The 115,343-nt window shown below is 71.7% G+C and carries 84 protein-coding genes, 1 tRNA gene and 3 pseudogenes; 31 read left to right on the top strand and 57 right to left on the bottom strand.

From position 1 onward, the window contains the following. Positions 1 to 36: 36 nt before the first annotated feature. Positions 37 to 465 (bottom strand): hypothetical protein, encoded by a 429-nt coding sequence (locus ACZ63J_RS32255; protein WP_465399591.1) that lies wholly within the window; start codon positions 463 to 465, stop codon positions 37 to 39. Positions 466 to 819: 354 nt separating this feature from the next. Here ACZ63J_RS32255 and ACZ63J_RS32250 point away from each other — a divergent pair, with 354 nt between their 5' ends. Next, the gene (locus tag ACZ63J_RS32250; RefSeq protein WP_465399590.1) at positions 820 to 1,452 is read left to right on the top strand and encodes a hypothetical protein; all 633 of its coding nucleotides are present in this window, start codon (positions 820 to 822) and stop codon (positions 1,450 to 1,452) included. Between the two features lie 76 nt (positions 1,453 to 1,528). Here the strand turns inward: ACZ63J_RS32250 and ACZ63J_RS32245 are convergent, their stop codons facing one another. Then, positions 1,529 to 1,978, bottom strand: a complete 450-nt coding sequence (locus ACZ63J_RS32245) for a hypothetical protein (protein WP_465399589.1) — start codon at positions 1,976 to 1,978, stop codon at positions 1,529 to 1,531. 161 nt (positions 1,979 to 2,139) lie between these two features. Between ACZ63J_RS32245 and ACZ63J_RS32240 the strand changes: the two genes are divergently transcribed. The 7 genes from ACZ63J_RS32240 (at position 2,140) to ACZ63J_RS32210 (ending at position 6,906) form a co-directional block, all read left to right on the top strand. Next, complete coding sequence (locus ACZ63J_RS32240; protein WP_465399588.1) at positions 2,140 to 2,901, top strand: TauD/TfdA family dioxygenase; 762 nt, start codon at positions 2,140 to 2,142, stop codon at positions 2,899 to 2,901. Between the two features lie 19 nt (positions 2,902 to 2,920). Then, the gene (locus ACZ63J_RS32235; RefSeq protein WP_465399587.1) at positions 2,921 to 4,021 is read left to right on the top strand and encodes a radical SAM protein; all 1,101 of its coding nucleotides are present in this window, start codon (positions 2,921 to 2,923) and stop codon (positions 4,019 to 4,021) included. A gap of 20 nt (positions 4,022 to 4,041) precedes the next feature. Further along, positions 4,042 to 4,200, top strand: coding sequence for a hypothetical protein (locus ACZ63J_RS32230; RefSeq protein WP_465399586.1), 159 nt, complete (start codon positions 4,042 to 4,044; stop codon positions 4,198 to 4,200). Between the two features lie 86 nt (positions 4,201 to 4,286). Further along, complete coding sequence (locus tag ACZ63J_RS32225) at positions 4,287 to 5,165, top strand: GNAT family N-acetyltransferase (RefSeq protein ID WP_465399585.1); 879 nt, start codon at positions 4,287 to 4,289, stop codon at positions 5,163 to 5,165. Further along, on the top strand, positions 5,162 to 6,004 hold the full coding sequence (locus tag ACZ63J_RS32220) for a phosphotransferase (RefSeq protein ID WP_465439725.1): 843 nt from the start codon (positions 5,162 to 5,164) through the stop codon (positions 6,002 to 6,004). Before ACZ63J_RS32225 ends, ACZ63J_RS32220 begins: the two co-directional genes overlap by 4 nt. 200 nt (positions 6,005 to 6,204) lie before the next feature. Next, entirely contained in the window at positions 6,205 to 6,354 is a 150-nt protein-coding gene (locus tag ACZ63J_RS32215) for a hypothetical protein (protein WP_465399583.1), read from the top strand. A 57-nt stretch (positions 6,355 to 6,411) separates the two neighbouring features. Then, positions 6,412 to 6,906, top strand: coding sequence for an NUDIX hydrolase (locus ACZ63J_RS32210; RefSeq protein ID WP_465399582.1), 495 nt, complete (start codon positions 6,412 to 6,414; stop codon positions 6,904 to 6,906). Here ACZ63J_RS32210 and ACZ63J_RS32205 read toward each other — a convergent pair. Beyond that, entirely contained in the window at positions 6,896 to 7,510 is a 615-nt protein-coding gene (locus ACZ63J_RS32205; protein ID WP_465399581.1) for a GNAT family N-acetyltransferase, read from the bottom strand. The two genes, ACZ63J_RS32210 and ACZ63J_RS32205, sit on opposite strands and share 11 nt — an antisense overlap. A gap of 190 nt (positions 7,511 to 7,700) precedes the next feature. Here ACZ63J_RS32205 and ACZ63J_RS32200 point away from each other — a divergent pair, with 190 nt between their 5' ends. Beyond that, complete coding sequence (locus ACZ63J_RS32200) at positions 7,701 to 8,129, top strand: aldo/keto reductase (protein ID WP_465399580.1); 429 nt, start codon at positions 7,701 to 7,703, stop codon at positions 8,127 to 8,129. 147 nt (positions 8,130 to 8,276) lie between these two features. After that, positions 8,277 to 8,549: a DUF1883 domain-containing protein gene (locus ACZ63J_RS32195; RefSeq protein ID WP_465399579.1), complete on the top strand. Its 273-nt coding sequence runs from the start codon at positions 8,277 to 8,279 to the stop codon at positions 8,547 to 8,549. Between the two features lie 83 nt (positions 8,550 to 8,632). Here the strand turns inward: ACZ63J_RS32195 and ACZ63J_RS32190 are convergent, their stop codons facing one another. From ACZ63J_RS32190 to ACZ63J_RS32150, 9 genes are all read right to left on the bottom strand, one after another. Next, the gene (locus ACZ63J_RS32190) at positions 8,633 to 9,844 is read right to left on the bottom strand and encodes a cytochrome P450 (protein WP_465399577.1); all 1,212 of its coding nucleotides are present in this window, start codon (positions 9,842 to 9,844) and stop codon (positions 8,633 to 8,635) included. Beyond that, positions 9,841 to 11,136: an MFS transporter gene (locus ACZ63J_RS32185; protein ID WP_465399576.1), complete on the bottom strand. Its 1,296-nt coding sequence runs from the start codon at positions 11,134 to 11,136 to the stop codon at positions 9,841 to 9,843. Before ACZ63J_RS32185 ends, ACZ63J_RS32190 begins: the two co-directional genes overlap by 4 nt. Next, positions 11,133 to 30,887 (bottom strand): non-ribosomal peptide synthase/polyketide synthase, encoded by a 19,755-nt coding sequence (locus ACZ63J_RS32180; protein WP_465399575.1) that lies wholly within the window; start codon positions 30,885 to 30,887, stop codon positions 11,133 to 11,135. Before ACZ63J_RS32180 ends, ACZ63J_RS32185 begins: the two co-directional genes overlap by 4 nt. A 50-nt stretch (positions 30,888 to 30,937) precedes the next feature. Continuing rightward, entirely contained in the window at positions 30,938 to 32,287 is a 1,350-nt protein-coding gene (locus tag ACZ63J_RS32175) for a serine hydrolase domain-containing protein (RefSeq protein WP_465399574.1), read from the bottom strand. A 46-nt stretch (positions 32,288 to 32,333) separates the two neighbouring features. Further along, on the bottom strand, positions 32,334 to 32,534 hold the full coding sequence (locus tag ACZ63J_RS32170; protein WP_247050600.1) for an MbtH family protein: 201 nt from the start codon (positions 32,532 to 32,534) through the stop codon (positions 32,334 to 32,336). A 23-nt stretch (positions 32,535 to 32,557) separates the two neighbouring features. Then, positions 32,558 to 50,158 carry a non-ribosomal peptide synthetase gene (locus tag ACZ63J_RS32165; RefSeq protein ID WP_465399573.1) on the bottom strand — a complete coding sequence of 5,867 codons (17,601 nt, stop codon included), beginning with the start codon at positions 50,156 to 50,158 and terminating at the stop codon, positions 32,558 to 32,560. Positions 50,159 to 51,132: 974 nt separating this feature from the next. Continuing rightward, positions 51,133 to 51,339, bottom strand: coding sequence for a hypothetical protein (locus ACZ63J_RS32160; RefSeq protein WP_465399572.1), 207 nt, complete (start codon positions 51,337 to 51,339; stop codon positions 51,133 to 51,135). 87 nt (positions 51,340 to 51,426) lie between these two features. Beyond that, positions 51,427 to 54,438 carry an NACHT domain-containing protein gene (locus tag ACZ63J_RS32155; RefSeq protein WP_465399571.1) on the bottom strand — a complete coding sequence of 1,004 codons (3,012 nt, stop codon included), beginning with the start codon at positions 54,436 to 54,438 and terminating at the stop codon, positions 51,427 to 51,429. A 221-nt stretch (positions 54,439 to 54,659) separates the two neighbouring features. After that, positions 54,660 to 56,546 (bottom strand): protein kinase domain-containing protein, encoded by a 1,887-nt coding sequence (locus tag ACZ63J_RS32150; RefSeq protein WP_465399570.1) that lies wholly within the window; start codon positions 56,544 to 56,546, stop codon positions 54,660 to 54,662. A 54-nt stretch (positions 56,547 to 56,600) separates the two neighbouring features. Between ACZ63J_RS32150 and ACZ63J_RS32145 the strand changes: the two genes are divergently transcribed. From ACZ63J_RS32145 to ACZ63J_RS32105, 9 genes are all read left to right on the top strand, one after another. Continuing rightward, positions 56,601 to 56,843: a hypothetical protein gene (locus tag ACZ63J_RS32145; RefSeq protein WP_465399569.1), complete on the top strand. Its 243-nt coding sequence runs from the start codon at positions 56,601 to 56,603 to the stop codon at positions 56,841 to 56,843. Beyond that, positions 56,834 to 57,283 carry an endonuclease/exonuclease/phosphatase family protein gene (locus ACZ63J_RS32140; RefSeq protein WP_465399568.1) on the top strand — a complete coding sequence of 150 codons (450 nt, stop codon included), beginning with the start codon at positions 56,834 to 56,836 and terminating at the stop codon, positions 57,281 to 57,283. The genes ACZ63J_RS32145 and ACZ63J_RS32140 overlap by 10 nt, the downstream gene beginning before the upstream one ends. Positions 57,284 to 57,424: 141 nt before the next feature. Then, positions 57,425 to 57,751: a ubiquitin family protein gene (locus tag ACZ63J_RS32135; RefSeq protein WP_465399567.1), complete on the top strand. Its 327-nt coding sequence runs from the start codon at positions 57,425 to 57,427 to the stop codon at positions 57,749 to 57,751. Beyond that, positions 57,751 to 58,167 carry a hypothetical protein gene (locus ACZ63J_RS32130; protein WP_465399566.1) on the top strand — a complete coding sequence of 139 codons (417 nt, stop codon included), beginning with the start codon at positions 57,751 to 57,753 and terminating at the stop codon, positions 58,165 to 58,167. The genes ACZ63J_RS32135 and ACZ63J_RS32130 overlap by 1 nt, the downstream gene beginning before the upstream one ends. Continuing rightward, positions 58,164 to 58,640, top strand: coding sequence for a hypothetical protein (locus ACZ63J_RS32125; RefSeq protein WP_465399565.1), 477 nt, complete (start codon positions 58,164 to 58,166; stop codon positions 58,638 to 58,640). The genes ACZ63J_RS32130 and ACZ63J_RS32125 overlap by 4 nt, the downstream gene beginning before the upstream one ends. Continuing rightward, the gene (locus tag ACZ63J_RS32120) at positions 58,633 to 60,189 is read left to right on the top strand and encodes a hypothetical protein (protein ID WP_465399564.1); all 1,557 of its coding nucleotides are present in this window, start codon (positions 58,633 to 58,635) and stop codon (positions 60,187 to 60,189) included. The genes ACZ63J_RS32125 and ACZ63J_RS32120 overlap by 8 nt, the downstream gene beginning before the upstream one ends. A 34-nt stretch (positions 60,190 to 60,223) precedes the next feature. Beyond that, positions 60,224 to 60,814 (top strand): sigma-70 family RNA polymerase sigma factor, encoded by a 591-nt coding sequence (locus ACZ63J_RS32115; protein ID WP_465399563.1) that lies wholly within the window; start codon positions 60,224 to 60,226, stop codon positions 60,812 to 60,814. After that, positions 60,798 to 61,448, top strand: a complete 651-nt coding sequence (locus ACZ63J_RS32110) for a hypothetical protein (RefSeq protein WP_465399562.1) — start codon at positions 60,798 to 60,800, stop codon at positions 61,446 to 61,448. The genes ACZ63J_RS32115 and ACZ63J_RS32110 overlap by 17 nt, the downstream gene beginning before the upstream one ends. Beyond that, on the top strand, positions 61,445 to 62,443 hold the full coding sequence (locus tag ACZ63J_RS32105; protein ID WP_465399561.1) for an ImmA/IrrE family metallo-endopeptidase: 999 nt from the start codon (positions 61,445 to 61,447) through the stop codon (positions 62,441 to 62,443). Before ACZ63J_RS32110 ends, ACZ63J_RS32105 begins: the two co-directional genes overlap by 4 nt. Positions 62,444 to 62,672: 229 nt before the next feature. Here ACZ63J_RS32105 and ACZ63J_RS32100 read toward each other — a convergent pair whose 3' ends face one another. Both ACZ63J_RS32100 and ACZ63J_RS32095 read right to left on the bottom strand, forming a co-directional pair. Continuing rightward, on the bottom strand, positions 62,673 to 65,978 hold the full coding sequence (locus ACZ63J_RS32100; protein ID WP_465399560.1) for a hypothetical protein: 3,306 nt from the start codon (positions 65,976 to 65,978) through the stop codon (positions 62,673 to 62,675). A gap of 563 nt (positions 65,979 to 66,541) precedes the next feature. Further along, positions 66,542 to 66,614 (bottom strand) — tRNA-Asn (locus tag ACZ63J_RS32095). A gap of 166 nt (positions 66,615 to 66,780) precedes the next feature. Here ACZ63J_RS32095 and ACZ63J_RS32090 point away from each other — a divergent pair. Beyond that, positions 66,781 to 66,951 (top strand): hypothetical protein, encoded by a 171-nt coding sequence (locus ACZ63J_RS32090; protein WP_465309598.1) that lies wholly within the window; start codon positions 66,781 to 66,783, stop codon positions 66,949 to 66,951. Here the strand turns inward: ACZ63J_RS32090 and ACZ63J_RS32085 are convergent. The 3 genes from ACZ63J_RS32085 to dnaG are packed head-to-tail and all read right to left on the bottom strand — an operon-like array spanning position 66,948 to position 70,197. Next, on the bottom strand, positions 66,948 to 67,709 hold the full coding sequence (locus tag ACZ63J_RS32085) for a trans-aconitate 2-methyltransferase (protein WP_465399559.1): 762 nt from the start codon (positions 67,707 to 67,709) through the stop codon (positions 66,948 to 66,950). The two genes, ACZ63J_RS32090 and ACZ63J_RS32085, sit on opposite strands and share 4 nt — an antisense overlap. 48 nt (positions 67,710 to 67,757) lie before the next feature. Beyond that, positions 67,758 to 68,279 (bottom strand): hypothetical protein, encoded by a 522-nt coding sequence (locus ACZ63J_RS32080; RefSeq protein ID WP_465399558.1) that lies wholly within the window; start codon positions 68,277 to 68,279, stop codon positions 67,758 to 67,760. Between the two features lies 1 nt (position 68,280). Further along, on the bottom strand, positions 68,281 to 70,197 hold the full coding sequence (gene dnaG, locus ACZ63J_RS32075) for a DNA primase (protein ID WP_465399557.1): 1,917 nt from the start codon (positions 70,195 to 70,197) through the stop codon (positions 68,281 to 68,283). Positions 70,198 to 70,229: 32 nt separating this feature from the next. Here dnaG and ACZ63J_RS32070 point away from each other — a divergent pair, with 32 nt between their 5' ends. Further along, positions 70,230 to 71,183, top strand: a complete 954-nt coding sequence (locus ACZ63J_RS32070; protein WP_465399556.1) for a sigma-70 family RNA polymerase sigma factor — start codon at positions 70,230 to 70,232, stop codon at positions 71,181 to 71,183. On the opposite strand, the gene ACZ63J_RS32065 is transcribed toward ACZ63J_RS32070, so the two are convergent. The 3 genes from ACZ63J_RS32065 to ACZ63J_RS32055 form a co-directional block, all read right to left on the bottom strand. Further along, positions 71,155 to 71,925: a hypothetical protein gene (locus ACZ63J_RS32065; RefSeq protein WP_465399555.1), complete on the bottom strand. Its 771-nt coding sequence runs from the start codon at positions 71,923 to 71,925 to the stop codon at positions 71,155 to 71,157. The genes ACZ63J_RS32070 and ACZ63J_RS32065 overlap by 29 nt on opposite strands. A gap of 63 nt (positions 71,926 to 71,988) precedes the next feature. After that, positions 71,989 to 72,555 carry a carboxymuconolactone decarboxylase family protein gene (locus tag ACZ63J_RS32060; RefSeq protein WP_465399554.1) on the bottom strand — a complete coding sequence of 189 codons (567 nt, stop codon included), beginning with the start codon at positions 72,553 to 72,555 and terminating at the stop codon, positions 71,989 to 71,991. Between the two features lie 22 nt (positions 72,556 to 72,577). Further along, complete coding sequence (locus ACZ63J_RS32055; RefSeq protein WP_465399553.1) at positions 72,578 to 73,936, bottom strand: MFS transporter; 1,359 nt, start codon at positions 73,934 to 73,936, stop codon at positions 72,578 to 72,580. A 24-nt stretch (positions 73,937 to 73,960) separates the two neighbouring features. On the opposite strand from ACZ63J_RS32055, the gene ACZ63J_RS32050 reads away from it, so the two are divergent. Next, the gene (locus ACZ63J_RS32050; RefSeq protein WP_465399552.1) at positions 73,961 to 74,413 is read left to right on the top strand and encodes a MarR family winged helix-turn-helix transcriptional regulator; all 453 of its coding nucleotides are present in this window, start codon (positions 73,961 to 73,963) and stop codon (positions 74,411 to 74,413) included. On the opposite strand, the gene ACZ63J_RS32045 is transcribed toward ACZ63J_RS32050, so the two are convergent. Next, positions 74,410 to 75,114 carry a carboxymuconolactone decarboxylase family protein gene (locus ACZ63J_RS32045; RefSeq protein ID WP_465399551.1) on the bottom strand — a complete coding sequence of 235 codons (705 nt, stop codon included), beginning with the start codon at positions 75,112 to 75,114 and terminating at the stop codon, positions 74,410 to 74,412. The genes ACZ63J_RS32050 and ACZ63J_RS32045 overlap by 4 nt on opposite strands. A gap of 102 nt (positions 75,115 to 75,216) precedes the next feature. Here ACZ63J_RS32045 and ACZ63J_RS32040 point away from each other — a divergent pair, with 102 nt between their 5' ends. From ACZ63J_RS32040 to ACZ63J_RS32025, 4 genes are all read left to right on the top strand, one after another. Beyond that, entirely contained in the window at positions 75,217 to 75,819 is a 603-nt protein-coding gene (locus ACZ63J_RS32040) for a TetR/AcrR family transcriptional regulator (RefSeq protein ID WP_465399550.1), read from the top strand. A gap of 38 nt (positions 75,820 to 75,857) precedes the next feature. Next, positions 75,858 to 76,205: a VOC family protein gene (locus tag ACZ63J_RS32035; RefSeq protein ID WP_465334937.1), complete on the top strand. Its 348-nt coding sequence runs from the start codon at positions 75,858 to 75,860 to the stop codon at positions 76,203 to 76,205. Next, on the top strand, positions 76,202 to 76,591 hold the full coding sequence (locus ACZ63J_RS32030) for a VOC family protein (protein ID WP_465399549.1): 390 nt from the start codon (positions 76,202 to 76,204) through the stop codon (positions 76,589 to 76,591). The genes ACZ63J_RS32035 and ACZ63J_RS32030 overlap by 4 nt, the downstream gene beginning before the upstream one ends. A 98-nt stretch (positions 76,592 to 76,689) precedes the next feature. Continuing rightward, positions 76,690 to 78,105, top strand: coding sequence for a serine/threonine-protein kinase (locus tag ACZ63J_RS32025; protein ID WP_465399548.1), 1,416 nt, complete (start codon positions 76,690 to 76,692; stop codon positions 78,103 to 78,105). 1 nt (position 78,106) lies between these two features. Here the strand turns inward: ACZ63J_RS32025 and ACZ63J_RS32020 are convergent, their stop codons facing one another. Continuing rightward, positions 78,107 to 78,637, bottom strand: coding sequence for a DinB family protein (locus ACZ63J_RS32020; RefSeq protein WP_465399635.1), 531 nt, complete (start codon positions 78,635 to 78,637; stop codon positions 78,107 to 78,109). Positions 78,638 to 78,695: 58 nt separating this feature from the next. Between ACZ63J_RS32020 and ACZ63J_RS32015 the strand changes: the two genes are divergently transcribed. Continuing rightward, on the top strand, positions 78,696 to 79,376 hold the full coding sequence (locus tag ACZ63J_RS32015) for an alpha/beta fold hydrolase (protein WP_465399547.1): 681 nt from the start codon (positions 78,696 to 78,698) through the stop codon (positions 79,374 to 79,376). Positions 79,377 to 79,380: 4 nt separating this feature from the next. Here ACZ63J_RS32015 and ACZ63J_RS32010 read toward each other — a convergent pair whose 3' ends face one another. The 12 genes from ACZ63J_RS32010 to ACZ63J_RS31955 form a co-directional block, all read right to left on the bottom strand. Then, positions 79,381 to 81,192, bottom strand: a complete 1,812-nt coding sequence (locus ACZ63J_RS32010; protein WP_465334929.1) for a glycosyl transferase — start codon at positions 81,190 to 81,192, stop codon at positions 79,381 to 79,383. Beyond that, positions 81,189 to 82,283: a serpin family protein gene (locus ACZ63J_RS32005; protein ID WP_465399546.1), complete on the bottom strand. Its 1,095-nt coding sequence runs from the start codon at positions 82,281 to 82,283 to the stop codon at positions 81,189 to 81,191. Before ACZ63J_RS32005 ends, ACZ63J_RS32010 begins: the two co-directional genes overlap by 4 nt. 452 nt (positions 82,284 to 82,735) lie before the next feature. After that, on the bottom strand, positions 82,736 to 84,010 hold the full coding sequence (locus tag ACZ63J_RS32000; RefSeq protein WP_465399545.1) for a deoxyguanosinetriphosphate triphosphohydrolase: 1,275 nt from the start codon (positions 84,008 to 84,010) through the stop codon (positions 82,736 to 82,738). A gap of 34 nt (positions 84,011 to 84,044) precedes the next feature. After that, positions 84,045 to 84,698, bottom strand: a complete 654-nt coding sequence (locus ACZ63J_RS31995) for a YdcF family protein (protein WP_465334919.1) — start codon at positions 84,696 to 84,698, stop codon at positions 84,045 to 84,047. 32 nt (positions 84,699 to 84,730) lie between these two features. Beyond that, positions 84,731 to 85,336: a response regulator transcription factor gene (locus ACZ63J_RS31990; RefSeq protein WP_465399544.1), complete on the bottom strand. Its 606-nt coding sequence runs from the start codon at positions 85,334 to 85,336 to the stop codon at positions 84,731 to 84,733. Then, positions 85,333 to 86,538, bottom strand: coding sequence for a sensor histidine kinase (locus ACZ63J_RS31985; RefSeq protein ID WP_465399543.1), 1,206 nt, complete (start codon positions 86,536 to 86,538; stop codon positions 85,333 to 85,335). The genes ACZ63J_RS31990 and ACZ63J_RS31985 overlap by 4 nt, the downstream gene beginning before the upstream one ends. A gap of 28 nt (positions 86,539 to 86,566) precedes the next feature. Further along, the gene (locus tag ACZ63J_RS31980) at positions 86,567 to 87,307 is read right to left on the bottom strand and encodes an ABC transporter permease (protein ID WP_465399542.1); all 741 of its coding nucleotides are present in this window, start codon (positions 87,305 to 87,307) and stop codon (positions 86,567 to 86,569) included. Further along, positions 87,304 to 88,236 carry an ABC transporter ATP-binding protein gene (locus ACZ63J_RS31975; protein ID WP_465399541.1) on the bottom strand — a complete coding sequence of 311 codons (933 nt, stop codon included), beginning with the start codon at positions 88,234 to 88,236 and terminating at the stop codon, positions 87,304 to 87,306. Before ACZ63J_RS31975 ends, ACZ63J_RS31980 begins: the two co-directional genes overlap by 4 nt. A 93-nt stretch (positions 88,237 to 88,329) precedes the next feature. Next, positions 88,330 to 89,718: a glycine--tRNA ligase gene (locus tag ACZ63J_RS31970; protein ID WP_465309558.1), complete on the bottom strand. Its 1,389-nt coding sequence runs from the start codon at positions 89,716 to 89,718 to the stop codon at positions 88,330 to 88,332. Between the two features lie 89 nt (positions 89,719 to 89,807). Further along, positions 89,808 to 90,449 (bottom strand): class F sortase, encoded by a 642-nt coding sequence (locus tag ACZ63J_RS31965; RefSeq protein WP_465399540.1) that lies wholly within the window; start codon positions 90,447 to 90,449, stop codon positions 89,808 to 89,810. Positions 90,450 to 90,528: 79 nt separating this feature from the next. Further along, positions 90,529 to 91,167 carry a class F sortase gene (locus ACZ63J_RS31960; protein ID WP_465399539.1) on the bottom strand — a complete coding sequence of 213 codons (639 nt, stop codon included), beginning with the start codon at positions 91,165 to 91,167 and terminating at the stop codon, positions 90,529 to 90,531. Then, complete coding sequence (locus ACZ63J_RS31955) at positions 91,168 to 92,253, bottom strand: LPXTG cell wall anchor domain-containing protein (protein WP_465399538.1); 1,086 nt, start codon at positions 92,251 to 92,253, stop codon at positions 91,168 to 91,170. It lies immediately after the preceding gene. A gap of 259 nt (positions 92,254 to 92,512) precedes the next feature. Between ACZ63J_RS31955 and ACZ63J_RS31950 the strand changes: the two genes are divergently transcribed. Then, on the top strand, positions 92,513 to 92,878 hold the full coding sequence (locus tag ACZ63J_RS31950) for an ArsR/SmtB family transcription factor (protein WP_465399537.1): 366 nt from the start codon (positions 92,513 to 92,515) through the stop codon (positions 92,876 to 92,878). Beyond that, positions 92,878 to 93,291 (top strand): Fur family transcriptional regulator, encoded by a 414-nt coding sequence (locus ACZ63J_RS31945; RefSeq protein ID WP_465309548.1) that lies wholly within the window; start codon positions 92,878 to 92,880, stop codon positions 93,289 to 93,291. Before ACZ63J_RS31950 ends, ACZ63J_RS31945 begins: the two co-directional genes overlap by 1 nt. Positions 93,292 to 93,471: 180 nt before the next feature. Here ACZ63J_RS31945 and ACZ63J_RS31940 read toward each other — a convergent pair whose 3' ends face one another. The 22 genes and pseudogenes from ACZ63J_RS31940 to ACZ63J_RS31835 all read right to left on the bottom strand — a co-directional run bounded on the left by ACZ63J_RS31940 (position 93,472) and on the right by ACZ63J_RS31835 (position 111,505). Then, entirely contained in the window at positions 93,472 to 94,260 is a 789-nt protein-coding gene (locus ACZ63J_RS31940) for a TIGR03943 family putative permease subunit (RefSeq protein WP_465399536.1), read from the bottom strand. Next, the gene (locus tag ACZ63J_RS31935; protein WP_465399634.1) at positions 94,257 to 95,255 is read right to left on the bottom strand and encodes a permease; all 999 of its coding nucleotides are present in this window, start codon (positions 95,253 to 95,255) and stop codon (positions 94,257 to 94,259) included. The genes ACZ63J_RS31940 and ACZ63J_RS31935 overlap by 4 nt, the downstream gene beginning before the upstream one ends. Before the next feature lie 111 nt (positions 95,256 to 95,366). Next, on the bottom strand, positions 95,367 to 95,789 hold the full coding sequence (locus tag ACZ63J_RS31930) for a YbjN domain-containing protein (protein ID WP_465334901.1): 423 nt from the start codon (positions 95,787 to 95,789) through the stop codon (positions 95,367 to 95,369). Continuing rightward, positions 95,786 to 96,601 (bottom strand): isoprenyl transferase, encoded by an 816-nt coding sequence (locus ACZ63J_RS31925; RefSeq protein ID WP_465334899.1) that lies wholly within the window; start codon positions 96,599 to 96,601, stop codon positions 95,786 to 95,788. Before ACZ63J_RS31925 ends, ACZ63J_RS31930 begins: the two co-directional genes overlap by 4 nt. 41 nt (positions 96,602 to 96,642) lie before the next feature. Further along, the gene (gene recO, locus ACZ63J_RS31920) at positions 96,643 to 97,404 is read right to left on the bottom strand and encodes a DNA repair protein RecO (RefSeq protein WP_465309540.1); all 762 of its coding nucleotides are present in this window, start codon (positions 97,402 to 97,404) and stop codon (positions 96,643 to 96,645) included. Positions 97,405 to 97,453: 49 nt separating this feature from the next. Then, complete coding sequence (locus tag ACZ63J_RS31915; RefSeq protein WP_465334897.1) at positions 97,454 to 97,924, bottom strand: CD225/dispanin family protein; 471 nt, start codon at positions 97,922 to 97,924, stop codon at positions 97,454 to 97,456. Positions 97,925 to 97,992: 68 nt separating this feature from the next. Next, the gene (locus ACZ63J_RS31910; RefSeq protein ID WP_465399535.1) at positions 97,993 to 99,024 is read right to left on the bottom strand and encodes an RDD family protein; all 1,032 of its coding nucleotides are present in this window, start codon (positions 99,022 to 99,024) and stop codon (positions 97,993 to 97,995) included. A gap of 194 nt (positions 99,025 to 99,218) precedes the next feature. Further along, positions 99,219 to 99,692 (bottom strand): DUF2752 domain-containing protein, encoded by a 474-nt coding sequence (locus ACZ63J_RS31905; protein WP_465309534.1) that lies wholly within the window; start codon positions 99,690 to 99,692, stop codon positions 99,219 to 99,221. Continuing rightward, positions 99,689 to 100,042, bottom strand: coding sequence for a CD225/dispanin family protein (locus ACZ63J_RS31900; RefSeq protein ID WP_465309532.1), 354 nt, complete (start codon positions 100,040 to 100,042; stop codon positions 99,689 to 99,691). The genes ACZ63J_RS31905 and ACZ63J_RS31900 overlap by 4 nt, the downstream gene beginning before the upstream one ends. A gap of 26 nt (positions 100,043 to 100,068) precedes the next feature. Further along, the gene (locus ACZ63J_RS31895; RefSeq protein WP_465309530.1) at positions 100,069 to 100,437 is read right to left on the bottom strand and encodes a CD225/dispanin family protein; all 369 of its coding nucleotides are present in this window, start codon (positions 100,435 to 100,437) and stop codon (positions 100,069 to 100,071) included. A 190-nt stretch (positions 100,438 to 100,627) separates the two neighbouring features. After that, entirely contained in the window at positions 100,628 to 101,524 is an 897-nt protein-coding gene (era, locus tag ACZ63J_RS31890; protein WP_465309528.1) for a GTPase Era, read from the bottom strand. Continuing rightward, positions 101,521 to 101,859 (bottom strand): cytidine deaminase, encoded by a 339-nt coding sequence (locus ACZ63J_RS31885; protein WP_465399534.1) that lies wholly within the window; start codon positions 101,857 to 101,859, stop codon positions 101,521 to 101,523. The genes era and ACZ63J_RS31885 overlap by 4 nt, the downstream gene beginning before the upstream one ends. Beyond that, positions 101,852 to 103,198, bottom strand: coding sequence for a hemolysin family protein (locus ACZ63J_RS31880; protein ID WP_465399533.1), 1,347 nt, complete (start codon positions 103,196 to 103,198; stop codon positions 101,852 to 101,854). Before ACZ63J_RS31880 ends, ACZ63J_RS31885 begins: the two co-directional genes overlap by 8 nt. A gap of 9 nt (positions 103,199 to 103,207) precedes the next feature. Beyond that, positions 103,208 to 103,780, bottom strand: coding sequence for an rRNA maturation RNase YbeY (ybeY, locus tag ACZ63J_RS31875; protein ID WP_465309524.1), 573 nt, complete (start codon positions 103,778 to 103,780; stop codon positions 103,208 to 103,210). Continuing rightward, positions 103,777 to 104,112: pseudogene (locus ACZ63J_RS31870) on the bottom strand (PhoH family protein); the annotation flags it as partial. The gene ybeY and the pseudogene ACZ63J_RS31870, both read right to left, overlap by 4 nt. 327 nt (positions 104,113 to 104,439) lie before the next feature. Continuing rightward, a pseudogene (locus ACZ63J_RS31865) lies at positions 104,440 to 104,838 on the bottom strand (PhoH family protein); the annotation flags it as partial. Between the two features lie 351 nt (positions 104,839 to 105,189). Next, positions 105,190 to 105,930, bottom strand: a pseudogene (locus ACZ63J_RS31860) (PhoH family protein); the annotation flags it as partial. Between the two features lie 90 nt (positions 105,931 to 106,020). Continuing rightward, positions 106,021 to 106,380 carry a histidine triad nucleotide-binding protein gene (locus ACZ63J_RS31855; RefSeq protein WP_465399532.1) on the bottom strand — a complete coding sequence of 120 codons (360 nt, stop codon included), beginning with the start codon at positions 106,378 to 106,380 and terminating at the stop codon, positions 106,021 to 106,023. 437 nt (positions 106,381 to 106,817) lie between these two features. Further along, positions 106,818 to 107,570 (bottom strand): 16S rRNA (uracil(1498)-N(3))-methyltransferase, encoded by a 753-nt coding sequence (locus ACZ63J_RS31850; protein ID WP_465399531.1) that lies wholly within the window; start codon positions 107,568 to 107,570, stop codon positions 106,818 to 106,820. A gap of 3 nt (positions 107,571 to 107,573) precedes the next feature. After that, positions 107,574 to 108,743, bottom strand: coding sequence for a molecular chaperone DnaJ (gene dnaJ / locus ACZ63J_RS31845; protein ID WP_465309516.1), 1,170 nt, complete (start codon positions 108,741 to 108,743; stop codon positions 107,574 to 107,576). A 31-nt stretch (positions 108,744 to 108,774) separates the two neighbouring features. Continuing rightward, entirely contained in the window at positions 108,775 to 109,797 is a 1,023-nt protein-coding gene (gene hrcA / locus ACZ63J_RS31840; protein ID WP_465310203.1) for a heat-inducible transcriptional repressor HrcA, read from the bottom strand. Positions 109,798 to 110,008: 211 nt separating this feature from the next. Beyond that, positions 110,009 to 111,505: a CoA-acylating methylmalonate-semialdehyde dehydrogenase gene (locus ACZ63J_RS31835; protein ID WP_465399530.1), complete on the bottom strand. Its 1,497-nt coding sequence runs from the start codon at positions 111,503 to 111,505 to the stop codon at positions 110,009 to 110,011. A 134-nt stretch (positions 111,506 to 111,639) separates the two neighbouring features. Between ACZ63J_RS31835 and ACZ63J_RS31830 the strand changes: the two genes are divergently transcribed. Then, a complete protein-coding gene (locus ACZ63J_RS31830; RefSeq protein WP_465399529.1) occupies positions 111,640 to 113,274 on the top strand; it encodes a PucR family transcriptional regulator in 1,635 nt (544 codons plus the stop codon). 58 nt (positions 113,275 to 113,332) lie between these two features. Then, entirely contained in the window at positions 113,333 to 113,665 is a 333-nt protein-coding gene (locus ACZ63J_RS31825; protein WP_465335505.1) for an SSI family serine proteinase inhibitor, read from the top strand. A gap of 92 nt (positions 113,666 to 113,757) precedes the next feature. Here ACZ63J_RS31825 and ACZ63J_RS31820 read toward each other — a convergent pair whose 3' ends face one another. Then, on the bottom strand, positions 113,758 to 115,161 hold the full coding sequence (locus ACZ63J_RS31820) for a DUF4153 domain-containing protein (RefSeq protein ID WP_465399633.1): 1,404 nt from the start codon (positions 115,159 to 115,161) through the stop codon (positions 113,758 to 113,760). Between the last annotated feature and the right edge of the window lie 182 nt (positions 115,162 to 115,343).

Genomic DNA, 115,343 nt, shown 5'->3' with positions numbered 1-115,343 from the left:
CAGGGATGGGGAGATAACCACGGCCTACCGCGAGGATCAGGACGTCGTGGCGGCGCTGGGCGGTCGGTACAGAAGAACCCAGTCCACCGGATGAGAGAAGCCCGGCGCGAGCAAGTCGAGCTCGATCCGAGCAGGACCGCCTTGGACGTTGATATACAAGGTCATGGTGTGGCTGTAGGTGGTGCTGCATGCGTGCGCGAGAGGTCCTGCGACCTGCTTGCCGCTACCGTCATACCCGATTGACAGCAGGTCGCGGCAGCCATAGGCCTTGAGCGTGTAGTCGATGTCGGCGGACCGTTGGTGCCAGCGGACTTTGCCGGAGGCGGTGCTGTTCCCGTACTCGAGGTAGAAGTTGGTGCTGGGATCCGCCGCGATCGCGGAGGGCGCCGCCACGACGAGCGTGGCCGCGGCGGTTGCCACGACAGCGGCAACTTTCGCCCGTTGACGGGTGCGGAGCTTCGGCACAGCGGGACTCCCTATCTCTGGTTGATGTCATGCGTCGGCCGGTCACAACGGAACCCGGCCGTTCGGGTCCGTGATCAGCACGCCGGACCTGATCCATGGGGTTAGCCCAGCAACACTAGTTCACCCGGATGGCGTAATCGAGGGGTTAACTCGACCGCCGCGCCAGGTTCGACAGCATCTGCCGGGATCCCATGGTTCCGCACCCTGCAACCATTCCAGCCCATACGTGTGTCTTGTTTGGACAATCGCTTGACACGGGAGGCCTGACGGAGCGTCCATGGACGCGTAGCCCGAACGACCGGATGCGCACCGGCGGGCGACGCCCACCGGTTCAACTGGAAGATGGAGTCCGTCATGCCCCAGAACCTCAACAACAGCAAGCAGAACGAGACGAAGCCCGAAACTGCAGAGCAGAAGGTCCGACGCTCCCTGGAGAACAACCCTGGCGCGACAGCCTCGGCCCTGGCCGCCACGGCAGGAGTCGGACGCTCCACCGCCACGAAGATCCTTTCCCGGTGGGCGAAGGAAGGTCTGGTGATCCGCACGAGCAGCAAGGACCAATCTGTCCCCATCACGTGGACAGCGAACGGTGACCAGCCCGACGACAGGAAGGACGACGGGGAAACCGAAGCGGGTGCTGACACAGCTAGCGGGTCGGAAGTCGATGTCCTCGCCGCGAACGACCTGTCGCGCGAAGACGAGCCGTCAGTCTCGCCTGAGCTCGACGCGACCAGGCTCTCCGATGCCGCGACTCCCGCAGATCCGGCCCTGGCCGGCCCGAAGAAGGAACGACTGCAAAAGGGCCAACTCTACGACCTGGTGAAGATGTTCCTGTACGACCGCCCCGGCCAGTCGTTCGGTCCCGCCAAGATCGGCACCGAGCTGGGGCGTTCGAGCGGGGCGGTCAACAACGCTTTGGAGAAGCTCGTTTCCAAAGGGTTGGCTACCAAGACGTGCGAAGCACCGAAACGGTTCGCTTCCAGCTGACCTCGGCCAGCGTTGAAGCCAGTTGCGGTCCGGTGGCCAGGAAGGCGACCGGACCGCAACCTTTCAAGCCCACCAGCTACAACGCCGAAGGCGGGCGCAGGCGGTGCGTTCGACTGTGGACCGAACGACCGTCGGCATCGACGAAGAACAAACGGCCGCCGTAGAATTCGGGCGCATCAGGCGGCAGTTGCGCAGCGCCCCGCCGATCGAGACTGGCCAGTGTCTCAACCACGACGCCATCGCGTGCGGCAACGTCCCCGGCCGCCGACAACCCGGCGATTCGAATATCCAGCAACCAGATGACGTGGGCGTCACCGAACAGAGGCCTGATCGTGGACGCGCTGATCGTGATCTCAACACCAGCCGGGACATGCCCAGCCGCGTGGACCGCAAGCAAGTCGTCGTGAACGCCATGGGCAAAAGCACCAAAGGCATCGGCGTGAGCGGCATCGTTCGAAAGGTCACCGTCGATCCACACCAGCACGCCCTTGATCGACACCGGGTATCCGGACTCCGCCACCAGCACCAGCTCCCCTGCTTCACCGACACAGCGCGTAACAGACCGTAGCAGTGAGATCGCGGCGTCGGCGGCTCCCGGAGTTGACGATCTGTCAGTGGACGGCGCGTGCCGGCGCCCGGTGTGCTTGCTCGGACCAGCAGCTCCACCCGATTCGAAGGGATTACCGGATGCTCGCCACGATGCTGTCGGAATGCCGCGTCGACGTGGCGGCGGTCGGCGGCGTCGGTGAGCTGGCCGCGGTCCTGGCGCAGCACGGAGTCGCGTTTTTCGACGGCGTGCGCAGCGAGCAGCACTTCCTGCAGCTGGCTGCCCGGCTCGGCCAATCGGTGCCGCACCGGGACAGCAACCCCTCGGGAATCACTGTCTTGGTCGACCATGGCCTGATCCGGCCACCAGCTGGGCAAGCCGGATTCGGTCGGCAGGCGCTGGCGCCCCACACCGACTGCTCCGATCGGCCTCGCCCCCCGCTCCTGGTGATGGCCGTGTGCGGACAGCCGGCCGAGCGCGGCGGGGACTACGTGCTCGTCGACGGCGAAGCCGTCCACGACGAGCTGGCCACGACCGCTCCCACCGCGCTCGCCGACCTGTCGGCCCGCCGCGGCGCCTACTTCGGCGCCGCGGCCGGGATCGTCGCCAACGTCTTCGAACCCGGCCCCGGCCGGCTTGTGGGGTTGCGGCTGCGACGCGATGAGTTAGCGCGCTTCGCGCCCCGGACGCAGCGGTGGATCGCCCCGCTCGGCGACGTCATCGACCGTCACGCCGTCACCGTCCCCGCGGCCGCCGGCAGCGGCTACGTGGTCAACAACCGGCGGTGGCTGCATGGCCGGAGCGCGTTCACCGGTCCGCGGACGGTGTACCGGATCCACCTTGACCCGCACTCCAGCTGGCGGATCCCCGCCGGATTCACCAACCGACAGCCGATCGGCTAGCCGCGAGAAGGAGTTCTCCGTGTTCGAGCTCATCGCAAGCCCCTTCCTCGACGACTACCTCGTCCTGCGCCCCGGCAGCGAATCAGGAATCCGGCTACCGCCGCGGTTGTGGAACGAGCTGACCTCCGCTGTAGAGGGTGGCCGATGTCCAGGCTGGCTGGTCGACGCGGCGCGTCACCGTTGGCCCGGCCTCGAGCTCGCCGACCGACGGCTGGCCGACGTGATGCTGGTCCGGACGCCGTCCGGCCACGCTTATGGTCGCGCGTCCTACGAGCTGAATCTGGGCTGCAACTACGACTGCGAGCACTGCTACCTCGGCCTGAAGCGGTTCGACGGGCTGTCCTGGCCGGACCGGGAACGGCTGCTGCAGCTGCTCGCCGACGCCGGCGTGCTGTGGCTGCAGCTCACCGGCGGCGAACCATTGATCGACAAGCTGTTCACCGCGGTCTACGAGCGCGCGTACGAGCTGGGGATGATGCTGTCGATCTCCTCCAACGGCTCGCGGCTGGCAAAGCCGGAGATCCTCGAGCTGTTGACGCGGTACCGGCCGTATCGGCTCACGATCAGCGTCTACGGCGCCACCGCGGAGGCCTACGACGGGCTCACCCGACGGCGCGGGTCGTTCGCGAAGTTCTCCCGCGGCTTGGCCGCCGCGCACGAAGCGGGACTGCCGCTGAACCTGAACCTGATCGTCACCCAGCACAACGCCCACGAGCTGGACGCGATGAAGGCCCTGGCCGAGCGCTACCAGCTACCGCATCATGTGTTCTCGAACATGTCGCCCACAATCTACGGCGGCGCGGAAAGCCTGCCCGCGCAGTCGCAGGAGTACCTGCGCAAGCGGAAACCGTTCACCGGCTGCAACGCCGGCCACACGTTCTTCCACGTCGACCCGCACGGCATGGCCAGCATCTGCAAGGTCGGCCGCGACCCCCAGATCCCGCTGATCGAGGAGGGCCTCGCGGGCCTGACCCGCCTCGGCGGGATCGCCGACCGGCTGCTGCTGCGCCGGGGCGGCTGCACGGGCTGCCAACTGCAGGGCAGCTGCGGCACCTGCATGCCGCTGGTGACCCTCTACCGGAAGGCAAAAGCACCGCTGAGCACCTACTGCCAGCACTGAAGAACCGAAAGGAGGAAACCATGCCCGCAGTCCTTGTCCCGCTCAAGCGACGCGACTCCGACGGCGCCACCATCCCCGTGCCGCAGGGGCCGGCTGAGATCGAGTTCGTCGAGCGCCTGGACGATCTGGTCGAGTCGTCGAAGTGCAGCTGCAACGCCGGCGATGACAACCCGTACTGAGCCCGTCTCCACCCTCCTGGTGACCCTCGGCGTGTCCCGCGCCGGCGGTCACCAGGAGGCAGACAGCGGCCAGGTAACGTGCCGAGATGCGATTCCGTCCACGCTGGCTGCGCAGCGTGCTGCACGTGCCTGTTGTCCCCACCTTGGGGCTGGTGCACCCGGATACGCTCGTGCCTGAGATCTTCGACGAGGTCGTCGCCGCGGCGCGCACCGGCGAGATGCTGCCGTTCGACAAGGAGCGCCGCTGGTCGACGAGCAAGTCCGAAACCGTTCTCGTCGCCGAGATCATCCACCGCCCCGACCTGACGATCATCCCCACGCTGTCCCGCCGCGGAACCGGCATGATCAAAACCCACGTCTACAGCCCGGCCACACCCGATACCGTCGCCCTCCGCGCGGCGACACGCCGCTGGTGCGCAAGCTACGGCGCGACGACCGGCCGCGTTCTCTGGTTCAGCCCCGAACCGCCGCAAACCGAGGTCGCCGCCGTGACACGGCTCCTGCTCAAAAACTTCTCCAGCGACCGCGTTCTCACCGCGACGGACGAGACCATCCGCGAGCTCGACACGTGCCCGCCGCACGTTCAGGCCACCTTCGCTCACCTGGCCGACCAGCTACCGGACGTCGGCCTCGGGTTTTTGCACCGCCGCTGGCGTGCCGGCCAGGTTGACGGCCCGATCCTCACCGCGATCGACGACAACAAGGTCGTCGGCACGATCGGGCCGCTGGCCGTGATGCCCGACCGCGACGGATCCCCGGTGCTGCTGCCGCAGTACTTCGGGGTCGCTCCCGGCCACCGCGGCCGTGGCCACGGCCGCACGCTATGGCGCGCCGCCGTGGCCTGGGGCGCTCGTCACGGCGCGCGCTACCAGATGCTGCAGGTTGCTGCAGGGCAGCCGTCGGAGCGGCTGTTCTGCTCTGACGGGCTGGCCACGCTCGGCTTTACCTGTGCGGTGCCCGCGTGACCCGCCCCGGCCCGGCAGCGTCCATGGGCACCCGTGATCGTGTCACCTTCGAAGCCCTGCCACGAGCTGCGCGCACGGCGATCGAGGCCCAGATCGGAGAGATCGACCACGTCGAGCCGGTGAACAGCGGGCTGAACTCGACGTTCGCCGGCGTGCTGCGCGCCGCCGACACGGCGGTGTTCCTGAAGGCGATGCCTAGCGATCATCCTCGTATCCGCGGTCAGCAGCGCGAGGCCATGATCGCCCCGCACACCACCGGCGTCGCGCCCCGGCTGCGTTGGCAGCTCGACGCCGGTGGCTGGAACCTGCTGGGCTTCGACTACCTCCCCGGCCGCGCTGCCGAGCTCACCCCCGGCTCCCCCGACTTGCCCGTCTTGCACAGCACCCTCGCGCAGCTGGGCGAACTCGCTCCATCGGAGATGTCGCTTCCCAGGATCGAAGAACGATGGGCCGGTCTCGCCGACGAGGCCGACCTCGCGCTGCTGGCCGGCGAGCACTTGCTGCACACGGACCTCAACCCGAACAACATCGTCATCAGCGACGGTCGCGCCTGGCTCGTCGACTGGGCCTGGCCCACCCTCGGCGCCACGTGGATCGACCCCGCGTGCCTGGCGCTCTGGCTCATCGCCGAGGGCCACACGCCGGCCGCCGCCGAGGAATGGGGTCGATCCTTACCGGCCTGGAGCCGGGTACCCCCAGCCGGTCTGGACACCTTCGTCACCATCAATGCCCGCCTCTGGACACGTATCGCCGAAGACGATCCTCGCCCGTGGAAGCTCGCGCTTCGTGATGCCGCCATTCGATGGCGGGCCCATCGTCGGTCCGACTCGCGCAGATGAGCATCCGCTTCTTGCCAGCTGCCAGCATTCTTCGATTCGGCCCTCTCGCCGGCGAAATCGCCGGAGCTTGAGTCCGCCGCGGCCTCGCCGACACCTTCCGCACGCTGCACCCGACTGCAGTCGAGCACAGCTGGGCCCGCCGCGCCGAGCTCGGCTACCGCTACGACCACGCCCACGCCTCCACCGCGCTACTCGACCACGTGACGCGCTGCTCGTACATCCACGACACCCGCCACGGCGACCCGGCGCTCACGGACCATTCGGGACTCGCCGTCGAACTGACGCTGACCACGACCGGACCGCTGATAACCTCCGACCCGGCCGCGGACCGCGAGGCAACGCTGTTCTGAACTTGGAGTGCTCGTGCCCGGCCGCCATGCCAGCCGCCGAGCACGAGGACCACCTGGATGACCGTCGCCAGCGAACCGGCCCTGCGGGTCGGCGCCCGCGTCCTGCTCCTCAACCGCGACAACGAGGTCCTGCTCATCCACGCCCGCGACCCCGACGACCCCGGCCACCACTGGTGGGAACTCCCCGGCGGCGGCCAAGACCCCGGCGAGAAACTCGAGGACACCGCCCGCCGCGAGATCGCCGAAGAAACCGGACTCATCCTCCACGAAATCGGCCGCAAGCTCTGGACCCGCGAAAGCCGCTTCACCTACCGCGGCCGCGAACACCACCGCCTCGACCACGTCTACCTCGCCCACACCGACCACGACACGCCGCAGGTCGCCCTCCGGCACACCGCCAACGAACGCGCCGGATTGATCGAACGCCGCTGGTGGTCAGCTGCCGCGGTCGTGTCGTGCCGCGACAAGCTCCTGCCCGCCGAGCTGCCGGATCTCCTGCAGGCGATCCTCGACGATCGCTTCCCGCTCGCTCCCCTGGCCCTCATCGCCTGAACTCTGCGGCTCCGACGTGGGCACACGGCGGACCGGCGCGGCGCATGGCGATTCGGGCGCGGACGGACTGCGCCACCGGTCCGTCCGGCAGCGGCGCAGTCCACCGGTAGGACGGCGCCCGAGCCACCGCGGCCGCCACCAGCGTGCGACCGAAGCCCAGACGCCGGTACTCGGCAGCGACGTGGACATAGTCGAGGGTCGCCGTCCGGCACCTCCCATACGGACTCACCGTCGCGGCGCCGACCTCGCCGCCGTCGAGGCGAAGCTCAATCCGACCCGCTAGCGTTCCCGCGGCCGGTGGATGGGCAACCAGGACGAGCCCGCTGTTCGGCGCTGCGTCGGGTGCGTGCTGGACGGTGACGTTGAGCAGCGCCCACTCGGCGAGGCGCCGAGCATCCGGTTCGCACGCTTCATGACCGCGGCAGACCTCGCACAGCCAGCCGTGCAGGCGGTAGCGCTGGCTGAAGGGCGCGAGCTTGTCGTAGAGATCCAGGGTGAGCCAGTGACCACGCAAGCACGCCTCGATCTCCTTGGCCGCCGGCCGGACTGGGATCAATGCGCCGAACTCCCCGCGCGCACCCGAGCGCGCGGCATCGCCGATCATCCGGCGCCTCGTGACGGTCCTGGCCCGCTCGGCGTGAAGGTCATCCTGCGACCTCACGCAGTCCACGGCCAGCCGACTCCTCGCAGGCGGCGACGGCACCGCCGGGACCTGGGAGCTTTAAGGCGACGGTGCTCGGACGGGTCGCGGCGCCGCGGCCGCGACGAGTCGCGACGATGTCACTGAACTTCAGGTGCCCGAAGCCATCGGCGGTAAGACCACGCCACCGGCGGTTCGCCACGCTCAACTCGAGATCCGCGCCCGGCCACGGACCGGCAGCAAGCAGCACAGCGCCCCGGTTGCGAACCCGTCCGGCCAGCCGGCGCGCCAGCTTGGACTGCATCCCGCGGGCGACGTGGGTGTCACCTTCTTCGACACCGCCGAGATCTACGGCTGGGGCACCGGCAACAACGAGCTCATGCTCGGGCAGGCGGTGAAGGACTTCCGCGACGACGTGGCCTTGGCCACCAAGTTCGGCTTCGAGCGCACCGCGCAGGCGCGCCGGTCAGCGAACCTCTTCGCGACACTGCACCAGAACCCGCAATACCACGTTCGCGCGCGACAGCCCCACAGCCGAGAAAGCGTGAAACGGTCTCCAACACCACGTGCTGTCAACAGTTAATCGACCTCGTCCACCTATGCATCAACGATTCACCGCGCGGAATTACCGCAGTAACAACATCGACCGTGCGGCCGACTGATCCGGAGAGGCCTGCAGGTCAAGAAGCGGCGGCAGCCTGACGTCTTTCGAAGGCGCAGAGGGGGAGGCATGCAGTCGCGCGTTTTCGATCTCGGAGCCGTCCGGAAAGATGCCGTGGTGACCGTTCTGCTGGAGGAGTCGGCGAACGTCAGGCTCATGACCAAGGCGAATTTCCGGGCCTACCAGAAAAAGCAATTCTACAAAATGCTCGGCGGTGTCGCCCTCACTCCGATGTTCAAGCTCACGATCCCGTCGAACGGACACTGGGTCGTGGTCATCGACGTCCACGGGCTGACCTCACCCCTGTCGCGAACCCAAGTCCAGGTGAACGAAAAGCTGTGAGGCGCGCTGCGCACCCGCGCACGTCAACGGGTGCGCAGCCTCCCGGCCGGACCAAGTATCGGCCGGAACAGCGGGTCCCCTGCTCAGGTCGCTTCGACGTCGAGTGGAAGACGTTTGACACCGACGATCACCGCCGGGTTCTGGAACTCGACGTCGTCGTCCGAGGCGATGGAGAGATCGCGGTAGCGCTCGAAGAGCACCTCGAACGCCACCCGGCCCTCGAGCCGGGCCAACGGAGCGCCGAAGCAGAAGTGGATGCCGTGCCCGAACGTGAGGTGCGGGTTCGGGCTTCGGCGCGCGTCGAACTCGCCGGGGCGATCGAAGCTCGCCGGGTCGCGGTTGGCCGCGGCCAGGTCGGCCATCACGATCGAGTTCGCCGGGATGACCTGGCCGCCCAGTTCGACGTCCGAGGTCGTGCGCCGCCCCAGTTCGGGGAACGGCGGAAGCATTCGCAGCACCTCCTCCAGCGCGGCCGGCAGACCGGCCGGTTCGGCGCGCATCGCGGCCGCGGCCCGCGGGTTCCGGTCGAAGCTGACCACGGCGTTGCCCACCAGCGCGGTCGTCGTGATGTGCCCGGCCACCAGCAGCAGCGCCACGAACCCGACGATCTCCTGGTCCTCCAGGCGTTCGCCGTTGAACTCCGCCTGCACGAGCCGGCTGGTCAGCCCGTCGCCGGGGTGGGCGCGGTGCTGCCGGATGTGGTCGAGGATGTAGGCGTTCATCTCCCGGATGGTCGGGGCGATCGCGTCCAGCGCGCGCTGGATGTCGGCCATGTCGGCCGACTCCCCCAGCTGGTCGCCGCTGAAGAGCACTTGCGCCCACCGGGTGAACAGGGGCCGGTCGGCGATCGGGACGCCGAGGAGCTCGGCGATCACGATGATCGGCAGCGGGTAGGCGAGCGCGTCGACGACGTCGATGCGGGCCGCTCCGGCGACGTCGTCGAGCAGGTCGTGCGTGATGGCCCGGATCCGGGGCTCGAGTCCGGCCACGACGCGGGGGGTGAACGCCTGGCTGACCAGGGTCCGCAGCTTGCGGTGGTCCGGCGGGTCCATCCCGACGAAGTTGCCCTTGCGGAAGGTCTCGAAGTCCTCCTGCACCGGCGTGAGACCGCTGAAGTCCGAGGAGAACGTGGCCGGGTCGGACAGCACGCGGGAGACGGTCGGGTGGTCCAGCGCCCGCCAGACGCCCCGCTCCTCGTCGTGGTGCACCGGGCCGCCGCGTTCGCGCAGCTCCGCCGAACGCGCCAAGAGGTCCTCGAAGGCGAAAGCGACACCGGGTAGGTCTTGGGTGCTCATGACTGGTTCTCCTCGGTGGTGGTAGTGACGTCGGTGGGACGGGCGCCGCCCACCGGCTGCGGCTCGGCCGGGCCGGCGGTGAGAGCGTCGCTGCGAGGGAAGTGGCGCAGGGTGGGGCTCACGGTGACGATCAGGGTCACGAGGGCGATCCCGGCGGTGCACAGCAGCACGGCGCCTCCACCGGGAACGGCCTGCACGACCAGGCCGCCGAAGGCCGGGCCGGTCGCGGCCGACACCCCGCCGATCACGCCCATCACGCTGGTCAGCCGCCCGCGCAGCCGGTCGGGCGTGAGCAGCAGCTGGTAGGTGCCGATCGTCGTGTTCGCGGTCGGCGGCAGGAGGGCCATGGCGACGAACAGGGCGCCCATCAAGTAGCCGTCGTCGATGACCGCCGCGAGCGGCGTGAGCAGGGTCAGCACCCAGAAGACGCTCATGATCGAGACGTACGGGCTGAGCCGGCGCTGCAGCCAGGGCGCGATCAGCGAACCCACGACCCCGCCGACGCCGAGCATCGCGGCCATCACGCCGATCTCGCCCGAAGTGATGCCGCGGTCCCGCGCCAGGACGACGACCACGATGTAGTAGGCGCTGAAGAAGAAGTTCAGGCTCACCGCGCACAGCACGGTGACACGCACGTGCCGCTCCCCCCACACCCAGCGCAGGCCCTCCACCATCTCCCGGCCCAGGTGCCCTTCGCCGCGCGGCACGGGCTCGTGGCGCGGGGCCCGCACGAAGCACAAGGCGACGAAGGAGATCGCGTGGGCGAGCACGTCGAAGGCGAACGGGACGGCCCGCGCGAGGCCGTAGAGGAACCCGCCGATGGCGGTGCCCGAGAGCTGGCCGAACGCACCGCGCGCCGAGTTCATCGCCACCGCGGTGGGCAGCTGGGCCGCGGGCACGATCCGGGCCAGCGTCGCGCCTTCGGCCGGGCCGAACAGTGAGCGGCAGCAGCCCATCACCGCCGCGACCGCGATCAGCTGGGGGATGCTCACGACGTCCCACCAGACGGCGGCCACCAGGCTCGCCACCGCCAGCGAGTAGACGGCCTCGCAGCCGAGCATGAGCTTCTTGCGGTTCCAGCGGTCCGCCAGCGCGCCGGCGGGCAGCCCGGCGACCAGCTGGGCCATCGCGTCCACGCCGAGCACCAGCCCGGACAGCGCCGGCGAGCCGGTCACCGCGAGCACCAGCAGCGGCAACGCGATGACCGACGCGGCGAAGCCGGCTTCCGACAGCGCCTGGCTGCCCCACAGCAGGCGGTAGTCCCGGTTCCGGGACAGCGGCGACGCGGTCATCGGCGCCCGTCCCGGCTGTCGGCCGCGATCTGCCGCAGGGCACCGGCGAAGTCGGCGGCGACCGCTTCGACGGTCTGCCGGTCGTGGCGGCCGGGCTGGTGGATCAGGGAGAACACCAGCTCGCCGTCCTGGACCGCGCCGACCAGGTCGAGCAGGAACGGGCGGTGTTCGGCCGGGTCGTGGTCGTGGCCGAGTGATCCGTGCAGGGCGGCGTAGAGACTCTCCGACGTCGCTGTCCCGGCGGCCCCCGAGCCGTCCCACTGGCCGAGGTAGTTGAACGAGATCCCGGGCCGTGGCCCGGTCTCGGCCAGCTTCCGCCGGACGTCCGGGGCGCCGAGGTGGCGCAGCGCGCCGTAGCCGAACCCGTTGCCCGGCACGGCCCGCAGCTGCTTGCGGACGGACTTGACCAGGGTCCGCCAGTCCGGCCGGTCCGCGCTGTCCACGGTCAGGGCGACCGGGTACAGCGTGGTGAACCAGCCGGCGGTCCGGGTCAGGTCGACGCCGTCGAGGACGTCTTCGCGGCCGTGGCCCTCCAGGGCGATCGACACGTCGGGCCGGCCGGTCCACCGCGCCAGCGCCCAGGCCAGCGCCGCCAGGAGGACGTCGTTGACGCGGGTGCGGTAGGCCGCGGGCGCCGACCGCAGCAGGGCGTTGGTGTCCTCGGCGTCGAGGACCACGGTGACTTCGTCCGTTCCTGGCGCGTCGCCGTCGTGGTCCACCGGCAGCGCACCGGCGGCGGGAAGGCCGGTCCAGTAAGGGATTTCGTCGTCGAAGCCGCCGGAGCGGACGTGCTCGGCGAGCTGGTGCGACCAGTCGCGGAACGACGTCGTGCGCGGCCCGAGGTCGACCGGTGCGCGCCGGAGCGCCTGCCGGTAGGCGGTGTCGAGGTCGTCGAGCAGGATGCGCCAGGAGACCGCGTCGACCACGACGTGGTGCGCCGCAAGGAAAAGCTTCGGGCGCCAGCCCGGTTCGGCGGTGACCAGGACGGCGCCGAGCAGCGGGCCGCGGGTCAGGTCGAACCCGGCGTGGACGGCGTCGGCGATCCGCTCCAGCGCGGCCGGGCGGTCGGCCTCGGCCACGGCGGTCAGGTCGTCGTGGCGCAGCTCGGGCCCCGGGTCGAGCCCGGCGTTGTGCTGGTGCCACCCGTCGGCGGTGTGCTCGAACCGCATCCGCAGGGCGTCGTGGTGGGCCCACACCGCGGCCAGGGCCTGCCGGAGCGCGTCGGCGTCGAAGCCGTCGGCCAGGTCGACGAGCATGGACTGGTTGAAGTGGTGGGGGTTCACGGTGTGGATGCCGAAGAACCAGTCCTGGATCGGGGTCAGCGGCACCGGCCCGACCACCGGCCCGTCGGACTCCGTCACCTCGGAAACCGCGGTCGCCTGCGGGGCCAGGGTGGCGATGGTCTGGTTCAGGAACATGTCCTTCGCGGTCAGCCGCAGCCCGGCCTGCCGGGCCCGGGACACCACCTGCATGCTCAGGATGGAGTCACCGCCGAGCTCGAAGAAGTTGTCCTCCGTGCCGACCCGGTCCAGGCCCAGCACCTGCGCCCACACCTCCGCCAGCACCCGCTCGGCCGGCGTCGCCGGCTCGACGTGGCGGGCGGCGGGCTCGGCCGCGGCGGTGACCACGGGCAGGGCCCGCCGGTCGACCTTGCCGCTCGGGCCGAGCGGGAGCGCGGCCAGCGGCTGGAACGCCGAGGGCACGAGGTGCCCCGGCAGCGATCGGCCCAGGAACTCGCGCAGGTCGGCGGCGCCGGGCACGTTGTCCGGTGACACCGCGACGAAGCAGGCGACCAGGCGCTTGTACCCGGACTCGTCCTGCTGCACGGCGGCGACGGCGGCGCTGATGCCGGGGTGACGCAGCAGCGCCGACTCCACTTCGCCCAGTTCGATCCGGAAGCCGCGGACCTTGACCTGGTCGTCGGCCCGGCCGGTGAACTCGAGCTGCCCGGCCGCGCTCCAGCGGACGACGTCGCCGGTGCGGTACATCCGCTCCCCCGGCGCGCCGAACGGGTTGGCCGGGAACCGGTCCGCGGTCAGGCCCGGCCGGTCGAGGTAACCGCGGGCCAGGCTCGGCCCGGCGACGTACAGCTCGCCCGCGACCCCGATCGGGACCGGTGCGAGCGCGTCGTCGAGAACGTAGACGCGGGTGTTCGGGATCGGCCGGCCGATCGGCGGCGGCACGCCCGGGGTGAGCGGGTCGCTCCAGGTCGCGACGACCGTCGACTCGGTGGGGCCGTAGGCGTTGATCATCCGCCGGCCGGGGGCCCAGCGGTCCACCAGCTCCGCCGGGCAGGCGTCGCCGCCCACGACTAGCGTGCGCAGGTGCGGCAGGGGCATCTCGGGGAGGGTGGCCAGCGCGGCGGGCGGGATCAGGGTGTGGCTGATTTCGTGCGTCGTGAGGAACTCCGCGAGCGGCTCCCCCAGCAGCGGCCCGGGCGGGACGACGACGAGGGCCGCGCCGGCGGGCAGGGCCAGGCACAGCTCCAGCACGGCGGCGTCGAAGCTCGGCGAGGAGTACGCCATGACCCGGTCGCCTTCGGTGACGGCCAGGTGCTCGGCTTCCGCGTCGGCGAAACCGGTCAGCCCGGCGTGGGTGACGATCACACCCTTGGGGCGCCCGGTCGACCCGGACGTGTAGATGACGTAGGCAGGGCTGTCCGGCCGAGGCGGGGTGAGCCGCACTCCCGGGTCCGCGGCGAACGCGGCCGGGTCGTCGAGCGAGAGCACCGGGACGCCGTCGGGCACGGGCGGGGCGAGGGCGTCGAGGGTCAGCACCAGCTCCGGGCTGGCGTCGGTGAGCATGTAGGTGATGCGTTCGAGCGGGTAGGTCGGGTCGACCGGCAGGAAGGCCGCGCCCGCTTTCAGGACGGCGAGCTGTGCGACGACCATGTCCGCCGACCGCGGCAGGGCCAGCGCGACGACCCGCTCCGGGCCGATGCCGCGCGCGGCGAGGACCTGAGCCAGCCGTCCGGCGCGGGCGTCGAGTTCGGTGTAGGTGAGGGTGCCGTCCTCGGAGAAGACCGCGCTCGCGTCCGGGTGCCGCCGGGCCCGGGCCTCGACGCGTTCGGGCAGGGTGCCCGGCGCGACCGCGCGGCCGGTGTCGTTCCACGTGCCGAGCAGCCGGCGGCGTTCGGCTTCGCCCAGCAGCGGCAGCCTCGACAGCGGCCGGCCCGGGTTGTCCGCGATGCCGGCGAGCAGGACGCCCAGGTGCTCGGCGAGGTGGTCGATCGTGGCGGCGTCGAACAGGTCGGTGTTGTAGGTCAGCGCGGCGTGCAGCAGGCCGTGGTCCGGCTGGAACTCGACGGTGAGGTCGAAGTTGGCCGCGGTCGCGGGCTGGACGACGTCTTCGGCCTCGAGCCCGGGCAGCCGGGCCGGTTCCCGCGGGCTGTTCTGCAGCACGACCATCGCCTGGAACAGCGGGGTGCGGCTGGGGTCGCGGCCGGGCTGGACGGCGTCGACGACGCGGTCGAACGGGAGATCCTGGTGGTCGAACGCCGCGCGGACGCCGGCGCCGACCTCGTCGAGGAAGTCCGTGAACGGTTGCCCCGGGCGGACCCGGGACCGCAGCACCAGGGTGTTGACGAAGAACCCGACGAGGCTTTCCAGCTCGGCGCGTTCGCGGCCGGAGGTGACCGTGCCGACGGCGACGTCGTCCTGGCCGGCCCAGCGGCCGAGCAGCACCTGGCAGGCCGCGACGAGGGTGGTGAACAGCGTGGTCCCCCGCTGCCGGCTCAGCTGCTCGAGCCGGGCGGTCACCGCCGCCGGGACGACCAGCTCCCGCGTCGCGCCGCTGGTGGTGCGCACCGGCGGTCGCGGCCGGTCGGCAGGCAGCTCCAGCGGGGTGAGGTCGCGCAGGCGCTCGGTCCAGTAGGCGACCTGGCCGGCCAGCACGCGCTCGGCGAGCAGACCTCGTTGCCAGGCTGCGAAGTCCGCGTACTGGACGGGCAACGGCGGCAGGTCGGCCGCTTCGCCGCGCAGCGCGGCCGTGTAGCGCAGGCCGATCTCTTCGGCGATCAGGCCATTGGACCAGCCGTCGGTGACGATGTGGTGCACGGTCACGGTGAGCACGTGCTCCCGTGGGGCCAGCCGGATCAGCTTGACCCGCAGCAGCGGGCCTTCCCGCAGGTCGAACGGCTGCTCGCCGTCAGCGCGCAGGACATCGGCCAGGGCCGCTTCCCGCGTCTCGGCGGGGTGGTCGCTCAAGTCGGTGACGGGGACCGGCACCGCGGCCGGCGGGTGCACGACCTGGACGCCGTGGCCGTCGCTCGAGGCGAACGTGGTGCGCAACGGCTCGTGCCGGGCGACCAGGCCGGTGAACGCCTCGGCGAGCGCGTCGACGACCAGCTCACCGTGCAGGCGCACGGCCGTGCTCGTGACGTATTCGGTGCCGCCGGGCTCGAACTCGTCGAGGAACCACAACCGCTGCTGCGCGAAGGACTGCGGCAGCGGCCGGTCGCGGGGCACGGCGGGGATCGGGTCGGTGGCGGTGCGGGCGGCGCCGACGGTGTCGATCGCCGCGGCGAGCCGGGCGACCGTCGGGTGCGCGAACACCGCGCGCGGCGACATCGACACGGCGAATTCGGCCAGCAGCCGGGAAACGAGCCGGATGCTGAGGATCGAGTCGCCGCCGAGCTCGAAGAAGTTGTCCTGCGCGCCGACCCGGTCGCTCCCGAGCAGCCGCTCCCAGATTTCGGCGACGGTCTGCTCGGTCACGGTGGCGGGCGGGACGTGGACCCGCCGGGCCGGGATCGGGCCGTCCGGCGCGGGCAGCGCGCGGCGGTCGACCTTTCCGTTGCGGTTCAACGGAAGGACGGTCAGGACGGTGACGACCGCGGGAACCATGTACTCGGGCAGGCTCTCGGCGGCGTGCGCACGCAGCTCGGCCGGGTCGGCGGTCCGCCCCGGGGCGGCGACGACGTGGGCCACCAGCCGGCGGGTGCCGGCGGCGTCGGTGTGGACCGTCGCGATCGCCTGCGCGATCGCCGGGTGGGCGGTGAGCACGGCTTCGATCTCGGCGGGCTCGATCCGGAACCCGCGCAGCTTGACCTGGTCGTCGGAGCGGCCGAGGAACACCAGGTCGCCGCCGGCGTCACGGCGGACGACGTCACCGGTCCGGTACATCCGCTCCCCCGGCGCGCCGAACGGGTCGGCGACGAACCGGTCGGCGGTCGCGCCCGGACGGCCGAGGTAACCGCGCGCCAGGCCGGGCCCGGCGAGGCACAGCTCGCCCGGCGCGCCCGCCGGCAGCGGCCGCAGGTCGCGGTCGAGCACGTAGGCGCGGACACCGTCGAGCGGGCGGCCGATCGGGATCGGCTCGGGCACGTCCGCGGTCAGCCGGAAGGACGTGGCGAAGGTCGTGGTTTCGGTGGGGCCGTACCCGTCGACCACGACGAGCCCGGGGCAGGCGGCTTGGACCGCCCGCACCGCGGCCGGCGGGACGACGTCACCACCGGTCCACACCTCGCGCAGGCCGCGCAGGGCGTCCGGGGCGTCGTGGGCGAGGAGCCGGAACAGCCCCGCGGTCAGCCATGCCGCCGTCACGCCGTGCTCGGACACCGCGCGCCGCAACGACTCCACGGTCAGGTCGGGGCCGTCGGGCAGGACCACGGCGCCGCCGGTGAGCAGCGGGGCCCACAGCTCGTAGGTGGAGGCGTCGAAGGCCAGCGGCGAGTGGGCCAGCACCCGGGCGTGGGCGTCCCCGGCGAACCGGGAGTCCTGGGCCAGCGCGGTGATGTCCTGGTGGCACACCGCGACGCCTTTGGGGGTACCCGTCGAGCCCGACGTGTACATCACATAGGCGAGGCTGCCGGGATCGACCGCGCGCTCCGGCGCCGAGGAGGATCGCTGCCCGCCCACCGTCGTCGTGGATCCATTGTGGACGGACTCGGCGGTGGTCACCCAGGTCGGCCCGGCCACCACGACCGTCACGGCGGCTTCGGCCAGCACGGCCCGCAGCCGCTCGTGCGGGGCACGGGTGTCCAGCGGCACGTAGGCCGCGGCCGCCTTGAGCACGGCCAGCTCGGCGACGACGTGGTCCACCGACGGTTCGAGCAGCAGCCCGACGCGGTCTTCGGCGCCGACGCCCAGCTCGACCAGCCGGTGCGCGAGGTGGTTCGCCCGCTCGTCCAGCTCGGTGTAGGTCAGGGTCCGGTCGTCGGCGACGACCGCGGGCGCGTCCGGCCGGCGGCGGACCTGGTCGGCGAACAGCGCCGGCACGGTCGCGGCGGGCGCGGGCCCGCCCGCGCCGTGGGCGTCGGCGAGCACCTGGGCGCGTTCGGCGCCCTCGACCCACGGCAGCCGTGCCAGCGGCCGAGCGGGATCGGCGGTGACGGCGTCGAGCAGCAGGGCGAGCCGGTCGGTCATCGCGGTGATCGAGCCCACGTCGAACAGCGCCGGGTCGTAGGCGAGGTCGAGCGCGAGCCCTTCGTCGAGGGACGCGCGCAGGCACAGCGGGAAGTTGGTGGCGTCGGCCGAGGCGACCTCGACGACCCGGGGCGCGCCCGGAGTGCCGGGTTCGCTGATCGGGTAGTTCTCGAAGACCACCATGCTGTCGAACAGGTTCTGCCCGGCGGCGACGTCGCTGAGCGGCCGCAGCCGGCCCAGCGACACGAAGTCGTGGTCGCGCGCCTCGCTCTGGGCCGCCTGCAGCTCCCCCAGCCACCGCGCGACCGGCTGGGTGCCGTCGAGGCGGACGCGGGTCGGAATGGTGTTGATGAACATGCCGATCATTGCTTCGACGCCGGCCAGGTCGGCCGGACGGCCGGAGACGGTGGTGCCGAACACGACGTCCCGGTCGCCTGACAGCAGCGACAGCAGCAGCGCCCAGGCGCCCTGGACGACCGTGTTGACGGTGAGGCCGTGGGTCCGGGCGAACTCGCGCAGCCGCAGCGTCGCGGCCGGGGCCAGCTCGGTGCGGACCGAACCGGTCGAGCGGGACCGGTGGGCCTCGGCCGGCGGGCGGTCGTAGGGCAACGCGGTCGGGGCGTCGAACCCGGCCAGCGTGGCGCGCCAGAAGTCGTCGGCGCGGGCCTGGTCGCGCTCGGCCAGCCAGCCGAGGTAGTCGCGGTACGGGCGGCGGGTGACCAGACCAGGCCGGGTGCCGGCGGCCGTCGCGGCGTACTCCTCGCACGCCTCGGCGAAAACCTGGGCGGAGCTCCAGCCGTCGAGCAGGACGTGGTGGGAGGTCCAGACGAGGTCGACCTCGTCGCCGGGCAGCGCGGCGATCGCCAGCCGGGTCAGCGGGGCGCGGGCCAGGTCGAACGGCACCGCACGGTCGGCTTCGAGCAGGTCCCGCACGGCCGCCTCACGAGCCACCGGGCCGAGGTCACGCAGGTCGTGGTGGGTGACCGGCAGCGTGGCCGCGCGGTCCACCACCTGCACGGGCTCCTCGACGCCGGTCAGGACCAGCCGGGTCCGCAGCACCGGCGTGCGGTCCACCACCCGCTGCCAGGCCGCGGCGAGCCCGGCGGGGTCGGCGACCCCGGCGAGGCGCACGCGGACCTGTTCGAAGTACGCCGGGGAGCCGCTGTCGAACAGGGTGTGGAACACCATGCCGGCCTGCAGCGGCGTGAGCGGGTAGACGTCCTCGACGTCCCGGCCGTCGCCGGCCACGACGTCGAGCTCGCGCTGGCTCAGCCGCGCGAGCGGGAAGTCCGCCGGTGTGCGGCCGCCGGCGCCGGGCTCCGCGCAGTGCGCGACGATTTCGCGCAGCGCCTCGGTGACCTGCTCGGCAAGGTCGCGCACGGTGCTTTCGCGGTGCACCCCGGGGGAATACGTCCAGGCCAGCTCCAGCCGGCCGCCTTCGACGATGCCGACGACGTCGAGCAGGTAGCTGCGCGGCCGGGCGTCGTCTTCGCCCAGATCCCCGCCGAAGCCCCGGTAGAGGCCGCCATCGTCGCCGGTGGCGGTCCACTGGCCGAGGTAGTTCAGCGAGATCTGCGGGGCGCGGCCGCCGCGCAGGGGCGAGTCCGGCACGAGCCGGCTCAGCGCGCCGTAACCGAGGCCCTTGCCGGGCACGGCCCGCAGCTGTTCCTTGACCGCCTTCAGCGTCGGTCCCCAGCCTTCGGCCTCGGGGAGCGTGAGCGCGACCGGGAACTCGGCGGTGAACCAGCCGACGGTCCGGGAGAGGTCGAGGTCGTCGAAGATCTCCTCGCGGCCGTGCCCTTCCAGCGCGACCAGGACCCGCTCGTTTCCGGTCCACCGGGCCAGTACCCGGCCGAGCGCACTGAGCAGGATGTCGTTGACCTGCGTGCGGTAGACCTCGGGAACCTGGCGTAGCAACGCGTCGGTGCCGGCCGCGTCGAGGGCCGACGTGACCGTGCGGGTTTCGGTGTTCTCCCCCGCCGCGTCGACCGGCAGGTCCGTGGCGGGACCGTCGAGCACCTCGGTCCAGTAGGGCAGCTCGGCGTCGAAGCCGCCGCCGCGGACGTGCGCGGCGAGCCGGTCGGCCCAGCGGAAGTAGCTCGTCGTCCCCGGCCCGAGGTCGACCCGGCGGCCCGCGAGCACCTGGCGGTACGCGGTTTCCGTGTCGGCGAGCAGGATCCGCCACGAGACGCCGTCGACCACCAGGTGGTGAACGATCAGCAGCAGGACCGGCGGCCGCGCCGGGCCGAAGGTGAACAGCACGGCCGCGACGAGCGGGCCGTCCCCGACGCTCAGTGTGCCACGCGCTTCGGCCGCGGCGGTGCGCATCGCCGTGTCGACGTCGTCCACAGTGGACAAGTCGACTTGGCGCAGCGCGGGGATTTCCGCGTCGGCGCGGAACTCCTGCCGCCAGCCGTCGCGTCCGTGGGTGAACCGGGTGCGCAGGACCTCGTGCCGGGCCAGGACCGCGGCCAGCGCCGTGGTCAGAGCGGGGACGTCCAGCTCGGGGTCGAGTTCGGCCACTGTGGACATCGTGAACCGGTCGTTGCCGGTGCCGAAGAGCCACTGCTGGATCGGGGTGAGCGGGGCTGAGCCCGTGAAGGCCGCTTCGGGACCGCCGGGCGCGTCCGTGCCGGCGACCAGCGCCAGCTCGGCGATGTTCTGGTGGCGGAAGACGTCCTTGGAGGTCAGGCGCAGGCCGTGCTGCCGGGCTCGGGAGACGACCTGGATGCTCAGGATGGAATCCCCTCCGAGGGCGAAGAAGTTGTCTTCCACGCCCGGCTGCTCGACGCCGAGGACGTCGGCCCAGATCGACGCCAGCAGCTCCTCCACCGGCGTACGCGGCGCGGTCCGGCCGGCGGCCGGAATCACGATCGGGGCGGGCGCGGGCAACGCCTGGCGATCGATCTTGCCGCTCGCGGCCAGCGGCAGCCGGTCGAGCCGCACGAACACCGTGGGCACCAGGTGGTCGGGCAGGGTCGCCTTCAACCGGGTCCGCAGGTCGTCCGGCTCGCCCGTCGTGACGACGTAGGCGACGAGACGGGCGTGGCCGTCGTCGTGGCGGGCGACGACCACCGCGTCGGCGACGTCCGGCAACGCCCGCAGCGCCGCCTCGACCTCACCGGGTTCGATCCGGAAGCCCCGGATCTTGACCTGGTCGTCGGCGCGGCCGAGGTACTCCAGGTTTCCGTCGCGGGTCCAGCGGACGCGGTCACCGGTGGCGTACATCCGGGTTCCCGGCGCGCCGAAGGGGTTGGGCGGGAACTTCTCCGCGGTCGTCCCGGGCCGGTTGAGGTACCCGCGGGCGAGCTGGGTGCCCGCCAGGTGCAGCTCGCCCGGGACACCGATCGGCGCCGGGCGCAGCCGGTCGTCGAGGACGTAGGCCCGCACGTTGCCGACCGGGCGGCCGATCACCTCGCGCTCGCTGTCGCCGATCCGGGCGAGGGTCGCGTCGACGGTGCATTCGGTGGGGCCGTAGATGTTGAACGCGGTGACGCCGTCGAGTTCTCGCCACAGCGTGTCCCCGACGGCTTCGCCGCCGAGCACCAGCACCGACGGCCGGTGCCGGCTCGCTTCCAGGAGGTGCCTGGCGAACGACGGCGTCGAGTTGACCAGGTCGATCCCGCGATCGGCCACGTATTCGGCCAGCAGTGCGAGGTCGAGGCGGGTGTCACCGTCGATGACGTGCAGCTCGTGGCCGGCCGTGAGCATCAGCAGCAGCGCTTCCCAGGACGCGTCGAAGGAAAACGCGGCGGTCAGCGCCACGCGCAGGCGGTCCTTCCCGGCCGCGGCGGTGAACTGGTCGGCGTGGTCGACGGCCAGGTTGGCCAGCGCGCGATGACTGACGACAACACCCTTCGGCACGCCGGTCGAGCCGGAGGTGTAGATCGTGTAGGCGGCGTTGTCGAGCACCAGCGGCCCGACCCGGTCGTCATCCGTCAAGTCCACATCGGACACTGCCGCCGAGCCGGCGATCGGTTCGGTGACCACGACGACCGGCCGGGTGTCGGCGAGCAGCGCTTCCTGGCGCACGGGCGGCAGATCGGGGTCCAGGTACAGCAGCACGCCTCCGGCCTTGAGCACGGCGAGGACGGTGACCACGAGCTCCGCGGAGCGAGGCAGGGAAACGGCCACGAACCGCTCAGGACCCGCGCCGTGGGAGACGAGGTCGCGAGCGACCCGGTTCGCCCGAGCGTTCAGCTCGGCGAAGGTCAGCGTGGTGTCGCCGCAGACCAGCGCGGTCCGCTGAGGTGTCCGGGCGACCTGCGCTTCGAACAGCTCCGGCACGGTGATGTCCGGGGCCGCGCGGTCGGTGGCGTTCCAGGTCTCGACGACCAGGTCGTGCTCGGCCGTGGGTAGCAGCGGCAGCGCGTCGACGGGGCGCGTGGGGTCGGCCACGACAGCGGTGAGCAGCACCGTCAGATGCTCGGCGAAGCGGCTCATCGTGGCCGCGTCGAACAGGTCGGTGCTGTAGTTCAGCAGGCCGCGCAGGCCGTCGGGGCCTTCTTCGAACTCGATGCTGAGGTCGAACCCGGCCGTGGTCATCGGCAGGTCGAGGTCGCTCGCGGCGAGCCCGGCGAGGGCGGGCAGCCGGTTGCCCGCGTTCTGCAGGGTCACCAGCACCTCGAACAGCGGCGTGCGGCTGGTGTCGCGCTCGGGGCTGAGCTCGTCCACGAGCCGCTCGAACGGCACGTCCTGGTGGGCGAACGCGTCCAGGACCGTCCGGCGGACGGCGGTGAGCACCTGCCCGAAGTCCTGGCGCCCGTCGAGCTGCGACCGCAGCACGACGGTGTTGACGAACATCCCCACGATGTCCTGCACCCCGGGGTGGTCGCGACCCGACGTGATCGTGCCGACGGCGACGTCGTCCTGTCCGGACCAGCGGCGCAGCACCAGTTGGCAGGCCGCGGCCAGGGCCGTGAACAGGGTCGTGTCCCGGTCGGCGGCCAGCCGGCGCAGCCCGGCGAGCGGCTGGGCGGCGAGGATGAACTCGTGCTCGGCACCGTGCGAGGTCCGGACGACCGGCCGGGGACGGTCGGTGGGCAGGTCGAGCGGGCGGAGGCCGTCGAGCTGCCGCCGCCAGAAGCCGAGCTGGTCCTCGACGGGCAGTTCTCGTTGCCACGCCGCGAAGTCCGCGTACTGGACCGGCAGCGCGGGCAGCTCGGTGTGCTCGTTGCCGTAGAGGGTGGCGAGGTCGCCGATGAGCACGCCCATCGACCAGCCGTCGGTGATGATGTGGTGCAGGGACAGGACGAGCGCGTGCTCGTCCGGAGCGACGCGGGCCAGCCGGGCCCGCAGCAACGGGCCGCGGGTCAGGTCGAACGGCTGCGCGAGGTCTTCGGCGAGCAGTCGCCGCAGGTCCCCGGCTTCGGTGACGGGCAACGCCAGTTCCCACGGCTCGCCGATCACTTGACGAGGCTTGCCGTCCACGGCGGTGAACGTCGTGCGCAGCGACTCGTGCCGAGCGATCAGGGCGTTCAGCGCCCTCGCGAGGGCGTCGGCACGCAGGGCACCACGCAACCGGACGCCGTACACCGTGACGTGGTCCGTGCTGCCCGGGGCGAACTGGTCGAGGAACCAGAGGCGTTGCTGGGCGAAGGACAGCGGCAGGTCACGCTCGCGGCTCACCAGGGGGATCACCGGGGTGGCGGCGGACGCGGTGGCCAGGCTCGCGGCGAGGCCCACGACGGTCGGGGTGTCGAACACATTGCGTGGGGAGACGTCGACGCCGAGGGCGTCGCGCAGCGCGGAGGAAAGCCGGATGCTGAGGATCGAGTCCCCGCCCAGCTCGAAGAAGTTGTCCTCGGCCCCGACCCGCTCGAGGCCGAGAGTCGCGGCCAGGACCGCCGCGACCGTGCGTTCGGCGTCGGTGCGCGGCTCGACGAACTCCGTGCCCATCGGGCCGGCGACGGGCGCCGGCAATGCGCGGTGGTCGAGTTTTCCGTTGCGCGTCAACGGCATCGTGTCGACCGTGACGAACGCCGAGGGCACCATGTAGTCGGGCAGCGACCGGGCCAGCCGCTCGCGCAGCAGGGCCGCGGCCGGCGCGTCCTGCGGGTCGGCCGCGACGACGTAGGCGACCAGCCGCTTGCGGCCGGGCTCGTCCTCTCGGGCGAGGACCGCGGCCGAGCCGACCTCCGGCTGCGCGAGCAGGGTGGCCTCGATCTCGCCCGGCTCGATGCGGAAGCCGCGGATCTTGACCTGCTGGTCGGCGCGGCCGCGGTAACGCAACGCACCACTGTCGGTGCGGGACACCAGGTCCCCGGACCGGTACATGCGCGACCCGGGCGCGCCGAACGGGTCGGCGACGAACCGGGCGGCGGTCAGCCCGGGCCGGCCGAGGTAACCGCGGGCCAGGCCGGCCCCGGCGACGTGCAGTTCGCCGGGCACCCCGGCCGGGACGGGGTTCAGATCGGCGTCGAGGACGTACCCGCGCAGATCGGGCAGGACGTCCCCGACCAGACCGGGAGCATCCGGCACCAGGTCGTTATGGGTGACGTGGACGGTGGTCTCGGTGATGCCGTACATGTTGACCAGCCGGGGCGCGGTGGCGCCGTGGCGCCGGAACCAGCCGGCCAGGCGTCGGGTGTCGAGCGCCTCGCCGCCGAAGATCACGTGCCGCAGCGCGAGCCGGGCGCCGAGGTCCGGGTCGTCCTCGTCGGCGCGGCACAGCTGGTAGAACGCCGACGGCGTCTGGTTGAGCACGGTGACGCCTTCGTCGGCCAGCAGACGCAGGAACTCCCGCGGCGACCGGGAGACGGCGTGCGGGACGACGACGAGCCGGCCGCCATGCAGCAGCGGGCCCCAGATCTCCCAGACGGAGAAGTCGAAGGCGTAGCTGTGGAACAGCGTCCACACGTCGTCACGGCCGAAGCCGAACCGGCCGGCGGTCGCGGCGAACAGCCGGGTGACGTTGCGGTGCGGAATCACCACGCCCTTGGGCTGCCCAGTCGAGCCGGAGGTGTAGATGACGTACGCGGGGTGCTCGGGTGTGCAGCGCGACGGCGGGTCGATGTCCGGGCCGGTGGCCTCGATGTCCTCGGGTGTCAGGACGGCGACCGGGTTCGTGTCGGCGAGCATCCGCTCGACCCGCTCGTCGGGCGTGGCCGGGTCGATCGGCAGGTAGGCGGCCCCGGCCTTGAGCACGGCGAGGATCGCGACGACCTGGTCCGGCGAGCGCGGCAGCCGCAGGGCGACGTACCGCTCGGGCCCGGCGCCGAGCGCGATCAGCCGGTGCGCCAGCCGGTTCGCGCGGCGGTTGAGCTCGGCGTAGGACAGGGCGATGTCCTCGCCGGTGAGGGCGATCGCGTCCGGGGTCGCGGCCACCTGGGCGGCGAACAGGTCCGTGATGGTCGGCGCGGGCAGGGAAACCGGGTCCGACGCGCCGGGCAGCTGCGCGCGGTCGGCGGCCGAGAGCCACGGCAGCCGCGCGATCGTGCGATCGGGGTTCTCCGAGAGCGCCAGCAGCAGGGTCTCCAGCCGGGCGGCCAGGGCCTGGGCGGTGGCCGGGTCGAACAGCGCCGGGTCGGTGGCCAGTTCGAAGCCCAGCTGTTCGCCCGCGTAGGCGCGCAGGGTGATCGGGAAGGTGGTGGCGTCGAGCGCGGTCACCTCGCGCAGGGTGACCCCGGCGCGCGCGGCGGCGTGCTCGTCGAACGGGTAGTTCTCGAACGCGACCATGCTGTCGAACAGGTTCTGCCCAGCCGGGACGTCGCTGAGCGCGCGCAGCCGCCCGAGGGCGACGAAGTCGAAGCGCCGCGCCCGGTTCTGCTCGTCCTGCAACCGCCGCAGCCACGCCAAGACCGGTTCGCCACCGTCGACGCGGGTGCGTGTCGGGATGGTGTTGATGAACATCCCGATCATGGTTTCGACACCGGGCAGGTCGTCGGGCCGGCCGGAGACGGTGGTGCCGAACACGACGTCGGGCTCGCCGCTCTGGTGGGCCAGCAGCAGCGCCCACGCGCCCTGAACGAGCGTGTTGACGGTCAGGCCGTGGCGCCGGGCGACGTCGCGCAGGCGGGTGGTGTCTTCGGGAGTGAGGGCGACCCGCACCGGCTGCGCGGTCCGCGTCCGGTGGGCCTGGGCCGGCGAGCGGTCCCAGGGCAGCGGCGTCGGGGTGGCGAACCCGGCCAGCACCTCGCGCCAGTGGTCCTCGGCCGCGGTGACGTCCTGCGCGGCGAGCCAGCCGAGGTAGTCGCGGAACGGCCGGTGGGCCGGGACCCGCGGGACGCGGCTACCGGTGATGGCCGCGTAGTGCTCGACGACCTCGGTGAAGATCTGGGCGAGGCTCCAGCCGTCGAGGACGACGTGGTGCGACGTCCACATCAGCAGCACCCGGTCGTGGCGCAGCGCGACGATGTCCAGCCGCATCAGCGGGGCGGTGGCCAGGTCCATCCCGGCGGCGGCGTCTTCGGCCGAGAGCCGGTCCAGCTCCGCCGCCTGCTCCGCTTCGGACAGGCCACGCCAGTCGTGGCGGGTGATCGGCACGACCGCGCGGCGGCGCACCACCTGCAGGGGTTCCTCGACACCGTCCCAGACCAGCTGGGTGCGCAGCACCGGGGTGCGGTCGGCCACCTGCTGCCAGGCCCGCGCGAACGCCTCCGGGTCGCGGACGCCGTCGAGCAGCATCCGGGCCTGGTCGACGTAGGCGTCGGCGGTGGGGTCGAGCAAGCTGTGGAACAGCATGCCCGCCTGCAGCGGGGTCAGCGGGTAGACGTCTTCGACGTCGTGGCCGTCACCGGCGATTCTGTCCACAGTGGATTGATCGAGCCGGGCGAGCGGGAAGTCGGACGGCGTGCGGCCGCCGGCGCCGGGCTCCGCGCAGTGCGCGACGATCTCGCGCAGCGCCGCCAGCATCGCCTCGGCCAGCTCGTGCACCGTTTCGCGGTTGTTGACCTGCTCGGAGTAGCTCCATGTCAGCGACAGCTCGCCGCCGTCGACGACGCCGGTCACGTCCAGCTGGTAGGTGTTGGCCTCGTCCGGCGCGATGTCCGCGCCCGCGCCGTCGAGCCGGCCGCGGAAAAGCCCGTCGCCGCCGCTTCCGCCGTCCCAGCGGCCGTGGTAGTTGAAGCAGATCTGGGGCAGGGGCAGGGACTTCAGGACGGTGCCGGGCGCGTCGGTGTCGCCGAGGTGGCGCAGGGCCTCGTAGCTGAGGCCGCGGCGCGGGACGGCCCGCAGCTGCTCCTTGACCGCCTTCAGGGTGGCGCCCCAGCCCCCCGTCGGCGGCAGGTCGAGAGCCATCGGGAACTGCGTCGTGAACCAGCCGACCGTGCGGGAGAGGTCGACACCGTCGAGGACGTCCTCGCGGCCGTGGCCTTCCAGCGCGATCAGCACGCCGTCCTGCCCCGTCCGGTCGGCCAGCGCCCGGCCGAGCGCGCTCAGCAGCACGTCGTTGACCTGTGTCCGGTAGGCCGCGGGAACCCGGTGCAGCAGTGCGTCGGTGTCGCCCGCGCCGAGTGTCACGGTGAGCGTGCGTGTGGAGCCCGTGGTGCCGGCGCCGTCGTGGTCGACCGGCAGCGCCGTCGGGACCCGGCCGGCCACCCGGGTCCAGTGCTCGACGTCGCCGTCGAAGGCGCCGGAGCGGACGTGCTCGCGCAGCAGGTGCGCCCACCGGGTGAACGTCGTGCCCGCGGCCGGCAACCGGACCGGAGCGCCGGCAAGGGCCTGGTGGTAGGCGGTGTCGAGGTCGGCGAGCAGCACTCGCAGCGATACGCCGTCGACCACGAGGTGGTGCACGGCCAGGAACAGCAGTGGCGGCTGGGTGCCGCGCACCAGCAGCACCGCCCCGGCGACCACGCCGGTCGCCAGGTCGAGCCCGGCGCGCACCTGGCCCGCCGCGGCTTCGATCCCGGCGCGTTGCCCGGCTTCGCCGAGCGAGGACAGGTCACGGCTCCACAGCACCCCGGTCGGCGTGGGCACGACCTCCTGCTGCCATTCGCCGTCCTGATGGAAGAATCGCGTGTGCAAGGCCTCGTGGTGGGCGACAACGGCGTCGACCGCGATCCGCAGGGCATCGTGGTCGACGTCGGCGGGCAGTTCGAGCAGCTGCGACATCGTGAAGTGGCCGAGCGGGCCGTGGGTGCCGAAGAACCAGTGCTGGATCGGGGTCAGCGGCGCGGGTCCGGCGATCGGCGCCGTCGTGTCCTGGGTGAGCGCCGCGGCGGACTGCACGACGGTCGCGAGCCCGGCGATGGTCTGGTGCAGGAAGATGTCGCGCGAGGTCAGCCGCAGCCCGGCCTGACGGGCCTGGGCGACGACCTGGATGCTCAGGATCGAGTCACCGCCGAGGCCGAAGAAGTTGTCCTCGACGCCGATGCGGTCGTTGCCGAGCACCTCGGCCCAGATGGCCACCAGCTGGTGCTCGACCGGCGTCCGCGCCGCGACGTAGGCCTGGTCGCCGTCCTCGGGGACGCCCGGCGCCGGAAGGGCACGCCGGTCGACTTTTCCTTGTGGTGTCACGGGAACGGCGTCGATCGGGACGTACGCCGAGGGCACCAGGTAGTCGGGCAGGGTGGCCCGCAGGGCCGCACGCAGGTCAGCGGCGGCCGGTGCCGCCGGGCCCGCCGCGACGACGTAGGCGACCAGCCGGGCGTGCCCGTCGTCGCCGCGGTGGGCGACGACCACGGCGGCGGAGACGTCGGGCAGGCGCAGCAGCGCGGCCTCGACCTCGCCGGGTTCGACGCGGAAGCCGCGGATCTTGACCTGGTCGTCGAGGCGGCCCAGGTACTCCAGCTGCCCGTCCGCGGTCCAGCGCACGCGGTCGCCGGTGCGGTACATCCGCTCGCCGGGCGCGCCGAACGGGTCGGCGACGAAGCTTCCGGCGGTCCGGCCCGGACGGCCGAGGTAGCCGCGCGCGAGCTGCGCGCCGGCGAGGCAGAGTTCACCCGCGACGCCGATGGGCACCGGCCGGAGGTCCTCGTCGAGGACGTGGGCCCGGGTGTTGGCCAGCGGGCGGCCGAGCACCGGCCGGGCGGTCGCGCCGACCCGGCACGACACCGCGTCCACTGTGTACTCGGTCGGGCCGTAGAAGTTGTGCGCCACGGTGACTTCGGCGTCGGACAGGGCGCGCCACAGCGACTCGTCGAGGGCCTCGCCGCCGAGCATAAGGATCTTCGGGCGGTGCCGCGGGTCGGTCAGCAGCCCGGCGGGCACGAGCCGGCGCAGGTAGGTCGGGGTCAGGTCGAGGAAGTCGATCCGGTGCTCGGCGATGTGGTCGACGAGGGCGTGCGCGTCCAGCCGGACGTCGTCGCCGATGAGGTGCAGCTCGTGGCCGTCGGCCATCAGCACCGGGCCCTCGAGCGAGGTGTCGAACGACAGCGTGGCGGTCAGTGCGACGCGCAGCCGCCGTCCCGGCGCGGCGAAGCCGGCGCGGTGGCCGGCCAGCAGGTTCGTTAGGTTGCGGTGCGGGACGGCCACACCCTTGGGCCGGCCGGTGGAGCCGGAGGTGTAGATGACGTAGGCGGTGTTGGCCGCGCGCAGCGGCGCGGGGCGGTCGGCGTCGGTCAGGTCGGTGCCCGGGTGCTCCCCCAGCGCGGCGGCGGTCTCCTCGGTGTCGAGGACGAGGCCACCGGGGATGCCGGTGGTCTCGTGGGTGACGACCAGCGTGGCGCCGGCGTCACGCAGCAGCAGCTCGATCCGGTCGGCGGGCAGGCCGGGGTCGATCGGCAGGTACACCGCGCCCGCCTTCAGCACGGCGAGCAGCGCGACGATCGCGTCGGCCGTGCGCGGCAACACGAGCGCGACGACCCGTTCCGGGCCGGCGCCCAGCGTCACGAGGTGACGCGCGAGCCGGTTGGCGCGGGTGTTCAGCTCGGCGAAGCTCAGCGTGACCGCCCCGGCGACCAGCGCGGTCTCGTCCGGGATGCGGTGGACCTGGGACTCGAACAGCTCGGTGAGGGTGGCCTCGGGAACGTCCAGTGCGGTGTCGTTCCACTCGGCGAGCCGCCGCTGCTCAAGCTCGGTGAGCATCGGGAGCTCGCCGACCGGGCGGGCGGCGTCGGCGGCGATGCCGGTGAGCAGCACGGTGAGGTGCTCGGCCAGCGCGGCGACGGTCCGCTCGTCGAACAGGTCGGTGTTGTACTCCAGCGCCCCGTCCAGGCCGCCGTCGGTCGGCTGGAACTCGACGGTGAGGTCGAAGTTGGCCGCGCGCCGGGCCACCTCGACCGGTTCGACGGTCAGGCCGCCGAAGTCCGGCTGCCCGCCGGGGTTCCCGTGCAGCAGCACCATGGCGTCGAACAGCGGGTTGCGGCTGGGGTCGCGCTCGATCTTCAACGCCTCGACGAGCTTCTCGAACGGTGCTTCGGCGTGCTCGAAGGACTCCAGGACCGTCGAGCGGACGGCGTCGAGGAACACCTCGAACGGCGTTGCTCTGTCCACCGTGGAGCGGACGACGACGGTGTCGACGAAGAAGCCGACCGTCCGCTCGAGCTCCGGCCGCCCGCGGCCGGAGACGACGGTGCCGAGCGCGATGTCGTCGCGGCCGGTGTACCGGGCGAACAGCACCTGGCACGCCGCGACCAGCACGGTGTAGAGCGTCGTCTCGTGGGCCCGGGCAAGTTCGCCGAGCGCGGCGGCGACTTCGGCCGGGACGCTGAAGGAGTGCAACGCGCCCGCGGTCGTGCGGACGGCGGGCCGCGGCCGGTCGGCCGGCAGGTCCAGCGGTTCGACGCCGGCCAGCTGCGTGGTCCAGTAGGCGAGGTGCCGGTCCAGGGCCGGCCCGGCCAGCCGGTTGCGCTGCCACACGGCGAAATCGGCGTACTGGACCGCGGGCTCGGGCAGGGCCGCCGGTTCACCGCGCACGGCGGCCGCGTAGAGCGCGCCGAGCTCGGCGACCAGGATGCCCATCGACTCGCCGTCGGTGACGACGTGGTGGGCGGTGACCAGCAGGACGTGGTGGTCCTCGGCGACGCGCACCAGCAGCAGCCGGACCAGCGGGCCGCGGCGCAGGTCGAAGGGCCGGGCGTACTCGGCGCCCAGCACCTCGTCGAGATCGGCGGGCCGCAGCGCGGGATCGGCCGTCAGGTCGACCGTCCGCACCGGCACGTCCGGGGCCGGGTGGACGACCTGGACGGGCGTGCCGGCGGCGTCGTTGATGGTGGTGCGCAGCGATTCGTGCCGGGCCACCAGGTCCCCGAGCGCACCGGTGAGCGCGGCCGGGTCGAGCGTCCCGGTGAGCCGCAGCCCGACCGCGCTGTTGTACTCGGCGTCCCCCGGCTGGAACTCGTCGAGGAACCACAGGCGCTGCTGGGCGAAGGAAAGCGGCACGTCCTCGTCACGCGAGGCCCGGCCGATGACGTCGGTGCGCTCGGCCCGCCCGGCCAGGCGGCGCTTGAGCGTCTCGCGCAGTTCGGCGGGCAGCGCGTCGATGCGGCTCTTCCTCGAGGTGGTCATGTTCGCTTTCCTCTACGGCACGGTTCGGGTGGTTCGGGGGGCGGGACGGGTCAGGAAGCCTTGCGGCGGCGGGCGATCCGGCCGCCGGACTGCATCGCGCTGACGGTCCCGGTGGCCGGGTCGGTCAGGAAGCGGCCGCCGACGATCCGGCGGCCGGTGGCGGGCTCGCGCACCGAGAACGCCCCGTTGTCGAGCACCGCGAGCTCCGGGTAGACCTCGCCGTCGACGACCAGGACCGCGCCGCCGTCGGCGTGCACGTCGACGTGGTATTCGAGATCGCCGTTGGTGTAGCGGCCGGACAGGCCGGCCGGCGGGTGCGTGGCACGCGCCCCGTCACCGGGCAGCTCGTAGTCGCCGACCGGCAGCCCCGCGGTGCGCAGTTCGGCGACCAGGTCCCCCCACAGCGCCGAGCCCGAGCCGGAGTTGGTGGTGAGCGCGACGACGCGGTCGTGCTCAGGGTCCACCCGCAGGTGGCAGGAGGTGCCGTCGGCGGTGCCGTCGTGCCCGGTCCAGTCCGCGTCGGCGCCCCGGTAGGCGGCGAGGCCGAGACCCCAGCCGTCGGCCAGGCCGAAGGATTCGGCGCCCGGTACCGGCCGCCGCATCAGCTCGAGCAGGTCGTCCGGCAGCGGGCTCTCGCCGCCGCCGTACATGCGGCCGAACGCGACGAGGTCTTCCGCGCTCAGCGCGAGCGCTCCCGCCGCGGCCTCGACGCCGCTCAGGGTCTGCGCGACCGGCCGGGCGCGGCCGGTGACCGCGTGCACCGCGTGCCCGCTGACGTGGGCGTCGGCGCGGCGCCGCGCGCCCGGCTCGACGACGAACGCCGGGACGATGCCGAGCGCTTCGAGCAGCAGCGTGTCCATGGCCTCCCACCAGCTCATGCCGGTGATGGCCTCGACCACGTAGCCGGCGAGGACGTACCCGACGTTGGAGTAGGAGAAGCCCAGCCCGGGCTGCTGGAAGAGGCCGGCGTCGCGGCACGCCCGCAGGTACCGGCGGGCCGACGCGGTGCTCTCGCCGGCCCCGAGCGCGGCCGGCAGGCCGCCGGTGTGGCTCAGGACCTGCGCGATCGTGGGTCTGCCGACCTGGGGGCCGAGGTCGGCGAGGTGCTCCCCGAGGGCGTCGTCGGGCTCCAGGTCGCCGTCGGCGACCAGCAGCAGCGCGAGCGCCGCGGTGAACGCCTTCGTGATGGAGCCGACCGGGAACTTCGAGGCGGCGGTGACGTCGCCGACCGCGACGGACCGCGTCCGGCCGCCGTCGCGGATCGCCAGCTGGGCCGCGGGCACCTGGTGCTTGCGGGCCAGGCCCGCCAGCAGGCGCCGCAGCCGCTCGTCCTCGGGGACGGCCGGACCGGGTTGGACCGGGAGGTGGATGGTCTGGGAGAACGTCGAAGAAGAGAGCACGAGCAAGAAACCTTCCGCGTTGGTTCGGGTCCGTGTGGGGCCGGGGTCAGGCGTCGGCGGCCATCTGCCGCTGCAGGCTGAGCGGCCGCATGTCGGTCCACACCTCGTCGACGTGGTCCATGCACTCCTGGCGGCCGCCGCGGAAACCGTCGGCGCGCCAGCCTGCGGGCACCTCGTTCGTCAGCGGCCAGAGCGAGTACTGACCCTCGTCGTTGACCAGCACCTGGAACTCGATGTCGTCCTGCATGTCGTTTCCTTTCTCGGGTTCGATCAGAGGTCTTGGCCGGCGGCGAGCCGTTCGAGGTCCCGCAGGACCCGTTCTTCGACGAGCTCGGCCAACGCGAGCACCGTGCCGGCGGCGAGCACGTCCTTGGGGGTGAGCTGGACGTCGAAGGCGGACTTGGTCATCGACGTGATCCGCAGGCTGCGCACGGAATCCCCGCCGAGGGCGAAGAAGTTGTCCTCGACGCCGACGCGGTCGAGGCCGAGCGCCTCGGCCCAGATCGCGGCGAGGACCTCTTCGGTTTCGGTTTCCGGGGCCGCGTAGTCCGCGCCGGCTTCCGGCGCGGCGGGCGCGGGCAGCGCCCGCCGGTCCAGCTTTCCGTTGGCGGTCAACGGAAGTGCGTCGAGCGCGACGAAGGCGGCGGGCACCAGGTGCGCCGGCAGGGTCGCGGCGAGGTGCTCCCGCAGCCCGGCCGCCGAACCGGCGACGACGTAGGCGACCAGCCGCTGGTCGAGCGCGACGACGGCGGCGTCCCGGACGTCCGGGTGGGTCCGCAGGGCCGCCGCGATCTCCCCGGGCTCGATCCGGAAGCCGCGGATCTTGACCTGGTCGTCGGCGCGGCCGAGGAACTCCAGCGTCCCCCCGGCCCGCCACCGCACCAGGTCGCCGGTGCGGTACATCCGGGTGCCGGGCGCGCCGAAGGGGTCGGCGAGGAACCGCGACGCGGTCAGCCCCGGCCGGTTCAGATAGCCGCGGGCGACGCCGGACCCGGACACGTACAGCTCCCCGGGCGCGCCGATCGGCACCGGCCGCAGCGCGGCGTCGAGGACGTGGACGCGGGTGTTGCGGATCGGCCGGCCGATCGGCGGCGTGCGGCCGGGCTCCAGCGGGTCGCTCCAGGTGGCGACCACGGTGATCTCGGTGGGGCCGTAGGCGTTGACCATCCGGCGGCCCGGCGCCCAGCGGGTGACGAGGTCGGCCGTGCAGGCGTCGCCGCCGACCACCAGCGTCCGGAACTCCGGCAGCGCCACGTCGGGCACGCTCGCCATCGCCACCGGCGGGATCAGCGCGTGGGTGACGCCCCGGTCGCGCAGCACCCCGGCCAGCTGTTCGCCGAGCAACGGGCCGGGCGGGGGCACGACCAGCGCGGCCCCGGCGGGCAGGGCCATGCACAGCTCCAGCACGGAGGCGTCGAAACTGGGCGAGGAGAACTGGAGCACCCGGTCGCCGGGCCGGACGTCGAAGTGGTCGATCTCGGCGCCGGAGAAGCTCGCCAGCCCGGCGTGGGTGACCACGACGCCCTTCGGGGTGCCGGTCGAGCCGGACGTGTAGATCACGTAGGCGGGCGCAGTGAGCGGCACAGCCCGGGTGAACGGCTCGGCCGAGCTCTCCGGGTCGTCAAGAACGGCCATTTCGGCGGGGGTCAGCACGACGACCGGGGCCGCGTCTTCGATCATGAACGCGATGCGCTCGGCCGGGTAGTCCGGGTCGATCGGCAGGTAGGCGGCGCCGGTCTTGAGCACGGCCAGCTGCGCGACGACGATGTCCACCGAGCGTGGCAGGGCGAGCGCGACGATCCGCTCCGGCCCGGCGCCGCGCGCGGCCAGCGTCCGGGCCAGCCGGTTGGCGCGAGCGTCCAGCTCGGCGAAGGTCAGGCTCTTGGTTTCGGCGAGCACCGCGGCGGCGTCCGGGGTCCGGGCCACCTGCGCCTCGACGAGCTGGGTCAGGGTCATCGGCTCGACGTCGTGGCGGGTGTCGTTGAACGCCAGCAGGATCTCGTCGCGTTCGGCCGCGGTCAGGACGTCGAATGTCCCCAGTAGACGGTCCGGCTCGTCGGCGAGCACGCCGAGCACGTGCTCGAGCTGTCCGGCCAGCCGCTCGACAGTCGCCGGGTCGAACAACGCCGGGTCGTAACCCAGTCCGAGCGACAGGCGCGGGCCCGGCGAGGCCACGACGCTGAGCGGATAACTGGTCGTCTCCCTCGCGTCGAGGTCGCGCAGGCGCACGCCGTGCCCGGCGACGTTGTCGGCGGTGACCGGGTAGTTCTCGAACACCACGATGCTGTCGAACAGGTTCTGGCCCCCGTCGACACCGCTCCAGCCCTGAACCGCGGTCAGCGGGACGTGCTCGAAGCGGCGCGATTCCGCTTGTGCGGCCTGCAGATCACGCAGCCAGGCGGCGACCGGCGCGGCCGGGTCCACCGTGACCCGCACCGGCAGGGTGTTGATGAAGATGCCGGTGATGTCGTCGACCCCGGCCAGCCCGGCCGGGCGGCCGGACACGGTCGCGCCGAAGCAGACGTCGTCCTCGCCGCTGTGGCGGGACAGCAGCAGCGCCCACGCGCCCTGCACGATCGCATTGACCGTCAGGCGCTCTCGCCGGGCGAACGCCGCGAGCCGGGCGGTCCGGTCCTCGTCGAGGTCCCGGCCGACCCACACCGACGAGCTCGCCTCGTGGGCGGCGGCCGGCGTCCGGTCGCAGGGCAACGGCGTCGGCTCGGTGACGTCGTCGAGTTCGCGGCGCCAGTACTCCTCCGCACCGGCTTGGCCCTGCGCGCCGAGCCAGGTCACGTAGTCGCCGAACGGCCGCCGGTTCGGCAGGACCGGCGCGACGCCGTCGCGCAGGGCGGCGTAGGCGACCAAGACGTCCGACAGCACCTGGAAGACGCTCCAGCCGTCCAGCAGCACGTGGTGGAACGTCCAGAGGAGCTGGACGGCGTCGCCGGGCAGCCGGGCCAGCGTGACCCGCAGCAACGGCGCAGCCGCCAGGTCGAACGGCATCGCACGGTCGCGGGCGAGCAGGTCGCGCAGGGCTTCGGCGGCATCGAGGTCCCGCCAGTCGAGTTCGGTGACCGGCAGGCGCACGTCGCGGTGCACCACCAGCAGCGGGTCGGCGACGTCCTCCCAGACCACGCTGCCGCGCAGGACCGGCGTCCGGTCGACGACGTGCTGCCAGGCCCCGGCGAGCGCGTGCGGGTCGGTGACCCCGTCGAGGACGGCGGTGACCTGTTCGAAGTAGACCCCTTGCGCCTGCTGGGAAAGCCCGTGGAAGACCATGCCGGCCTGCATCGGGGTCAGCGGGTGGAGGTCGGCCACGGCCTGGCCGTCGCCGGCGATCCGGTCGACCTGCCGCTGGTCCAGTCCGGCCAGGGGGAAGTCGGACGGCGTCCGGCCGCCGGCCCCGGGCTCGGCGCAGTGCGCGACGACTTCGCCGAGCGCGGCCACCAGGTCGGCGGCGAGCCGCTCGACCGTCTCGGCGGTGTGCACCCCGGGCGAGTAGTACCAGGTCAGCTCCAGGGAGTCGGCCTCCACGCGCCCGACGACGTCGAGCAGGTGCGCCCGGCCCGCGCCTTCGCCGATCGCGGAGTCCAGGCTGCCGGCCGCGCCTTCGAACCGGCCCAGGTAGTTGAAGCCGATCTCGGCGTCGACCGCGGGCGCGGTCCCGGTCAGGTACCGCAGCGCGCCGTAGCCCACGCCCCGGCGGGGTACCGCGCGCAGTTGTTCCTTCACCGACTTGAGCAGGGCTGCCCAGTCGTCGTCGATCCGCAGCGCGACCGGGTACATCGAGGTGAACCAGCCGACCGTGCGGGACAGGTCGACGTCGTCGAACAGGTCCTCGCGGCCGTGGCCCTCCAGGTCGACCAGCACGCGGTCGCGTCCGGTCCAGCGGGCCAGGACCCGGCCGAGCGCGGCCAGCAGCACGTCGTTGACCTGCGTCCGGTAGGTGCCCGGGACGTCCTGCAGCAGGGCTCGGGTCAGCTCGGCGTCCAAGCGTGCGGTGATCGTCTCGGTGGCGCCGTCCGTTGTCCGGCCGTCGACGGGCAGGGCAGGGTCGACCGCGAGAGCTGTGCGCCAGTAGGGCAGTTCGTCGTCGAACCCGCCGGCGGACGCTCGGTCGGCGAGCCGGTTGGCCCAGTCGCGGAACGACGTCGTCTTCGGCGGCAGCGGGCGCCGCTCGTAAGCGGCTTCCAGGTCCTCCAGCAGGATGCGCCACGAGACGCCGTCGACGACCAGGTGGTCGACGGTGAGCCGCAGGACGGCCGGTTCGAGCAGTTCGGCGGACAGCAGTGGCCCGGTGGCGACGTCGATGGCGGCACCGAGGATCTCGGCCGGTTCGGCCGGGGCGTTGACCTGGCCCTCGCCGGTGAACCGCATCCGCAGCGCGTCGTGGTGCCCGGCCAGCGCGGCCAGCGCCGCACGAAGCCGGTCGACGTCGAAGGGTTCGGCCCGCTCGACCCGGACGGACTGCGTGAAGTCCGCGGCGGCGCCGAAGTCCCCGCTGAAGAACCAGTGCTGGATCGGGGTCAGGGCGGCGGGGCCGCTGACCGGGCCCTGCTCGGCCACGGTCACCGCGGCCGTCCCGGCGGTGACGGCCAGCGCCGCGACGGTCTGGTGGGCGAACAGGTCCCGCGGGGTGAGCGCGAGGCCGTGGCGCCGGGCCCGGGAGACGACCTGGATGCTCAGGATCGAGTCGCCGCCCAGCTCGAAGAAGTTGTCCTCGATCCCGACCGCGGGCACGCCGAGCACGCCGGCCCACACCTCGGCGAGGATCCGCTCGGTCTCGGTGCGGGGCGGCAGGTAGCCGGCCGCCGGTTCCGCGGCCGGTTCCGGCAGCGCCTGCCGGTCGACCTTCCCGTTGCGGCTCAACGGAAGCGCGTCGAGCGTGACGAAAGCGGCGGGCACCATGTAGTCGGGCAGGTCCCGCTGCAGCCATGCGCGCAGGTCGGTCGTCGTGGCGGTGCCGACCAGGTAGGCGACGAGCCGCTTGTCACGGGTGACGACGACGGCTTCGGCGACGCACTCGTGTGCGGCCAGGGCGTTCTCGATCTCGGCCGGCTCGATGCGGAACCCGCGGATCTTGACCTGGTCGTCGGCTCGGCCGACGAACTCCAGCACCCCGCTCACCGACCAGCGGACGACGTCGCCGGTGCGGTACATCCGCTCGCCGGGCGCGCCGAACGGGCTGGCGACGAACCGTTCCGCGGTGAGCCCGGGCTGGCCGAGGTAGCCACGCGCGACGCCGGTGCCGGCGACGAACAGCTCCCCCGCCACGCCCGGCGGGACCGGCCGCAGCCCGGCGTCGAGGACGTAAGCGGCCATGTTGTCGAGCGGACCGCCGATCGGCACCACGTCGGGCACCGGCTCCTCCGGCGGCAGGACGCAGCGGCTGGCGAAGGTCGTGGTCTCGGTCGGGCCGTAGCCGTCGACGACGGTCAGGCCCGGGCACGCGTCGCGCACCTGGCGGACGGCGGACGCGGGGACGACGTCACCGCCGGTCCACACCTCCCGGACCCCGCGCAGGCACGCCGGGTCTTCCTGCGCCAGCAGGCGGAACAGGCCCGCGGTCAGCCACAGCGCGCTCACGTGCTGCTCGGCGACGAGCCCGCGCAGGACGTCGGCGTCGACGTCTCCCGGCGGCGCGACGACGACCCGGCCGCCGTTCAGCAGCGGCACCCACACCTCGTACGTCGAGGCGTCGAACGCCTGCGGCGAATGCAGCAGCACGCTCCGGTGCGCCTCGCCCGCGAAGGAGCGATCCGACGCCAAGCCGACGACGTCGTGGTGGGTCACCGCGACACCCTTCGGCGTTCCCGTCGAGCCGGACGTGTACATCACGTACGCCAGGTTTTCCGGTCGCACCAGGACATCCGGCGCATGGTCCGGACTGTCGAGAGTCTCGCCGACCAACACCGTCGGTCCATTGTGGACGTCCTCATGGGACCCATCGGTGACGACGACCGAGACGTCCGCTTCGGCCAGCACGAGCCGCATCCGGGCGGCGGGGGCGCGCAGGTCGACCGGCACGTACGCCGCCCCGGCCTTGAGCACGGCCAGTTCGGCGACGACCAGGTCGGCCGAGCGCTCCAGGAGCAGCCCGATCCGGTCTTCGACGCCGACGCCCAGCGAAATCAGGCGGTGGGCCAGCCGGTTCGCGCGGGCGTCCAGCTCGGCGTAGGACAGCTGCCCGAGGGCCGGAGCGTCCGGCGTCCGCCGCACCTGGTCGGCGAACCGGCTCACCACCGTGGCCGGGGCGACCGGGTGCGCTGTGGTGTTGAACGTCCGCAGCACGCGGTCGCGGTCGTGCTCGGTCAGCAGGTCCAGCTCGCCGACCGGCCGGTCGGGCGCGGCGGCGATGCGGTCCAGGACGAGCAGCAGGTGCCCGGCCAGCCGCTCGATCGTGCTCCCGTCGAACAGCTCGGGGTCGTGGTCGAACGACACGGCCAGCCGCTCCCCCGGCGTGACGACCACGCTCAGCGGGTAGTTCGTCGGCTGCAGCTCGCCGTCCTCGTGCAAGCCGATCCCGTGCGCGGCGATCTCGTCGGCGTCGAAGGGATAGTTCTCGAAGACGAGGATGCTGTCGAACAGCCCGGCGCCCATCCGGGCCAGGGACACGAAGTCGTACTGCCGGGCCCTGGCCTGCGCCGCCTGCAGGTCGCGCAGCCACCCGGCCACAGTCTGTCCGTCCGGGACGGTGACGCGGCTGGGCAGCGTGTTGATGAACAACCCGACCATCGCCTCGACACCAGGCAGGTCGGCCGGGCGGCCGGAGACGGTGGTGCCGAACACGACGTCGGTTTCGCCGCTGTGCCGGGACAGCACGAGGCCCCACGCGCCCTGCACGATGGTGTTGAGGGTCAACCCGGCGCGCCGGGCCAGCTCCCGCAGCCCTTCGGCCGGCGCCGACACGTGGTGGGACGCGGTGGACCGGGTGCGGTGCACCTCCTGCGGCCGCCGGTCGTACGGCAGCGGGGTCGGCGTGCGCACCCCGGCCAGCTCGTCGTGCCAGTGTCGTTCGGCGGCCTCGGTGTCCTGCACGCCGAGCCAGCGCAGGTAGTCGCGGAACGGCGGCCGGGGCGCCGGCGTGGCGGCGCCGGCGTAGCGGGCGCAGACCTCGCCGAACACCTGGGCAGCGCTCCAGCCGTCGAGCAGCACGTGGTGGAACGTCCACAGCATGAGGACGTCACCGCCGGGAAGCCGGGCGAACGCCAGCCGCATCAGCGGCGCGGTGGCGAGGTCGAAGCCCAGCTCCCGGTCTTCTTCGAGGAACCGTTCGCGGTCGTCGTGCCCGGTCCAGTCCAGGTGCGTGACCGGCACCGGCGCGGACCGCTCGACAACCTGGACGGGTTCGTCGAGGCCGTCCCAGACGACGCGGCTGCGCAGCACCGGTGTGGCCGCGACGACGTCCTGCCAAGCCTGGGCCAGGCGCTCGGGGTCGGTGACGCCGGTCAGCCGCAGCCGCACCTGGTTGAGGTAGGTGCCGGTCGCGCCGTCGACGAGGCTGTGGAACACCATGCCCGACTGCATCGGGGTGAGCGGGTAGATGTCCTCGACTCCGGCGCCGGTCCCGGCGAGGCGGTCCACGGCGGCCTGGTCGAGCCGGGCCAGCGGGAAGTCCGACGGCGTGCGGCCGCCGGCGTCCGGGCGGGCGCAGTGCCCGACGATCCCGGTGAGGGCGGTCAGCAGCGCGTCGGCGAGCCGGCGGACGGTGTCTTCGGTGTGCACCTGGTCCGAGTAGTGCCAGGTCAGTTCGAGCCGGTCGCCGACGACCGCGCCGACGACGTCGAGCAGGTGCCCGCGAGCCTGGTCGGGGTGGGCCGCGCCGTCGAGGCCGCCGCTGTGGTCGAACCGGCCCAGGTAGTTGAAACTGATCCCGGGTTCGACGTGCGGGGCGGTGCCGGCGAGGAAGCGGAGGGCGCCGTAACCGACGCCCCGGCGGGGCACCGCGCGCAGCTGTTCCTTGGTCTGCTTCAGCGCGTCGCCCCAGTCGCCGCCGGGCACGTCGAGCGCGACCGGGAAGATCGAGGTGAACCAGCCGACGGTGCGGGAAAGGTCGATCCCGGGGAACAGGTCTTCCCGCCCGTGCCCTTCGAGGTCGACCAGGACGCGGTCGCGGCCCGTCCAGTCCGCGAGGACCCGGCCGAGCGCGGTCAGCAGGACGTCGTTGACCTGCGTCCGGTAGGCGCCCGGGACGTCGTGCAGCACCGCGCGGGTCGCCTCGGCGGGCAGCCGGACGGTCACCGACCGGGCCGAGCCGTAGGTGTTGGCGCCGGTCGCGTCGACCGGGAGCGCCGGGTCGGCGTCCGTGGCGGCCCAGTGGGCGAGTTCGTCGTCGAAGCCGCCCGTGGCGGCGTGCTCGGCCAGGGTGCGGGCCCAGTCGCGGAAGGACGTCGTGCGGGCGGGGAGTTCGCCGCCGGCGAGGAGGGTTTCCAGGTCTTCCAGGAGGATCCGCCACGAGACGCCGTCGACCACCAGGTGGTGAGCGGAGAGCGTCAGCGTGGTGCCGTCGAGGTCGGCGCGCAGCAGCGGTCCGCGCTCGAGGTCGATGGTGGCGCCGAGAACGTCCTGGGCGTCGGGCGCGTGGTGCTGGCCGCCGTCGGTGAACCGCAGCCGCAACGCGTCGTGGTGCACCTGCAGTTCCCGCAGTGCACGGCTCAGCGCCGCCCGATCGGGTGAAGGCAGGTCGATCGAGACCGACTGGACGAACTGCTCGGGGTGCACCGGCTCCGGGTCGAGGTACCAGTGCTGGACGGGCGTCAGCGGCGCGTCGCCGGTCACCGGTCCCTCGTCGGCCGTGGCCGCAGCGGGGGTGGTGTTCGCGGCGAGCGCGAGCGCGGCGACGGTCGGGTGGTCGAACACCTGGCCCGGCATGAGGTCCAGCCCGGCCCGGCGGGCCCGGGAGACGACCTGGATGCTCAGGATGGAGTCGCCGCCGAGTTCGAAGAAGTTGTCGTCGGCGCCGACCCGGTCCACCCGCAGGACTTCGGCCCAGACGCCGGCCAGCAGCCGCTCGGCGTCGGTGCCGGGCTCGCGGTACGCCCGCTCCGGCGCCCGGTCCGGCGTGGGCAGCGCCCGCCGGTCGACCTTGCCGTTGTCGTTGAGCGGCAGCGCTTCCAGCGGAACGTAGGTCGCGGGGACGAGGTAGTCCGGCAGCGATCGGAGCAGGAACTCGCGCAGGTCCGGCGTCCCGGTCGCGACGACGTAGGCGACGAGCCGCTTGGTCCCGGCGTTCTCCGCGGCGACGACAACGGCCTCGGTGACGTCCGGGTGTGCGGTGAGCGCGGTCTCGATCTCCCCCAGCTCGATGCGGAAGCCGCGGATCTTGACCTGGTCGTCGGCCCGGCCGGCGAATTCCAGGACCCCGTCGCGGGTCCAGCGGACGAAGTCGCCGGTGCGGTACATCCGGGCGCCCGGCGCGCCGAAGGGGTCGGCGAGGAACCGTTCGGCGGTGAGAGCGGGCTGCCCGAGGTAGCCGCGGGCCAGTCCCGTGCCGGCGAGGTACAGCTCGCCGATGACGCCCGGCGGGACCGGCCGCAGCCCGGCGTCGAGCACGTAGGCCGCCATGTTGTCCTGCGGCCGGCCGATCGGGAGCACGTCGGGCACCGGCTCGCCCGGCGGCAGGACGAGGTGGCTGGCGAAAGTCGTCGTCTCGGTCGGCCCGTAGACGTCCACCACGGCCAGCCCGGGACACGCCGCCAGCACCTGGCGCACCGCGGCGGGGGGAACCACGTCGCCGCCGGTCCACACCTCGCGGACCCCCTGCAGGCAGCCGGGATCCTCCTGAGCCAGCACCCGGAACAACCCCGCCGTCAGGAACAGCGCGCGCACCCCGTGCGCGGTGACCACACGACGCAGCACCCGGGCATCGAGGTCGCCCTGCGGCGCGACGACCACGCGACCGCCGCTGAGCAGCGGCACCCACACCTCGTACGTCGACGCGTCGAACGCCTGCGGGGAGTGCATCAGCACGGACCGGTGCGCGGGTCGGGCGAAACAGCGGTCCAGTGCCAGCCCGATGATGTCGCGGTGGGTCACCGCCACGCCCTTCGGCGTCCCCGTCGACCCCGACGTGTACATCACGTACGCCAGGTTTTCCGCGCTCAGCGCCACATCCGGCGTGCTCGCCGGCTCGTCGACGGGCTCGCCGACCAGCACCGTCGATCCACTGTGGACGCTTTGGTCCGCATCGTCGGTCACCAGCACGCGCACGCCGTCGAGCAGCGTCGTCAGCCGCTCCCGCGGCGCCCGGGCGTCCAGCGGCAGGTAGGCGCCACCGGCCTTGAGCACCGCGAGTTCGGCGACGACGACGTCCGCCGACCGGCGCAGCAGCAGCGCGACCAGCTCGTCCGGGCGGGTGCCGAGCGCGATCAAGCGGTGGGCCAGCCGGTTGGCACGGACGTCGAGTTCCGCGTAGGTCAGGGTTTTCTCGCCGGTGACGGCGACCGCGTCGGGGGTGCGCCGGACCTGCTGGGCGAACAGCTCCGGCACGGTCGCGGCCGGGAGTTCCTGCGCGGTGTCGTTCCAGCGGACCAGGACGTCGTGCCGCTCGGCGCCGGTGAGCATCCGCAGGTCGGCGACGGGCCGGTCCAGTCCGGCCCCGAGCTCGGTGAGCAGCGTGCTCAGGTGCCCGGCGAACCCGGCGACCGTCTCGGCGTCGAACAGCGCCGGGTCGTAGCCGAAGGCCAGGTCCAGGCGGTCCTCACCGGGGTAGGCGACGACGCTGAGCGGGTAGTTGGTGGTCTCGACGCCTCGCAGCTCGCGCAGCCCGAGCCCGTCGGTGACCGGGTAGTTCTCGAAGACGAGCAGCGTGTCGAACGGGGTCACCGGCGGCGCGTACTCGAACCGCCGGGCGTCGGCCTGCGCGGCTTGCAGGTCCCGCAGCCAGTCGCGGGCGGTGGCCCGGTCGTCGACGTCGGTGACCAGCGGCAGGGTCGTGATGAACATGCCGGTGATCTCGTCGACCCCGGCCAGTTCGGCGGGCCGCCCGGCGACCGTGGTGCCGAAGCAGACCTCGGGCCGTCCGCCGTGGCGGGCCAGCAGCACGGCCCAGGCGCCCTGGACGAGGGTGTTCAGGGTCAGGCCGTGGCGCTGCGCGGCGGCCCGCAGGGGCCCGGCCGGCACGTCGACGCGCAGCGAGGCCGTCGACTCGACGGTGTGCCGCTCGGGAGTGCGGTCGGTCCGCAGCCGGACCGGCTCCGGGCGTCCGGAAAGCAGTTCGCGCCAATATGTTTCCGCGGCGGAGGAGTCCTGTTCGGACAGCCAGCGGACGTGGTCGCGGAACGGGCGCCGGGTGGGCAGCGGCCGGCCGGCGTGTGCCGCGGAGACGTCGGAGAGCACCTGGAAGAGGCTCCAGCCGTCCAGCAGGAGGTGGTGGAACGTCCAGACGACCCGGACTTCGGTCGCCGACAGCCGCGCGATGAACAGCCGCGTCAGCGGTACCGCGGTCAGGTCGAGCCCGGCCGCGCGGTCGGCGGCCAGCACGGCGTCCAGGTCTTCGGGATCGGTGGTCCAGTCGCGGTGGTCGACGGGCAGGGTGACCTGCCGGTGGACGACCTGCACGGGGACGTCGACGCCGTCCCAGACGACCCGGCTGCGCAGCACCGGCGTCCGGTCCACGACCTGCCGCCACGCGCGGGCGAGGGCGGCCGGGTCGGCGACGCCGGTCATCACGAACGTGACCTGCTGAAGGTAGGCGGACCGGGCGTCGCCGGTGAGCCCGTGGAAGAGCATCCCGGTCTGCGCCGGGGTGAGCGGGTAGACGTCCTCGACGTCGCGGCCGTCTCCGACGACCGTGTCCACGCCTGCCTGGTCGAGGCGCGCCAGCGGGAAGTCCGACGGCGTGCGGCCGCCGGCGCCGGGCTCCGTGCAGTGCGCGGCGATGTCGGCGAGGCCGTGCACGAGGTCGTCGGCGACCGCGGAGATGGTGGCCTCGCGGTGCAGGCGGTCTGAGTAGAACCAGGTGATTTCCAGGCGGCCATCGGTGACGCGGGCGACTACGTCGACGGCGTGCGCACGGATCGCGCCGGGGCTCTGCGAGAGTTCCAGGTCCCGCTCGAGCCCGTGGTAGAGGTCGCCGGTCACTTCGAAGCGGCCGAGGTAGTTGAAGCTGAGCCGCGGCGTCACCTCGGGAGCGGTGCCGGTCAGGTAACGCAGCACGCCGTAGGACAGCCCGCGTGCCGGGATCGCGCGCAGCTGTTCCTTGGTCCGCTTCAGGGCCTCGCCCCAGTCGCCGCCGGGCACGTCGAGCGCGACCGGGAACAGGGACGTGAACCAGCCGACCGTGCGGGAGAGGTCGACGTCGTCGAACAGCTCCTCGCGGCCGTGCCCTTCGAGGTCGAGCAGGACCCGGTCGGCGCCGGTCCAGCGGCGCAGGGCCCCGCCGAGCGCGGTCAGCAGGACGTCGTTGACCTGCGTCCGGTAGACACCCGGGACGTCCTGCAGCAGCGCGCGGGTCAGCTCGGCGTCCAGCCTGGTGGTGACGGTCCGGGTACTGGCCACGGTGTTGTCGTCGTCGGTGTCGAGCGGGATCTGGGTGCCGTCGACCGCACGCCAGTGACCGAGGTCCTCGGCGAAGGAGTGCGCGGCGAGCCGGGCCGACCAGTCCTGGAAGGACGTGGTCCGCGGGCTCAGTTCGCGGCCGTGATAAGCGTGGTCGAGGTCCTCCAGGAGGATCCGCCAGGACACGCCGTCCACGACCAGGTGGTGCACGGCGAGGTGCAGCGTGGTGCCGGTCAGGTCCGCACTCAGCAGCGGGCCGTGTTCGAGGTCGATCGTCGCGCCGAAGACGTCGATGTCGCCCGGCTCGGCGTGGTGCTCGGTCCAGCCGGTTTCGGTGCGGCGGAACCGCAGCCGCAGGGCGTCGTGGTGGCCGGCGACGGTGTTCACCGCGGCGCGCAGCCGGGTCTCGTCGACGTCGTCGGCCAGGCGGACGCTGAGCTGCTGGGCGAAGTGGTCCGGGTCGGCCGGGTCGGCGTCGAGGAACCAGCGCTGGATCGGGGTCGGCGTCACCGCACCGGTCGCTGCCTCCCGCGCCACAGCCGGAGCCGCGGTGCCGGCGGCCGCGGCGAGCGCGGCGATCGTCTGGTGCCGGAAGACGTCGCGGGTGGTGATCTTCAGGCCGGCTTTCGCGGCCTCGGACACCAGGCGAATGCTGAGGATCGAGTCTCCGCCCAGCTCGAAGAAGTTGTCCTCGACGCCGACCTCGGGCAGCCCGAGGGCGTCGGCCCAGATCTCGGCGAGCACCCGTTCGGCCGGGGTCCGCGGTGCCACGCGGGTGGTGGCGCCCGCCCAGTCGGGGGCGGGCAGGGCACGCCGGTCGAGCTTGCCGCTGGGGTTGAGCGGCAGCCGGTCGAGCGGCACGAACGCCGAGGGCACCAGGTGCGCGGGCAACGAGCCGGCGAGGAACTCGCGCAGGTCGGCAGGCGCAGCCGGGACCACGTAGGCGACCAGGCGCTGGTGACCACCGTCCTTGCGCGCGACCACGACGGCCTCGGTGACGTCCGGGTGCTGCCGCAGCGCGGCTTCCACCTCGCCGGGCTCGATCCGGAAGCCGCGGATCTTGACCTGGTCGTCGGCGCGGCCCAGGTATTCCAGCTCGCCCCGCACGGTCCAGCGCACGACGTCGCCGGTCCGGTACATCCGGGCGCCGGGCGTGGCGAAGGGGTCGGCGACGAACCGGCCGGCGGTCAGCCCCGGCCGGCCGAGGTACCCGCGGGCCACGCCGGCGCCACCGAGGTGCAGTTCGCCGGGGACGCCGACGGGCACCGGCCGCAGCCCGGCGTCGAGGACGTAGGCGTGGATCCCGGCGACCGGACGGCCGATCGGCGGCGTGCGGTCGGTGTCGTGGTACCACGCCGTGGCGTACACAGTGGACTCGGTCGGGCCGTAGATGTTCGCGATCCGGCTGTCCGGCAGCGCTTTCCGGATGTCGCGCAGCGCGTGCAGGGTCAGCGCCTCACCGGCCAGGACCACCGTCGAGGGCCACACGGAAACCGCGCCCTGGGACAGCAGTTGCGCGAACGCCGACGGCACACCGCTCACCAGGCCGACTTCCCGGCCGGCGTCCGCCTGCTCGCCGAGGGCCAGCACGTCCCGGACGATCTCGACGGTGGCGCCCGCCATCAACGGCGCGAAGAGCTCGAACACCGAAACGTCGAAGTTGAGCGACGTCGACGCGACGACGGTCGATCCGGGTCGCAGGACGTCACCGAGGTCGGCGGCCGCCCAGGCCATCAGGTTCGCCGCGCTGCGGTGGGCGATCACGACACCCTTGGGACGGCCGGTCGAGCCGGACGTGTGGATCACGTAGGCGGGGTTGGCCGGGTCGGGCCCGCCGGCGACCGGCGCCGCCGACCGGCCGGCGAGCAGGCCGGGGTCGTCGAAGGCCACCGAGGCTCCTTCGCCGTCCGCGGTGAGCATCAGGACCGGGGCCGCGTCGTCGAGGATGAGCGCGATCCGGTCGGCCGGGTAGGCCGGGTCGACCGGCAGGTACGCCGCGCCGGACTTGAGAACGCCGAGCAGCGCCACCAGCAGCCGTTCCGTGCGCGGCAGCGAGACGGCGACGAGCCGCTCGGGTCCGGCGCCGTGCTCGCGCAGCACCCGCGCCAGCTGGTTGGCTTGGTCGTCGAGCTCCCGGTAGGTCAGCCGGCGGCCGCCACAGACGACGGCGACCGCGTCCGGGGTGCGGGCCACCTGGTCCTCGAACAACCGGGGCAGGGTGGGCGCGGGGACCTCGACGGCCGGGCCGCGCGAAAGCTCGTGCAGCCGACCCAGCTCGACACTGTCCATCATGGACAGTTCGGCCGGCGGCCGGTGCGGGTCGGCGACGACGGCTTCGGCCAGCACCTTCAGGTGCCCGGCGAACCGGTCGATCGTGGCCGCGTCGAACAGGGCGGTGTTGTACTCGATCGCGACGCCGCGGCCGTGCGGCTGGAACTCCAGCACGAGGTCGAACCGGGCCCGGGGGCGGGGCAGGTCGTGCTCGCCCAGGCGCAGGGCGCCCGCCTCCCGGGGCCGGACGAGGTCCTGCTGGAGTACGAGCAGGACCTGCGCCAGCGGCGTGCGGCCCGGGTCACGGGCCGGCCGCAGGTCGTCGACGACCTGGTCGAAGGGCACCTCGCCGGCGGCGAACGCCGCCAGCGCCGTTTCCTTGACCTGGCCGAGGAACGCGTCGAAGGGCTGAGCCGGGTCGACCGCGGAGCGCAGGACGAGCGTGTTGACGAAGAACCCGGCCAGGCGCTCCAGCTGGTCGTGGTCGCGCCCGGACACGGCGGTGCCGACGGCGATGTCGTCCTGCCCGGTGTAGCGGGCCAGCAGCAGCTGGACCACCGCGGTCAGGGTCGTGAACAGGGTGGTGCCGGTGTCCTGGCCGAGAGCGGCCAGGCCGCGGGCGAGCTCGTCCGGCAGCGCGTAGCGGCGGATGGCGCCGCGCGTTTCGCGGACGGGCGGGCGCGGGCGGTCGGTGGGCAGCTCCAGGGGCTCCAGCCCGGCCAGCTGCTCGCGCCAGTACGTCAGCTGACGCTCGCGCAGCGGGCCGGCCAGGCGCTCGTGGTGCCAGCGGGAGTAGTCGCGGTACCCGATCGGAGCCGGCAAGAGCTCTTCCCCCGCGTACAGCGCGGCGAGCTCGTCGACGAGCAGGCCGACCGACCAGCCGTCGGTGACGATGTGGTGCTGGCACAGGAGCAGGAGGTGCTCGTCCGGGCCGAGACGGATCAGTGTGGCGCGGGTGAGCGGCCCGGCGGCCAGGTCGAAGGGGCGGTCCAGCTCGGCCGCGAGCAGCGCGTCCAGGTCGTCGCCGGCTTCGGTCTCGCGCATCGGGATCGTCCCGGTTCCGGCGACCACCTGGACGCCCTGCCCGTCGACGGTGCGGAACGTCGTCCGGAGGGCCTCGTGCCGCGCGACCAGGCTGTCCAGTGCGGTACGCAAGGCTTCGCGGTCGAGCGGGCCGGACAGCGTGAGCCCGACGCCGGCGTTGTACTCGGTGCTACCCGGGTTCTGCTCGTCGAGCATCCACAGCCGGCGCTGGACCGGTGAGATCGGCACGACGTCTTCGTGGGCGACGCGCTCGATCCGGCCGCTCACCGGGCGGTCGCCCTCGGGCAGCAGCGCGGCGAGCTTCGTGATGGTCCGGGCGTCGAACACCACCCGCGGCGACAGGTCCGCGCCGAAGCGGGCGCGGATCCGGGCCAGCACCCGGGCGCCGAGGATCGAGTCACCGCCGAGTTCGAAGAAGTCCGCCTCGACGCCGACTTCGGGTACCCCGAGCAGGTCGGCCCAGATGCCGGCCAGGATCCGCTCGGTCGCGGTTCTCGGCGGGGTGTGGGTCGCGCGCACCTGCGCGGCCCAGTCGGGCTCCGGGAGCGCGTCGCGGTCGAGCTTGCCGTGCGTGGTCAGCGGCATCCGGTCGACCGGGACGAAGGCGGCGGGCACCAGGTACGGCGGCAGCTTGTCGGCCACGGCCGCGCGCAGGGCGGCCGGCTCGGCGTCTCCCGCGACGTAGGCGACCAGGCGCTTGACGCCGGGCTGGTCCTCACGGGCGACGACGACCGCTTCCCGGACGTCCGGGCGACTCAGCAGCAGCGCTTCGATCTCGCCGGGTTCGATGCGGAAGCCGCGGATCTTGACCTGGTGGTCGGTTCGCCCGACGAACTCCAGCTCGCCGCCGGCGGTCCGGCGGACGACGTCACCGGTGCGGTACATACGGCTGCCCGGCGCGCCGAAGGGGTCGGCGACGAACCGGCTCGCGGTCAGGCCCGGCCGGTCGAGGTAGCCGCGGGCCAGGCTCGGGCCGGCGAGGTGCAGTTCGCCGGTGGTGGCCGGGCGCAGCGCCTCGTCGAGCACGTGGACCGTGGTCTCGGGCAGCGGCTTGCCGATGGGCGGGGTCCCGCCGGGCGCGAGCGGGTCGCTCCAGGTGGCCACGACGGTCGCCTCGGTGGGACCGTAGGAGTTGATCATCCGGCGGCCGGGCGCCCAGGTCCGGACCAGTTCGGGCGGGCAGGCGTCCCCGCCGACGACCACGGTGCGGAAGTCCGGCAGGCCCGCGGCGTGCGCGGCGGACAGCGTGGCCAGCGCGACCGGCGGGATCAGGGCGTGGGTGACCCGGTGCTCGGCGAGGACCCCGGCGAGCCGGTCGCCCAGCAGCGGGCCGGCGGGCGGGACGACGAGCGCGGCGCCCGAAGGCAGCGCCATGCCCAGCTCCAGGATCGAGGCGTCGAAACTGGGTGAGGAGAACTCGAGGACCCGGTCGCCGGGGCGGACGTCGTAGCGGTCCCGCATCGCGGCGAAGAACCCGGCCAGGCCGCGGTGGGTGACGAGCACGCCCTTGGGGACGCCGGTCGAGCCGGAGGTGTAGATCAGGTACGCGGGGTGGCCGACGTGCAGCGGGCGCGTCCGGTCCGCGTCCGTGAGGTCGTGGCCGGGCCGGCCGTCGAGCAGCCCGGGCCGGTCGAGCGCGATCGTGGTCGTGGTTCCGACACCCTCGGGTGCGGCGGCCGAGCGGGTCAGGACGAGCACCGGCCGCGCGTCGGCCAGCATGAAGGCGATCCGCTCGGCGGGGTGGTCCGGATCGATCGGCAGGAACGCCGCGCCGGCCTTGGCCGCCGCCAGCTGCGCGACGACCAGGTCGGCCGACCGCGGCAGCGCGAGCGCGACGACCGTTTCCGGTCCGCAGCCGTGCTCGACGAGCACGCGCGCCAGCCGGTTCGCCCGAACGTTCAGCTGTGCGTAGGTCAGCGTCCCGTCCGCGCCGGTCAGAGCGGGCGCGAGAGGACAGCGAACGGCTTGCGCCTGGAACAGTTCGGCGAGGTGCGCGGGCGTCGGCACGCTGGAGGACGCCGTCCCGGTCACGGCGACCGGGACGTCAGAAAACGGCATTTTCCAGAACCTTTCGAGCACGGTGAGATCGGCGCCGGACCAGCCGGCCGCCGGAAAGTACGAAAGACGGGTTTACCGGGGTTTCGTCACTGTGGTATCGGCCGGAACCGATCAACAAAAGGGCGCACCACGCGGCACCGATGATCGCGAAGACATGCACAAGATCCTTTCTCGAACCAGCAGCACAGCAGCGAACTTCGGAACCCGTCCCGAGCCGGCAGCCACCCCTGACTGTCGACACCGAGGCGTCGCCGCGGAAATTCCGCGAAGACCTCGGATCTTCGGACGGAAAGTAGGTCGACCCGGCGGTCCGTGATCCCCCAACAGCCGGATTCGCCATTCACGTTACCCAGCCGAGATGGGGCTCGTACCGCCAAACGGAGCATCACAGCAAATCCTCGGAAAAAGTCTCGAAAGGCCATCACTCAGCGGGAAACACCGCGCTCCGAGCAGTTCACCCTTCTGCCGAATCTGTACCACCAATGACGGGTTTGACGCCCAGAAAACCCTCCTACCTGCGACTATCGGGCACTCGACGACGCCATCGGCAACGCCGTCTCCCAGGTTTCGGGATCACCCGATTGACATGTAACGAGAATGACCACACAAAGACGGTGGCCGAAAACAGATTCGTGATCACCCACGGAACCCGACAAATGGCCAACCGGACGACAGAACTCCGCATGACCGGCGACGCATTGATCAACCCGGACACACCGACCACATCCGGTGATCTTTTGACGCGCCGGTGGCCGCTCTCGACATAAGAGCGTCCGAAATGACCGGCATTGACGATCGACTACGCCGGATGTCCTCGACATCGCTCCAGTTCATCGATCTTGCCCGAGGAGGAAGACGGCGCAGGCACGCTACCGCTCAAGCCGATCTCGGTGAGGTGTCACCGGCGGTGTACCCGCGCCTCCCGGCCTCAACCCGCCGTGCGTTGTGGCCTTGCCCACCCGAGACCGACCGTGTCAATCCAGGCCACTCCCGACATCGGCCCGTTCGGCTCGGACGGGCGGGGGAACGACGAGCACGAACCGGTCGACGCCGTCGGCGCACTGGCCGTGACCCGGGTACACCCGCTCGCCGACCCCGGCGTCGACGTGATCGCCGGCTACCCCTTGCAAGAGCCGGACGCCGTCGACCTGGTCGCCGCTGCCCGTCGTGCTGGACGTCACCGCGCACCGGCCCGGACCGGGGAATGCCGGGTGCCGACGGCGGGCAACCCGTTCTTGCGACGGCACACGAATTCGCGGCGAAACTCTCTATTTCAGTTGAGGGGCCTCGGAGACGATCTCGGACATCGACTTCTCGATCGCCGTCGCGAGGCGGATCCGGTCGGTGGTCGACTGCGCCAGCCTGAGCAGGAGCCCAGGCCGGGCACGGTCGGTCTCTTCGGCCCACTTCCGGAGCTCTGCGGGCCCGGCCTCGGGCGCGTACCGCCACAGGTCCCGTTTGATGCGGGCGGTCGAGCCGGCATCGGGCTTCGGCAAAGTGCGCTCGAAGAACTCCAGCAGCCCGTCGAGCGCCTGTAGGACGTGGACGCACTTCACCAGGGCACCCGGCCGCGCTGCGGCGAGCATGCCGAGGAGCTGGGAAAATTCGGCGTACCCGCGGTCTGCCCGCTCGGAGAACTCGGCGAGCAGCGCTTCCTCGGTCATCGGGCGGTCGAAGATCCGAGCCCGCACGACATCGACTTCGCCCCGGCGGGCATGCCGGGGCCGCCGGACGACGACGAATACAGCGGCCACCGCGAGCACGAATCCCACTGACCCATCCACGACTTGCTCGACGTCGCCGGGCAGCGGCAGGTCGATCGCCAGACACGCACCCACCGCGGCAATGACGCCCAATGCCGCCCAGCGCCCCGGCGATCTGAGGTGCTCCAGCCGAGCCAGAACGGCCGCGGCGTACCCACGCAACTCAGTGCGCTCACGGAAGAGGTCGGCCGCGATCCGGTGCGGAAACCACCATGACGGCACGCCCCCGGGATCGCGCAAGATCGTGGCTGCCGTGAACAGCGGCCAACTCCAGAACAGCAAGAAGAAGACGTCTCCCAGCACACGACCGAGGTCGAGCCGGGCGACGTCGAGAACGAGTTTTGGTACGGAGACCGCGGTAAACAAGGGCGCCCCCCATACCGCCAGCAGCACCAAGCCCCGGGGCACCCAGCGGGCGCGGGCGGGCACGGCCACGGCACGCCTCCGCATCAGCGCCGCCGCGGCCCCGACTATCGCGGCAATCCCGACGCCAGAGGCGACGGCCGACAGATCGGGAGCAGTGACCACCGACAACAGGACAAGCGCCGCGACGACGAAATAGTAGGCTCTGGCCGCCGAAACGACCTTGTCGAGCACAGGACGCAGGAATCCGCGGCCGTCGGCCGGCACGTTCTGCAGCGGCAGGATCCCCTTTTCCCAGGCTTCCAGCGCCCGACTGACCAACACCAAACGTTCTTTGAGCGTAGGGGCCGGGTCGAGCCGCACCATGGTGGCGATAGTCGCGATCGTACGATTGTCATAGCCCAGCGACACGGTCTGCCGGTACAACTCGAGAATGCGTTCCGGCGAAGCGAGCACCAGCAGGGTGAGGGCGACCTCGCGGTCGCGCAGACCGCCGCCCAGCACCGCGAGCCACAGGACATGGTCGATGAGGGCCACGCGGCCGGCGCTGAATGTGGTCACGACTCCGAGCCGGTCGAGTTCTGCCCCCACGGTCAGTGCCTGTTTCAGCGCTTCCGGCCACTTGAACGTGCCCAGCGGGGGTAGCGCCGGCGCGGCTCGACCGTCTTCAGGGAGCTGGACCCATTCGCCGATCAGAGTTTCGATCTGTCCGACGACGTGCCGGACGAACGGCTCGTCGCCGCAATGCAGCGCCGTGATCAGCACGGCTCGAGTGGTCTCAGTGCGCAGCAGGGCGGCGAGCGGTACCGATTGATGTGCCCGCGTCAGGTGCCCGGAGGCCAGGTGGACGCCGACGATCGGGTATCGAAAGACGAACGCACCGTGGTCGACGCGCACGAGCCCGGCCGCCCGCAGCGGGGCGGCGTCCACGTCGCTGACCGGGCCAGCCAGGCCACCACCATCGACGAGGATCCGGTAGGCGATCTCCTCCGCGCGTTCGCGTGGCGAGCCGCCCGGCGTGCCGAGCGCGGTACGGCGGCCGAGCTGCTCGGCGACGAACGACTCGACCATATCCCGCACGGATTTCCGGTCCGCGTCGACCAGTTGCGGGCCGAACTGGGCGATCAGCGCGGGGTCGGCGAACGCCGGCGCCAGCTTCCACTCGGCGAGGGGTGGCTTGACCCGGCTCTTGACGCCCTGGCGCTGCAACAGCTTGTTGAGCACGTGCAGGTCGGGTGGCCGCGGCGTCAGCACCGTACCGGCGTCCGGGAACTCTTTGCGCACCACGACGAGCGCGCGGTCGTGATCGCGGTGCGCCATGAAGTTCCGCACTGCCTCGAAGTACTGCTCTTCCTGCTCGCGCGAGAGCTCTGTGCCGAGATCGAACGTGAACAACCAGCGCGGACCGGCGCCGGAGTCCAGGTACTCCTTCACGACCGTGCGCAAAGCGGTGTCGTCTTGGGCGACACTGGCCAGGACGTGCTCGCGGACCGTATCCACCGTGATGGGGCCGTCGATCGCGGGCAGCCGATGAGCCGAGACGTGCACGGCCAGGTCCCGGGGCCGGTTGCGTTGCTGGGCGCGGGCGCATACATCGACCACCGAGTATCCGGTTTCGAAGCTCTTGCCGCTGTTGGCCGGTCCCGCCACCACCGTCACCGACGCGGTGGGCAGCTTGCGGACGTCCAGCCGCCGCAACAACGTGACCCGGTTTTCCGCGAGCCACGCGGCACCGGTGCGCTGCTGGAAGGCGAGCGGCACATGGTTGGCGAAGTCGGGCTGGCGGACCGATGCCTCCACCGCCGCGGCGATTCGCCAGGCCCGCGCCCGGTGTTCGCTGGGGGCGAGCAGCACGGCCAGCGCCCCGGCGACGACCATCAGCGCCCCGGCGAGGAGCGTGCTGCTCAGCACCCAGTTCCCGGCGGCCCACGGCGGCGAACGGCGGGCGATGAGTGCGTGCGCCGCCGAGGCCGCTGCGAGCACACCGAGCAGAACGACCAGCCAGCCGATCAGGGGTCGAAAGGACCGCGCCGGTGCCCGCCCGCGGACGAACTCGACCAGGAAGGCCAGGAAGGCCAGCGCGGAAGCCGCACCCGCCAACTGCCCCTCGGCAGCCTCGATCCCTGCCAGCAGGCCATGAAGGTCGTCGAGCACCGGTGATCTCCTCCTCACACCCGTACACGCCACCCGCGGAAACACCGGTCGCGTACGGGTATACGCCCGCAGCCGCCTCGGTGTTACGGGAACTCGTGCAAGGAGTAACCTGCCGGCGTCCTGCACGGCCACCGCGATCGCGCGGGCTTCGGCTGCCGTCGCGAGATCGAGCTCGCCGGTGAAGGATGGCGATCTCCCCGGCAAGGGCGTGCCACAACGAGCTACGGCGAGGGGATGATCATGAGGGTGTCGCGGTCTTGGTCGAGGACGTAGACGCGGGAGCCGTCGGGGGAGGCCGCGACGGCGGCCGAGTTGTCGGCGCGCAGTGGGACACGGCGAGTGATGGACGCTGTCGAGGTGTCGGCGACTGTCAGTTCGTTGTTCTCCCCGTGCGCGTAGGCCTGCCGCCCGTCCGGTGAGAACGCCACTTTGACCGCAGCCTTCTTCAGCGCGAAGCCGCCGCTGACCCGGCGCGACGCCACGTCGACCACCACGACCCTGCCGGTTGCCAGCTCGCTGACGTACACCGCCTGGCCGTTCGGCGTGAATGCCGGCACGAACGACCCGCTCGCCAGGGGAACCCGGCCCAGCTCGGTCCCTGCGGCACGGTCGAGCAGCGTCAGCGTCGGCTCGTCGAGCGCGGTCACCGCCAGCGTCGAACCGTCCGGCGACAGTGCGAGGCCCGCGGCCAACGGCACTGGGAACTCCCGGGCAACCCGCCCGCTGGTGGTGTCCACTTCGACGACCTTGCTGTCGCGCTGCAGTGCAACGTACACGTACCGGCCGTCCGCGGTGATCGCCGCCGAATACGCCCGCGCGGACAGACCGACCGTGCGCCGCACGGTGTTCGTCGCGGGATCGATCTCCTGCAGTCCTTGGGGCACGGCCACCCATACGGCGTTTCCGTCCGGCGCGACGACGATCCCCGACGGGTTGCCGCTCACGGGCACGGTCGCGGTCGGGGTGGCGCTTGCGGTGTCGACCACCGTCACGGTGGCACCGCCCTCGTCGGCGACGTAGACCCGTTGGCCGTCCGGTGACACCGCCAGCTCGAAGGGTTTCTTCCCGACCGGTACGTCGCGAGCCGCCGTAAGGGCGGGCAGAGCAACCGGTTTTCGCGCCGGCGCAGAAGTCGACGACGGTACGGCGACGGCGGCAGGCGGCGACGGCTCGCCATCCCAGTCGATCGTGGCGGCGACGGTTGCGACCACGGCGACCGCCCCCACTGCACCGGCGACCACCCAGGGACGCCGGGATCGTCTCGTCGCACTCAGATCCTGCCGCGTCGCACCGGGATTCAGCGCCTGCCTGGCGGCGGCCCCCAGTGCACCCGCGCTGGGATAGCGATCGGCGGGGTCCTTGGCCATCCCCACGGCGATCACCACGTCCAGCGCCGCGGGGACATCCGGGCGGCCCGCCGACGGCCGCGGCGGCGGCCAAGCCCGGTGTGCCTCGATCACCGCGGCGAGGTTTTCCGATTCGAACGGCGGCCGTCCGGTCAAGCAGGCGTAGGCCAGGCAAGCCAGCGAGTACACATCGACCCGGTGGTCGGTCTGGTTCCTCCCGAACCGCTCCGGCGCCATGTACTGCAACGTTCCCACGACTCGTTCATCGGCGTCGGTGGTGGTCACGGTCATCTCCGGCATGATGGCGATGCCGAAGTCGAGGAGGTAGCAGAAGCCGTCAGCGAGCATTCGCACGTTCGAGGGCTTCACGTCGCGGTGGACGAGCCCATCCGTGTGGGCCATGTCCAGAACGCTCGCCAGCTGCTCGACGACATCGACCGTGCGTTCCGGCGACAACGGCCCGGGGCCGAGGACGTCACTCAGGTCGGTTCCGTCGAGCAGCCGCATGTCGATGAACAGCCTGCCGTCAATCTCGCCGTACTGGTGGATCGGCACCACGTGTGGGCTGCGCAGCATCGCGGCCAGCCGCGCCTCTCTGCGGAACCGCGACTGGAACTCGGGCGAGTTGGCGTACTCACGCGGGAGCAGCTTCAGCGCAACCGGACGGTCGTGGTGGCGGGTGTCTCTCGCGCGCCACACCTCGCCCATACCGCCTGCCCCGATCAGGCTGTCGAGGAGGTAGGGCCCCAGCTGCTCGCTCATACACGACAGCGTAGGTGAACTGGTCTCGGGAAGGGTGCCTTCGCCAAGGCGATCGTGCGCGACGAGGTGCTCGACGACGAACGCCGACGGCGCGCGCGAGGCGCACACAGCAGCTTCGAACGCACCGCGGAAATCAGTTTCCGCGAATCGTACGGTTACCTCGCAGCCACGACGTTCCTGCGCGACCAAGGCTGGCCCAACCAGGTAGTCGACTGCGCCGACGATCCCCAGACCACGGCCGGCACCATCGTCGACCTGATCCACCGCATCCCCACGGAGAGCCCGGCATGCCACTGACCGTCCTCACCCTCAACGTCGGCAACCCCGCCCTCGAACGAGCCCGCCGCCAACGCGACTGGCTCGCCCGCCGCGCCGAGGACGTCGTCGTGCTCACCGAAACCGGCTCCGGCCCCGGCACCCACCTGATCGCCGAGTCTTTCGCCGACGCCGGCTGGTCGGTCACCTACCCCGACCACCCGGACAAGGAACGCGGCGTCCTGCTGCTGTCCAAGCTGAAGTCCACAGTGGACCCTGTCGGTGCCGCGATGACATACCTTGCGGCCCGGCTGGCCGGCATCATCGTGCGCACCGACCGCGGCCCGGTGCGCATCCTCGGCGCCTACGTGCCCTCCCGCGACGCCACCGAGGCCAAAACCACGCGCAAACGCTCGTGTATCGACGCCTTCCACCAGGCCAGGCCTACGAGGCCACCACCGGCGACGCACCCGTCCTTCTGAGGAGGGGAATCCATCGGGGCGAGCCCCCGCCGACACGGCCCATTCCAGCTGCGACAGAAGATGTCCTTGACCTGGGGATTTTCATTCTGGCGAGGTCGATCGTCTACTCGGTACACGGCACCGAAACCGAGGAGGAGAACGATGCCGAATACCAATGTCCCGCAGGGACAGCACGACGCGCAGGCCGGCCACGGCGGCGGCAACCACCCGTTCCACGTGACCGTCCGGACGCTGGCGGGCCACCAGGTGCGGGAGACGGTCAAGCCGGACGACAAGGTCGCCGACCTGACCCGCAAGGCGGTGAAGTACTTCGTCAACAAGGGCGAGCTCGTCGACGGCGAGTACGCCCTGACCCTTCCCCGCGGCGGCGAAGGCGAGCTCGACCCCACGTCGACCCTCCAGCACGCGGGCGTGCGCGAGGACGACGTGCTCGTGCTGATCAACCGCAAGCCGCAGGTCGACGGCTGATGGCCCTGCACCCCCGGGTGCTGGCCGACCTGCTCGACATCGAGGTCGAGCAGGCGCGGGCACGGCTGGGCCCTCGCGCCGGAGACCTCCGCCGCGAGGGTTCCAGCCTGCTGATGACGCTGCGGCCGCCCGCCGGCGGCACGTGGACGTTGCGGTTGGACGGCTCCCGGTACGACGCGGAGCCGTTCGACGTCGCCCTCGTCGACGACGTGGGCGACGTGCTCCCCCTCGACCAATGGATCACCGGGTTCGCCCACGGCATCCACAGCAGCCTCGGCGTGCCCTGGGTCTGCGTCAGCGGAACCCGGGCCTACTACGCCCACGAGAGCCACTACGGAGAAAGGTGGGACGCGGTGCGATACGCACTCCGAGCGGACAGCCTCCTGGACCGCCTCCTGACCAAGGTGGGGCTATGAGCCCCCTGGTCCTGCCGGCGCAACTGCTGGCCGACGCGCGGATGTTCTTCGAAGATCGCGGAACCCGCGGTCACGAGGGCACCGCCATGATCAAAAGCAGCCCGAACGGCGCAGCGCTCGTCATTCCGCAGCAACGACCGTGGCGAGGCGCCGCCGGCGGTGTCTCCGTGGAGGTCACCCGGGCCGGGCAGATCGAACTGGCCTTGGCCCTCGGACCCGGAGAGCTCTACGTCGCCCGAATCCACTCCCACCCGGCAGAGGCATTCCACTCACCTGCCGACGACGCGAACCCCGTCCTGACCCACGAAGGTGCGCTTTCCATCGTCGTTCCATTCTTCGGGCTCGGGTTGCGCCTCGGCCTCGACGAGTGTGCAGTCCTGCTCCGCGAAGGCGATCAGTGGCGGTCCCTACCCCCAGGCAGCGAACGGAACCTTCACCTCCGCGCGGACCCCGAGGTGAAGTCTGATGACTGATCCGCGCCTGAGGCTCCTTGGCGCCGCCGACGAATCGGCCGCGGCCGAGCTCCTGGGTGCCCTGGACGACGTGCGGGTGGTGATCCACGCCGGGGCGGACGTGATCGGCGGGGCGGCCACCGCGCTGGCGGCGTTCACCGGCATGGCAGCACGCCTGTTCGGCGACATCGCCTTCGAGCATCCAGTCGCCCTGCCACCCAACTGGTGGGGCGCCCGGGACAGCGCCGCCCTGCTGACCGCGCTGGACTACGTACGCCCTCATCCCGCGCACGCACCGCAGCGGAACCTCGTGGTCACCTTCGGAATCCAGGTGGAGGCCGGCGACCTCGGCGTGGGTGGCGACGATTACACGGTCCGTCTCGGCCTGGCTCCGCAGCCCGTGGAGGCCGTCACGACCCACGCGCTAGGCGTACACGCGGCTGCGTGCCTGGCGGTGAGCCAGCTCCTGATCCGCGTGCTCGGACCCCTCGGGTTCTCGGGCGTTGCGGTGGACGCGCCGTACGTGACGAACTTGATCGACTACGGGCTGACCGCAGCGCCGGAGACACCCGTGCTCCCGCCGGTCCGCGATCGCCTGAAGCTGGCCGTCGCGGGAGTCGGCTCGGTGGGCACGAGCAGCCTCGCCCTGCTCGCGACGGCGTTCGCGCCGCAGCTCACTGGGATGTTGAGCGCGGACGCGCTCGAAAAGATCACGGTCATCGACTCCGACATCTTCGACAGGACGCGAAACCCTTTCCGCTATCCGGCGCTCCTTGGGACCGAGACCGGGCCGAAGGCCGACTACGTGGCTTCGAAGCTCACGAAGCTCGGCCTGGGGACGCGTCCGGTCTCCACGAGCGTCGCCGACTGGGTCGTCAGCCGGGAGAATCCGGGCTTCGACGGGCTGGTGTTGTCGTCGGTTGACACCCTCACGGGTCGGTTGGAGGTAACCGACGTGCTGGCCCGGTCGGCGTTGTCCCTCGGTGTGTCCGGCCTTTCCTTGCACGCCCAGAGGGAAGGGTTCGGCGACGGGTTCGCGTGTCCGTTCTGCGACCTCGTCAGCGCCCAGCCTCCGGCCACACAAGCGGGTGTCTACGCCGAGACCACCGGGTTGTCCGTCCAGCGGGTGCTCGCGCTGCTCCAGGATGGGGCTCAGCTGACCGCCGAGGACGTCGACCAGGCGATCGCGGCGGGCAAGCTGTCCGTACATCGGCGCGACGCGCTCGTCGGCCGCTCGATCAACGACTTGGTCCGTCAGGCGTACGCCGAAGCCGAGGTCCGCATGGGCGCCGCTGCCGCGGGTGAGGAAGTGGTCGCCGTGGCCGCGCCGCAGGTGTCCTGGTTCGCCGGGGTGCTGGCGGCGGCGGAGATCGTGAAACAGATTCACGGTCTACCGGTGCTGGCGGGCCGGGTTGACGTCGACCTCAGTGGACTGCCGCCCGGGCTGGTCCGCCGAGTGGCGGCCGACCGCACGGGCCGGTGCTTGTGCCGCTCGGGGACGCGGCGCCGGTGGTACCAGCAGTTGTATGGCGTTCAGGTACCGGTCGAGGTCGCGCACGGTGCGTCATGACCCCCCTTACCGCCGTTCGGCGCATACTGCTGCTGTGAGCGCCGGTCAGGAAGCGGGTGAGGCGCCGGGGTCAACCGACGGCCCGGCGGCCGACCCCGGCGCGCTCTACGCTCGCTACCACGGGACCCTGAAGAGGTACGCAGAGGGAAAGCTTCCCCCCAGGCTGCGGAGTGAGGCCGGCACGGCCCTCAGCATCGTCTTCGAGCGGCTGGTGAACTACCGCAAGGAGGGCCGAATGCCCCGGCCGTCCAATTGGGAGGCTTACTTGCACGTCGCGGTCGGCAACGCCTGCAAGACCCTGGCGATGGCGCGGCAGCACGAGGAGGTCGACGACGGTGATCCGCGAATTCACCGCGACGCACCGCACGACCCGACTGGCGACGCTGTACTCGAGCGAGATGAGGATCTCGAACAGGCGGAGCGCGCAGACCGCGCCAAGGTTGCGCTGGACGCACTCGACGAGCGGTCCCTTGCGATCGTCATCGCCAAGCAGGCGCACCGCCGGACCAACAAAGACATCGGCGAAGAGCTGCACATGACCGGCCAACGAGTGAGCCAGCTGCATAAGGAAGCACTGAAGCGGCTCAAAGAGGAGGTGAATCGTCCGCGTGACCGGCAACCCTGATGACGGTTCCAGGCAACGCACCGACGACGGCCAAACTCCGGACATGCACGACGAGACGAATCCCTGGCTCGACGCCGTGAACGTCGCCGCCGAAATCGCCGCGGAAGAGAAAGACCGAACCGGCCCTCCGACTCGCGAACCTGTCAGGCACGATGACCCCGTCGCCCTGATGCTCGGCCTCGTGCCCGATCCGGGCGTACTCGTCGACGGCCGCAAACTCGCGGCCGCGCGCAAACGGTCGCAGTTGGACCTTCGTCAGCTCGTCGCCCGCATCAACGCTCGCGGGTGGGATGTGACCATGGCGGACGCGTTCAAGTGGGAGATCGGCAGTCCCGCTCTGGCCCCCGCGCTCATCACCGCGATCGCCGAAGAGTTGTCAGTCGGAGACGATGCACTTCTCACCGCGGTACAGCCAACCAGTGGCATCGACGACTTCTTCGACGACCAGCGAATCCAAGCTTTCCTCTCGGACTGGGCTGCCGAGGCCGGCGTCCTGCCTGCGGAGCTCCGCCAGCGCGCCACGTCCACGTTGGCCGACGCCGCCCATAGGAATCGCACCGGTGGCTCGGTCGAAGCTCTGCTTGCCGTCCTCCGACAGTTTCGGTCGATCCCCGGCTTTTTGGACAGATCATGACCAGGAGAAGCCAGGCCACCAGGTTGGTGCGGGCGCTCCCCTCACCACTTCGAGAAGCACTTCGCCGGGCGCCTTTCGAAGCAATGACCGGGACCGGTCTCGTTGTTCGCGCAGTTGCGCAGTTGACTTCTCGCCGTGGCGCGCATGGGTTGTGTGACGGAATGTCGTTCAGCGCGCACAACACCGTGCTCTACTCACCCACGGACTCACGTCGCGAGAACTTCACGCTCCTGCACGAGTACGGGCACATGCTGGTGCTCCAGGACGAGGAAGCTCTGAACTGGGTCGCCGACCAGGACGAACCGGCCATCGAGGTCGAGAAACTCTGCGACGAAATCGCCGCCATGCTCCTCGTACCAGACGAAGTACTGCACACGATCGTCGGCAAAGGGCCAGTCACCGGGCAGCACCTGCTCGAGCTGTTCAAGAAGACTGAGGCCAGCCAAATCGTATGCGCCATCGCCTTGGCCCGCCGTCTCACCTGCACAGGCGCAGTCGTGATCACGGACCGCGCCACCCAAAAAGTCGTTCACGCCCGACTGGTCGACCGACCCGCCGTCTACCCCAGTCCCGGTCAAGGTGTCCCCAGCGACCACCCTTTGGCCAGACTGCAACCCGGCCAGCGACTGGCCCGAAGGTCGTTCTGGTCGACCCCGTGGGGGACCCGGAACACCTTTTACCTGAACGCGGCAGCATCTGCGAAACGCACGTACGCTGTCCTCGCCGAACTCGACCTCTGGAACGTCGACAAGCTTCACCTGACCGGCCCAGAACACCAGAGAACCGACCTCCCAAGAACTACCTTCACGTGCCGATGCGGCTTCGCCGGTGCCACGACAGGGTTTCCCTGCCCCGACTGCGAGAAGCCGTTCTGCCCGCGATGCGGAGGGTGCGACTGCCAACGACGCCAATCATTGACCGGAATCTGCAAGGAATGCTTCGCGCAGTCTCCCAAGAACGATCTTGAGAACGATGTCTGCAGCAACTGCCGATAGCGTGCTCATCATCCGAAGCCATCCCCTTACGCATTTCAATGGCAGGTTCATCGCGTTTCTCTCGAATCCGCGGAGCCGACACTGAGCGAGCTTTGGAGGGTATCCGACGAAGGCCGCCGTGTCGGTCTACCTGACCGTCCATAGTACCGGGAACGGTTTAGCTCTGCCCGCCGCGCAACGGGCCCAGCAGGTGGAACTGTCCCGGCTCGGCGACGACGATAAGACTCGGTCAGCGGCTTCCACTGGAAGTGCCTTGGTTGGCGGGTGAAGATGGCACGGGGGCGGCAGGTGGAGGTGTGAGGACGCGTTCGACCAAGACTCCTGCAGCGCCGGTCCCAAGCGCGGTCGCAGCAGCGGTGAGCACGGCGAGGAGAAGCGTCGAGGCGGAAGCCGTCAGCGCGTTCATCCGGTGAAGTTCCCGGAGCTGACGCAAGCCGTAGCCGTGGCGCCGGAGGACCTGCCAGTCAGCCATCAACCCCAGAATCAGCCCGAACGACAGCCACTGCGCAAGCTGGAGGGCCGCGCTCGCGAGGGCGTCGTGCGCACGCGGGTCCGGAAGCAACGTAAGGCAGAGAGCCGGGCCACTCATGGCGATGAAAAGGCTGAAGCCCTTGGCGAGCCCTGTGGTTCCCCGGACCAGCGGGTACGCACCTCCGACGACGAGCCCGGCGATGGCGAACCGCAGGATAACCAGGACGCCGGTCGCCGCGTCGACGAGCCGGTACGGCCCGCCCCCCGTCAGCGTGCTGATCACCGCCGCGACGTCCAGAACGGTCCACGGAAGACCGATCACGAACCCGAGGCCGGCGAACTGTCGCGCGTTCTGCCATGCGGTCCCGCCACCGTAGGACGAGAAGGCCCGGCGCCGTTGCTCCCGCGAAAGCCGGTGTTCGCCGAGTGTGAGTTTAGTGATCCGATCCAGCCGACGGTTCTGCGTGTCTTCGTCTGGCGCGTCTTCTGTGAGTTTCTGCCGCAGTTCTTTTTCGAGAGCTGCCTCAGTTCTGGCGGTGACGGCATCGCGGACCACCGCTCGTACGCCGGCTTTCGCCGACGCGTCAGCGGCCGCACCGGCCGCGGCACGCTCGGCGTCGGCGGCCGGACGGGGCAGCAGCCACACCTCGACCAAGGCCCAGCCGATGAGGAACGCGATCGGCAATCCCGGAGTGGTGGCCGACGGACTCAGGATGCCCACGACAGCCACGAGGACGGCGACGGCGCGGATGAGCCCGGGAGTACCGCGTAGCGCGCCGTCTCTCGTGGCGGAGCCGAGGTGGCGCATCAGCAGCAGGAATCCGAATGCGAACAGCGGCAGCGCACTGTCCACAGACGATGCGAACGTGCTGAAGTCGTACCAGGTCATCGGTGGTACGCCGTCGCCGCCGTAGACGACGAGCGGGACGGACAGAAGTAGCGCGACGACGACACGCAGGCCGCGCCAGCGCCGCAGGAACGGTCGTCGGCTGAGCCAGGACTGCGGAGGTGCCGCCTCAAGCGCGTGCCGGGCGACCCGGTCGAGCGTCAGCCAGACGAACACCGCCGCCGTCAGCGGGACCGCCGCACCGACCACGGTCCCCAGCAGCCCTTGGCGGGCAGTCACAGGCTCGATGAGCAGCAGGAGCGCGATGAGGGTGACGCCGGCGACCATCGTGAGTCGATCGCGCGGCGGCAGTCTCAGGGTGCGGCCGAGAAGGTTGGCACCGAATGCCGCCAAGAGCATGGCTAGGTAGAGCGCGACGAGGTGTCCGAACCGTCCGCGATACCACTCGGACCAGCTTGGTTCCGAGGCCCACCAGAGCCAGCCGTCCCGGTAGCCCAAGTTTAGCAAGGCCGCCACCAGCATCATCAAGCCCGCGATGGCGAACCACCCGACGACGATCGCCAGCACGGACCACCAGAGCAGCTCGCCCTTTCTGCCGATGCGCGGATTTGGTCCGCGTAACAACGCCAGGAAGGCGATTAGAAGTGCAAGGCAGCCGAGGCCGATGAACACCATCGCCATGACGCCCGGTTCGGTCGAGAGCCACGCGGCCAACGTGCGGGGCGCGTTCCAGTCGTCCCATGGTAACCACAAGGTGGCCTGGCCGATAAGGACGAGAAAGCCGAACCCGGTGATCAGCACCGCTGTCCAAGCGATCCGGCCTTGCGTCTTCGGTGTCGCTCCCATCCATTTCGCCACCAGGAACCCGACGAGGGCAGCAGCCTGCAATGCCCCGATGACGAATAGCAAAACACCGAGCCAGGTGTCCCAAAGCGACCTCTCGGTGTTGGAAGTCGTCTGCATCAACTTATCGGGCCACAAGACACCGGTCGACACGAGCACTACGGCACTCGCGATGACGATCCACCCGACGTCTTTGGCGACCGTCGATCGGCCGTCGTCGGAGGCGAGAACTGACCGGAGCGTGACCCGTCGCCACACGAAAGCCGAAGCGATCACAATCGCGGCGGGGACAACCGCACCGGGACGTGACATGACCGAGTCCAGCGCGGCATCCGGGGAAGCGAACACCTTCTCGGTCAAGTAGCTCGAAGCGACCGAGAGCACCAGGCCCACTCCGACGACAACGTGAAGAACCAACAACGCCCGGACGATCACGGCGGTCCGCGATCCGAGCGTGTCCATGGCGGACCACTGCCGGAGCGACGGCCGAGCCGGAATCACCGGCGAACCGGCGCGAGTGCGCGTCCGGCGTGGACCACGCAACCGGAGCCAGGCGATCACCAGCGGCGCCGAACTGACGAGGGTGTACCGGATCGCGTTCAGCAGACCTGCCGACTGCTGGTCCGCCGTGATAAGGGGCACCCGCAGGTCCGGCTCACCGGGGAGCGCGGCCGACTCGGGCACCAGTTCGATCCGAGCGGCGCCCATGCCACGGAACACCGCGCGAGTCGCGGTTTGCTCTTGCCAGGCACCGGCCGCACAGCCGTCGGAATCCTGTCGCGGATCGGGCGGCGCTCCCACCGACGACACCACCATGCCCGACCCGACGACGGTAATCGTCCGGTCTGTCAGCGCGGAACAGTGCTCGTACACGGGAACGACACCCACCGGAGTCGGCTGCCCCGACCTTGTGTAGCCGGCCGCGGCCAGCGTCACCGTCGTCGAACCCTGGCTCACGGAGGTCTGCGGCTCGCCGTACGGCAATACCACCTCAGTCCCGACACCTACAGACCACGCCAGCGCCAAACCACGCCCGCGCGCGTGGCCTTGCCGGACCAATTCGAGCAGCGGGTTACTCGTCGGTCCAGTAATCGACAGCGAGAGCTTCGCGCGAGAGACGTCGCCAGAGGAACCGGGCGCGACGATGGTCAAGGTCGCAGCCACGGACAAGGACTTGGCCGGACTGCGACGGAGAGCATCCTCCAGGTCCGGCGAGGTCACCGTGGTGTTCGTGACCCACGGCTCGGGTGCGTCCATGACCAGTTGCTCGACAGGGGCCGACTCCTGCCGCAGCGCACCACTCACGTAGGTGAGGGCCACGGTCGCGAGCAGGAGGCCGAGGACGCCCAGGAGCGCACGGGCGACAGTACGCATCCGCCCCGCCCTCCGGCACCGAGATCATCAGTTCCTGGTAAATCGCAGCAGCAAGTGAAGCGTTACGGAGCATCGCCCACGCCGCGGACGCCGAAGCCGAAGGTCAGCCCGATGACGATCCCCATCACCGTCGTCACAAACCTGGTCACGCCGTCCGAGGAGCCCATCATGACCTCCCGCGCATCGACGAGAGGTCGTAAGTGCCCTCGATGACGAGCCTGCCGGTCAGCCGAGGCCGATCAGGGTGATGATTGTCTTCGTGTGCCCCCGACGAGACTCGAACCGGCACGCTCCGTCCACCTGACTTGAGCCCTTCGCAATCACAACCAGGCTCAGCAAGTGCCGGCCGCCGGAACCGCCACGCACTCAGTCGGGTGCGTCATGGATCCTGCACTCATCTCAGCTAGCTGCCACGGTCGGCGTTCGCGTTCAGCGGCGCTTCTACGAGCGGTCGGCGACCAGCATCGATGGCCAGCCCAGTCCTTGGACGATCGTCAAAATAGACACTAAATCGCCCCTACTCAGGGGTAGCAAAAAAGCCCAGGTCAGTGACCTGGGCTTTGCTCCCCCGCTTGGACTCGAACCAAGAACCCTCCGGTTAACAGCCGAATGCTCTGCCAGTTGAGCTACAGGGGAATGTCGCTCACTTCCGGTGCCGGTCTCGCCGACCGACAAGAAGAACTTTAGCCCATGCCCACACACCCTCCGCACCCACCCCCCGCTTGGCGCAACCGCCCCCTGCGCGCCGTTTTCCTGGACAATGGACAGTCGGACGACCAACCGATGGAAGGCGTGGACGCGGATGAAGAAGTTCCTGCTGGGCGCGGGCCTGGGCTACGTGCTGGGCGCCAAGGCAGGCCGGGGGCGGTACGAGCAGCTCGTGCGCACCTACCGCCGGGTCGTCGACCACCCCATGGTGCAAGGTGCCGCCGGGGTTGCGCGGGCCAAGATCGGGGAGAAGGTGCGCCGCTAGAGCTGGGCCACCACGAACACGCGGCGGAACTCGAACCACGTCGTTCCGTCGGCGCGGGCCGGGTACGCCGAGGCCAGGAGCGGTGCCAGCTCCGCGCGGAACTGCTCCCACTCGGCGTCCGGCAGCGCCGCCCGGACCGGGCGCAACGCCGTCCCCGTGATCCATTCCAGCACCGGTGACGGCCCCCGCAGCGGCTGCACGTACGTCGTCTCCCAGGCGTCCACTCCGCAGCCCGCGTCGGCCAGGAGGTTCGCGTACTCCAGGGGGCTCGAGACCGCGTCTTCCTCGCGCAGGACCACCTCGGCCAGCCGGGACGACCACGCCGGGGACGCCGCCAGCTCCCTCGTCAGCGCGTGCGATGGCGCGTTGAAGTTGCCCGGGACCTGGATCGCCAGGTACGCGCCCGAAGGCAACAACGAGGCCCAGCGGCGAAGCAAGACCGCGTGGTCCGGCACCCACTGCAGCACGGCGTTCGACACCACGACGTCGGTGTCCGGCGCCGGCGTCCAGTCGCGGACGTCGAGCAGGGACGCGTCGAGACCCCGGGAGCGTGCGGCCGTCACCATTTCGGGTGAACTGTCACCGCACTCCAGGGCCGCGGAAGGCCAGCGTTCCCGCAGCGCCACAGTCAAGTTCCCCGGGCCGCACCCGAGGTCGACGACGCGGCGCGGCGATGTGGCGCCGATGCGCGAGACCAGGTCGTAGAACGGCCGGGCGCGCAGGTCGGCGTAGTCGAGGTACTTGTCCGGATCCCACACGGCAGCCTCCCGGTAAACAGTACGCCTGTACTGAGTACGAGCGTACTGCTACTCGGCGGGGTTGACCAGCTTCGCGGCGGCCTGCTCGGCGATGGCCGCCACGAGCTCGGCGTCCGTGCCCGGGTCGGGCCGGACCTGCAGGACGCTGCCGTCGCGACCGGGCACCTTGCGCTGCACGAACCACGCTCCCCCGGCCCCGATCTCCTGCCGGTGCCGCGAGCGGATCGAGCCCTCGACACGCTGGTAGGCCTCGCGCGGCACCTTGCCCGGCGCGGCCAGCCGGAAGCGGACCGGCGGCCGGTCGGCCAGGATCACCGCCGCGCCCGCCGCGCCGGCCTCGGCCGACTCCGTCAGCGTGAACACGCCGTCCGCCCAGGTCGCCTTGCCGACGAGGTGCCAGCCGACGCGCCGCGCGCCGTCGCCGTCCGGGATCCACAGCCCCAGCTGCGTCACGACCAGATAGCCGCCGCCCTCGACCGGGGCGCTGTCGATGACGTCTTCGCCGTCCGAAAGCGCGCCGGCGAAGTCGGACGGGGTGCGGTCGCCCAGCAACCGGCGCAGGAAGCTCACGTCAGCTCCACGAGCTGGCGGCGGCCTGCTCGCCCAGCGACTTCTTGTACTGCTCCAGCGCCACGAGGTCACCGAAGAGCGCGCGGTAGTCGTCCGGCGCTTCGACCGGCGACAGCCGCTGCAGCTTGCCCTTGATCTCCGCGATCTGCCGGCCGACGAGGCTCTCCTGCAACCGGGCGAGGATCGACGAGATGTACCGGGAGTCGACTTCGTCCTTGGCCTGCAACGGTTCCACGGCCAGCTCCGAGAGCACGCGCCGGACCGTCCCTTCCGGACAGTGCGGCGCGGCTGCGTCCAGCAGCGCCGGGCCGGTCAGGCCCGAACCGGCCCCGCCCGCCTTCAGCACGGCTTCGTGCACCGCGACGTACACCGGGTGCGTGAACGCCTCCAGCGGCAGCGCGTCGTACTCGGGCCCGGCGATCGCGGGCTGCTGCAGCGCCGCCTTGAGCGCCTCGCGCTGGATGGCGAACCGCGGGTCCTTCGGCGCCGGGCGGGCCAGGTCCTCGGCGGGCGCCTGGACGGCCGGGGCGCCGACGCGGGCCGGCTGCTTCAACGGCGCGCCGCCGCGCTTGTCGGTCGCGCCCGCGCTGCCGCGGACCCGGTTGACCACCTGCGCGACGTCCTGCCAGCCGACCCACCAGGCGAGCTTCGACGCGTACCCGTCGCGGGCCGCGCGGTCCTTGATCGCCGCGACCATCGGCACGGTCTTCTGCAGCGCCGCGACCTGGCCGTCGACCGAGTCGAGGTCGTAGTTCTTGAGCGTGCTGCGGATGACGAACTCGAACAGCGGGGTCCGCCGCGCGACCAGGTCCTTCACCGCGCTGTCGCCCTTGGCCAGGCGCAGCTCGCAGGGGTCCATGCCGTCCGGGGCGACCGCGATGTAGGTCTGCCCGGCGAACGTCTGGTCGCCCTCGAACGCCTTCAGCGCGGCCTTCTGGCCCGCTTCGTCGCCGTCGAAGGTGAAGATCACTTCGCCGCGGAAGGCGTCGTCGTCCATCATCAGCCGGCGAAGCACCTTCATGTGGTCTTCGCCGAACGCCGTGCCGGACGACGCGACCGCGGTCGGGACGCCCGCCGCGTGCATCGCCATCACGTCGGTGTAACCCTCGACCACGACGACCTGGTGCCGCTTCGCGATCTCACGCTTGGCCAGGTCGAGGCCGAACATGACCTGGGACTTCTTGTAGATCGGCGACTCGGCGGTGTTGAGGTACTTCGCCGAGATGCGGTCGTCGTCGAACAGCCGCCGCGCGCCGAAGCCGACGACCTCGTTGCCGACGTCGCGGATCGGCCAGACGAGGCGCCGGTGGAAGCGGTCCATCGGGCCGCGCTGGCCCTCCTTGGACAGCCCCGCCGTCAGCAGCTCCTTGACCTCGAACCCGCGCGTGAGCAGGTGTTTCGTCAGCTTGTCCCAGCCGCCGGGGGCGAACCCGCAGCCGAACGTCTTGGCCGCGGCGGCGTCGAACCCGCGCTCGGACAGGAAGTCCCGCGCGGCGCGCGCCTCGTCGGTGACCAGCTGCTCGGCGTAGAACTCCTGCGCAGCCCGGTGCGCCTCGATCAGCCGGCTGCGGCTGCCGCGATCACGCTGGATCGTCGCGCCGCCGCCTTCGTAGGTGAGGCGGATGCCGACGCGGTCGGCGAGGCGCTCGACGGCCTCCACGAACGTGATGAGGTCGATCTTCTGGACGAACTTGATCACGTCGCCGCCCTCGCCACAGCCGAAGCAGTGGAAGGTGCCGTGCGTCGGGCGGACGTTGAACGACGGGGTCTTCTCGTTGTGGAACGGGCAGAGGCCCTTCAGGCTGCCCCCGCCGGCGCGCCGCAGCGCCACGTACTCGCCGACGACCTCGTCGATCCGGTTCCGCTCGCGCACCTCCGCGATGTCGCTCTCCCGAATCCGTCCTGCCACGTCATCCACTCTAGACGTGCCGTTTGCGGCACACTCGGGGCATGGCCTCCACGCCCACCGCCCAGGACACGCTCGCCGCGCGGTTCGCCGAGCACCGCGGTCACCTGATCGGGGTCGCCTACCGCTTGACCGGCACCCGGGCCGACGCCGAGGACGCCGTCCAGGAGTCCTGGCTGCGGCTGGCCGGGCTGGACGACGCCGGCCGCGCCGCGATCCGCGACCTGCGGGGCTGGCTGACCACGGTGGTCGGCCGGATCTGCCTCGACCGGCTGAAGTCGGCCGCCGCGCAGCGCGAGCGGTACGTCGGGCAGTGGCTGCCGGAGCCGGTGGTCACGCCGTTCGGGCAGCCGGTGAGCGAGGATCCCCTGGAGGTCGCGGTCCGCGACGACGGGCTGCGGATGGCCGCGCTGGTCGTCCTCGACAAGCTGACCCCGGAGCAGCGGGTCGCGTTCGTGCTGCACGACGCCTTCTCGGTGCCGTTCGCGGAGATCGCCGACGCGCTCGGGGTCTCGGTCGAGGCCGCTCGCCAGCACGCCTCGCGGGGGCGCAAGGCCCTCGCCGACGCCGACCCGCCGCCGCGCGCGCCGCTCGAGGACCAGGCGCGGATCCTCGAGAAGTTCGTCACCGCGCTGCAGCAGGGCGACATCCGGGCGATGACCGAGCTGCTCGCCCCGGACGTCGTGCTCGTCGGCGACTCGAACGGCAAGGGCCGCACCACCCGCCAGCTCATCTTCGGCCCGGACAAGATCGCCCGGTTCTTCCTCGGGCTGGTGCGCAAGTACGCCCCCGGCATGGTCGAGCGCGGCGAGGCGGTGCTGGTCAACGGCGACCTGGGCATGTACCTGCCGCCGATGCCCGGCCGCGACGGCTTCCTGGCGCTCGACGAGCACGTGCAGTCGGTGAGCGTCCGCGACGGGAAGATCGTGGCGATCTACGACGTCGTCAACCCGGACAAGCTGGCCCGCATCACGCGTCCCGGAGCCGCGCGGCCGTGATCCCGGCGGCGAGCACCAGCGCCGCGAAGGCCGCGTAGCAGGCCAGCGCCCAGCCGGGGCTCAGCGGCGAGTCGGAGAGCACCGCCGCGTTGCCGCCGTCCCGGCCGCCGTTGGCGCCGCCGGTGCCGCCGAGGAACTTCGCGGCGACGTTCAGCGGCAGCCACCGGTGGATCGCCGGGCCGGCGTCCGGGATCAGCGCGATCGCGTTCTCGGCGGCCAGCGGGTAGGCGACGAGCAGCGCGACCGCGCCGCCGGTGTGCCGCACGAGCAGGCCGAACCCGGCCCCGCAGACCGCGGTGAGCGCGAACACCGGGCCGGTCCCGGCGACGATCGTCCAGTCCGCGGCGCTGTCGAGCGCGAGGTCGGCGGCGGGCGCGACGAGCCGCGCCACGAGCCAGGCCGCGAAGGCGGCGGCTTCGCCGAGCGCGAACGCGTACCCGCCGACGACCGCCGCTTTCGCGACCAGCACCGGCATCCGGCTCGGCACGGCCTGGAAGGCGGTGCGGATCGTCCCGCTGCGGTACTCGCTCGTCACCGCCAGCGCCCCCAGGACCAGCACCGCGACGAACCCGAACGGCGAGCCGAACTGGGTGCTCGCGACCGTCGGCGGCAGCGCCGACTCGGTGGCGGTGGCGGCGGTGAGCACGGCCGGCACGACGAGGGCGCCCAGCGCGAGCAGGCCGCACACCCAGGGTGTCCTGATGCTGAAGAGCTTGATCCGTTCACTGGCTACGAGGTGCATGCCCGGAACGGTCCCGCGGCGGACCCCGGTGGCGCGTCCCACCGGGGTCGGGTTCGGCGGGTCCTACGGGAGCGGGACCCGGCAGGCGTCGCCCGAGGTGAAACCCTGGTCGACGATGCCGAGCGCGCTGTTCATCCGGGCCCGGGAGTTCTCCAGCGCGATCTGGTAGGTCAGCTCGAGGACGCCTTCCCGGCCGAACTCGCGCTCGAGCTCGGCGACCTGCTCGTCGGTCACCGTCACCTGCTCGGCGGACATCGCGTCGGCGTAGGCGATCGCGAGCCGCTCCGGCCGGCTGAACGCCGCCGACGTCGCGTAGTCGTCGATCTTCCTCAGCCGTTCGATGTCGAGGCCGTCGTGCTTCTGCAGCATGGTGCCGAAGTCGACGCACCACGAGCAGCCGATCCGGGTCGCGACCCGGTAGACGGCGAGCTCCCGCACGCTCGGCGGCAGCTTCTTCGACGCGCGCTCCACCATCAGCTCGTGCACGGCGTTGGCCCGCAGCAGGCCGGGGTGGTGCGCGACGACGGCCATCGGCTCCGGCACCGCGCCGTAACGACGGCCGGCGAAGCGGTAGATCAGCTTGAGGAACGGCCCGGCTTCGGTGGTCTTCTTCGCGGCGATGCGAGGCATTTTCCGGTCTCCTTCGTCTCGGTCACGAGGAGGACGAGACGGCGCCCGAAGACGTGACGACCGGCGAAGTGAGCCACGCCACCAGCATCGTCGCGGCCGCCGCGGCGAACACGACCGTGAGGCCCGCCCCGCCCAGCCCGCCGGTCGTGGCCAGCGCGAGCCAGCCGAACACCGCGGCCCCGGCCAGGCCGCCGGCCTGGCGCGCGAAGGTCAGCGACCCCAGGGTGACGCCCATCAGCTCGCGCTTCGCCCGCGTCTGCCCCAGGACCGTGTACGCCGACGTGCAGACGGCGAAGGCGGCGCCGATCGCGAACAACCCGGGCGCGAGCACCCACGGCGTGCCGTCGAAAGCCGCGGAGACGGCGATCGCCGCGAGCCCGGCGGTGCCGAGCAGGCAGCCGAACCGGCCCCACGCCGTCATTTCCGGGTGCTTGCGCGCCAGCGCGGCGAAGGACGCCGAAAGCACGAGCTGCCCGGCGGTCATCGCGACGAGCAGGATCCCGGTGCCGGCCGCGGCGGCGCCCAGCGCGGCGACCAGGGCGACGTAGGTGAACGTGCCGTAGAGCGCCGCGCCCGCCAGGCCGTTGACCAGCGCCGCGCGCGCCAGGACGGCGTCCGCGAACACCTTCGGCGAGATCAGCGGGCTCTTCGCACGCCGCTGGCGCCGGACGAACAGAACCCCGGCGGCGACGGCGGTCACCACGAGCAGTGGTGTCCACAGTGGACTCCGGGCGAGCGTGTCGACGGTGCCGAGCGCGACCACGGCGGAGCCTGCGACGGTGAGCAGCAGGCTGCTCACGACGTCGAACTTCTCTTGCGTGGCAAGGCGTTTCGCGGGCAGCCCGCGCAGGCCGAGCACCAGCGCGGGCACGCAGAGCGGCAGGTTGACCAGGAAGATCCAGCGCCAGCCCGGGCCGGCCGCGAGCAGCCCGCCCAGCGGCGGGCCGCCGAGGGTCGCGGCCGCGAACACCGCCGTCTGCCAGCCCTGGCGGCGCAGCAGCTCGTCGCGGTCGAACAGCTCGCCGAGCGCGCTCATCGCCGTCACGATCAGCCCGCTGCCGCCCAGCCCCTGCAGCGCGCGGGCGGCGATCAGCGAGCCGACGTCGGGCGCGGCGGCACACCACGCCGAGGCCGCGGCGAACACCAGCACCGACGCGGCGAAGGACACCCGGCGGCCGTAGAGGTCGCCGAGGCGGCCGTGCAGCGGCGTCGCGACGGTGAGGGTCAGCAGGCCGGCCGCGGTGACCGCGACGAGCCCGGTGCGGGCGTGCAGGTCTTCGCCGATCGAGGGCAGGGCGGCGGTGACGACCAGGCCGTCGAGCTGGGCCATGGCCATCCCGAGCAGCAGGCCGGCATAGGCGAGGTTCCGAGATGCGTGCATAAAGCACACGTTATAGTACGCCTTATGCACGCATCAAGCCCGGACGGCGGACCGGCCCTCTTCCGCCTGGTCCGCCACTGGGCGCGCCAGTGGGCTCCGGACGTCGTCGAGCGCTTCGCCGACGGCGCCCCACCGGCGTGGACGGTGCCGAACCTCTTTGTCATCCAGGCGATCGCCGGGGCGGCGAACGACGAGGTGACGGTCGCCGACGTCGCGCACCAGCTGGGCATCGACCGCTCGGTGGCCAGCCGCATGGTTGGCGAAGCGGGGCGAGACGGCTTCGTCGTGCGCTCGACGTCGGCCCGCGACGCCCGCCGCGCGGTATTGACCCTGACCGACACCGCGAAGGAGTTCCTCGACGCTTCGCGCGCCCACCAGCGTCAGGCGTTCGAGGCGCTGGTGGGCCACTGGCCCGAGGAAGATCGCGACCGCTTCGCGGACTACCTCGGCCGGCTCGCCGACGAAGTCCTCGGTTAGGCCAGGACTTCGTTCAGGACCTCCCAGGCGTGCCAAGCCCGGGTGACGCCGAACTGCGCGAGGAACCGCAGCGCCGCGCGGACGTCTTCGGGTGCCGCGCCGCCGCGCAGCGCGCGTCCGACGTGGATGCGGAAGGTCTCCCCCAGCGTCCGGTAGTGGACGTCGACACTGAGGCTGACCAGGCCGCGCTCGCGCTCGGTGAGCGTGCCGGGGCCGTGGCCGGTCCGCATGCGGGACTGCAGATCGAAGTACTCGGCGAAGTGCGCGTCCAGCCCGGCCAGCCGGGCGCGCGTCGGCTCGGGCAGCGGGCTGGGCGCGGCGTCCGGACCGGTGGACAAGAGCTCTTCGGCGAGCGGTTCCGCGTCGGGCCGCGGGAGGCCGAGCTCGGTCTCCAGCTCGGCGACGCGTTCGATCCCGGCGGTCGCGACAGAGTAACCGCAGTCGTAGGAAACGAACCGCAGCAGCTCTCGAATGTCCGAAGTGGACACTCCGGCTTCGAGTCCCGCGCGCACGTGTGCCGTGAACGCGAGGCCCAGGCTCCCGCCGCAGACGTCCGCCGTGACGCACAGGAAGGTCTTCTCGCGGTCGGTCAGCTCCGGGATCGCCCGGACGAACCGCGCGGTCGCGCCGGCCATCTGCGCGAAGACGGGATCGAGGGTGGCCGGCCGGTCGAGGCCGGTCGGTTCAGCCGTGGTGGTCAAGATCGTGCTCCCTCAGTTGATGAACGATCGTAGCGCTACAGCTGTAGTGCGAATGAAGCTACACCTGTAGCGCAATGGGTGTCCAGCTACACTGGGCCGACCATGACCGAAACCCCTCGCCGCCGCCCCAACTCCCGGGGCCAGGGTGAACTGCTGCGCGAAGAGATCGTCACGGCCGCCGTCGGGATGCTCGACGAGCTGGCCGACGACGAGGCGCTCTCGCTGCGGGCCGTCGCGCGCGCGGTGTCGATCGCGGCGACGTCGGTCTACCTGCACTTCCCGGACCGCGACGCGCTGGTGCTGGCCGCGATGCAGCGCTGTCACGAGGAGCTGGTGCGCACCGGTGACGAGGCCGCCGCGGCCGCCCCGGACCCGGCGGCCGCGCTGCGCGGGCGGATCCTCGCGCAGGCGGCGTGGGCGCAGGAGCACTCCGGGCTGTACAAGGTCCTCCACGAGAGCAAGGTCCACCGGCGCCACGGCATGCCGTTCAAGGAGGTCATGGTCGCGCGCACGACGGACGCCGTGCAGGCCTGCATGGACGCCGGCCTGGCGCCGGAAGACGACGCCGCGACCGTCGCCATCGACCTGCGGACGGCCGTCAACGGCATGCTGGCGCAGCGCATCAACGAGCCCGACCTGCCGTGGCCGCCCGCCGTCGAGCAGGTCGACCGGTTCCTGGTGAAGCTGGCCGGCCTGCGGCTCTGACTTGTGCTCGGCGCCGGAACGGGCTTGGGTGGGCCGGTATGAACCCGGGTTCCCAGACGGTCGTCCCGCGGATGGTGGTGAGCGATCTTGTCGCCGCCGTCGCGTTCCTGCGCACGGTCTTCGGCGCGACCGGCGAGGTCGAGGGCGGCCGCCCCGCCGAGATCCGCATCGGCGACTCGCTCGTGCTGGTGTCCGCCGAAGGTGAGCGGGCGCTGTTCCCCGCGTTCCTCTACGTCTACGTCCCCGACGCGGACGCGACGTACCGCCGCGCGCTCGACTGCGGCGCGCAGAGTCTCGAAGAACCGGCGAACATGCCTTACGGCGACCGCCGCGCGATGGTCCGCGACCCGTTCGGCAACGTCTTCCAGATCGCGCAGGCGGTGTGACCGACCGGGTGCCGCACCTGCGCCAGGTCGTCCTCGACACGACCGACGCCCGCGGCCTGGCCGGCTTCTACCGGCGGCTCCTGGGGTTCACCCTCCGCCCGGGCGACGGTGACGACTGGGCCGTCCTCCTCGACTCCGCCGGCGTGCCGCGGCTGGCGTTTCAGCGCGTCGAATCCCTCGAGCCGCCGACGTGGCCGGCCGGGCCGCGGCCGCAGATGCTGCACCTCGACCTGACCGTGGAAACGGTGGCCGAGCTGGACGAACAGCACGAGCGAGCCTTGGCGCTGGGTGCGCGGCTGCTGGCCGACCACGCGGACGATCCGGAGGAGCCGTTGCGCGTGTACGCGGACCCGGCGGGCCACCCGTTCTGCCTCTTCGTCGGCTGATTTCGCCGTACCCGGACCGGTTTCCGGGAATGACCGACGTGTAACGCGCTGCCGGTCGCCGGGCGACTTCGGGGGTAATCCGCCTGCGAAGGAGCCACGTGGACACCGAATTCGGGCCGTACCGGATCGAGCGGCCGATCGCGCGCGGCGGCATGGGCGAGGTCTTGCGCGCCTACGACACCCGGCTCGACCGGGTCGTGGCGTTGAAGGTGCTGCCGGCCCACCTCGCCGCCGACGAGGAGTACCGCGAACGCTTCCGCCGCGAAGCGCACGCGGCGGCCCGGCTGCGCGAGCCGCACATCGTGCCGATTCACTCGTTCGGGGAAATCGACGGCCGCCTGTACCTGGACATGCAGCTCGTCGAAGGTGAGGACCTGGCGACCCGGCTGAGCACGCGCGGGCCGATGGACCCGGGCGAGGCCGTCGACGTCGTCGGCCAGATCGCGCAGGCCCTCACGGCCGCGCACGCCGAAGGCCTGGTCCACCGCGACGTCAAGCCGTCCAACATCCTCCTCAACCACAACGGGTTCGCCTACCTGGTGGACTTCGGGATCGCGCGCTCCCAGGAGTCGGCGACCGGGCTGACCGGCGCGGGCGCCGCCATCGGCACGCTCGACTACATGGCGCCCGAACGGTTCACCGGCGCCCGCCCTGACCAGCGGGTCGACGTCTACGCCCTGACGTGCGTCCTGCACCAGTGCCTGACCGCCACCAAGCCGTTCGCCGCGACCACGGCGGCGTCCCTGCTCAACGCCCACCTGAACGAGCCGCCACCGCGGCCGAGCCTGCTGCGCCCCGGCACGCCGGTGGCCCTCGACGGCGTGGTGGCCCGCGGGATGGCGAAGAGCCCGGACGACCGGTACCCCACCGCCGCGGCGCTCGCGGCGGGGGCACGCGCCGCGCTGGGCTCGGCGCCGCCGCGTCCCGTCCTCGCGCCGCCACCCGCCGAAACCCGGGCCTTCACCCGGGTCGAACCGGAGGCCGCCGCACCGCGGCGCGGACCCGCTCTCGCGCTCGCGCTCACGGTGGTCGTGCTCATCCTGCTCGGCGGGGTGGGCGCGCTGATCGCCCTGCCCGCACTGCAGACGCGGACGCCGTCCGGGACACCGACGTCGGCGCCGGTAGCGGCGCCGGTCCGCACCACCGTTCCGGTCGCGGAGACCACCGTTCCCGTCGCGGTGACGACGGCCGGGGCGAGCCGGCCGTCGCCCGGTGACCTGTCCGGGTTCGTCGTCCACTACTACGGGCTGATGCCGGACACCGACGCCGGCTGGGACCTGATCGGCCCGAACCTGCGGCTGCGGACCCGGGACAGCTACGACAAGTTCTGGAGCAAGTTCAGCGGCGCCGAGGTCGTCGGCACGCCGGCGGTCGCCGGCAGCACGGTGACCGCCCGGATCCGGCTGCACTACCGCGACGGCCGCCCGGACGTCACCGAAACCCACGTCCTCGGCCTCGCGCTGCGGGACGACCGGCTGTGCATCGACTCCGACTCGGTGGGCAAGAGCCGCTGAGCTACTCGCCCGTGCTGCCGTCGATCGACTGGCGGATCAGGTCGGCGTGGCCGTTGTGGCGGCTGTACTCCTCGACCATGTGGACCAGGATCCAGCGCAGGCTCGGCCACCCGCCGTCACGCAAGCGCCGGGCCGAGCGCTGGGACAGATCGCCGGTCTCCAGCACGCCCGCCAGCGCCGTCCGCGAGCGGGAAACGGCGTCCTCCCACAGCTTCCGGAGCTCCTCCGGCGAGTCGTCCGCCGCGGATTCCCAGTCCCAGTCGGGAGTTCGCGCCCAGTCCACCGTGGTGAACGGTGCGGCCCGCTTGTGGTCGAAGAGCACGAACGAGAACCAGTTGTCCTCGACGTAGGCCATGTGCTTGAGCAGCCCGCCCAGCGTCATCGCGGCCGGGGCGAGCGTCGTGCGCAGGGCGGCCGCGTCCAGGCCCGCGCACTTCCACGCCAGGGTCGCGCGGTGGTATTCGAGGAACCCGACCAGCGTCGCGGCTTCGTCACCGTCGAAGGGCGGCTCGGGCCGGCCTTGTTCGTCCATTGAGGTCACGACCGCCGACTCTACCGAAAATGTCGGTGCCCTCGGCTAGGTTCCGGGCATGGCTGAATTCGTACTGGTCGCCGGCGCCTGGCTCGGCTCGTGGGCGTGGGACGACGTGGTTCCGGCGCTGCGCGAGGCCGGCCACGGCGCCCACGCCGTCACCCTCTCCGGGCTCGCCGAACGGCGGGCCGTGCCCGCAGGACAGCAGACCCACGTGCAGGACATCGTCGACGTCGTCGAGCGTGGTGACCTGCGGGACGTCGTGGTGGTCGGGCACAGCTACTCCGGCATCCCGGCCGGGCAGGCCGCCGAGCGGATCGGCGACCGGCTGCGCCGCGCGGTGTTCGTCGACTCGAACGTCCCCGCCGACGGTGAGGCGTTCGCCTCGCACTGGAGCGCCGAGCGGCTGGCCGCCCTCACCGAGAGCGGCTTCTGGCCGCCCTTGACCGCGGAAGACTATGCGGGGCAAGGGCTTTCGGAGCAGCAGGTCGCCCGCATCGTCGGCGGCTCGACCCCGCACCCGGCGGCGTCGCTGACCGAACCGGCGGTGCTGACCCGGCCGCTGGGGGAAATCCCCGCCACGTACATCAAGTGCCTGCTCGACGGCGACACGCCGAGCCCGGACGTCGTCGAGCTGCTCACGAGCGAACGCTGGCAGCTGGTCGAAATGGACACCGGCCACTGGCCGATGTTCTCCGAGCCCGAGGAGCTGGCCCGGATCCTCGTGGCGGCCGGTTGACCGCTTACGGCGTCAGCGCGCGCACATCCCAGACCCACACCCCGCCGACGAACTCCGCCGGCTTCCGCAGCAGGAGCTCCACAGTGGACTTCAAGGCTTCCTGGTTCTGCCGCGGGCCCACCACGAGCACGTCGGCGTTCCACGCGCGCAGGTCCGCCAAGGCCTGCGTGCGGTCGGCTTCGGTGACGTCCGCCGTCTGGCCGGTGCGTTCGACCTCGGCGAAGAGGTCCGACGTCGGCAGCGGCACCGCGCCGTAACGGCCGCGGCGGTCGTCCGCGGAGGTCGGGCCGACGAAGTACCCCTCCGGCATCGGATAGCCGAGGCCGGCGTCCACCTGCCAGTGCAACGGTTCCGCCTCACCGGTGCTCGGCAGCGGCACCGGCACGAGCGAGCCGCCGGGGGCGACGAACTGGCGCCAGGTGCCGTCGGCGAAGAACGACGGCGACAGCGGGCGCTCGTGCGTCACCAGCTCCGTCGGGGCGATCGGGAGCAGCACCGCCACCAGCGCGCCGACCCAGACCATGCGCAGCGGGAAGCGGGTCTTGCCCTCCAGGGGCTCCGGCTGCTCGGCCGCCGCCGTCCAGACGCGGTGCGTCGCGATCGCCAGGAGCCCGCCGACCACCGGGATGCAGCCCATCGCGAGCCGGGACTCCAGCAGCGAGTCCAGCAAGGGCAGCTGCCCCAGCCACTTCCACAGCCCGGGGATGCCGGTGTCCTCGTGCGCCACCGTGATCTCGACACCGAGGGAAAGGAACGCCATCACGAACATCGTGATCGCGAGCGCTCGCGAAACGACGTCGCGCCACAGCCAGATCGTGACCATCACCATGAGCACGATCAGCGGCCAGCCGAAGAACGCGTTCTCCTCGGTGCGGTTCATCGAGACGTCCGCGGCGGCTTCCGGCGCGCCCGCGATCGACTGCGTCGCGAAGCGCGTGAACGCCGCCGTGTCGTTGCCCGCCGGGCCGTGCAGCAGCGAATGGAAGCTCTGCGGGCCGAAGAACTGCCAGTACAACGGGAACCCGGCGATCAGCAGCGCGACGACCGCGCCGACCCCGACGCCCTTGGCCAGCGGCGCCAGCATGCCGCGGATCTCCGCGCGCCGCGGGATCAGGTAGGCGACCGCGAACACGAGGAACGTCAGCGCGAAGATCGCGAGCGGCTCTTCGCCCAGCAGGATCTGCCACGCGACGAGCAGCCCGAGGAAGATCCCGTTGCGCACCGGGCGTTCACCGCGGGCGATCTGGATCGTCTTGAGCGCGATGAACGGCAGCACGAACAGCACCACGAAGTTCGGGTGCGCGTTGCCGTGCGAGATCATCGGCGGGGCGAACCCGCAGAACGCGCCGCCGATCGCGGCCGCCGTCCGGTTCGGCACCAGGTGCCGGGAAAACACCCAGTACCAGCCGATCGCGGTGCCGGCGAGCCCGGCGGTGAGGACGATCGCCCAGGTCAGCGTGGCGCCGAAGGTGAGCGTCAGCGGGGCGAGCGGGATGTTGAGCCCGAACATCGCCGCGTTGGCCGCCATGTTCACGCCGTGCGGGTAGTTCTGCAGGTCCGTCGTGAACGGGTTCTGGAAGTGCAGGACGGACTTCGCGACGACCGTCGAGTACCACTCCCACTGGCTCTGGTCGGACGCGCCGTTCCAGAGGTACCCGCGCTTGAGGTCGAACCACAGGCCGTTGTAGAGCAGGATCGTGAAGAGCAGGAAGCCGCCGGCGATCGCGGAGTCCTGCCACGCCCAGCGCTTCGGGGCGGCCGGGGCCTCGGGCGCGGGTGGGACGAGCTCGGGCACGGCTTCGGACTTCAAGCTCACGGTTCGACCACCCTGGCGAAGAAGTAGAGGGCCCCGGTGCCGGTGTGCCGGACCAGCAGCAGGAACGGCCGGTCGACCGTGACGGCGACCGGGGCGTCGGTCATCATCGAGGTCAGGCGCATGGTGAGCGCGGTCGCCGCGGCGCCTTCGAAGCCTTGCTCGTCCACCCGCAGGACGGCCTGGTGCAGCACCTCGGACACCGCGAGCCGCGGATCCGGGGAGAGCCCGCCCAGGTCGGCCCGGTCGGTGAACATCGTGCGCACGCCGAGGCCCTGCAGCACGCGGGTCAGCTGGCTCGGGATGTCGAGCGAGACCTTCGGGAGGGCGAGCTCGAGCGGCTTGAAGCGGATCTTGCCGAGCAGGCTCGTCAGCGCGGCCTGGTCGAGCGCCGCTTCGGCCTCGGCGAGGTCGTCGTCCGGGAGCAGCACGACGGTCTGCAGGCCGCCCGCGGCGGCCAGCTGCACCGCCTGCCAGCCGCCGGTGTGCGCGTACCCGACGCTCTCGCTCAGCCACATCGTCGGCACGTCACGCGTGCCGGACGGCGCGTGGAACGGCGCGTCCGAGGTGTTGGCCTCGCGGAACGGCTTCATCCACGCGGCCTTGAGGTACAGCGCGTTGACCAGCACGGCCGCGATGCTCGAGTCGATCGAGCCCGGCGGCAGCAGCTCGGGGATCAACCCGTGCGTCGTGCGGCCGACGTCCTCGTTGATCGTGGCCCGGGCGGTCTCGGGCTCCTTCTCGAACGGCGCGCTCGCGACGGCCGCGCCGGGCCACCCGGCCAGCTCTGTCTTGAAGGAGTCTTCGAGCGGGAGGCGGTCGTCGGCCCACAGCGTGTTCGCGACGGCCAGCTCGGGCTGCTGGGCCCCGCGCGCCTCTTCGACGAGCTGGGCGGCGTCCCGCAGGAGCGACGTCTGCTCGGCGGGGTCGCCCAGCAGCGCGACCAGCTCCTCGCGGGTGTCGCCCCGGGCCCCCAGGGCGGCGAGGGTCAGCGCGCTGGCCACCGAATACGGCGAGAAACAGGAGTTCCCGCCGTCGGAGCCGAGGGCCGCGTGGACGGCGAGGGCGAACCGGAGGTGGCTGTCCGTGGCCATGCGGGCGAGACTACCGGAACGGTTCACCCCGTCGACCGGCTACGCGGAACTCCGCCCACGGGTGACAAATCCCCCACCGAACGGCCCATCCCCGGTGCCAGAACCACCCACCCCCCCGCGGTCCACCTCCCTACCCGCCCGACACACGCACCCAGCCGGACGACACACGTCCCCAGACGAACGACATGCGTGCCCGAAGGGACGACACACGTGATTGAGCAGTCGACACGCGTGATTGCAGGGTCGACACGCGTGATTGTGGGGTCGACACGGCGGGGCCGGGCCATCACTGCCGTGTTGACCTTTCAATCACGCGTGTCGACCCTCTGATCACGCGTGTCGACCCTCTGGTCACGGGTGTCGACCCTTTGATCACGCGTGATTCCCCGCCAATCACGCGTGATGCCCCTCCGGACACGCGTGATGCCTCGCCGGACACGCGCGCGGGCGGGTCAGTGCAGGCGGGTTACGTGCCAGGAGTACCAGACGTGGGCCTGGGCGTCGGTCAGGGAGGCGACCTGGTCGACCACCACGCGCAGCAGGCCGGCGTCGTCCGGTGCGGCGTTCCAGGCCGGGACGAACAGCGGGTCGAGCGACTCCGGGGCCCGGCGCGCCAGCGCGTGCACCAGCTCCGCCAGCAGCTCCCGCTGCCCCTCCTGCATCGCCAGCCGGCGCCGGTCGCTCATCACGTACCGGAGCGCGAGCGCCTTCAGCAGGGCCACCTCCGCCGCGACCTGCTCCGGGACGCAGAGCCGCGCCCGGTAGCGGCCGAGCGGGCCCTCGCCGAACTCCGCCCGGGTGCCGGTGACCGCCGCCGTCGTGAAACGGCCGACCAGCTCGCTCGTCAGCCTCTTCAACGCCACCTGGGCGCCGGGCGAGCCGTCGGAGCCCGCCTCGATCACCGCGGCCACCACCGGCAGCGCCAGCAGCTCCTCGGCCGCACCCTCCAAAGTGGACACCGACTGGCCGGAGAAGTGCTTCGCGGCCGCCGCGGCGACGGCCGCGCGTTCGTCCGGGTGAGCCAGCACCCCCAGCTTGATCCGGCCGGCCAGCACTCCGTCCTCGACGTCGTGCACCGAATACGCGACGTCGTCGGCCCAGTCCATGATCTGGGCCTCGAGGCACGTCCGCTCCGCCGGGGCGCCTTCGCGGAACCACTCGAACACCTTGGCGTCGTCGGCGTACACCCCGTACTTCGCCTGGCCAGGCCTGCGCACCCACGGGTACTTCGTGGTCGCGTCGAGGCAGGCGCGGGTCAGGTTGAGCCCGGACGTCGCGTCGCCCTCCAGGAGCTTCGGCTCCAGCCGGGTGACGATGCGCAGCGTCTGCGCGTTGCCCTCGAACCCGCCGCACGCGGTGGCGACCTCGTCGAGCGCGCGCTCGCCGTTGTGCCCGAACGGCGGGTGCCCGATGTCGTGCGCCAGCCCGGCGGTGTCGACGAGGTCCGGGTCGGCGCCCAGCTCCTCGGCGATGCCCCGGCCGATCTGCGCGACCTCCAGCGAGTGCGTCAGCCGGGTGCGCGGGACGCCGGTGACCTCGGCGCCCTCCCCCGGCCCGACCACCTGGGTCTTGCCGGCGAGCCGCCGCAACGCCGCCGAGTGCAGCACGCGGGCCCGGTCGCGGGAGAACGCGCTGCGCCCGTCCGCGCGCGTGCCGGGCAGCGCCGCGCCCTTCGCCGGTTCCGGCAGCAGGCGGGCGGTGTCGTGCTCGGTGTAGCCGTCGTTCACCCGCTCAGCTTAGGCAGGGAGACCGACAAAAAGCTCATCCCAGGAACGTGGCGAACAGGTCGTCGGCCGGGGTCTTCGTCAGCCGGTAGTACAGCAGCGCGCCGGTCTCGCGGACGATGTAGCGCACCTGGGTGACCCGCTCCTGGACGATCGGCCCGCTGTGCGTCGGCGCGGTCCAGGCGTCCAGGCCCAGGTCGTCGGCCATGGTCCGGGCGCGGAAGGAGTGCCACGGGTCGCTGACCAGCACCGCCGTGCGCCAGCCGCGCGCCTCGACCTGCCCGGCGACCGCGCGCAGGCTCCGCAGCGTGTCGCTGCCCTCCCCGACGGCCAGCGTCGCCGTCGCGGGCACGCCACGGCGGGTCAGCCACAGCTGCCCGGCCCGGGCCTCGGTGAAGTTGTCTTCGGCCTTCTTGCCGCCCGCGGTCACGATGGTCTTCGCGACACCCGCGTCGTAGAGCTGCTTCGCCTTGGTCAGCCGCGCGGCGTAGATGTCCGACGGCTTGCCGTTGTACTGCGCCGCGCCCAGCACGACGATGACGTCGGCCTGCGTCCGGTCGTTTTCGCGGGCGACCTGCCAGATCCGGAACGCCGTGCCGCCGACGAGCGCGAGCAGCACGAGGACCGTGCCGAGCGCGATCCGGCGCGCCCAGCTCGCGCGCGACGGCTTCCTGCGTTCAGCGGTACCCACCCGGCCCATCTTGTCAGACCGCCGCCGGCCGCTCAGAGCCAGCCGCGCTCCTCCGAGAGCCGCACCGCTTCGGCTCGGGTCCGGGCGCCGGTCTTGCCGATCGCCGCCGACAGGTGGTTGCGCACGGTCCCTTCCGACAGGTGCAGCGCACGGGCGACGTCGGCGACCGTGCTGCCGTCCTTGGCTTCCCGCAACACGTCCCGCTCCCGCCCGGTGAGCGGGCTGGCGCCGGTGGCGAGCGACTCGGCGGCCAGCGCCGGGTCCACCACCCGGAGTCCACTGTGGACTCGCCGGACGGCTTCGACGAGCTGCTCGGGCGGCGCGTCCTTGACGACGAACCCGGCCGCGCCCGCCGCCATCGCGCGGGCGAGGTACCCGGGCCTGCCGAACGTCGTGCAGATGATCACCCGGCACGACGGGAGCGCGGCCCGCAGCTCGGCGGCCGCTTCCAGGCCGTCCTTGCCCGGCATCTGCACGTCCAGCAGGGCGACGTCGGGCTTGGCCTCGCGAGCGGCGGCCACCACCTCGTCGCCGGAGCCGACCTGCCCGACCACCTCGATGTCGGATTCGAGGCCGAGCACGGTCGCCAGCGCGCCGCGCACCATGGCCTGGTCGTCGGCCAGCAACACCCGGATCAAGCGAGTCCTCCCGCGGGTTCGGCGCGCACGGCCGGGGCCGTGGCGCGGGGTTCCGGCTGCGGGACCTCCGCCCGCACCAGCAATCCTCCCCCGGGCCGCACCGACGTCCGCAGCGTCCCCCCGACGGCGGCCAGCCGCTCGGTGAGCCCGCGCAGGCCGTTGCCCGCGACGACCTCTGTGGCGGTGCCGTCGTCCTCGATCTCCAGCCAGGTGTCGCCGAGCTTCACCTTGACCTGCTTGGCTCCCGAGTGCCGCAGCACGTTCGTCACGGCTTCGCGCAGCACGTACCCGAAGGTGTTCTGCAGCTCCGGCCGGACGTTGTCGACGGCGTGCGGCAGGTCGGCGTCGATCTCCGCGGCCCGCAGCGCCGCACGGGCCCCGGCGACTTCGGCGGACAGCGACACCTCGCGGTACTCCGACACGGTCGCGCGGACGTCGGAGAGCGCGCTGCGCGTGAGGCTCTCGATCTCGCGGATCTCCTCGACCGTGCGCGGGATGTCCCCCGAGCTCTCCAGCACCCGCCGGGCCAGCCCCGCCTTGACGGTGATCGTGGTGAGGCTGTGCCCGAGCAGGTCGTGCAGGTCGCGGGCGACGCGCTCGCGTTCGTTCGCCACCGCCAGGGTGGCGATCTCCTCGTTGGCCAGCTGCAGCCGCCGGACCGCCCGGACCAGGCTGGACATGAAGAACATCGCCATCGTCACCGACCCGACGGTGACCAGGTCGCCCCAGTTGTCGCCGAACCGGCCGTCCACCAGCAGGATCACGGCCCCGAGCAGCAGCGCCGCGCCGTCGAGGAGCACCACCCACGCCAGCGGCAGCAGGAACACCAGCGCGGCGGTGCCGTAGAGCATCACGAACGGGTTGGCGTGGGTCGTGGCGACCACGGCCAGGCCCAGGGCGAGCATCCACCCGCTGTAGGCGAACCGGAACGGCTTGCTGCGGTCGAACGCCACCGGGAAGAGCGCGTAGGAGACCGCGACGCCGTAGACGAGCACCCACATCACCACCACCCCGGGCGTCACCGGGTCCCGGGCCAGCAGCGACTTCGTCACCGGGATGAGGTAGGGCAGCGTGAACACGATCGACAGGACCGGCCACCGGAACTTGTCCGGTCCGTTGCCGTGGCGGTTCGGCGGCGGGTCCTCCCACCACGTGTCCCTGCTGCCCAGCCCGAGCTTGCGCTCCGCTTCCGTCTTGGCCATCGCCGTTCCCATTCCGCCGTCCCGGCCCTCAGACCCGGGCGCTGTCCTTACGGTAACGCCTGATCACCAGGGCTCCCAGCACGACCGTCCACGCCGCCAGCACCCCCGCGGCCTGCGGCAGCGACACCACCATGTCGGTGGTCACCGCGGGCCGGGCCAGCTGCAGCACCCAGTAGGTCGGCATGATCTGCGCGACGTCGTGCAGCCAGCCGGGCATGCCCTCGATCGGGATCCACAGCCCGCCCAGGAAGCCCATGCCGAGGGTGACCAGCATGCTGATCGGCTGCATCGACTCCGGCGTGCCGAACTGCCCGATCAGCAGGCCGAGCAGCACCAGCGGGATGGTGCCCAGCCAGATCCCGGCGAAGATCCGCACCCAGCCGGCGGCGTCGAGGTGGACCCCCTCCATGGTCACGGCGAGCAGCGGCACGAGGATCAGCGCGGGCAGCCCGACGAGCATCCCCGACAGGCCCTTGCCCGCCAGGTATCCGGTCCCGGTCAACGGGGTCAGCCGCAGCTGCCGCTGCCAGCCGAGCGCGCGTTCCAGGGCGAGCCGGGCGCCGCTGGTGTTGGCCGCGGCGAACGTCCCGAAGGTCATCATGTTGATCATGATCACGGCGGCGATCTGCGCGTGGTCGGGTGCGTCCACCTTCACGAAGACGTTGGTCTGCAAGAGGAACATCAGCACCGGGAAGGCGACGACGAAGATCAGGAACCGCGGCGCGCGGAAGTTCCGCCGGATCTCGGTGAGCAGGTAGGTGGCGTTCATCGCACGGCCTCCGCGGTGTCGTCGGCGGTCAGGGAAAGGAAGGCGCCTTCGAGGCCGACGGCGCTGATTTCGACGTCGTGCACACCCGGGACGGCGGACTTGAGCGCCCACAGCGTCGCGTCGGAGTCGCCGCTGGAGATCGCGACGCGGTCGCCGCGCAGCTCGAACTCCTTGACCCCCGGCAGCGCCGCGATCACGGCTTCGGTGGCGCCCGGCACGGCGGCCCGCACGGTGCGGCCCCCGGCCAGCGCGCGGACCTCGGCGACCGAGCCGTCGGCGACGATCCGGCCGCGGCGCATCAGCACGACCCGGTCGGCGAACTCTTCGGCCTCTTCGAGGTAGTGCGTGGCGAACAGGACCGTGCGGCCGGACTCGGTGAAGGCGTACATCGACTGCCAGAACTCGCGCCGGGTGCCGACGTCCATCGCGGCGGTCGGCTCGTCGAGCAGCAGCAGGTCGGGGTTGCTGACCAGGGCGACGGCGAAGCGGACCCGCTGCTTCTGCCCGCCGGAAAGCTTGTTGGCGCGACGGCCGGCCAGCTCCCCGATCCCGGCCGCCGCCAGAGCCTCGGCCACCGGCATCGGCTTGCGGTGCAGCGCCGCGACCATGCCGACGGTCTCCCCGACGGTCAGGTCGTCCATCAGCGCGCCGCCCTGCAGCATCGCGCCGATCAGCCCGGCGCGGACGGCGTCGATCGGCTTCCGCCCGAACACCCGCACCTCGCCGCTGTCCGGCGTGCTGAGGCCGAGGATCATGTCGACGGTGGTGGACTTGCCCGCGCCGTTGGGGCCGAGCAGGGCGACCACCTCGCCCGGGGCGATGGTCAGGTCGACGCCGTCGACCGCGTGCACGTCGCCGTAGTGTTTCCGCAGGCCGGTGAGGTGGACCGCGGCCCCCGCCGCGACCGACCGGATGTCTGTTTCTCGCATGCCCCCAGACTGCCGCCCGGGAGGCCCGGGACCCCAGACCGTGCGTCACGTCCTGGCCGTGACAGGTGTCAGGGGTCCCGGGCTCCGGATGGTTCAGCAGCCGATCAGGCGGCCCGCCAGGTAGGCCTCGAGCTTGTCGATCGCGATGCGCTCCTGCGACATCGTGTCGCGCTCGCGCACCGTCACGGCGTTGTCCTCAAGCGAGTCGAAGTCGACCGTGACGCAGTACGGCGTGCCGATCTCGTCCTGGCGGCGGTAACGGCGGCCGATCGCCTGCGCGTCGTCGAAGTCGACGTTCCAGTGCTTGCGCAGGGTCGCGGCGACCTCCCTGGCCTTCGGGGTCAGGTCGGCGTTGCGCGACAGCGGCAGCACCGCGACCTTGAACGGCGAAAGCCGCGGGTCGAGCTTCAGCACGACGCGCTTCTCGACGCCGCCCTTCGCCGTCGGCGCCTCTTCCTCGTGGTAGGCGTCGACCAGGAAGGCCATCATCGACCGGCCGACACCCGCCGCCGGCTCGATGACGAACGGCCGGTAGCGCTGGCCGGACGCCTGGTCGAAGAACGACAGGTCGACACCCGAGTGGTTCGAGTGCGTGGTCAGGTCGAAGTCGGTGCGGTTGGCGATGCCCTCGAGCTCGCCCCACTCCTGCCCGGCGTTGAACGCGAACCGGTACTCGATGTCGACCGTGCGCTTCGCGTAGTGCGAGAGCTTTTCCTTCGGGTGCTCGAAGTGGCGCAGGTTCTCCGGCTTGATGCCGAGGTCGGTGTACCACTCGGTGCGCTGGTCGATCCAGTACTGGTGCCAGGTCTCGTCCTCACCCGGCTCGACGAAGAACTCCATCTCCATCTGCTCGAACTCGCGCGTCCGGAAGATGAAGTTGCCCGGCGTGATCTCGTTGCGGAACGACTTGCCGATCTGGCCGATGCCGAACGGCGGCTTCTTGCGCGACGTCGTCTGCACGTTGAGGAAGTTGACGAAGATGCCCTGCGCCGTCTCCGGGCGGAGGTAGTGCAGGCCCTCCTCGGACTCCACCGGGCCGAGGTAGGTCTTCAGCATCATGTTGAAGTCCCGCGGCGCGGTGTACTTGCCGCGCGTGCCGCAGTTCGGGCAGGGCACGTCGGACAGGTCGTCCTCGGAGGTCTCCTTGCCGCTGCGCGCCGCGTACTCCTCGGCGAGCTGGTCGGCGCGGAACCGCTTGTGGCAGGACAGGCACTCGATGAGCGGGTCGGTGAACACGTTGACGTGCCCCGAGGCCACCCACACCTGGCGCGGCAGGATGACCGACGAGTCGAGGCCGACGACGTCGTCCCGGCCCTGCACGACGGTCTTCCACCACTGGCGCTTGATGTTGTCCTTCAGCTCGACCCCGAGCGGCCCGTAGTCCCACGCCGAGCGGGTACCGCCGTAGATCTCTCCGCTGGGGAAGACGAAACCACGGCGCTTGCACAGGCTGACTACGGTATCGATGGTGTTCGTGGGCACTCCACGCTCCGGAAAGCTTGCGGGGACGGTTGGCGGACTAGAACCTCCAGGGTATCCGCCGAGGCCCACCGGTTTTCGCCCAGGTGAGCCTACGGCCGGGTCACCAGCGACGCCGTCACGACGCGGTTGTCCTCGTAGCCCTCCTTGCCGCCGACGTACTCGCCGCCGCAGGTGACCAGGAGCAGCTTGTGCGGGCCGTCCGGGTCGAAGAGCTGCTCGGAGCGGCCGGCCAGCTCGGACTTGTGCACCGTCTCGGTCGCGTCGATCCGGTACACCCACGCGCCGCCGGCGGCGTCGGTCAGCTTCACCTCCTGGCCCTGCTTGACCTGCCACAGCTCGGTGAACGGCCCCTTCGAGCCCTTCCAGTTCACGTGCCCGGACAGCAGCGCGACGCCGTGGTCCGCGCCCAGCTTCGCGCCCCACCACGCGGCTTCGCCGAGGCCTTCGGGGATCTTCAACGCGCCGTCGGCGTCCAGGTCCTCCTGGACCAGCTTCGCGGTGCCGCCGCCGGGCAGCGCCAGCGTCGCGGGGGCCTGACCGGTGTCCTGCTTCGCCGGCTGGTCCGCGGCCGCGACCGGCGTCGTCGTGCCGTTCGCGCCGACGGGTTCATCCTTTCCGGTGAACACGAGCAGGGTCGCGACCAGCGCCGCGATCACGAACGCGCCGGCCACGCCGACGATCCACCAGCGGCCGGTGGCCTTCTTCCGCTCCGCCGGGTTCTGCTCCTGCATGCGCCTGTGCTCCTTCACTCCGTGACCAGTGCACAGACAGACATGCCGTGCCGGGCGGAGAAGGTTGCACCGGACTCGGTCAGCCGGTCGGACGCGTCACCAGGGTGGCCGTGACCAGGCGGTTCTCGTCGTACCCCTCGGTGCCGCCGACGTAGTCGCCGCCGCAGGTCACCAGCACCAGCCGGTGCGGGCCGTCCTGGCCGAACCAGTTCGCGGCCTGCGCCGGCAGCGCCTCCTTCGGCAGCGTGACGACGTCGTCGACCCGGTAGACCCACCGGCCGCCGCGCGCGTCGACGACGCTGACGTCGTCCCCGTCACGCATCCGCCAGAGCTCGTCGAACGGCCCGCGCTGGCCCTCCCAGTTCACGTGCCCGGACAGCAGCGCGGCGCCCCGGGCCGCGCCGAGCTTGGCGCCCCACCAGGCCGCGTCACCCAGGCCGCGCGGAATCGGCAGCACGCCGGTGCCGGTGAGCTCGGTGCGGACCAGCCGGGCGGTGGCGCCGTCGGGCAGCCGGACCGTGCCCGGGCGCTGCTGCGCGGCGGACTCGCTGTCCGCGGGCAGCACGGCGGGGGCGGCGTTCTCACCCGGCAGCGTGCCGGGCGGCGGCGCCGCGGCCTGCGTGGCCGTCGGCGGGAGCCAGGTCAGCAGGATGACGCCGGCGGCGAAGGCCGCCACGGCCAGCGCCGCCGAGACGGCGGCCAGCCCGGTGCGGAGCACCTAGTCCGTCCCGGACTTGCGCCGCCTGCCGAGCAACAGCGCGACCGCGGCGAAGAACACCCCGCCGAAGAGCAGGCCGATGCCGAGCGGGACGCGCGAGCCGTCACCGCCGGTGTCCGGCGCGGCCGCGCCGAGGTACCCGGCCGGGACCTGCGTCGGCACCGCGGCCTGGGAGGCGGTCGTGCCGCCCGCGGGGCCGCCGGCCTTCGCGACGAACCCCTTCGGGACCGAGCAGCTGACCCCGCCGAGCACGATGGTCGTCACGACGTCCTGCAGCGCGGCGCCCGCGGCGTCCTTGACGTGGGTGGTGATCTCGACCCGCCAGCCGGCGACGGCGGTGAAGTCGCCACCGCGCCAGCCGTCCTGCCGGATCAGCTGGTCGAACGCGGCGACGCGGGTCAGCTTCAGGTCCGAGACCGTGGTGGCCTCGGCGGCGTTCTGGATGTCACCGGGCGGCCCGAGGCGCAGGTTCTGCAGCTGGAGGCCGGCGTTGCCGCCGGGCATCGGGACGATGCCGAGCGAGCCGTCAGCCTGGCGCACCCACAGCCGGGCCACCGAGGACGTGCCGGTGAGCTTGGCCGGGCCGGTGCAGTCCACGGCGGTCTTCGCGCCTTCCAGCACGAGCACGGTGTTGTCGATCGGCTTCGCGCCGCCCTGCCAGGTGTCGCGCAGCGCGTAGTTCGTCTCCGCGACGGCGGTGGGCACGGTGGTCGCCTGCAGCGCGGCGACGACGTTGTGGTCCCGGCTCGCGACGCCCGACGGGTACGGGTTGCCGTTGCTGTAGCGGCCGAGGTCGATCTGGTAGTGCCCGCCGAAGGTGTTCCGCTCGCCGTCGTCCTTCGGCACCGAGACGCGGTCCGTGCCGAGCTTCGACTGCCCGGGCAGCAGTGGTGAGCGCTGGGTCTCGGTGATGAGCGCGCCGCCGCGCTGGCCTTCGCTGCCGATCCGGACGGACGCGATGTTCGCGAACGCGACCGGCCCGGTCTTCTCGTCGACGGCCTGGCTCTGCGCACCGGCCACCCCGGCTCCGACCAGCGGGAACAGGACGGCCGTCAGCACGGCTGCCTTGGTCACGAAACGCGTCATGTCTCCCCACTGCTTTGCTCAGGGCGGGTCGCCAGCGTACGAGAAGCGACGAAACGCTCCGCGACAACCTTGCACCGTCGGCCACTACATGCGAAGCCGAAGAGCCAATATCCCACGAACTCACCCGAATGGAGCAATACGACCGGCCGTACCCCGCAGAGACCGGTGACGGACGGGGCACCCGGCCGGGGGAACACTAGGATGGGCGACGCCGTTGTCGGTAATGACTACGGAATTCATGGTCACGGGGGAGGCGGTTATGGCGACGGTGGCCGGGAGCGGCGCCCAGCCGGCACTGGCGGAGTGCGCCCCGGCGGCGGCCACGCCACCGGCGCACCCGCCGGCGGCGGTCCTGTCCGACGCGGGCGACCTCCTGCGCGCGCTCGCCGCGCCGGTCCGGATCGCGATCGTGCTCCAGCTGCGCGCGGCCGACCGGTGCGTCCACGAGCTGGTCGACGCCCTCGACGTCGCGCAGCCCCTGATCAGCCAGCACCTGCGGGTGCTGAAGACGGCGGGAGTGGTCCAGGGCGAGCGCCGCGGCCGCGAGGTCGTCTACCGCCTCGCCGACGACCACCTGGCGCACATCGTCGTCGACGCCGTCGCCCACGTGCAGGAAGGAATGTGATGAACGCCGTCGCCCCGCGCGGCCAGGCCCCGGTGCCGGGCCGCCGTTCGACGAAGCAGCGGGCCGCGGTCGTCGAGCTGCTGAGCACCGTCGACGACTTCCGCTCCGCCCAGGAACTGCACGACGAGCTGCGCAAACGCGGCGACGGCATCGGCCTGACGACGGTGTACCGCACCCTGCAGTCCCTGTCGGAGGCCGGCGAGATCGACGTCCTGCGCACCGACTCCGGCGAGGCGATCTACCGCCGGTGTTCGGCGCACCACCACCATCACCTGGTGTGCCGCGTGTGCGGCCGGACGGTCGAGGTCGAGGGCCCGGCGGTCGAGCGCTGGGCGGAGAAGATCGCGGCCGAGCACGGCTTTTCGGAGATCTCCCACACGGTGGAGATCACCGGCACCTGCGCCCGCCACTGACTCTCGGGCTGCTACCGACCCGCGGCTGTGTCGTCCACCCAGGTACGCGAGTCGTCCAGCTGAGTACGCGTGTCGTCCGCCGAAGTACGCGAGTCGTCCGGCCAGGTACGGGAGTCGTCCGCCCAGGAACGTGAGTCGTCCGGGTGGGTGCGCGAGGCGGCCGGGTGGGGACGGCCGGGGCTAGTACTCGTACGGGTCCTTCGGAGCCGGGACCGTCGTGACCGATGCCGGGGTGAAGTCCGGGGTGTAGCTGTTGGCCTTGGTCGCCGTGCCGGGGACTACCTGGCCCGTCACCTGGATCCACGCGTCGCTCGCCAGGTGGTCGGCTTGACCGTCGCGGAGGCGGACCGTGACCGGGAACGCGTCGGCCGCGCAGCAGCTGATCACCAGGCGGGCCAGCAGCGTCGCGCCGTCGGTGTGGACGATGAAGCCGGTGAGCGAGACCGTGCGGCCGTTGAGCGTGCCCGCCGCGTCCCAGCCCGCTCGGCTGACGAACTCGTTGACCGCCAGCGGGACGACGTTCCCCGCCGGCAGCGGCGGGAACGCGGCCGCATTGGCCGCGGCCGCGCTCGCCGGCACCCGCGCTTCGGTGCGGATGACGGAGTCGGCGCCCAGCGCCGGTGGGGCGACCAGGAACACCGCCAGCACCGGGACCAGCAGCAGCCACGCCGGGCGGGCGGAGTGTGAGTGACCGTCACCCGCGCCGTGATGGTCGCCATCAAGATGGCCGGCGTCCGAGTCACCCGCGCCGTCCGGGCGACCCTCCACCGCACCGCCGGACTTGCCGCGCGCCGCCAGGAGGTCGCGGACGATGGCCACCGCTCCGAGCAGCACCATCACCGCGCCGCCCGTGATGATCCAGGGCTGCTGGGCCGGCTTGACGTACCTCAGGTAGTCGCCGTTCGCCGCGATCTTGATCAGCGCGCCGCCCAACAGGAGCAGCAGGATGTTCTGCGTTTCGCGCTTCACGACACCCCCACCACCAACCCGGCCACGACCGCGCACCCCACGGCCACCACGAACGTCGCCGGGGCGAACCGGGTTGCGAACGAGCGGCCGAACGTGCCCGCCTGCAACGCGAACAGCTTCACGTCCACCGCCGGGCCCACCACCAGGAACACCAGCTTCGGCAGCATCGGCATCGCCGTCAGCGACGCCGCCACGAACGCGTCCGCCTCGCTGCACAGCGCCAGCACCACCGCCAGCACCGCCATCACCACGATGCCCAGCACCAGCTGCTCGCCCAGCACCCCGAACCAGCGGGCCGGCACCAGCACGTTCAGCGCCGACGAGATCAGCGCGCCCAGCACCAGGAAACCGCCCGCCTCGACCAGGTCCGTGCGGGCCGTCTCCGCGAACACCCGCCACCGCTGCCCGCCCGCCACGTCCGGCAGCCGACGCAACGCACGCGAAGTGATCCACTCGAGCTTGCCCCAGCGGGCCCACAGCCAGCCCATCACCATCGCCGTCGCCAGCGATCCCGCGAACCGGGCCAGCACCATCTCCGGCCGGCCCGGGAACGCGACCGCGGTGGCCACCAGCACCACCGGGTTCACCGCCGGCGCGGCCAGCAGGAACGTCAACGCCGCCGCCGGCGCCACGCCCTGCCCCATCAGCCGGCGCGCCACCGGCACCGACGCGCACTCGCAGCCCGGCAGCGCGACCCCCGCGAGCCCGGCGACACCCACCGCCGCCCCCGCTCGCCGCGGCAGCACCTTCTCCAGCACCCGCGCGGGCACGAACGCCGCGATCGCCCCGCTGATCAGCACCCCCAGCACCAGGAACGGCAGCGCCTGCACGCAGACGGCGACGAACACCGTCGAGCCCGTGCGCAACGCGGGCACGTCGAACACCTGCTGCAGCCAGCCCTGGCCGAGGATCGCGACCAGCAGGATCGCGCACAGCACTTCGACCGAGCTGACCCGGAACCGCCGGGTGCGCCGGGCGCCGGAAGTGGAAACCATGTTCACGGCGACGACTATGCCAGGGCCCGCCGACAAGCCGCGGCCGCGTGCGCCGCGAACGGTCGGATCCGGTCCGTTTCGGCCCGGAATCCACCGTTCGCGGCGAAAAAACTACTCCGGGACGACGCCGGGCAGCTCGGTCCGCAGCTGCGAGGCCGTCGACACCACCAGCATCAGCAACGTCCCCAGCGCGGCCGCGTCCAGGCCCGCCGCCGGGAACGCGTAGCGCAGCGTCACGTCGACGCCGTTGTCCGAATGCCCGACCCCGAGCGTCCCGAACAGCCCCTGCCCGGCGCGCTCGGCGACGGCGATCGACAGCTCCGGCCGGTCCGCCAGGTCCCAGCCGACGACGCAGGTCAGCGTCAGCACCGTGAGGCCCTCGCCGAGCCGGGTCGCCTGGATCACGCACGGGACGTCACCGTGGGAGAACGTCAGCGCGCCGTCGTCGTCGACGTGCACCTCGAGGTAGCGCTCGAGGGACTCCTTGGCCTGGGTCAGCAGCTCCGCGGTCTCGGCCGCTTCGGTCGCGCTCATGACGACGACGCCTGGTCGACGGCCGCGCCGAAACGACGGTCCCGCTTCGCGAACTCCAGGCAGGCCCGCCACAAGTGGGTCCGGTCGAAGTCCGGGAACAGCGTGTCCTGGTAGACCATCTCGGCGTAGGCCGACTGCCACAGCAGGAAGTTCGACGTCCGCTGCTCGCCCGAAGGCCGCAGGAACAGGTCCACGTCCGGCATCTCCGGCTGGTACAGGTACTTGCCGATGGTCTTCTCGGTGACCTTCGCGGGGTCCAAACGACCGTCGGCGACGTCGCGCGCGATCCTCTGCATGGCGTCGCCCAGCTCGGCACGGCCGCCGTAGTTGACGCACATCGTCATGTTCAGCGCCGTGTTGTGCTTGGTCTTCTCCTCGGCCGCCTGCAGCTCCTTGATCACCGACGCCCACAGCTTCGGCCGGCGCCCGGCCCAGCGGATGCGCACGCCGATCGACCCGAGGTAGTCGACCTGGCGGCGGATGGTGTCACGGTTGAAGCCCATCAGGAACCGCACCTCTTCGGGGCTGCGCTTCCAGTTCTCCGTCGAGAACGCGTACACCGAGAGCCACTTGACGCCGATTTCGACGGCACCGGCGGCGACGTCGATCATCACGGCTTCCCCGCGCTTGTGGCCTTCGATGCGTGGCAGGCCGCGCTGGTTGGCCCAGCGGCCGTTGCCGTCCATGACCAGCGCGACGTGCTTGGGCACCAGCTCACGCGGGATTTCCGGCGGTTTCGCGCCCGACGGGTGCGGATCCGGGGCCCGCAGCTCGTATCGCGACGCCTTGTTCTCGCGTCCCCTGCGCAGCACTGCGAGCCTCCCTGAATGGGGTGAATCCGATCAGCCCGACCCTACTGCCCGGGCACGACGGTCTCCCGGGCACGTCGCTCGACCAGGGGAAGAGACCGGAGCTGACGCTCCAGATGCCACTGCAGGTGCGCCGCGACCAGGCCGCTCGCGTCGCGGCGGGTGCCGGGCAGGGTCGACTCGGCCATCGTCCACTCGCCGTGCAGGAGGGCGGTGAGCAGGTCCAGGACCTCGGGCGCGGGGTGCACCGACCCGGGCACGCGGCAGTCCTGGCACATCGACCCGCCGGCGGCGACGCTGAACGCGACGTGCGGGCCGGGCAGGCCGCAGCGGGCGCACTCGGTGAGCGCGGGCGCCCAGCCGGCGTAGGACATCGCGCGGAGGAAGAACGCGTCGAGCACCAGGGACGCGTCACGCTCCCCCGCGGCAAGCGAGCGCAGCGCGCCGCAGACGAGGAGGTAGAGCTTGAGCACCGGCTCGCCCTCTTCGGCCGAGAGCCGGTCCGCGGTTTCGGCGATGGCGCTGGCCGCGGTGTAGCGCTGGTAGTCGGCGACCAGCGGCAGCGCGAAGGCGTCCACGGTCTCGACCTGGGTGATCACGTCGAGCGTGCGGCCGGTGTAGAACTGCACGTCGACGTGGCCGAACGGCTCCAGCCGGGCACCGAAGCGGGACGACGTGCGCCGCACACCCTTGGCCACGGCGCGGACCTTGCCGTGCCGCCGGGTCAGCAGGGTGACGATCCGGTCGGCCTCACCCAGCTTGTGCGTGCGCAACACCACCCCGGTGTCGCGGTAGAGGTTCACCACCCCGACATCGTCCCACTTGCGGGCGATGCCGGGGTGGACCGACCCGGGTTCAGCAGTAGTAGCCCGTGCAGTACGTGCTCACCGCGGTGGCCGCGACGATGATCCAGATGATCGCGAACACGCAGCCGAGGCCGCCGATGATGGAGGCGATGAGGCAGAGCGTCTTGGTCGTCTTCGACGCCTGCTCCGCCATCATGTAGTTGCCTTGCATCTTGTACGTCTGGACCTCGTTGGACTTCATGATCGCGAAGATCGCGAGGATCCAGCAGAGGAAGATGCTGCCGATCGCCCAGCCCTTGTAGTCCTTGATCTGGTTGATGTCGCCGCCGCCGGGCATGCCGTACCCCGGGGCGCCGAAGCCGCCGGTGGGCGGCTGGCCGTACGGGGCCGGCTGGCCGTAGGGCGCGGGCTGACCGTACGGCGCCGCCGGCATGCCGCCGGACGGCGTGCCGTAACCGGGCTGCTGCGGCTGCTGCGGCTGCTGGCCATAGGGCTGCTGCTGGCCGTAGGGATTGGTCATGAACTTGTACCCCAACTACTCGTGAACTTCCGCCGGGTGGCTCCGGCGGTGCTGCGCGGAAAGGTCGGTCAGTGGTGCGGCGGCTGGTCCTTCGGCGGCTGCCCGAACTGGCCCGGGTCGATCTTGCGGGTCGCCTCGGCCTCGTCGTGGGCTTCGGGCCGCAGCATCTGGGTCCGTTCGGCCTGCTCGTCGAACGGCGACGCGCCCCCGGCGGAGTCGGGGCGCAGCATCTGGGTGCGCTCGGCCTGCTCGTCGAACGGGGACCCGCCCGGTGGCGGCGCGAGCGGCTGGCCCGGCTGCTGGCCGAACCCGCCCGGCTGCGGCGTCTGCGGGAACCCGCCGGAAGCGGGCTGCTGCGGGAAACCGCCCGAGGACGGCGGCTGCGCGAACCCGCCCGAAGGCGGCTGCGGCTGGCCGAACCCACCGGACTGCGGCTGCTGCTGCGGGAAACCGCCCGACGGCGGCTGGCCGAACTGGGGCTGTCCCGCCGGCGGGTAACCACCGGCGAACCCGCCGGGCTGTGCGAACGGGTTCGGCGCCGCCGACTCGTCGGCCTGGACCACGACGGTGCCGACGATCTTGTCCGATAGCGTCTGGGACTTGTCGTCCCAGAGCGGCCACAGCCAGCCGATGTAACAAAGGAAGTTGTCGACGAAGTGCGCGAGGTCGCGCAGGAACGCCATGCCGGCGCCGATCGGCTGCCCGTTGTCCTCGCGGACGAGCTTGATCTTGGCGACCCGCTTGCCCATGGACTGGCCGGTGTTGCCCGCCTGGATCCAGCGGTTGTACACCGTCCAAGCGATCCAGGCGACAAACCCGAGGATGGCCAGGATCTGGAAGATGAAGTTGCCCCGGGTGAGGAAGGCGATGATGCCCAGCACCAGGTAAAGCCCCACGATGGGGCCGAAGTCGACGAGCCAGCCCAGCGCGCGCTGGCCCCAGCTCGCGTAGTTCCGCGGCGCGCCGAAGGGAACGCCCTGCTGCCCGAACGGCGCCGGCTGCCCGTACGGCGGCGGCGCCTGGCCCGGCTGCGGCTGTCCGAACGGCTGCTGGCCACCGGGTTGCTGCCCGAAGGACTGCTGACCGTAGGGATCGGTCATCGCGGTATTCCCCCTCGTTGGTCACTCTCCCGTGCGGAGCCTCGCACGGGTCCGGCCCGGTGGTGCGGTGCGGACCGTCCGCGGGAGCGTACTCGCTCCGGTGACGGCCGCGCCTCCCAGGCTTCAGCTGTCCGGGTGACCCCGTCACGCCGTCCGACGCGCCGGGTCCGGACCCGGTTCCCCTCCGCCGTCGTTCAGACGCGCAAGCCGCTGAACGGGGCGAACGGCAGGTTGCGGATCACGAACCAGACGACGAACACGACCGAAAACGCCAGGGGCGTCCAGCGCCAGTGCAGCCAGCTGGCGACCGCGCGGCCGCGCAGCCTGCCGACCGTCCACGCCGCCATGCTCCAGACGAACAGGAGCACGACGACGAACGACACCGCGTTGTAGTGCACGGCCGCGGGGATGTTCCCGTGCATCAGGCTGTACGCCATCCGCAGGCCGCCGCAGCCCGGGCAGTCGATCCCGAACAGCGCCTTGGTCGGGCAGACCGGCAGGAAGCCGCCCGGCGTCGTCGGGTCACCGGCCCAGACCACGGCGCAGCACACGCCGAGCCCGGCCACGACGGCGAGCGGCGCGCTCACCGCGCGCAGCTTGGCCCTGGCTCCCCGCGCCGGGTGCCCGGTGTAGACGGGGTGTCCGGTGTGGACGGTCGTCGTGGTCACGGCGTGTACCGGTCCGCGGAGACGCCGATCACGACCATCACCACGATGAAGGCGATGTAGAGCAGCAGGAGGATCCCGGTGGTGATGGCCGACCACATCGCCCACTTGCGGGCGTCGTCGGCGGCCTTCTGCGCCTCGGCGTGGAAGCCCTGGAACCAGAGTGAGCTGACCTGGCTCGACTTCACGATCGAGACGACACCCAGGGGCAGGCAGCACAGCACGGTGCTCAGGATCGCCCACACCATGTTGTTGTCCGGCGGTGGCCCGTAGTTCGGCGGCGGATAGCCGTAGCCGTAGCCGGGTGGCGGCCCGCCCGGGGGCGGGTACGGCGGCGGGTACTGGTCGGTCACCGGGTTCCTCCTGCTGCTCGGCTACGTCAGTATGACGACGACGTCGTGCCGAAGGTGAAGACACCGGCGATCGAGAGGATGACGACCAGCACGATCCACGCGACACCCACGACCGCCGAGATGATCGCCCACTTCTTGGCGGAGTCGGAGGCTTCCTGCGCGGCGGCGGTCTGGCCCTGCGCCCACAGCCCGTTCACCTTCGCGGCCTGCACGATCGACACGACGCCGAACGGGAGGCAGCAGAAGAGGGTGGTGAGGATGGCCCAGACGAGGTTGTTGCTCGGGGGCGGGCCCGGCTGGTAGCCACCCGGCTGCCCACCGGGGTAGTTCGGCTGGCCGCCGGGCTGGTTCGGCTGGTCGCCGGGGTAGTTGGGCATGCCCTGGCTGTCGGTCATGGTCGGTTGTTCCCCTTCGTCTTGCTCCGTGGACGACCACCGGTTCCGCGGGCCGCCCCGACCGGCCGCGGTGTGGTCGAAGCCGCGACTGTAGGGGGCGCCGCGGTCGCGCGTGCGGTGAATCCTCCCGCCGCGACCGAATCGAGACCAGGAATTCCGCTGATCATCCCCCGTCCGGGGAATGGCCGGGTCAGAAGCCCAGGCGGCGTAACTGACGGGGGTCGCGCTGCCACTCCTTGGCGACCTTGATGTGCAGGTCGAGGTAGACCTTCGAGCCGAGCAGCGCCTCGATGTTCTTGCGCGCGGTGGCGCCGACCTCGCGCAGCCGCTCGCCCTTGTGCCCGAGGATGATGCCCTTCTGGCTGGGGCGCTCGACGTAGAGGAACGCGTGCACGTCGATGAGGTCGTCCCGGCCTTCGCGCGGCAGCATCTCCTCGACGGTGACGGCGATCGAGTGCGGCAGCTCGTCGCGGACGCCTTCCAGCGCCGCTTCGCGGATCAGCTCGGCGACCAGCGTCTGCTCGGGTTCGTCGGTGAGCTCGCCGCCCGGGTAGAGCTGCGGGCCCTCGGGCAGCTTGCCGACGAGCAGGTCCGCGAGCGCGCCGACCTGGAAACCGTCCACTGCGGACACCGGGATCAGCTCGGCGAACTCCATGACGTTCTGCAGCGCCAGGAGCTGTTCGGCGACCTGCTGGGGCTGGACCAGGTCGGTCTTCGTGACGATGCCGATGACGGGCGTCCGCTTCGCGATCTTCTGCAGCTCCGCGGCGATGAACTTGTCACCGGGGCCGATCTTTTCGTTGGCCGGCACGCAGAACCCGACAACGTCCACTTCGGACCACGTCGTGTGCACGATGTCGTTGAGCCGCTCGCCCAGCAGCGTGCGCGGGCGGTGCAGGCCGGGGGTGTCGATGAGGACGAGCTGGGCGTCCTCCCGGTGCACGATGCCGCGGATCGCGTGACGCGTGGTCTGGGGCTTGCTGGAGGTGATCGCGACCTTGGTGCCGACCAGGGCGTTGGTCAGCGTCGACTTGCCCGCGTTGGGGCGGCCGACGAAGCAGGCGAAGCCGGAGCGGTGTTCGGTCATCGCTTCAGCACCTCGAGCACCGTGCCGTCCGGCGCGGCCAGGATGATCGGCGCGTACTTCGCGATGTCGCGCACGGCGTGCACGGACGCGCCCTTGAGCAGCCCCTCTTCGCTGACGACGGCGGCCGCTTCGATGCCTTCGGCGCCGCTGGAGAGCGCGGCGGCGACCGCGGCCTGGAGCGCGGTGAGCTTGAACGACGGCTGGTCGACCGTGCCCGCGGCGTAGGTCCGGCCGTCGGTGTCGCGGACCGCGGCGCCTTCGGGGGCCTGGATGCGGGCGCGCGAGGACCGGGCGAGGGTGACCAGCTTCTGGTCCTCCGCCTCGAGGTCAGGCATGTTCGACGCTCCTGTCGCGTTCGTCGGGGTGGGGCAGGCGCGTCCGGCGCCGGGTGGTGCGGTCGGCCGGGTCGGTCATCGCCTCGGCGTCGGCCGGGTGTACGACCACCGAGGTGATCCGCATGCGGCCGCGCCGGTCCTTGCCGCCTTCGGCGAAGAGCCGGAGGCCGGCGACCTCGGCTTCGGCCCCCGGTAGCGGGACCCTACCCAGTCGCTCCGCGAGCAGCCCGCCCACGGTCTCCACGTCGTGGTCTTCGAGGTCGATGCCGAACAGCTCGCCCAGGTCGTCGACGCCCATCCGGGACGACACACGCACGGCGCCGTCGTCGAGCTCCTCGACCTCGGGGCGCTCGTCGCCGTCGGACTCGTCGGTGATCTCGCCGACGATCTCCTCGATGACGTCTTCGATGGTGAGCAGGCCGGCGGTGCCGCCGTACTCGTCGACGGCGATCGCCATGTGGTTGTGCGAGCGCTGCATCTCCTTGAGCAGCTCGTCGAGCCGCTTGGAGTCGGGGACGAAGCCGGCCTCGTTCATCAGCGTGTCGACGACGGTGCTCGGGCCGTCCGGATCCATGTACGCGGCCATGAGGTCCTTGATGTTGACCACGCCGACGATGTCGTCGACCGACTCGTCGATCACCGGGACCCGGGTGAAGCCGGTGCGCAGCGCCAGCGCGAGGGCCTGCCGGACGGTCTTGGTGCGCTCGATCCAGACGATCTCGGTGCGCGGCACCATGACCTCGCGCGCGATGGTGTCGCCCAGCTCGAACACCGAGTGGATCATCTCGCGCTCGGAGTCCTCGACGACCCCGCGTTCCTGCGCGAGGTCGACGAGCTCGCGCAGCTCGACCTCGGAGGTGAACGGGCCTTCGCGGAAGCCCTGGCCGGGCGTGATGGCGTTACCGATGAGGATCAGCAGCCGGGACAGCGGCCCGAGGACCGACCCGAGGACGCGGACGGGCCCGGCGACGTAGCGGCCGATGCGGTAGGGGTGCTGGCGGCCGAGGGTGCGCGGGCCGACGCCGATGAGGACGTAGCTGACGACGACCATGACGACCGCCGCGACGAGCACGGCCACGCCGAGCGGGCGGAGCCGGGTGCCGACGAACACCGTGACCAACACGGTGGCCGTGAGCTCGCAGCCGAGGCGGAGCAGGAGCAGCAGGTTGATGTGCCGGCGGCGTTCGGCGACGACGGCGGCGAGGTGGCGGGCGCCGGGCAGCCCGAGCCGGGCGAGGCCTTCGGCCCGGGCCTGCGACACGGTGCTGATGGCGGCGTCGGCCGCCGCGAACACGCCCGCGAGGAGCACGAGCGCGATCGCGAAGAGGAGCTGGACCATGGCTGGCGCCTAGGGCGTTTCCCCGGTGGGTGGCTCCCCGGCCGGCGCGACGCCCGCGTCGAGCCCGGCGATGCCGAGCACGCGGTCGTCGGTGTTGCGCTGGGCGTCCCGCTTCTCCAGCGCGGAGACGGCGTCCTGGTACTCGCCGAGGATGCGCTTCTGGAGGGCGAACATCTCGCGTTCCTCGGCGGGTTCGGCGTGGTCGTAGCCGAGGAGGTGGAGGCAGCCGTGCACGGTGAGCAGGTGCAGCTCGTCGATCAGCCGGTGCCCCGCCGTCTTGGCCTGGTCCTTCGCGAACGCCGGGCAGAGCACGATGTCCCCGAGCAGCGCCGGCGACGCGTCGGGCGCGTCCGGGCGGCGGGAGGAGTCGAGCTCGTCCATCGGGAAGGCCATGACGTCGGTGGGCCCGGGCAGGTCCATCCAGCGTTCGTGCAGGTCTTCCATCACGTCGAGGGTGACGAGCAGGATGGACAGCTCGGCGAGCGGGCTGACCTCCATCTTGTCGAGGGCGTAGCGGGCCGCCGAGACGATGGACGTCTCGTCGACGTCGACGCCGGACTCGTTGGCGATCTCGATGCTCACCGCCGGTTGCCCTTCCAGCCGTTGCCCTGCTGCTGGTCCTGGGCGTCCTGCACGGCCTGCCACTTCTCGTAGGCGTCGACGATGTCGCCGACGAGCTTGTGCCGGACGACGTCCTGGCTGGTCAGCTCGGAGAAGTGCAGCCCCTCGACCGAGCCCAGGATGTCGCGGACGACCCGCAGGCCGCTGCGCTGCCCGTTCGGCAGGTCGACCTGGGTGATGTCGCCGGTGACGACGATCTTGGAGCCGAAGCCGAGGCGGGTGAGGAACATCTTCATCTGCTCGGGCGTGGTGTTCTGGGCCTCGTCGAGGATGATGAAGGCGTCGTTCAGCGTGTTGTGCGTCAGCAGGTGGTCCTCGGTGACGTACAGCGAGTCCTCCGCCGCGACCTGGATGCAGACGGTTTCCGCGCGACCGGCCGGTTCGATGCTCTCGATGAACCGCATCGGCCGCCCGCCGCCGCTCGCCCGGTACTTGACCCGCTTGCGGTCGAGACGGAACGGCTCGACACCTTCGGGAAGCCGGATATCGAGGATGTGAGCGTCGTGCCGGTGGCCGACGTCACGCCCGTTCGCCCGCCCCGGCTTGCGGCCGAGAGCGACGCGGCTGCGGACATGGGCGACGCCACCGAGCGAGCGCACGAGGTGGATCACGTCGTCGCGGAGGCGAGCCGAGGTCGTCGTGTACTGGACACGGCACGTGCGGCCGAGCTGCGTGACCGGACCGCCGTCCGAGTCGAGGAGTCCCTGGAGAACAGCGAGCCGGACAGCCGCGGAGTTCCGGAGGTAGACCTCGGGGACGAACTTCGTCTGCGAACGCGTTCCGAGCAGGTCCAGGACGCGCAGCACGGACGTGACCGGGTTTTCCAGGGTGATCACATCACCCGGCTGCCGCGCCCGGTTGAGGATGTAGTCGGGACCTTCCTTGTGCCGCACGACGACGCCGGGCAGTGCCGCACCGAGTGCGAGCGCCAGCTCGGGATCCTCGGTCGCGAAACTGGGCGTGGTCGAGCCCGTGAGGCAGCCGTCGCCGAGCAGCAGACCCAGTGCATAAGGGTCCATCGGGACCTCGCGCTCGGGGTGGCACACCGGGGCCGTCAGCATCGGAAGCTCGTATCGGCGGGCGTGTGCGGCCCGGAGCTTGCCGATCATTTCCTTGGTCTCGAGCACTCGCCAAGGCTTGTTCCGGCGCTTGTCGGACGCTGTCCGGACCGTCCAGAGGTGCTCGCCGCAGCAAAGCGTCGACGAGCCGTCGCTCGCGGTGAGCCGGTAGACGTCCTTTTCCCCCTGCGGGTACACACCGAGAACCGGAGTCGGTTCACCGTTGGAGCCGACCACCAGGTCGCCGACTTCCAGTTCACCGATCGGACGCCAGCCATCCGGCGTCAGCACAGGCGTGTCGACCGGCTGCGCGCGGCCGCGCATGTAGGCCAGCGGCGCGATCTCGATGGTGCCGGCCTGCATGAGCCGCGGGATCGACTCGGGTTCGACCATGTCGTGCAGCGCGTCGTAGAGCGGCCGCAGGTAGGGGTCGATCTTTTCGTTCAGGGTGCCCGGCAGGTACCCGAGGCGCTCGCCGGCTTCGACGGCCGGGCGGGTCAGCACGATGCGCGTGACCTGCTTCGCCTGGAGGGCCTGGACGGCCTTGGCCATGGCGAGGTAGGTCTTGCCGGTGCCGGCCGGGCCGATGCCGAAGACGACGGTGTGCTTGTCGATGGCGTCGACGTAGCGCTTCTGGTTGAGCGTCTTGGGCCGGATGGTCTTGCCGCGGCGGGAGACGATGTTGAGGCTGAGGACCTCGGCCGGCGAGGCGTCGCCGGTGCTCAGCATCCCGATGGTGCGGCGGACGGTGTCCGGGCCGACCTGCTGCCCGCCGGTGGCGAGGGTGACCAGGTCGGCGAAGACGCGTTCGGCGAAGGCGACGTCGGCGGGGGTGCCGGTCAGGGTGACCTCGTTGCCGCGCACGTGCACGTCGGCGGCGAGGAGCTCCTCGGCGACACGCAGGTTCTCGTCGCGGGAGCCGAGCAGGCTGAGGGCGGCGGCGTCGGGGATCGGGAACCGGGACTGTGCTGCCTGGGCGGCGCTGTCGTCGGTCTTGGGGACGTCTCCGGGGACGTCGGGTCGGGCGGCTCCACCCGGTGCGGTTCCGGCCACGTGGCCTCGGCCCTGCTTTCTCGGTGAGGGACTACGGACCCCACCGATGCTACTGGCACCCCCCGACAAGACGCAGGCCGGTTTCCCGACTCACCCCGCGTGAGCTCCGAAGAAGCCGAGCGGCTCCCCACCCAGCACGTGGGCGTGCACATGGAAGACGGTCTGCCCGGCATCGGAGTCGGTGTTGAAGACGACGCGATACCCACTGGAGACGATGCCCTCGATCTCGGCAACCTTGCGAGCGGTGGCAACAACATCACTCAGCAGGCCGGGATCAGCAGCAGCAAGCTCCCCAAGGTTCCGATAACGAGTCTTGGGCACAACGAGCACATGCACCTTCGCCTGAGGCCGAATATCCCGAAACGCAAAGGTGGAAGCATCCTGATACACAACATCAGCAGGAATCTCACCAGCAATGATCCGCTCAAAGAGGGTCTCATCGTCACTCATGCGACGCACCCTACCGACCCCACGCCGCGAGCAACGAACGCAACAAGCAAGCGGGCAACCACACGCTGCGAGACGGCCGAAGGCCGCCGAGCAAAGCAAGGCGCCTTTTGAACAGAAGAAAGACAAAACCCGCGGGGGTCCGGGGCTCGCCCCGGCTGGGGGTCTGGGGGTTTGACCCCCAGAAGACACAACGAACGCGAAGGCGTACCGAACGAGCGAAGCGAGGAAGGAACGCCGCGGAGCGGTAGATCCTGGGGGTCGATCTACCGCATCCGCGGCTCCGCCGGACCGAGGGGGGAGGTGCCCGGCGGGGTCTGTGTCTTCCCAGTGGCGCGCCTAAACGGTGCGTGGCGCGTTAGTAAACGAGAGTAACGGGTCGGAGTGTGATCGCGCCATAACTGGGCGCAAAATGTGGCCTCTTTTTTGTGGTGATCTTTTCAGTGCCAGCGGGTGGTGAGGGCGCCGAGCGCGCCGAGGGCGACGGCCGCGGCGGTGGAGGTGCGCAGGACCGTCGTGCCGAGGCGGACGGCTCGGGCGCCGGCTTCGCGCAGGGTGTGGAGCTCTTCGTCGGTGATGCCGCCTTCGGGGCCGACGACGAGCAGGAGGTCGCCGGTGTCGGGGAGCTCGAGGTCGGCCAGCCGGTCCTCGACGTCGGATTCGAGGACGATGACCAGGGACATCGTCGTGGCGAGGCCGGCGAGCTCGCGGGTGCCGACGGGTTCGGTGACGTCGGGGACGTGGGCGCGGCGGGCTTGTTTCGCGGCGGCGCGGGCGGTGGCGCGCCAGCGGGCGAGGGCCTTGTCACCCCGGCCGCCGTCGTCCCACTTGGTGACACTGCGGGCGGCGCGCCAGGGCACGATCGCGTCGACGCCGGCTTCGGTGGCGAGCTCGACGGCGAGTTCGCCACGGTCGCCCTTGGCGAGGGCCTGGGCGACGACGACGCGCAGGGCCGGGGGTTCCTCGGTCCAGCTCTCCTCGACCGTGAGGTTCAGCTGGGCGTCGCGGCCCGGCTGGACGGCGTCGACGACGCAGCGGGCCATCGTGCCGGCGCCGTCGGAGAGGACGAGCCGCTCCCCCGCGCGCAGGCGCCGGACGGTCGCCGCGTGCCGGGCTTCCTCGCCGTCGAGGACCGTGCTCCCCGAGGCGGGCACGGAGGCGGCGAGGAAGACCGGCAGGGTGGTGTCGGGCACGGGTCAGCGGTGGTTCTTGGCGCGCAGCTTGGAGAACAGGCCGCCGTGCTTGCTGCCGTTGGACGCCAGCGTGGGCACTTCCTCACCGCGCTGCTGGGCGAGCTCGACCAGCAGGTCGCGCTGGGCTTCGTCGAGCTTGGTCGGGACGACGACGTCGATGTGGACGTGCAGGTCGCCGCGGCCGTCGACGCGGCCGGAGGACCGCAGCCGGGGCATGCCCTTGCCGGTGAGGACGAGCTCGGCGTTGGGCTGGGTGCCCGGTTCGACGTCGAGCTCGTAGTCGCCGTCGACCAGCGTCGCGATCGGCACGGTGGCGCCGAGCGCCGCGGTGGTCATCGGGATGCGGAAGTTGCAGTGCAGGTCGTGGCCCTGCCGGACGAAGACCTCGTGCGGGGTCTCGTCGATCTCGACGTACAGGTCGCCGGCCGGGCCGCCACCGGGGCCGACCTCGCCCTGGCCGGACAGCCGGATGCGCATGCCGTCGCCGACGCCCGGCGGGATCTTGGCGGTGACGTTGCGGCGGGCGCGGATGCGGCCGTCGCCGCCGCACTGGCGGCAGGGGTCGGGGATGACCTCGCCGAAGCCGCGGCAGACCGGGCACGGGCGGGCCGTGACGACCTGGCCCAGGAAGGACCGCTGCACGGACTGGACCTCGCCGGCGCCGCCGCAGGTGTCGCACGTCTTGACGCCGGTGCCCTCGGTGGTGCCGGCGCCGCGGCAGAGGTCGCAGACGATCGCCGTGTCGACGGCGATCTCCTTGTCGACCCCGGTGGCGCACTCCTCGAGGGAGAGGCCGAGCCGGATGAGGGCGTCGGAGCCGGGCTGGACACGGCTGCGCGGACCGCGCCCGCGGCCGCCGCCACCGCCGCCCGCGGCGCCGAAGAACGCGTCCATGATGTCGCCGAGGCCGCCGAACCCGGCGAACGGGTCGCCGCCGCCCCCGCCGCGCGCGCCGCCGTCCATCGGGTCGCCGCCGAGGTCGACGATCTTGCGCTTCTGCGGGTCGGACAGCACCTCGTAGGCCGTCGTGACCTCGCCGAACCGGTGCTGGGCGTCTTCCGACGGGTTGACGTCGGGGTGCAGCTCCCTGGCCAGCTTCCGGTACGCGCGCTTGATGTCCTGGTCGCTCGCGTTCTTCGCCACCCCGAGGATGCCGTAGTAGTCCCTCGCCACCGTCTCTGCTTCTCCTTCTGCTCTGCCCGGCTCAGCGGCCGTGCAGGATCTGCCCCACGTAGTTGGCGACCGCGCGCACCGCGGCGATCGTGCCGGGGTAGTCCATCCGGGTCGGGCCGACCACCCCCATGCCGCCGAGCACCATGTCCTGGCCGTACCCGATGGAGACGACCGAGGTGCTGCGCATCTGCTCGTCCTCATTTTCCTCACCGATGCGGACCGTGATCGCACCGGGGTTGCGCGCGGCGGCCAGGAGCTTCAGTACGACGACCTGTTCCTCGAGGGCTTCGAGGACCTGGCGCAGTGATCCGGGGAAGTCGGCGACGTTGCGCGTGAGGTTCGCGGTGCCGCCCAGGACCAGGCGTTCTTCGGGGTGTTCGGCCAGTGACTCGACGAGGACCGTGGTGACGCGGATGAGCGCGTCGCGCAGCCCGCCGGGCGCCTGGTCGGGCAGCTCGGCGACGCGCGCCGCCGCTTCGTTGAGCCGCCGGCCGGACATGGCCGTGTTGAGCACGGACCGCAGCCGGGCCACGTCGTCTTCGGTGACGACGTCGCCGAGGTCGACCGTGCGCTGGTCGACCCGGCCGTTGTCGGCGATCAGCACCAGCATCAGCCGCGCCGGGGTGAGCGGCACCACCTCGAGGTGGCGCACCTTGGCGTTGGTCAGCATCGGGTACTGGACGACGGCGACCTGCCGGGTCAGCTGCGCGAGCAGCCGCACCGAGCGGCGGAGGACGTCGTCGAGGTCGGTGCCGCTGTCGAGGAAGGTGGTGATGGCCCGGCGCTCGGCGGCGCTCAGGGGCTTGATCTCGGAAAGCCGGTCGACGAAGAGCCGGTAGCCCTTGTCGGTCGGCACCCGGCCGGCGCTGGTGTGCGGCTGGGTGATGTAGCCCTCTTCTTCGAGGGTGGCCATGTCGTTGCGCACGGTGGCGCTCGAAACGCCCAGGTTGTGCCGCTCGACGATCGCCTTGGACCCGACCGGCTCCTGGTTGGAGACGTAGTCGGCCACGATCGCGCGCAGCACGTCGAAGCGGCGTTCGTCCGCGTTGGCCACCGGTTCCTCACCCACTTCGCTCGCTGCTCATCCCGAGTTTACGGAAACCTGAGCGAGAGGTGCTCAACGCGGGCGGCTCAGCGCGGCACGGCCCCGGAGAGCCCGTCGAACTCGGCGCCGGAAGCAAGGGTCAGGCCAGAACGCTCGGCGCAGGTCGTCGTGAGTGTTTTTTAGTGTTAGAACCCTAAAAAACACTCACGACAAGCCGTGCTCAGGAGTTGCGCGGGAAGCCCAGGTTCACCCCGGCGTGCGAGTGGTCCGGCCAGCGCGACGTCACGACCTTCGTCCGCGTGAAGAAGTGGAACCCCTCCGGCCCGTACGCGTGGCTGTCGCCGAACAGCGAGTCCTTCCAGCCGCCGAACGAGTAGTAGCCGACCGGGACCGGGATGGGCACGTTGACACCCACCATGCCGACCTCGACCTCGTTCTGGAACCGGCGGGCCGCGGCGCCGTCGCCGGTGAAGATCGCCGTGCCGTTGCCGTACGGGTTCGCGTTGATCAGCGCCAGCGCGTCGTCGTAGGACGCCGTGCGCGCGACCGCGAGCACCGGGCCGAAGATCTCGTCGGTGTAGATCGACATCTCCGGGCGGACGTGGTCGAACAGCGTCGGGCCGAGCCAGAAGCCGTCCGACGAACCCGGCACCTCGACGCCCCGGCCGTCGACCACGAGCGACGCGCCCGCCTCGACCCCGGCGTCCACATAGGACTCGACGCGCCGGTGGTGCGCGGCGGTCACCAGCGGCCCCATCTCCGACGACGGGTCACGGCCGTCGCCGACCTTCAGCCGGGAGATCCGCTCGGCGATCTTCGCGACCAGCTCGTCGCCGACCGGGTCGACCGCCACGACCACCGACACCGCCATGCAGCGCTCGCCCGCCGAGCCGAAGCCGGCCGACACCGCGGCGTCGGCGGCCAGGTCGAGGTCGGCGTCCGGCAGCACGACCATGTGGTTCTTCGCGCCGCCGAGGGCCTGCACGCGCTTGCCGTTGCGGGTGCCGGTTTCGTAGACGTAGCGCGCGATCGGCGTCGACCCGACGAACGAGATCGCCTTGACGTCCGGGTGCTCCAGCAGCCCGTCGACGGCGACCTTGTCGCCGTGCAGCACGTTGAGCACGCCCGCGGGCAGGCCGGCTTCGGCGAACAGCTCCGCGAGGAACACCGCTGCCGACGGGTCCTTCTCACTCGGCTTGAGCACGACGGTGTTTCCGCAGGCCAGCGCGTTGGGGACGAACCACAGGGGCACCATGGCCGGGAAGTTGAACGGCGAGATCACCCCGACCACGCCGAGCGGCTGGGCGATCGAATAGACGTCGACGCCGGTCGAGGCGTTCTCGCTGAATCCGCCCTTCAACAGCTGCGCGGCGCCGCACGCGAACTCGACGTTCTCGATCGCGCGCGCGATCTCGCCCGCCGCGTCCGACTCGACCTTGCCGTGCTCGCTCGTGACGATCTTGGCCAGCTCGTGCTTGCGGGCGGAGAGCAGCTCGCGGAAGGCGAACAGCACCCGCGTCCGCCCGGCGAGCGACGTCCCGCGCCAGCCCGGCAGCGCGGCCGTCGCGGCGGCGACGGCCTCGTCGACCTCCGCCTGCCCGGCGAAGTCGACCTGGCCCCGGACTTCGCCGGTGGCGGGGTCGAACACTTCGCCGGAACGCTCGGTCGGCCCCGCGAACAGCTTGCCGTCGATCCAGTGGGTGATGCGGTCGGTCACGACGGTGCGCTCCTTCGGTCGGGGACGTCTCCTGCGAGTGTCCGGGCGCGCGCCACGCGGACGCCATCGACAACGTGTACGGACTCCGCGTCCCGGCCGTACAGTCTGTCCCTGCCGATCATTCGCGAGGAGCCATGTACCCGACCGTCGCCGAGGTGCTCGCGCTGCCGGTGCTGCGCCAGGGGCGCCCGCACGTCGTCGCCGGGGTCGCCGGCCTGGACGCGCCGGTGCGCTGGGCGCACGTCGCCGAGATCGCCGACATCGCGCACCTGCTGCGCGGCGGCGAGCTGGTGCTGACGACCGGCGTCGCGCTGCCCGACGACGGCCCGTCGCTGGCCCGGTACGTCGCCGACCTGGCCGGGGTCGGCGCGGCCGGCCTGGTGATCGAGCTGGTCCGGCACTGGAGCGACAAGCTGCCCGCCGCCCTGGTCGAGGCGGCCGAGGAACACGGCCTGCCGCTGGTCACGCTCTCGCGCGAGACGCGGTACGTGAGCGTCACCGAGGCGGTGAACGGCCAGATCGTCGACGCCCAGGTCGCCGAGCTGCGCGCCGCCGAGCGGGTGCACGAGACGTTCACCGCGCTGACGGTCGCGGGCGCCGAACCCGGCGTGGTGCTGGCCGAGGTCGCGCGGCTGACCGAGCAGCCGGTGGTGCTGGAGACGCTGGCGCACGAGGTGCTCGCCTACGACGCCGCGGGCGCCGACCCGGCCGAGCTGCTCGCGGGCTGGCCGGGCCGCTCGCGCGTGGTCCAGGTCGGCGAGCGGACCGGTTACCACCCCGGGTCGGGCTGGCTGGTCACCGTGGTCGGCGCGCGCGGGCACGACTGGGGACGGCTGGTCGTCGTCTGCGCGGACCCGCCGCCGCACCGCCACCGGGTGGTCGCCGAGCGGGCCGCGTCCGCGCTGGCCGTGCACCGGCTGGTCGCCAAGGAGACCGACGGGCTCGAACGGCAGGCCCACCGCGCGGTGCTCGCCGAGCTGCTGACCTCGCCGGCGCCGTCGGCGGAGCTGCTGGCGCGCGCCTCGGCGCTGGCCGTGCCGCTCACCGGGCGGCAGCTGGTCGGGCTGGCGGTGCGGCCGCGCCTGGCCGGCAACCGTCCCGCGCTCTCCACGCCGCCGGTGCTGCGCGAGCTGGCCGAGGCCACGGTGCTCGCGGCGCGCCGCGCGAAGGTGTCGGCGCTGGTGGCGACCGACGACCTCGGCGTCCGGGCGCTGCTCGCGCTGTCCCCGGAGGCGAACGCCGACACCGTGCTGCACCGGCTCGCCACCGACGTCCACGAGGCCCGCGGCAGCGCGCCGGGCGTGCTGGCGGTCGGCACGACGGTGCTGACGCCGGCCGAAGCGGGCCGCACGCTGCTGGAAGCCGGGCAGGTCGCGGCCGCGGCCCTGGGCTCGGGCGAGGAGCGGGTGGTGCACCGGCTCTCCGACGTCCGGCTGCGGGGCCTGCTGCACCTGCTGGCGGGCGACGAGCGGGTCACGGCGTTCGCGGTGCGGGAGCTCGGGCCGCTGCTGCAGCGCGACGCGGCTTCGGGCAGCCGGCTGGTGCAGGCGTTGCGCCACTACTGCGCGCAGGGTGGCAACAAGTCGGCGGCGGCCGTCGCGGCGCACACCTCGCGGACGGCGTACTACCAGCAGCTCGCCCGGATCGAGCAGGTCCTCGGCGTCCGGCTGGAGGACCCGGAGTCGATGCTCTCGCTGTACGTCGCGCTCCTGGCCCTGGACATCACCCGGCCGAGCGAAGAAGACTCACCCGGACGGGGAGCACAGTGATCGGGTCCGGGCTGCCGATGGAACCGATATGGCCCTCCTCCCCCTTGCTGCCTGCCTGATGAGCCTGAGCTGCCTCGCGCCCGCGCAGCCGCCGGCGTCGACGCTGCAGCTCAGCAGCCACGACACCGCCAACCGGATCGGCTCGGTGGTGCTGACCTGCGACCCGACCGGCGGCACGCACCCGAAGCGCGACAACGCGTGCGCGGTCCTTTCCGGCGCCGGCGGCGACTTCACGAAGATCACGCCGCGGCACCAGGCGTGCACGCTGATCTACGCCCCGGTCGACGTCACGGTGGTCGGTTCCTGGCGCGGCAAGCCGGTTTCGTTCCGCACGACGTTCCCGAACCGCTGCGTCGCCAACCGCGATTCGGACGACGTCTTCGCGTTCTGAGTGCCGGGGCGCGGAAGCCGCCGGGCCGCCCCCACGACGACCCGGTGACTTCCGCGCACCGTTGTTCATTACGCAACGGACCCCGGTTCGGTTCAGGTGCACCGGCCGAGCGGGACGTCCCGCGCCGACGCGCGGCTCAGGTTCCAGGCCGGCCAGCCGTCCGGCGTGTCGCCGTCGAGGACCTGCCGCAGCACGCACGTCCGCAGCGGCTCCGGCAGCCGCGCCGACACCACCGGGACGACATCGGCGGAGAAGCCGGCGAGATAGTCGTGGTCCAGCGGCTTCCCGGCGGCGGCGCGGTCGAGGTTCTCGTTCGCGATCAGCCGTTCGGGATCGAGGACGGCCAGCGTCAGCAGCGCCGCGGCCGCGGTGCCGATCGCCGCGCGGGGCAGCCAGGTCGAGCGCAGCTTGACCAGCGACGCGCACACCAGCACGAACACCGCGCCGAACCAGAGCTCGCAGACCTCGACGAGCAGCCGGAGCACGGTGAAGCCGTAGGCCTGCTGGTAGGTCCACATGCGACTCAACGCCGACCCGACGAGCACCAGGCTCAGCGCGCTGAGCGCCCCGAGCAGGACACGCTGCCGGAGCCGGTCGCCCTTGGTCGTGTCCGGCGCCCAGCGCAGGGCCGCGGTGACGATGGCGAGCGTAAGGACGGTGACGGCGCACAGCTGCCAGAAGCCACTGCGGGCGTACTCGGCCGCGGTCAGGTTGCTGGTGCGCAGGACGTATTCGGTGCCGCCGAAGAGCACGACCAGCCGGACGCCGACGAAGACGCTGAAGAGCAGGACGAGAACGGTGAGCGGGACCGTCCATTCCAGACCGTGTTGTGTCCTTCGTGGACGGTCGTTCGAAGACCTTTGCGGTGGCGCGGCGAGGAAGTAACAAGCGCCGGAGACCAGCAGCGCGACAGCGGCGAACACGAGGCACCAGCGCACGAGGGTCGCGAGGCTCAGGTCGGGGATCATGGCGTTGACGATGGCGGCGAAGGCGGCGTCGGCGCTGGCCAGGAGGGGGACAAAAACGGCCACGATCGCGGCGGTGGCCAGCACGGCAAGAGCGATCCGGCGTGCGACGCCGTCCCGCCGGGCCGTGAACCGCCCGACCCCGCGCCCGGCCCACGGGATCGCGCGGAGAGCTTCGACGGGCACGGCGAACATGTCGTAGAGGAAGGTGTTGACGGTCCGCTTCCCGACCACGGCAAGGGATCCGGTGACGGCGGCGGCGAGGACGCAGAGGACGAAGAGCCACCCGGAGGCGCGAATGGCGCCCATGCCGAGGAGGGCGAGGGTGAGGAGCGCCCAGCCGGCGCTGACCCAGGTGAAGGGTTGAGCGGCGCTTTGGTCCCTCGACCGCCGATCGGCGACAAAAACGGCTGCGGTGACGGCGATCCCGGAGAGAAGCCAGCCGATCCCGGGCCGATCGACGGGGAGAACGAGGGCGGCGGCTACTCCGGCGAGCCCGGCAGCGGGAAGGACGGCGGGAGGAAGGGGAATTACGACCGACTTCGGCGGCGGGAGCTGCCGGAGGAGAAGAGGAGGTGCGGCTACGGCGACCCCGCCTGCCGGCGCTCCGGTGGAAACCCCACCAGCTCGGATAGGTCCGCCGGACGGCTTGCCATCCGCCACGCCGACCGGCGCGCCACCGCCCGCCGAGCTTCGCCCACCACCGACGCGCT

This window comes from Amycolatopsis sp. NPDC104863 (assembly GCF_055582965.1).
The sequence above is the reverse complement of the archived record's forward strand: the minus strand, read 5'-3'. Positions and strand labels throughout refer to the sequence as shown.

Bases quoted from the DNA above. Each gene is read 5' to 3' on its own strand.
- ACZ63J_RS32005 (WP_465399546.1), bottom strand. From the start codon at position 82,283: ATGGCCACGGACAGCCACCTCCGGTTCGCCCTCGCCGTCCACGCGGCC.
- ACZ63J_RS32135 (WP_465399567.1), top strand. From the start codon at position 57,425: ATGCCGAATACCAATGTCCCGCAGGGACAGCACGACGCGCAGGCCGGC.
- ACZ63J_RS32060 (WP_465399554.1), bottom strand. From the start codon at position 72,555: ATGCCTCGCATCGCCGCGAAGAAGACCACCGAAGCCGGGCCGTTCCTC.
- ACZ63J_RS32195 (WP_465399579.1), top strand. From the start codon at position 8,277: ATGCAGTCGCGCGTTTTCGATCTCGGAGCCGTCCGGAAAGATGCCGTG.
- ACZ63J_RS31980 (WP_465399542.1), bottom strand. From the start codon at position 87,307: ATGAACGCCACCTACCTGCTCACCGAGATCCGGCGGAACTTCCGCGCG.
- ACZ63J_RS31825 (WP_465335505.1), top strand. From the start codon at position 113,333: ATGAGCCTGAGCTGCCTCGCGCCCGCGCAGCCGCCGGCGTCGACGCTG.
- ACZ63J_RS31885 (WP_465399534.1), bottom strand. From the start codon at position 101,859: ATGCCTGACCTCGAGGCGGAGGACCAGAAGCTGGTCACCCTCGCCCGG.
- ACZ63J_RS32190 (WP_465399577.1), bottom strand. From the start codon at position 9,844: ATGAGCACCCAAGACCTACCCGGTGTCGCTTTCGCCTTCGAGGACCTC.
- era (WP_465309528.1), bottom strand. From the start codon at position 101,524: ATGACCGAACACCGCTCCGGCTTCGCCTGCTTCGTCGGCCGCCCCAAC.
- ACZ63J_RS32250 (WP_465399590.1), top strand. From the start codon at position 820: ATGCCCCAGAACCTCAACAACAGCAAGCAGAACGAGACGAAGCCCGAA.
- ACZ63J_RS31965 (WP_465399540.1), bottom strand. From the start codon at position 90,449: ATGCAGGAGCAGAACCCGGCGGAGCGGAAGAAGGCCACCGGCCGCTGG.
- ACZ63J_RS32035 (WP_465334937.1), top strand. From the start codon at position 75,858: ATGAACCCGGGTTCCCAGACGGTCGTCCCGCGGATGGTGGTGAGCGAT.
- ACZ63J_RS31955 (WP_465399538.1), bottom strand. From the start codon at position 92,253: ATGACGCGTTTCGTGACCAAGGCAGCCGTGCTGACGGCCGTCCTGTTC.
- ACZ63J_RS32180 (WP_465399575.1), bottom strand. From the start codon at position 30,887: ATGACCACCTCGAGGAAGAGCCGCATCGACGCGCTGCCCGCCGAACTG.
- ACZ63J_RS31880 (WP_465399533.1), bottom strand. From the start codon at position 103,198: ATGGTCCAGCTCCTCTTCGCGATCGCGCTCGTGCTCCTCGCGGGCGTG.
- ACZ63J_RS32040 (WP_465399550.1), top strand. From the start codon at position 75,217: ATGACCGAAACCCCTCGCCGCCGCCCCAACTCCCGGGGCCAGGGTGAA.
- ACZ63J_RS31895 (WP_465309530.1), bottom strand. From the start codon at position 100,437: ATGACCGACAGCCAGGGCATGCCCAACTACCCCGGCGACCAGCCGAAC.
- ACZ63J_RS32130 (WP_465399566.1), top strand. From the start codon at position 57,751: ATGGCCCTGCACCCCCGGGTGCTGGCCGACCTGCTCGACATCGAGGTC.
- ACZ63J_RS31935 (WP_465399634.1), bottom strand. From the start codon at position 95,255: ATGGTTTCCACTTCCGGCGCCCGGCGCACCCGGCGGTTCCGGGTCAGC.
- ACZ63J_RS31915 (WP_465334897.1), bottom strand. From the start codon at position 97,924: ATGACCAATCCCTACGGCCAGCAGCAGCCCTATGGCCAGCAGCCGCAG.
- ACZ63J_RS32230 (WP_465399586.1), top strand. From the start codon at position 4,042: ATGCCCGCAGTCCTTGTCCCGCTCAAGCGACGCGACTCCGACGGCGCC.
- ACZ63J_RS32105 (WP_465399561.1), top strand. From the start codon at position 61,445: ATGACCAGGAGAAGCCAGGCCACCAGGTTGGTGCGGGCGCTCCCCTCA.
- ACZ63J_RS32165 (WP_465399573.1), bottom strand. From the start codon at position 50,158: ATGCCGTTTTCTGACGTCCCGGTCGCCGTGACCGGGACGGCGTCCTCC.
- ACZ63J_RS32120 (WP_465399564.1), top strand. From the start codon at position 58,633: ATGACTGATCCGCGCCTGAGGCTCCTTGGCGCCGCCGACGAATCGGCC.
- ACZ63J_RS31985 (WP_465399543.1), bottom strand. From the start codon at position 86,538: ATGGCCAAGACGGAAGCGGAGCGCAAGCTCGGGCTGGGCAGCAGGGAC.
- ACZ63J_RS32205 (WP_465399581.1), bottom strand. From the start codon at position 7,510: ATGATCGGCGATGCCGCGCGCTCGGGTGCGCGCGGGGAGTTCGGCGCA.
- ACZ63J_RS32150 (WP_465399570.1), bottom strand. From the start codon at position 56,546: ATGAGCGAGCAGCTGGGGCCCTACCTCCTCGACAGCCTGATCGGGGCA.
- ACZ63J_RS32015 (WP_465399547.1), top strand. From the start codon at position 78,696: ATGGCTGAATTCGTACTGGTCGCCGGCGCCTGGCTCGGCTCGTGGGCG.
- ACZ63J_RS31855 (WP_465399532.1), bottom strand. From the start codon at position 106,380: ATGAGTGACGATGAGACCCTCTTTGAGCGGATCATTGCTGGTGAGATT.
- ACZ63J_RS31950 (WP_465399537.1), top strand. From the start codon at position 92,513: ATGGCGACGGTGGCCGGGAGCGGCGCCCAGCCGGCACTGGCGGAGTGC.
- ACZ63J_RS32125 (WP_465399565.1), top strand. From the start codon at position 58,164: ATGAGCCCCCTGGTCCTGCCGGCGCAACTGCTGGCCGACGCGCGGATG.
- ACZ63J_RS31830 (WP_465399529.1), top strand. From the start codon at position 111,640: ATGTACCCGACCGTCGCCGAGGTGCTCGCGCTGCCGGTGCTGCGCCAG.
- ACZ63J_RS32100 (WP_465399560.1), bottom strand. From the start codon at position 65,978: ATGCGTACTGTCGCCCGTGCGCTCCTGGGCGTCCTCGGCCTCCTGCTC.
- ACZ63J_RS31930 (WP_465334901.1), bottom strand. From the start codon at position 95,789: ATGAGCGCGACCGAAGCGGCCGAGACCGCGGAGCTGCTGACCCAGGCC.
- ACZ63J_RS31975 (WP_465399541.1), bottom strand. From the start codon at position 88,236: ATGCGAGAAACAGACATCCGGTCGGTCGCGGCGGGGGCCGCGGTCCAC.
- ACZ63J_RS32065 (WP_465399555.1), bottom strand. From the start codon at position 71,925: ATGCACCTCGTAGCCAGTGAACGGATCAAGCTCTTCAGCATCAGGACA.
- ACZ63J_RS32140 (WP_465399568.1), top strand. From the start codon at position 56,834: ATGCCACTGACCGTCCTCACCCTCAACGTCGGCAACCCCGCCCTCGAA.
- ACZ63J_RS32225 (WP_465399585.1), top strand. From the start codon at position 4,287: ATGCGATTCCGTCCACGCTGGCTGCGCAGCGTGCTGCACGTGCCTGTT.
- ACZ63J_RS31945 (WP_465309548.1), top strand. From the start codon at position 92,878: ATGAACGCCGTCGCCCCGCGCGGCCAGGCCCCGGTGCCGGGCCGCCGT.
- ACZ63J_RS32185 (WP_465399576.1), bottom strand. From the start codon at position 11,136: ATGACCGCGTCGCCGCTGTCCCGGAACCGGGACTACCGCCTGCTGTGG.
- ACZ63J_RS32210 (WP_465399582.1), top strand. From the start codon at position 6,412: ATGACCGTCGCCAGCGAACCGGCCCTGCGGGTCGGCGCCCGCGTCCTG.
- ACZ63J_RS32055 (WP_465399553.1), bottom strand. From the start codon at position 73,936: ATGCACGCATCTCGGAACCTCGCCTATGCCGGCCTGCTGCTCGGGATG.
- ACZ63J_RS32240 (WP_465399588.1), top strand. From the start codon at position 2,140: ATGCTCGCCACGATGCTGTCGGAATGCCGCGTCGACGTGGCGGCGGTC.
- ACZ63J_RS32050 (WP_465399552.1), top strand. From the start codon at position 73,961: ATGCACGCATCAAGCCCGGACGGCGGACCGGCCCTCTTCCGCCTGGTC.
- ACZ63J_RS32070 (WP_465399556.1), top strand. From the start codon at position 70,230: ATGGCCTCCACGCCCACCGCCCAGGACACGCTCGCCGCGCGGTTCGCC.
- ACZ63J_RS32020 (WP_465399635.1), bottom strand. From the start codon at position 78,637: ATGGACGAACAAGGCCGGCCCGAGCCGCCCTTCGACGGTGACGAAGCC.
- ACZ63J_RS32090 (WP_465309598.1), top strand. From the start codon at position 66,781: ATGAAGAAGTTCCTGCTGGGCGCGGGCCTGGGCTACGTGCTGGGCGCC.
- ACZ63J_RS32170 (WP_247050600.1), bottom strand. From the start codon at position 32,534: ATGCAGGACGACATCGAGTTCCAGGTGCTGGTCAACGACGAGGGTCAG.
- ACZ63J_RS31910 (WP_465399535.1), bottom strand. From the start codon at position 99,024: ATGACCGATCCCTACGGTCAGCAGTCCTTCGGGCAGCAACCCGGTGGC.